The organism is Paraburkholderia sprentiae WSM5005 (assembly GCF_001865575.2).
Lineage (GTDB): Bacteria > Pseudomonadota > Gammaproteobacteria > Burkholderiales > Burkholderiaceae > Paraburkholderia > Paraburkholderia sprentiae.
Map to the genome: position 1 here is coordinate 569,256 of NZ_CP017561.2, position 115,343 is coordinate 684,598.

At 63.2% G+C, this 115,343-nt stretch carries 104 protein-coding genes and 3 pseudogenes (1 of these 107 only partly in view); 71 read left to right on the plus strand and 36 right to left on the minus strand.

What is annotated here, in order from left to right; genetic code table 11:
- Positions 1-466, plus strand: the 3' portion of a protein-coding gene (gene xdhC, locus BJG93_RS02655) for a xanthine dehydrogenase accessory protein XdhC (RefSeq protein WP_082194690.1). It extends 155 nt beyond the left edge of the window; only the last 466 of its 621 coding nucleotides appear in the window; its start codon lies beyond the left edge, outside the window; its stop codon occupies positions 464-466.
- Here xdhC and BJG93_RS02660 read toward each other — a convergent pair.
- The 3 genes from BJG93_RS02660 to BJG93_RS02670 all read right to left on the minus strand — a co-directional run bounded on the left by BJG93_RS02660 (position 399) and on the right by BJG93_RS02670 (position 3,614).
- Entirely contained in the window at positions 399-1,346 is a 948-nt protein-coding gene (locus BJG93_RS02660) for a LysR family transcriptional regulator (protein WP_027196821.1), read from the minus strand. The two genes, xdhC and BJG93_RS02660, sit on opposite strands and share 68 nt — an antisense overlap.
- Before the next feature lie 46 nt (positions 1,347-1,392).
- Positions 1,393-2,043 carry a 2-hydroxychromene-2-carboxylate isomerase gene (locus tag BJG93_RS02665; RefSeq protein WP_027196822.1) on the minus strand — a complete coding sequence of 217 codons (651 nt, stop codon included), beginning with the start codon at positions 2,041-2,043 and terminating at the stop codon, positions 1,393-1,395.
- Between the two features lie 158 nt (positions 2,044-2,201).
- Entirely contained in the window at positions 2,202-3,614 is a 1,413-nt protein-coding gene (locus BJG93_RS02670; RefSeq protein ID WP_027196823.1) for a TAXI family TRAP transporter solute-binding subunit, read from the minus strand.
- 504 nt (positions 3,615-4,118) lie between these two features.
- Between BJG93_RS02670 and BJG93_RS02675 the strand changes: the two genes are divergently transcribed.
- Positions 4,119-4,466, plus strand: coding sequence for a BON domain-containing protein (locus BJG93_RS02675; RefSeq protein WP_027196825.1), 348 nt, complete (start codon positions 4,119-4,121; stop codon positions 4,464-4,466).
- A gap of 265 nt (positions 4,467-4,731) precedes the next feature.
- Positions 4,732-4,980, plus strand: coding sequence for a hypothetical protein (locus BJG93_RS02680; RefSeq protein ID WP_027196826.1), 249 nt, complete (start codon positions 4,732-4,734; stop codon positions 4,978-4,980).
- Positions 4,981-5,029: 49 nt separating this feature from the next.
- Here the strand turns inward: BJG93_RS02680 and BJG93_RS02685 are convergent, their stop codons facing one another.
- Both BJG93_RS02685 and BJG93_RS02690 read right to left on the minus strand, forming a co-directional pair.
- Complete coding sequence (locus BJG93_RS02685) at positions 5,030-5,818, minus strand: sulfite exporter TauE/SafE family protein (protein WP_027196827.1); 789 nt, start codon at positions 5,816-5,818, stop codon at positions 5,030-5,032.
- Positions 5,819-6,071: 253 nt separating this feature from the next.
- The gene (locus BJG93_RS02690; protein ID WP_027196828.1) at positions 6,072-6,719 is read right to left on the minus strand and encodes a LysE family translocator; all 648 of its coding nucleotides are present in this window, start codon (positions 6,717-6,719) and stop codon (positions 6,072-6,074) included.
- A gap of 302 nt (positions 6,720-7,021) precedes the next feature.
- Here BJG93_RS02690 and BJG93_RS02695 point away from each other — a divergent pair, with 302 nt between their 5' ends.
- From BJG93_RS02695 to BJG93_RS02725, 7 genes are all read left to right on the plus strand, one after another.
- Positions 7,022-7,465: a hypothetical protein gene (locus BJG93_RS02695; RefSeq protein ID WP_027196829.1), complete on the plus strand. Its 444-nt coding sequence runs from the start codon at positions 7,022-7,024 to the stop codon at positions 7,463-7,465.
- Positions 7,462-8,190, plus strand: coding sequence for a M35 family metallo-endopeptidase (locus BJG93_RS02700; protein WP_027196830.1), 729 nt, complete (start codon positions 7,462-7,464; stop codon positions 8,188-8,190). Before BJG93_RS02695 ends, BJG93_RS02700 begins: the two co-directional genes overlap by 4 nt.
- A 4-nt stretch (positions 8,191-8,194) precedes the next feature.
- Positions 8,195-8,665, plus strand: coding sequence for a hypothetical protein (locus BJG93_RS02705; protein WP_154671801.1), 471 nt, complete (start codon positions 8,195-8,197; stop codon positions 8,663-8,665).
- Between the two features lie 907 nt (positions 8,666-9,572).
- Positions 9,573-10,466, plus strand: a complete 894-nt coding sequence (locus tag BJG93_RS02710; RefSeq protein WP_027196831.1) for a LysR family transcriptional regulator — start codon at positions 9,573-9,575, stop codon at positions 10,464-10,466.
- 245 nt (positions 10,467-10,711) lie between these two features.
- Positions 10,712-11,728: a hydroxymethylglutaryl-CoA lyase gene (locus BJG93_RS02715; RefSeq protein ID WP_027196832.1), complete on the plus strand. Its 1,017-nt coding sequence runs from the start codon at positions 10,712-10,714 to the stop codon at positions 11,726-11,728.
- Positions 11,725-12,978, plus strand: coding sequence for a CaiB/BaiF CoA transferase family protein (locus BJG93_RS02720; protein ID WP_027196833.1), 1,254 nt, complete (start codon positions 11,725-11,727; stop codon positions 12,976-12,978). The genes BJG93_RS02715 and BJG93_RS02720 overlap by 4 nt, the downstream gene beginning before the upstream one ends.
- 62 nt (positions 12,979-13,040) lie before the next feature.
- Positions 13,041-14,543, plus strand: coding sequence for an MFS transporter (locus tag BJG93_RS02725; protein ID WP_027196834.1), 1,503 nt, complete (start codon positions 13,041-13,043; stop codon positions 14,541-14,543).
- Here the strand turns inward: BJG93_RS02725 and BJG93_RS02730 are convergent, their stop codons facing one another.
- Positions 14,544-14,693, minus strand: coding sequence for a hypothetical protein (locus tag BJG93_RS02730; RefSeq protein WP_167544147.1), 150 nt, complete (start codon positions 14,691-14,693; stop codon positions 14,544-14,546).
- Between the two features lie 876 nt (positions 14,694-15,569).
- Between BJG93_RS02730 and BJG93_RS02735 the strand changes: the two genes are divergently transcribed.
- From BJG93_RS02735 to BJG93_RS02755, 5 genes are all read left to right on the plus strand, one after another.
- Positions 15,570-16,565 carry a GlxA family transcriptional regulator gene (locus BJG93_RS02735; RefSeq protein ID WP_027196835.1) on the plus strand — a complete coding sequence of 332 codons (996 nt, stop codon included), beginning with the start codon at positions 15,570-15,572 and terminating at the stop codon, positions 16,563-16,565.
- A 90-nt stretch (positions 16,566-16,655) separates the two neighbouring features.
- A complete protein-coding gene (locus BJG93_RS02740) occupies positions 16,656-18,260 on the plus strand; it encodes a sugar phosphate nucleotidyltransferase (protein ID WP_027196836.1) in 1,605 nt (534 codons plus the stop codon).
- 52 nt (positions 18,261-18,312) lie between these two features.
- Positions 18,313-19,698 (plus strand): undecaprenyl-phosphate glucose phosphotransferase, encoded by a 1,386-nt coding sequence (locus tag BJG93_RS02745; RefSeq protein WP_027196837.1) that lies wholly within the window; start codon positions 18,313-18,315, stop codon positions 19,696-19,698.
- Between the two features lie 40 nt (positions 19,699-19,738).
- On the plus strand, positions 19,739-20,878 hold the full coding sequence (locus BJG93_RS02750) for a polysaccharide biosynthesis/export family protein (protein ID WP_027196838.1): 1,140 nt from the start codon (positions 19,739-19,741) through the stop codon (positions 20,876-20,878).
- Positions 20,879-20,927: 49 nt separating this feature from the next.
- A complete protein-coding gene (locus BJG93_RS02755) occupies positions 20,928-23,171 on the plus strand; it encodes a polysaccharide biosynthesis tyrosine autokinase (protein ID WP_027196839.1) in 2,244 nt (747 codons plus the stop codon).
- A gap of 51 nt (positions 23,172-23,222) precedes the next feature.
- Here BJG93_RS02755 and BJG93_RS02760 read toward each other — a convergent pair whose 3' ends face one another.
- Both BJG93_RS02760 and BJG93_RS02765 read right to left on the minus strand, forming a co-directional pair.
- Positions 23,223-24,386 carry a hypothetical protein gene (locus tag BJG93_RS02760; protein ID WP_027196840.1) on the minus strand — a complete coding sequence of 388 codons (1,164 nt, stop codon included), beginning with the start codon at positions 24,384-24,386 and terminating at the stop codon, positions 23,223-23,225.
- 83 nt (positions 24,387-24,469) lie between these two features.
- Positions 24,470-25,081: a hypothetical protein gene (locus BJG93_RS02765; RefSeq protein WP_071336561.1), complete on the minus strand. Its 612-nt coding sequence runs from the start codon at positions 25,079-25,081 to the stop codon at positions 24,470-24,472.
- Between the two features lie 281 nt (positions 25,082-25,362).
- Between BJG93_RS02765 and BJG93_RS02770 the strand changes: the two genes are divergently transcribed.
- The 3 genes from BJG93_RS02770 to groL all read left to right on the plus strand — a co-directional run bounded on the left by BJG93_RS02770 (position 25,363) and on the right by groL (position 28,148).
- On the plus strand, positions 25,363-25,749 hold the full coding sequence (locus tag BJG93_RS02770; protein ID WP_027196841.1) for a hypothetical protein: 387 nt from the start codon (positions 25,363-25,365) through the stop codon (positions 25,747-25,749).
- Between the two features lie 414 nt (positions 25,750-26,163).
- Positions 26,164-26,454 (plus strand): co-chaperone GroES, encoded by a 291-nt coding sequence (groES, locus tag BJG93_RS02775; RefSeq protein ID WP_008923887.1) that lies wholly within the window; start codon positions 26,164-26,166, stop codon positions 26,452-26,454.
- A gap of 53 nt (positions 26,455-26,507) precedes the next feature.
- The gene (gene groL / locus BJG93_RS02780) at positions 26,508-28,148 is read left to right on the plus strand and encodes a chaperonin GroEL (RefSeq protein WP_027196842.1); all 1,641 of its coding nucleotides are present in this window, start codon (positions 26,508-26,510) and stop codon (positions 28,146-28,148) included.
- A 173-nt stretch (positions 28,149-28,321) separates the two neighbouring features.
- On the opposite strand, the gene cysC is transcribed toward groL, so the two are convergent.
- Positions 28,322-28,960 carry an adenylyl-sulfate kinase gene (cysC, locus tag BJG93_RS02785; protein ID WP_027196843.1) on the minus strand — a complete coding sequence of 213 codons (639 nt, stop codon included), beginning with the start codon at positions 28,958-28,960 and terminating at the stop codon, positions 28,322-28,324.
- A 26-nt stretch (positions 28,961-28,986) separates the two neighbouring features.
- Positions 28,987-29,973, minus strand: coding sequence for a chondroitin 4-O-sulfotransferase (locus BJG93_RS02790; protein WP_231337424.1), 987 nt, complete (start codon positions 29,971-29,973; stop codon positions 28,987-28,989).
- Between the two features lie 36 nt (positions 29,974-30,009).
- On the opposite strand from BJG93_RS02790, the gene BJG93_RS02795 reads away from it, so the two are divergent.
- Positions 30,010-30,222: a hypothetical protein gene (locus BJG93_RS02795; protein ID WP_231337425.1), complete on the plus strand. Its 213-nt coding sequence runs from the start codon at positions 30,010-30,012 to the stop codon at positions 30,220-30,222.
- Positions 30,223-30,497: 275 nt separating this feature from the next.
- Here the strand turns inward: BJG93_RS02795 and BJG93_RS02800 are convergent, their stop codons facing one another.
- Entirely contained in the window at positions 30,498-31,361 is an 864-nt protein-coding gene (locus BJG93_RS02800) for a hydroxymethylpyrimidine/phosphomethylpyrimidine kinase (RefSeq protein WP_027196845.1), read from the minus strand.
- 359 nt (positions 31,362-31,720) lie between these two features.
- Between BJG93_RS02800 and BJG93_RS02805 the strand changes: the two genes are divergently transcribed.
- From BJG93_RS02805 to BJG93_RS02840, 8 genes are all read left to right on the plus strand, one after another.
- Positions 31,721-31,891 (plus strand): rubredoxin, encoded by a 171-nt coding sequence (locus BJG93_RS02805; protein ID WP_006047743.1) that lies wholly within the window; start codon positions 31,721-31,723, stop codon positions 31,889-31,891.
- Positions 31,892-32,163: 272 nt separating this feature from the next.
- Positions 32,164-33,570, plus strand: coding sequence for a hypothetical protein (locus BJG93_RS02810; protein ID WP_071336560.1), 1,407 nt, complete (start codon positions 32,164-32,166; stop codon positions 33,568-33,570).
- A gap of 288 nt (positions 33,571-33,858) precedes the next feature.
- Positions 33,859-34,437 (plus strand): YqgE/AlgH family protein, encoded by a 579-nt coding sequence (locus tag BJG93_RS02815; protein ID WP_027196846.1) that lies wholly within the window; start codon positions 33,859-33,861, stop codon positions 34,435-34,437.
- A 10-nt stretch (positions 34,438-34,447) separates the two neighbouring features.
- A complete protein-coding gene (ruvX, locus tag BJG93_RS02820; RefSeq protein WP_027196847.1) occupies positions 34,448-34,888 on the plus strand; it encodes a Holliday junction resolvase RuvX in 441 nt (146 codons plus the stop codon).
- A complete protein-coding gene (gene pyrR / locus BJG93_RS02825; protein WP_027196848.1) occupies positions 34,875-35,414 on the plus strand; it encodes a bifunctional pyr operon transcriptional regulator/uracil phosphoribosyltransferase PyrR in 540 nt (179 codons plus the stop codon). The genes ruvX and pyrR overlap by 14 nt, the downstream gene beginning before the upstream one ends.
- Before the next feature lie 66 nt (positions 35,415-35,480).
- A complete protein-coding gene (locus BJG93_RS02830) occupies positions 35,481-36,506 on the plus strand; it encodes an aspartate carbamoyltransferase catalytic subunit (RefSeq protein ID WP_027196849.1) in 1,026 nt (341 codons plus the stop codon).
- 73 nt (positions 36,507-36,579) lie between these two features.
- Positions 36,580-37,860, plus strand: coding sequence for a dihydroorotase (locus BJG93_RS02835; protein ID WP_027196850.1), 1,281 nt, complete (start codon positions 36,580-36,582; stop codon positions 37,858-37,860).
- A 37-nt stretch (positions 37,861-37,897) separates the two neighbouring features.
- Complete coding sequence (locus tag BJG93_RS02840) at positions 37,898-38,755, plus strand: lysophospholipid acyltransferase family protein (RefSeq protein ID WP_027196851.1); 858 nt, start codon at positions 37,898-37,900, stop codon at positions 38,753-38,755.
- A gap of 28 nt (positions 38,756-38,783) precedes the next feature.
- On the opposite strand, the gene BJG93_RS02845 is transcribed toward BJG93_RS02840, so the two are convergent.
- Complete coding sequence (locus tag BJG93_RS02845; RefSeq protein WP_027196852.1) at positions 38,784-39,656, minus strand: symmetrical bis(5'-nucleosyl)-tetraphosphatase; 873 nt, start codon at positions 39,654-39,656, stop codon at positions 38,784-38,786.
- A 232-nt stretch (positions 39,657-39,888) separates the two neighbouring features.
- On the opposite strand from BJG93_RS02845, the gene BJG93_RS02850 reads away from it, so the two are divergent.
- The 27 genes from BJG93_RS02850 (at position 39,889) to BJG93_RS02980 (ending at position 69,244) form a co-directional block, all read left to right on the plus strand.
- A complete protein-coding gene (locus BJG93_RS02850) occupies positions 39,889-40,800 on the plus strand; it encodes a GDP-mannose 4,6-dehydratase (protein WP_027196853.1) in 912 nt (303 codons plus the stop codon).
- Between the two features lie 407 nt (positions 40,801-41,207).
- Positions 41,208-42,269, plus strand: coding sequence for a dTDP-glucose 4,6-dehydratase (rfbB, locus tag BJG93_RS02855; protein WP_027196854.1), 1,062 nt, complete (start codon positions 41,208-41,210; stop codon positions 42,267-42,269).
- A 10-nt stretch (positions 42,270-42,279) separates the two neighbouring features.
- Positions 42,280-43,173 carry a glucose-1-phosphate thymidylyltransferase RfbA gene (gene rfbA / locus BJG93_RS02860; RefSeq protein ID WP_027196855.1) on the plus strand — a complete coding sequence of 298 codons (894 nt, stop codon included), beginning with the start codon at positions 42,280-42,282 and terminating at the stop codon, positions 43,171-43,173.
- Positions 43,158-43,709, plus strand: coding sequence for a dTDP-4-dehydrorhamnose 3,5-epimerase (gene rfbC / locus BJG93_RS02865; protein ID WP_027196856.1), 552 nt, complete (start codon positions 43,158-43,160; stop codon positions 43,707-43,709). Before rfbA ends, rfbC begins: the two co-directional genes overlap by 16 nt.
- A gap of 9 nt (positions 43,710-43,718) precedes the next feature.
- A complete protein-coding gene (gene rfbD / locus BJG93_RS02870) occupies positions 43,719-44,645 on the plus strand; it encodes a dTDP-4-dehydrorhamnose reductase (protein ID WP_027196857.1) in 927 nt (308 codons plus the stop codon).
- Positions 44,646-44,854: 209 nt separating this feature from the next.
- Positions 44,855-46,270: a mannose-1-phosphate guanylyltransferase/mannose-6-phosphate isomerase gene (locus tag BJG93_RS02875; protein ID WP_027196858.1), complete on the plus strand. Its 1,416-nt coding sequence runs from the start codon at positions 44,855-44,857 to the stop codon at positions 46,268-46,270.
- A gap of 1 nt (position 46,271) precedes the next feature.
- A complete protein-coding gene (locus BJG93_RS02880; RefSeq protein WP_027196859.1) occupies positions 46,272-47,090 on the plus strand; it encodes an ABC transporter permease in 819 nt (272 codons plus the stop codon).
- A 4-nt stretch (positions 47,091-47,094) separates the two neighbouring features.
- A complete protein-coding gene (locus BJG93_RS02885; RefSeq protein WP_027196860.1) occupies positions 47,095-47,871 on the plus strand; it encodes an ABC transporter ATP-binding protein in 777 nt (258 codons plus the stop codon).
- 128 nt (positions 47,872-47,999) lie between these two features.
- Complete coding sequence (locus BJG93_RS02890; protein ID WP_027196861.1) at positions 48,000-49,382, plus strand: phenylacetate--CoA ligase family protein; 1,383 nt, start codon at positions 48,000-48,002, stop codon at positions 49,380-49,382.
- The gene (locus BJG93_RS02895) at positions 49,379-50,956 is read left to right on the plus strand and encodes a polysaccharide deacetylase family protein (RefSeq protein WP_027196862.1); all 1,578 of its coding nucleotides are present in this window, start codon (positions 49,379-49,381) and stop codon (positions 50,954-50,956) included. Before BJG93_RS02890 ends, BJG93_RS02895 begins: the two co-directional genes overlap by 4 nt.
- Positions 50,953-52,074 (plus strand): non-hydrolyzing UDP-N-acetylglucosamine 2-epimerase, encoded by a 1,122-nt coding sequence (gene wecB, locus BJG93_RS02900; protein WP_027196863.1) that lies wholly within the window; start codon positions 50,953-50,955, stop codon positions 52,072-52,074. The genes BJG93_RS02895 and wecB overlap by 4 nt, the downstream gene beginning before the upstream one ends.
- On the plus strand, positions 52,067-53,320 hold the full coding sequence (locus BJG93_RS02905; protein ID WP_027196864.1) for a glycosyltransferase: 1,254 nt from the start codon (positions 52,067-52,069) through the stop codon (positions 53,318-53,320). Before wecB ends, BJG93_RS02905 begins: the two co-directional genes overlap by 8 nt.
- Positions 53,317-54,450, plus strand: a complete 1,134-nt coding sequence (locus BJG93_RS02910) for a glycosyltransferase (RefSeq protein WP_027196865.1) — start codon at positions 53,317-53,319, stop codon at positions 54,448-54,450. The genes BJG93_RS02905 and BJG93_RS02910 overlap by 4 nt, the downstream gene beginning before the upstream one ends.
- Positions 54,451-54,756: 306 nt before the next feature.
- Entirely contained in the window at positions 54,757-56,181 is a 1,425-nt protein-coding gene (locus BJG93_RS02915; protein ID WP_027196866.1) for a UbiA family prenyltransferase, read from the plus strand.
- Positions 56,182-56,184: 3 nt separating this feature from the next.
- A complete protein-coding gene (locus BJG93_RS02920; RefSeq protein ID WP_027196867.1) occupies positions 56,185-57,501 on the plus strand; it encodes an FAD-binding oxidoreductase in 1,317 nt (438 codons plus the stop codon).
- Positions 57,498-58,238: an SDR family oxidoreductase gene (locus BJG93_RS02925; RefSeq protein WP_027196868.1), complete on the plus strand. Its 741-nt coding sequence runs from the start codon at positions 57,498-57,500 to the stop codon at positions 58,236-58,238. The genes BJG93_RS02920 and BJG93_RS02925 overlap by 4 nt, the downstream gene beginning before the upstream one ends.
- A gap of 81 nt (positions 58,239-58,319) precedes the next feature.
- Complete coding sequence (locus tag BJG93_RS02930; protein WP_027196869.1) at positions 58,320-58,718, plus strand: GtrA family protein; 399 nt, start codon at positions 58,320-58,322, stop codon at positions 58,716-58,718.
- A gap of 80 nt (positions 58,719-58,798) precedes the next feature.
- Positions 58,799-60,268: a hypothetical protein gene (locus tag BJG93_RS02935; protein WP_027196870.1), complete on the plus strand. Its 1,470-nt coding sequence runs from the start codon at positions 58,799-58,801 to the stop codon at positions 60,266-60,268.
- Between the two features lie 140 nt (positions 60,269-60,408).
- On the plus strand, positions 60,409-61,587 hold the full coding sequence (locus BJG93_RS02940; protein WP_154671802.1) for a hypothetical protein: 1,179 nt from the start codon (positions 60,409-60,411) through the stop codon (positions 61,585-61,587).
- A 327-nt stretch (positions 61,588-61,914) separates the two neighbouring features.
- Positions 61,915-62,940 (plus strand): glycosyltransferase, encoded by a 1,026-nt coding sequence (locus tag BJG93_RS02945; protein WP_231337426.1) that lies wholly within the window; start codon positions 61,915-61,917, stop codon positions 62,938-62,940.
- A gap of 21 nt (positions 62,941-62,961) precedes the next feature.
- The gene (locus BJG93_RS02950; RefSeq protein WP_034479138.1) at positions 62,962-64,101 is read left to right on the plus strand and encodes an FAD-dependent oxidoreductase; all 1,140 of its coding nucleotides are present in this window, start codon (positions 62,962-62,964) and stop codon (positions 64,099-64,101) included.
- On the plus strand, positions 64,098-64,892 hold the full coding sequence (locus BJG93_RS02955) for an NAD-dependent epimerase/dehydratase family protein (protein WP_027196872.1): 795 nt from the start codon (positions 64,098-64,100) through the stop codon (positions 64,890-64,892). Before BJG93_RS02950 ends, BJG93_RS02955 begins: the two co-directional genes overlap by 4 nt.
- On the plus strand, positions 64,889-65,722 hold the full coding sequence (locus BJG93_RS02960) for a sugar phosphate isomerase/epimerase family protein (protein WP_027196873.1): 834 nt from the start codon (positions 64,889-64,891) through the stop codon (positions 65,720-65,722). The genes BJG93_RS02955 and BJG93_RS02960 overlap by 4 nt, the downstream gene beginning before the upstream one ends.
- A complete protein-coding gene (locus tag BJG93_RS02965; protein ID WP_027196874.1) occupies positions 65,719-66,075 on the plus strand; it encodes a DMT family transporter in 357 nt (118 codons plus the stop codon). Before BJG93_RS02960 ends, BJG93_RS02965 begins: the two co-directional genes overlap by 4 nt.
- A gap of 22 nt (positions 66,076-66,097) precedes the next feature.
- Entirely contained in the window at positions 66,098-66,907 is an 810-nt protein-coding gene (locus BJG93_RS02970; RefSeq protein ID WP_027196875.1) for a glycosyltransferase family 2 protein, read from the plus strand.
- A 27-nt stretch (positions 66,908-66,934) separates the two neighbouring features.
- A complete protein-coding gene (locus BJG93_RS02975; protein WP_154671803.1) occupies positions 66,935-68,878 on the plus strand; it encodes a DUF7657 domain-containing protein in 1,944 nt (647 codons plus the stop codon).
- A gap of 117 nt (positions 68,879-68,995) precedes the next feature.
- Complete coding sequence (locus BJG93_RS02980; protein ID WP_154671804.1) at positions 68,996-69,244, plus strand: hypothetical protein; 249 nt, start codon at positions 68,996-68,998, stop codon at positions 69,242-69,244.
- Positions 69,245-69,308: 64 nt separating this feature from the next.
- Here the strand turns inward: BJG93_RS02980 and BJG93_RS02985 are convergent, their stop codons facing one another.
- The 10 genes from BJG93_RS02985 to BJG93_RS03030 all read right to left on the minus strand — a co-directional run bounded on the left by BJG93_RS02985 (position 69,309) and on the right by BJG93_RS03030 (position 81,528).
- Positions 69,309-70,463: a methyltransferase domain-containing protein gene (locus BJG93_RS02985; RefSeq protein WP_051374464.1), complete on the minus strand. Its 1,155-nt coding sequence runs from the start codon at positions 70,461-70,463 to the stop codon at positions 69,309-69,311.
- 93 nt (positions 70,464-70,556) lie between these two features.
- Positions 70,557-70,826, minus strand: a complete 270-nt coding sequence (locus BJG93_RS02990) for a hypothetical protein (protein ID WP_231337427.1) — start codon at positions 70,824-70,826, stop codon at positions 70,557-70,559.
- A gap of 188 nt (positions 70,827-71,014) precedes the next feature.
- Positions 71,015-71,893, minus strand: a complete 879-nt coding sequence (locus BJG93_RS02995; protein WP_027196877.1) for a hypothetical protein — start codon at positions 71,891-71,893, stop codon at positions 71,015-71,017.
- A complete protein-coding gene (locus BJG93_RS03000; RefSeq protein WP_027196878.1) occupies positions 71,890-72,483 on the minus strand; it encodes a histidine phosphatase family protein in 594 nt (197 codons plus the stop codon). Before BJG93_RS03000 ends, BJG93_RS02995 begins: the two co-directional genes overlap by 4 nt.
- Positions 72,484-72,487: 4 nt before the next feature.
- Positions 72,488-73,564 carry a glycosyltransferase family protein gene (locus tag BJG93_RS03005; protein ID WP_034479142.1) on the minus strand — a complete coding sequence of 359 codons (1,077 nt, stop codon included), beginning with the start codon at positions 73,562-73,564 and terminating at the stop codon, positions 72,488-72,490.
- Between the two features lies 1 nt (position 73,565).
- Positions 73,566-74,549: a glycosyltransferase family 4 protein gene (locus BJG93_RS03010; protein ID WP_027196880.1), complete on the minus strand. Its 984-nt coding sequence runs from the start codon at positions 74,547-74,549 to the stop codon at positions 73,566-73,568.
- On the minus strand, positions 74,546-75,616 hold the full coding sequence (locus BJG93_RS03015) for a glycosyltransferase family 4 protein (protein ID WP_027196881.1): 1,071 nt from the start codon (positions 75,614-75,616) through the stop codon (positions 74,546-74,548). Before BJG93_RS03015 ends, BJG93_RS03010 begins: the two co-directional genes overlap by 4 nt.
- Entirely contained in the window at positions 75,613-78,276 is a 2,664-nt protein-coding gene (locus BJG93_RS03020; protein WP_082194605.1) for a glycosyltransferase family 4 protein, read from the minus strand. Before BJG93_RS03020 ends, BJG93_RS03015 begins: the two co-directional genes overlap by 4 nt.
- A gap of 97 nt (positions 78,277-78,373) precedes the next feature.
- Positions 78,374-80,560 carry a glycosyltransferase family 2 protein gene (locus BJG93_RS03025; RefSeq protein ID WP_027196883.1) on the minus strand — a complete coding sequence of 729 codons (2,187 nt, stop codon included), beginning with the start codon at positions 80,558-80,560 and terminating at the stop codon, positions 78,374-78,376.
- On the minus strand, positions 80,557-81,528 hold the full coding sequence (locus BJG93_RS03030) for a glycosyltransferase (protein ID WP_027196884.1): 972 nt from the start codon (positions 81,526-81,528) through the stop codon (positions 80,557-80,559). Before BJG93_RS03030 ends, BJG93_RS03025 begins: the two co-directional genes overlap by 4 nt.
- 630 nt (positions 81,529-82,158) lie before the next feature.
- On the opposite strand from BJG93_RS03030, the gene BJG93_RS03035 reads away from it, so the two are divergent.
- The 7 genes and pseudogenes from BJG93_RS03035 to BJG93_RS03065 all read left to right on the plus strand — a co-directional run bounded on the left by BJG93_RS03035 (position 82,159) and on the right by BJG93_RS03065 (position 88,426).
- Positions 82,159-83,118 (plus strand): UDP-glucose 4-epimerase family protein, encoded by a 960-nt coding sequence (locus tag BJG93_RS03035; RefSeq protein WP_027196885.1) that lies wholly within the window; start codon positions 82,159-82,161, stop codon positions 83,116-83,118.
- A 49-nt stretch (positions 83,119-83,167) separates the two neighbouring features.
- Entirely contained in the window at positions 83,168-84,190 is a 1,023-nt protein-coding gene (locus tag BJG93_RS03040; protein ID WP_027196886.1) for an MraY family glycosyltransferase, read from the plus strand.
- An 11-nt stretch (positions 84,191-84,201) separates the two neighbouring features.
- The gene (locus BJG93_RS03045) at positions 84,202-86,082 is read left to right on the plus strand and encodes a polysaccharide biosynthesis protein (protein WP_027196887.1); all 1,881 of its coding nucleotides are present in this window, start codon (positions 84,202-84,204) and stop codon (positions 86,080-86,082) included.
- A 469-nt stretch (positions 86,083-86,551) separates the two neighbouring features.
- On the plus strand, positions 86,552-87,070 hold the full coding sequence (locus BJG93_RS03050; protein ID WP_027196888.1) for a DUF2778 domain-containing protein: 519 nt from the start codon (positions 86,552-86,554) through the stop codon (positions 87,068-87,070).
- A complete protein-coding gene (locus BJG93_RS03055) occupies positions 87,051-87,308 on the plus strand; it encodes a hypothetical protein (protein WP_027196889.1) in 258 nt (85 codons plus the stop codon). Before BJG93_RS03050 ends, BJG93_RS03055 begins: the two co-directional genes overlap by 20 nt.
- A gap of 361 nt (positions 87,309-87,669) precedes the next feature.
- A pseudogene (locus BJG93_RS03060) lies at positions 87,670-88,188 on the plus strand (DUF2778 domain-containing protein).
- Positions 88,169-88,426 carry a hypothetical protein gene (locus BJG93_RS03065; RefSeq protein ID WP_027196890.1) on the plus strand — a complete coding sequence of 86 codons (258 nt, stop codon included), beginning with the start codon at positions 88,169-88,171 and terminating at the stop codon, positions 88,424-88,426. The pseudogene BJG93_RS03060 and the gene BJG93_RS03065 overlap by 20 nt, the downstream one beginning before the upstream one ends.
- Positions 88,427-88,531: 105 nt before the next feature.
- On the opposite strand, the pseudogene BJG93_RS03070 reads toward BJG93_RS03065, so the two are convergent.
- The 3 genes and pseudogenes from BJG93_RS03070 to BJG93_RS03080 all read right to left on the minus strand — a co-directional run.
- Positions 88,532-89,263: pseudogene (locus BJG93_RS03070) on the minus strand (MraY family glycosyltransferase); the annotation flags it as partial.
- A gap of 86 nt (positions 89,264-89,349) precedes the next feature.
- Positions 89,350-89,643, minus strand: a complete 294-nt coding sequence (locus BJG93_RS03075) for a hypothetical protein (RefSeq protein WP_027196891.1) — start codon at positions 89,641-89,643, stop codon at positions 89,350-89,352.
- Positions 89,644-89,716: 73 nt separating this feature from the next.
- Positions 89,717-90,817 carry an MraY family glycosyltransferase gene (locus tag BJG93_RS03080; RefSeq protein WP_027196892.1) on the minus strand — a complete coding sequence of 367 codons (1,101 nt, stop codon included), beginning with the start codon at positions 90,815-90,817 and terminating at the stop codon, positions 89,717-89,719.
- 248 nt (positions 90,818-91,065) lie between these two features.
- Between BJG93_RS03080 and BJG93_RS03085 the strand changes: the two genes are divergently transcribed.
- Positions 91,066-92,631, plus strand: coding sequence for a methyl-accepting chemotaxis protein (locus BJG93_RS03085; protein WP_027196893.1), 1,566 nt, complete (start codon positions 91,066-91,068; stop codon positions 92,629-92,631).
- A gap of 103 nt (positions 92,632-92,734) precedes the next feature.
- Positions 92,735-94,288, plus strand: a complete 1,554-nt coding sequence (locus BJG93_RS03090; RefSeq protein ID WP_027196894.1) for a hypothetical protein — start codon at positions 92,735-92,737, stop codon at positions 94,286-94,288.
- Between the two features lie 99 nt (positions 94,289-94,387).
- Here BJG93_RS03090 and galE read toward each other — a convergent pair whose 3' ends face one another.
- The 4 genes from galE to BJG93_RS03110 form a co-directional block, all read right to left on the minus strand.
- A complete protein-coding gene (gene galE, locus BJG93_RS03095) occupies positions 94,388-95,410 on the minus strand; it encodes a UDP-glucose 4-epimerase GalE (protein ID WP_027196895.1) in 1,023 nt (340 codons plus the stop codon).
- A gap of 12 nt (positions 95,411-95,422) precedes the next feature.
- Positions 95,423-96,571, minus strand: coding sequence for a glycosyltransferase family 4 protein (locus BJG93_RS03100; protein ID WP_027196896.1), 1,149 nt, complete (start codon positions 96,569-96,571; stop codon positions 95,423-95,425).
- 77 nt (positions 96,572-96,648) lie between these two features.
- On the minus strand, positions 96,649-97,479 hold the full coding sequence (locus BJG93_RS03105) for a glycosyltransferase (RefSeq protein ID WP_027196897.1): 831 nt from the start codon (positions 97,477-97,479) through the stop codon (positions 96,649-96,651).
- Positions 97,476-98,738 carry an oligosaccharide flippase family protein gene (locus tag BJG93_RS03110; RefSeq protein ID WP_027196898.1) on the minus strand — a complete coding sequence of 421 codons (1,263 nt, stop codon included), beginning with the start codon at positions 98,736-98,738 and terminating at the stop codon, positions 97,476-97,478. The genes BJG93_RS03105 and BJG93_RS03110 overlap by 4 nt, the downstream gene beginning before the upstream one ends.
- Before the next feature lie 356 nt (positions 98,739-99,094).
- Here BJG93_RS03110 and BJG93_RS03115 point away from each other — a divergent pair, with 356 nt between their 5' ends.
- The 4 genes from BJG93_RS03115 to waaA all read left to right on the plus strand — a co-directional run bounded on the left by BJG93_RS03115 (position 99,095) and on the right by waaA (position 104,056).
- Positions 99,095-100,489, plus strand: coding sequence for a phosphomannomutase/phosphoglucomutase (locus BJG93_RS03115; RefSeq protein WP_027196899.1), 1,395 nt, complete (start codon positions 99,095-99,097; stop codon positions 100,487-100,489).
- A gap of 235 nt (positions 100,490-100,724) precedes the next feature.
- A complete protein-coding gene (gene waaC / locus BJG93_RS03120) occupies positions 100,725-101,666 on the plus strand; it encodes a lipopolysaccharide heptosyltransferase I (protein WP_231337455.1) in 942 nt (313 codons plus the stop codon).
- A 94-nt stretch (positions 101,667-101,760) separates the two neighbouring features.
- On the plus strand, positions 101,761-102,645 hold the full coding sequence (locus tag BJG93_RS03125; protein WP_027196901.1) for a Kdo hydroxylase family protein: 885 nt from the start codon (positions 101,761-101,763) through the stop codon (positions 102,643-102,645).
- Between the two features lie 97 nt (positions 102,646-102,742).
- Positions 102,743-104,056 carry a lipid IV(A) 3-deoxy-D-manno-octulosonic acid transferase gene (gene waaA, locus BJG93_RS03130; RefSeq protein WP_027196902.1) on the plus strand — a complete coding sequence of 438 codons (1,314 nt, stop codon included), beginning with the start codon at positions 102,743-102,745 and terminating at the stop codon, positions 104,054-104,056.
- A gap of 423 nt (positions 104,057-104,479) precedes the next feature.
- Here the strand turns inward: waaA and BJG93_RS03135 are convergent, their stop codons facing one another.
- Positions 104,480-105,397, minus strand: a complete 918-nt coding sequence (locus tag BJG93_RS03135) for a LysR family transcriptional regulator (protein ID WP_027196903.1) — start codon at positions 105,395-105,397, stop codon at positions 104,480-104,482.
- Between the two features lie 113 nt (positions 105,398-105,510).
- Here BJG93_RS03135 and BJG93_RS03140 point away from each other — a divergent pair, with 113 nt between their 5' ends.
- The 3 genes from BJG93_RS03140 (at position 105,511) to BJG93_RS03150 (ending at position 107,909) form a co-directional block, all read left to right on the plus strand.
- Positions 105,511-106,674: an alpha/beta fold hydrolase gene (locus BJG93_RS03140; protein WP_027196904.1), complete on the plus strand. Its 1,164-nt coding sequence runs from the start codon at positions 105,511-105,513 to the stop codon at positions 106,672-106,674.
- Between the two features lie 92 nt (positions 106,675-106,766).
- Complete coding sequence (locus BJG93_RS03145) at positions 106,767-107,114, plus strand: MBL fold metallo-hydrolase (protein WP_322786955.1); 348 nt, start codon at positions 106,767-106,769, stop codon at positions 107,112-107,114.
- Between the two features lie 111 nt (positions 107,115-107,225).
- Complete coding sequence (locus BJG93_RS03150) at positions 107,226-107,909, plus strand: nitrilase-related carbon-nitrogen hydrolase (protein ID WP_231337428.1); 684 nt, start codon at positions 107,226-107,228, stop codon at positions 107,907-107,909.
- A 277-nt stretch (positions 107,910-108,186) separates the two neighbouring features.
- On the opposite strand, the gene BJG93_RS03155 is transcribed toward BJG93_RS03150, so the two are convergent.
- The 6 genes and pseudogenes from BJG93_RS03155 to BJG93_RS36200 all read right to left on the minus strand — a co-directional run bounded on the left by BJG93_RS03155 (position 108,187) and on the right by BJG93_RS36200 (position 114,932).
- Positions 108,187-109,380 carry an NHL domain-containing protein gene (locus tag BJG93_RS03155; RefSeq protein WP_071336558.1) on the minus strand — a complete coding sequence of 398 codons (1,194 nt, stop codon included), beginning with the start codon at positions 109,378-109,380 and terminating at the stop codon, positions 108,187-108,189.
- Between the two features lie 609 nt (positions 109,381-109,989).
- Complete coding sequence (locus BJG93_RS03160) at positions 109,990-111,588, minus strand: Kelch repeat-containing protein (protein WP_027196906.1); 1,599 nt, start codon at positions 111,586-111,588, stop codon at positions 109,990-109,992.
- Between the two features lie 376 nt (positions 111,589-111,964).
- Positions 111,965-112,045, minus strand: a pseudogene (locus tag BJG93_RS03165) (IS6 family transposase); the annotation flags it as partial.
- A gap of 60 nt (positions 112,046-112,105) precedes the next feature.
- Complete coding sequence (gene pqqA / locus BJG93_RS36345) at positions 112,106-112,249, minus strand: pyrroloquinoline quinone precursor peptide PqqA (RefSeq protein ID WP_063828923.1); 144 nt, start codon at positions 112,247-112,249, stop codon at positions 112,106-112,108.
- A gap of 159 nt (positions 112,250-112,408) precedes the next feature.
- Positions 112,409-114,322, minus strand: a complete 1,914-nt coding sequence (locus BJG93_RS03170; protein ID WP_071336557.1) for a hypothetical protein — start codon at positions 114,320-114,322, stop codon at positions 112,409-112,411.
- 361 nt (positions 114,323-114,683) lie between these two features.
- Complete coding sequence (locus BJG93_RS36200; RefSeq protein ID WP_322786956.1) at positions 114,684-114,932, minus strand: transposase; 249 nt, start codon at positions 114,930-114,932, stop codon at positions 114,684-114,686.
- 75 nt (positions 114,933-115,007) lie between these two features.
- Between BJG93_RS36200 and BJG93_RS03180 the strand changes: the two genes are divergently transcribed.
- Positions 115,008-115,274 (plus strand): hypothetical protein, encoded by a 267-nt coding sequence (locus tag BJG93_RS03180; RefSeq protein ID WP_027196908.1) that lies wholly within the window; start codon positions 115,008-115,010, stop codon positions 115,272-115,274.
- Positions 115,275-115,343 lie beyond the last annotated feature (69 nt).

Here is a 115,343-nt window from a genome sequence, read left to right on the forward strand (position 1 = left end):
GCTCGTGCAACTGCTCGGCCGCCTGCCGTGCGTGGTCCAGTGGGTCGATGAACGCGACGAGCTGTTCCCCGACGAGACGCCGCACAACGTGCAGGTCGAAGCGACCGACACGCCCGACGCGGTCGTCGACGCCGCGCCGCCCGGCGCGTGGTTTCTGGTAATGACGCACAACCATGCGCTCGATTTTTCGCTCGCCGCGCGCATCATGCGGCGGCGCGATTTCAGCTACTTCGGCATGATCGGCTCGAAGACGAAGCGCGTGAAGTTCGAGCGGCGTCTGCTCGCGCGCGGCGTGGAGCGGGAGCGGCTCGCGCAGATGACCTGTCCGATCGGCGTAGAAGGGATCGTCGACAAGGCGCCCGCTGCGATCGCGATCGCGGTGTGCGCGCAACTGCTGGTTATCGCTTCGCGCGCGGCGTCCTGCGCGCGACCAGCTCACGCGACACCTTGGACATCAACGTGCTGAGCCAGCCGATATCGCTCGGCCGATCCGGCTGCGGATGCCACAACTGATAGCAGCGGATGCGCGGAAACGCGATCGGCACGTCGACGACCGCGAGCGGCAACATGCTCGCGTAGTGCATCGCGAAGCGGCGCGTCGTCGTGAAGATCAGATCCGATTGCAGAAGCGTCTGCGCGACGAGCCCGAAATAGGGCAGCGTCGCGACGATGCGCCGGCTCGCCTTCGCCCGCGCGAAGCCGGTATCGATCGCGCCGCCGCGCGCGCCGCTGTAGGGGGTCGGCGCGAGATGCGGCGCGGCCAGGTAGGCGTCGCGCGTGAGCGGCTCGCGGGTGAGCGGATGGTCGGCGCGCATCATGCACACGACGGTATCGGCGAACAGATCGCTGCGCTCGAAGCGCGGATCGGGCTTCGGCCAGTTGCCGATCACGAGATCGAGTTCGCCGGCCTCGAGCGCGGCGGAATGATCGAGCAGCGGTCCCAGCGATTCGATTTCGAGCCGCGCATGCGGTGCGGATTCGCGAAACCGCGCGATCACGGTCGGCATGAAGAAATCGTTCAGATAGTCGGGCGCGGCGACGCGAAACGTGCGCCGCGAGCGGCCCGGGTCGAAATCCCCGTGCGGTGTCGCGACGAACTCGACATCGCGCAGCACGCGCTGCGCGGCCGCGAGCAGTGACTCGCCGAATTCGGTCGGCACCATCCCCGACTTGCCGCGCACCAGGATCGGATCGCCAAGCGTTTCGCGCAGCTTGCGCAGCGCGGTGCTGATCGCGGGCTGGGTCTGATTCAGCCGCAACGCGGTCTGCGTGACGCTGCGCTCGACCAGCAGTGTGCGCAGCACGCGCACGAGCCAGATATCGAGTGAGGCGGCGGTGTCGTCCATGATCGAAGCGCGTGCAGTCAAGGCGCGGCCCGCTGCGGCTACCGCGTTATGCCGGCTTGTTCGCCAGCCCCCACGGCAGCGAACTGATCCGCTTCACCTCGCCCGATTCGAGCCAGTTTGGCGTGCGTGCGCAATACAGCACCATCGGCAGCGCGTCTTCGCCCCAGAACAGCTGGTCGTTCAGACGGAACGTCGGCACGCCGTAGACGCCGAGGCCGATCGCCTCGGCGGTATTGCGTTGCAGTTGCGCCTTCACGGCTTCGTTCTGGATCAGCGCCGGGCCGTCCGGCTTGCCGACGCGCTCGCACAGTTCGGCGAACGCTTCGTCGCTCGACGGGTCGCGCCCCTCGCGCCAGATGAAGCGGAAAATCTCGCGCACGAATTGCACGTCGCCGTTCGCTGCGGTCGCGAGCAGCAGCGGCTTGATCGAATCGAACGGATGGGCGGGCGGCATTTTGTACGGAATGCCGAGCTGCTCCGCGCGAAACAGCGCGTGCCGGTACATGAAGGTGCGCTTGGCGGGCACGCTGTACGCGGAGCGCTGGCCCCAGTGGCGATACAGATCGTTCAGCACGACCGGCGTGAACGCGAAGTCGAAGCCGGGCCATTTGTCGTGTTGCTCGAGCAACAGGTAAGTGAACGGCGAGACGAAATCGTAAAACCACAGCGGCTGTTGGGCGTCGATGCCAACGGTCATAAATGTCTCCCGGATTGCCTGCGTCGGACGGCGCGGAGGGTGGGCGTCCGTTATCTCATCAAAATTGTAGCGATCTTACGCGGTGCGGTCCCGGCTTGCACCGGCGATATCCCCTGGGGGCGGGCGCCGGGTGCCGGTTCTGGCGGTGGCGCCAGAGCTCAGCCTTTGACTTTGTCGGTCGCCGGCTCGTCGGCCTCGTCCAGCCCGCGCTGCGTGTCGCGGCTTTCGGTCAGCCGCCGCCGCACGAATCCGATGTGCTCGCGCAGCACGTAGAACTGATCCGCATATGCGAGCGGCATCTTCATGCCGTTGACGGAGTCTTCGATCGCGTCGAGCCGCTCGATCAGCGCCGCGCGTTCGGTCGACAAATGTTCGCTGAGCGCGCTGCGCTCGATCGCGATCAGCGAGCCGTACCAGCGATAGATGCGCGACTTGACCCGCCACGCGTACAACCCCGGCACGACGCGCAGCGCCGGCACGAGCAACACGATCAGCGGCACGACGATCACCAGCAGGCGGTCCGCGAGACTCGCGATCCAGAACGGCAGGGTCCGGTACAGGAAGCTCTTACCCGACTTGTAGTAGCGCGCGGCGTCGTCGGAAAGCGGGAAGTCGTGCGCGAGCGGCGACGGGAATTCGCCCGCGCGCTGCATGGTCGTCGCGCCGCCATGCACTTCGCGCGCGGCTTCGATCAGCAGATCCGACAGCGCCGGATGCAGCGAATCGCGCGCGATCAGCTCGGCGGTCGGCGCGACGATGCTGATCGAGGTCGCCGGCAGGTTGTTGCCGAGGTCGAAGGCGCCCATCGGCACCTTCAGATGCGTCAGGTACGGAAAGCGGCGCGTGTACGCGTCGGCCTGCGTGAAATCGTAGAAGCGCACGTTCTGCGTGCGGTAGAGCTTGCCCATCACGGCAGGCTGCGCCGAGTCGCCGGCGAGGAAGGTCGCGTCGATCGTGCCGTCGATCAGCGCGTTGGCGGCTGCGTCACCCGTCAGCGGCAGCAGTTGGGTCGGACCGCCCGGCGCGATGCCGTTGGCCTTCAGCAGCGCGAGCGCGAGCTCGCGGGTGCCGCTGCCCTCGGGGCCGATCGCGAGGCGCTCGCCCTTGAACCCGGACAGCCAGTCGACGGGTGCGCCGCGATAGAAGATCGCGAGCGGCACGTAAGCGACGCTGCCGAGCGACATCAGGTTCTTGTCCTTGTCCTGCGCGCCGGGCGCGATGCCGCCTTGCACAAAGCCGACGTCGACGTTGGCGTTGGGGTCCGACAACCGCTTGAGATTTTCCTGCGAGCCCTGCGAGGCCAGCACGTTTAGCGTAATGCGGTTGCGCGCAAGGATCGTCTTGTACTTCTGCGCGGCGATCCAGAACGTGCTGCCGACGGGGCCGGCGCTAATCGTCAGCGTATTCGGCGGGGCGGGCTGGATCAGCCGCACGGCGGCCCAGATCGCGACGATCACGAGCAGTACCAGCGGGCCGAACGAGACCGCCAGGTCGCGCCACGAGATCGCGACGAAACGGGCGACGAGACGGGTGGGGCGAGTGGAGCGGGTGGGGCCGGTGTCAGGCTTCATCGGATCAGCTGAAAGCGACGGTCGATAGGGCTCGAATGTGCGAAGGCGGCTCGGCGGCGCCCCGCACGCGTCGCGCCGATGGTACCTGAGATTGGCGCGGCCGCGAAACGCGCGGCCGCCGTCACGCCGACAAACGCGTAACAAATGGTGAACGTCACGGTGAACGTTGCGGTGAATGTCGCAAACGAACGCCTGCTGTCGGGGCGCACACCGCGTGGTAAACCCTTTGCGCTTCTGTCCCGGCTAGATTAAATTGTGCATCGCTACCGCGATCCAACGTTTGCGGCGCGATCCTGGCGAGGCTGACAAGAACCGGGAGCGTCGGCGGACTTCGCGTTAGCCGGTTGCCGGTTGCCCGGTAATCAGTCGCTCTCGCCTCTTGCACATCGTGTCGCAGCCGTTGTCGGCCGTCGCTCACGCGCGTTCGCGTGATGATGGCCGCCCGTTGTCGTAACGAAGCCGCTTATTGATGCGGTCCAAGGTGAAACCAAGGAGAAGAGAGCTATGAAGACGATCGGTTTTCTGAAAACGCTGGGTCCGGTTGTGGCGATGGTGGTGGCGTGCAACGTCTATGCGCAGACGAACGCTCCGGCAACCGATACGGCGTCGGCGGCAGCCTCCGTCAAGGCCGGCAAGCGCGCGAATCACGCCCTCGGCCGCAAGGTGCGCGCCGCGCTGAGCAAGACCCAGGGTCTCAACGTGTCGAACATCGCCGTGCGCGCGCGCGGGGGCGCGGTGACGCTGACCGGCACGGTGCCGAGCCAGGGCGAGATCGACTCGGCCGGCGAAGCTGCCAAGGGCGTCGCGGGCGTGACGTCCGTGTCGAACAAGCTGACCGTGATGCAACAGTAAGCGATGCGCGGGTGCGCGCGGCGCCGCAAGGCCGCGTCGCGCGATCTATCTATCCGCTCCGAAGCTCCGGCATGATTGCCGGAGCTTTTTTTTCGCCGCTGGTTGTGGAACGTGGTATTTCGTGAGCTTTGCGGGGCCGCAGCAATGCGGCTTGCCGCGCTCACCGGCCCTGATCGGGGCGCGGCCGCTGCGGATTCGTGCGCTGCGACACATTGCCGACGCAGCGCGAGGCGTACTGTGACGAGGAGGAACAGGAGCCAAGGTCATGGAAACCACGCTGTTTCGCTATATCGATCTGCCGATCGGGGATCGCGCGGCGTTCGAACTGGTGTGCGCGCGACGCGGTTTCGCGCCCGCGCATTTCGACATCAGCGCGAGCGCGGCACCGGGTGAGCCGGCGCACGAGCGCGTTGTCACGGTGCGGCGCGGCGGCTGGTCACAGTCGTATCGCGACCGCGACGGTCAGTGGGTCAGGCAGTTCGAGGCGGATCTGACTTGCCGGTTTTTCAAATAGAGAGACGCGGCGCACGGGCGCGGCACGGGGTTCGCGTGTCCTCAGCGCATCACGACAACACGAGCCGCACGCCGACCAGCGTCAGCGTCGCCGCGAGCAGATTGCGCAGCAGCGCGTCGGGCGCGCGCGACGCCAGATAGCTGCCGATCGCGATGCCAGGCAGCGACCCCACTAGCAGCGACACCAGCATCGACCAGTCGACCGAGCCGAGCAGCCAATGTCCGGCGCCCGCCAGCAATGTCAGCGGCACCGCGTGCGCGATGTCGGAGCCGACGATGCGCGTCGTCGGCAGCATCGGATACAGCAGCAACAACACCGTCACGCCGATCGCGCCCGCGCCCACCGACGTCAACGACACCAGCACGCCGAGGGTTGCGCCGGTCAGCATGGTCAGCCCGAGCGTGCGTGCCTGACTCGGCGCGCGTTGCTTGCGCGCGCCGAGCGCCGCGAGCTGCGGACGAAACACCAGCGCGATCGCGGTAATCAGCAGCGCCGCGCCGAGCACGACCTGGATCAGCCGGCTCGCGCCCGGCGTGTCCATCCCGTAGCGATGCAGCAGGATCAGCGTGATGGTGGCCGCGGGCACGCTACCGGCCGCGAGGCGCAGCGTGATCTGCCAGTCGACCGAGCCCTTCAGGCCGTGCACCAGCGTGCCGGTCGCCTTGGTGGCGGCCGCGTACAGCAGGTCGGTGCCGACCGCGGTGGCCGGGTGCACCTTGAACAGCAGGACGAGGATCGGCGTCATCAGCGAGCCGCCGCCGACGCCCGTCAGGCCGACCAGAAATCCGACGAACAGGCCGGAGACGGAGTACAGCAGATCGATGTGGGGTAGAGCCATTGAACGGACAGCTGACGCAGCGCGCGTGAAGGGTTGGGCGGCAAGCCCGGCGTACGCGCCGGGGAGGGCTGGTGCGGCGGCGTGCGGTGCGCTGCGCGGTCGCTCGGCCGTCGCCGGTGCGACGAAAGGCGCTATTGTCGCAAAACTGCCGCGCCTGCGTGCGCACTTGTTTAAGGCGAGCGCGCCGCGGCTGGCGTCGGGCTGCGTTCGGCATGCACGGCGCGGGTGTGTCGCGTGGCGTGCGTGGTGCCGTTCAGAGCGCGCGGCGGATTTCGATGAGGCCGAACGCCGCGAGCGTGAGTCCGACCACGCGATCGATCGCGAGACGCAGCCTGCCGCCGATCGCATGACGCGCGAGCGACACCGCGCTCACCAGAGAACACCACCACGCGATCGAGCCGGCGAACACGCCGCCGACCGTCGTCAGCGCGATGGCTGGCGAGAACGCGCCGCGCGGTGCGAGCGTCGTGAACAGCGCCGCGAACATGATGACGGTCTGCGGATTGGTCAGCGTCAGCAGCAGCGCGCTGGCGTACGCGCGCAGCGCGCCGGCGCGGCCGATCTGCGCGAGCTCGCCGTTGCCATTGCCGTTGCTGTCGACGGTTTCGGCGGGCGGCTTCTGCAGCAGTGCGCGCACGCCGAGATACAGCAGGAACAGGCCCGCGAGCAGATGCAGCGGGCGGTCGTACGCGAGCATGAACTGAGAAATGCCGACGAGGCCGAGCGCCGCGATCAGCCCGTAGGCCGCGTCGCCGCTCGCGATGCCGAAGCCGATCGCGAGTCCCGCTCGCGGGCCGCCAGTCAGCGTGCGGCGGATGCACAGCATGCCCATCGGCCCCACCGGTGCGGCGATCGCGAGGCCGACGCCGGCGGCGGTGAAAAACAGACTGGTGGTGGACATGAGCTGGTTCTCGAGCGGTTGTTCTGGTTGGGGTGATGGCCTGCGGGCAGCCGGCGCATCCGCCAGCATAGCCAGACCGAAAACCGCGAGCAAGGGCGGGGATGGGCGAGACGACGGCATGACGGCTCAATATCGACTTTTCTATTGACCGTTATATCGGAAAAATCCGCCTAAAAGTGAGATAGCCAGAGCAATTGTTAATATCTGTCAAAAATGTATATCCCAAATTAAAGTCGTTGACCGCGACCTCGTTTACATGGTTAATTTGCCAGGTATTCTCTGGAAAAATCAAAAAAGATCAAATGGGACGACAGAAACAAAATGGTACCGTGCGCAAGGAAGAGTGCGAGCTTTGCCGTATCACCTATTCAATATCCTCAAACTTCCCACCAATGCCATCCGCAATGGCGTTGAACGCCGAAACCGGCGAATGGTTTCCGTTCGATAGATTGAAGTCGTATTCCAACGGTTATGACATGGCCGAAGCCCTGGGTTACGCATGGGCGTGCGATTGTCGCGGACGCAAGGCAGCGTCAGAACTGACGTCGAAACGTCACACTCACGACGAGCAATACACGCTCAAGGATCGCGACAACAAACCGCTTGCCAATGTGCGTTACCGGGTCGTTCTTGACAGTGAGCGGGTGAAAACGGGGACGACGGATGCACAAGGGAAAACCGAACGTATCGAGACTATTTTCGCATCGAATTTGAGGTTTTACATCAATAGGAGCAAACAGGGATGAATGATTCTGACCGACGAAATGAGCACAGCTTCAAATCGGACGAGGATGAAGAGTGGATCTTGGTACACACAGGTGCCGTTACCAATACAACTCCGGGGTCATTGGTTCATGTCACAATCAATACGTTGCCAATATGTGAAAATATGAGCAACGCCGAGTTTAGAAGGCTAATAATGCGTTTGCGAGACGCAGCGTTGACTCTCATAAATGAGCGTATTGCGGACGTTGCGCGGTGGGATAAATCAGCGCAAGATCGGGTGAAACGCTGGTTCGGCCGGAGCGATCAGTTTGTCCACAATCGATTGAGCTTCGGTCTGCCGAGGCTGGCAACTGCGATGCAGCAGCTACAACCGGAGAAGATCATTCGGTGGGACGAACAGAAGGGGATGCAGATTTCGTGTGCAATAACTCCCGATAGAGGCGTCAACGATGCGGCAGTATGCAAGCCGGATTCGGCGCGTAGAATAATTGCAATCTATCCGCATTTTTGTACTCTTCCTGATGCTGATGTTTCGACAAATTGCAAGTTGAAGGTCTTGATTCACGAATGTACGCACTATATCGATACGTTCGATTCAGACGATGTGATTTATGGTTTTGGATCTGGTATTGGTTATTGGGCACAAACCGATCCAGACGGGGCATGCAGGAATGCAGACAATTTCGCGTGTTATATTGCCCATTTTGATGCCGTCAGTGAATTTGTCGAAAAGAGGATTTTTTAATCTGATGAAAAAACGTATTTTATCCGTTCTTTTTATATTCTCTTTTGCTGTGTCGCAGCAAGCGACGGCTTGTACCATATCAGAAGATTTGACTGAAAGCGTTCCATTGAACTACCAAGGAATTCCAAATGCCTACCGTCTAAAAATGGCGAGCATGGTATTGAATGCCCGGCAATGGCCCAACGTTGAGATTCAAGCGCAAATCGTCGCAAACGCCTACGTTGGGGAAGCCAATGCTAAAGAACTGGCAGAGTCGCGGGGTAGGCAGCTAAAAGACTATTTGATTGAGCTTGGTATAAAGCCGCAGCATATATATGTCGACACTCATCTGGAGAGGTTGCCTTATTCAAAAGATAGCACTGGCCGCAGTGGATATCTACAGCTTAGCGTTGGTCTCATGCCGTTATGCAAGGGTGGCTGTCAGCGACTGTGCGACGATCCGCGCGTGACGCCGACAAGCAAAGCAATCAAATAGTCGAAGTCGAGCCATCGAAGATCCGAAGATGTATCCAGCGGTGCCCCGCTTTCTTACACCGGATGCTATACAGGTCCCAAATCCTTCGGGGGTTTCCGAACATGACCTCAAGTTTTACAAGAACGTGCGCTAGCATAATTCTCTCGTGTTTGGCTACAGTCAGCTACGCTCTCCCCTTGGCGGCATATGGTCCGGATAAGCCTGTCAATGATCTGCATCGAGGTCCCGGTGGATGGGCGATATCCGTGAAATGCAAGCACAACGGAGCGCCCGATGACTGTGTTGTCTCTGTGTTAAAAAATGGAAGAACAACTCGGACAATTATCAAGACATCAGTCCGACCGGGAATTCAATGGTACGGGGACATTGCAATGATGCGGTTCCCTTGTGGTACTGGCTGCCGCAACGATATGTTTTTCAGTCCGCCGGACAAGGTTGACGGGCACGAGTTAGTCGCGCAAGACGCGATTGACATCAAGCGCCGTCTGGTTGTTAGTGTGGCGTCTAACCCGCTCGAGGTTTTTAGACTTTTTGCGGGCAAGGCACCTGTGGCAACACTGCACCTTGCGACTTCGTACACTCAACCGGACGTTGAAAGACTTCGTTGGGAACGTGATCGTCTCGATGTTTGGTATCGAGACGATTCAGGGGCGGTGAAACGAGCGTCGGTCGCAATTCCGCGACACTAATCTTCCTGGTCGCGATGGCTGCCAAAGAGTCGCAAAGACATGCCCCGCTTCGGCGGAGCTTTTGCACTCCTGCGTAAGACACAATCACACATCGCGCCCCGAGTCATGCAGGCGAGCGGCATCACCACGACTGGGCGTACCCAAGCGACACAAACCCTCCACGGTTTTCAACGATCAACCATAATTCCCCCACTGCCAACTCACAACCCCCCACGCCGATGTGGCAAATCGATCAGGTGACGCTGCGCTTGTTCATCGCCGTATGCGAGGAAGGGACGATCGCGCGCGCGGCCGAACGCGAGTTCATCGCGCCATCGGCGGTCAGCAAGCGACTCGCCGATCTCGAAGCGCTCGTCGATGTCGCGTTGCTGTCGCGCAGCCAGCGCGGCGTGCGCGCGACCGCCGCCGGCGAAGCGCTGTTGCGCCACGCGCGGCTCATCATGCGCGACCACGAACGCCTGCAGGCCGAGCTCAGCGAGTACGCTGCCGGCGCGCGTGGGCATGTGCGCGTGCTCGCCAACGTATCGTCGATGGTGGAGTTTTTGCCCGAGGCGTTGTCGGCGTTTTTGCGGGCGAATCCGGCGATCCGGGTCGACGTCGAAGAGCGCGTTAGCGCGGACATCGTGCGTGGGCTCGAAGAGGGCGTCGCCGATCTGGGCATCTGCCGTGATACGGTGCCGCTTGGCAGTCTTCACACCTTGCCGTATCGCGCCGACCATCTCGCGCTGATCGTGCCGCGCGCCCATCCGCTAGCGGGCGAGGCGCAGATCGGCTTTGAGCAGACGCTCTCGTTCGATCATCTGGGCCTCGCATCGAATGCGTCGGTCAATGCGCTGATGCAGCGCATTGCACTGGAGAAGGGCCGCGAGTTGAATTACCGCACCTATGTGTCGACGTTCGACGCCGCATATCGTTTCATCCAGGCGGGTCTGGCGGTCGCGATCCTGCCGCGCGAGGCGCTGCCGCGCCATGCCGCCGACGCGTACGGGATCGTCGCGGTGCCGTTGCGCGAGCCGTGGGCCGAGCGGCGTTTCGTGATCTGCATGCGCGATCGCGCGGCGTTGACGCTGGCGGCCGCGCGTTTGCTCGAACATCTGCTGGGCGCCGTGTAACACGGGCGACGAGCCGCGCCACCCGCGCCGTCGCTGCCTGCCCAGACAAACCCCTAAGCATTTCACCCAGGCGAGCGTCAAAGCCCGCCCCATCGGCCTGAGCGGCCATCGCGAGCGGCGATGGTGGGCGTCGTCAAAGGCGACTTTGCCGCGCGCGAGCACGCGGGCACGCTGTCATCCAGTTAGCGCATCGCTTCTATCCAACGGGCCGCCCTGGCCCGCGTCCACGATCAGGATTCAAATCGATGAATGACACCCGCGAGCGCGTCGTCGTGACCGAAGTCGGTCTGCGCGACGGTCTGCAAAGCATTGCCGGCATCATGTCCACCGACGACAAACGGCGCTGGATCGACGCCGCCTACGCGGCCGGCGTGCGCCACATGGAAGTCGCGTCGTTCGTGCCGGCGAAGCTGCTGCCGCAGATGGCCGATGCCGCCGACGTAGTCGCTCACGCGCGTCGCTACGCCGATCTGAGCGTGACCGCGCTCGCGCCGAACCTGAAGGGCGCGCAGCACGCGCTCGAGGCCGGCGCGCAGCGCATCGTCGCGCCGATCTCGGTGAGCGCCGCGCATAGCGCCGCGAACGTGCGCAAGACACCCGCAGAGATGATCGACGCGTTTGCCGCAATGCGCGAGCTGATCGACGGCGCGTCGTCAGCAACGGGCCGCCGCGTCGAGTTGATCGCCGGTTTGTCGACGGTGTTCGGCTGCACGCTTCAGGGCGCGGTGCCCTACGCGGACATCACCGCGATCGCGCGCGCCGCGGTGCAGGCCGGCGCCGACGTGATCGCGCTCGGCGACACCACCGGCGAAGCGACGCCGCGCCAGGTCGGCGAGGTGATCGAGCTGGTGCGCGACGTCGCGGGCGCGAAGCTGCGCTCGCTGCATTTTCACGACACGCGCGGCCTCGCTCTGGCCAACACGCTGGTCGCGCTGCGCTACGGCGTCCGCGAGTTCGATGCGTCGCTGGCCGGCCTCGGCGGCTGTCCGCATGCACCAGGCGCGACCGGCAACGTCAATACCGAAGACCTCGTGTTCATGCTCGAGAGCATGGGCTACGACACCGGTATCGACATCGCGCGGCTGCTCGCATCGCGCGCGGTGCTGGCGCAAGCGCTGCCGGGCGAGCCGCTGTACGGCTATCTCGCGCGAGCGGGATTGCCGAAGCAGTTCGCGCACGCGCAACAAGGCGCGCGTGAAGCCGCCGAGCGCGCCGGATCTTTGCGTTGTTCCCGTTCTTCCATTCCGCAGGTGCCGCAATGACTCCGCTTTCCTCTGCTAGCTCCGTGTCGTCTTCGCCGTCAACGTCGCCGCAGCAGCCGGGCACGCTGCCGCTCGCGGGCATTCGCGTGATCGAGTTGTCGCATATGGTGATGGGCCCGACCTGCGGCATGATTCTGGGCGACCTCGGCGCCGAAGTGATCAAGGTCGAGCCGCCGCGCGGCGACAGCACACGCCGGCTTCTGGGCACCGGAGCGGGCTTTTTCCGCACCTTCAATCGCAACAAGAAGAGCGTCGCGCTCGATCTCGACAGCGCAGCCGGTCTCGCCGCGCTGAAGCAACTCGTCGATACCGCCGACGTATTCGTCGAAAACTTCAAGCCCGGCCGCATGGCGAGTCTCGGCCTCGATTGCGCGACGCTGCGCGAGCGCAATCCGAAGCTGATCTACGTATCGCACAAGGGATTTCTCAACGGTCCCTACGAACATCGTCTCGCGCTCGACGAGGTCGTGCAGATGATGGCGGGGCTCGCGTATATGACCGGGCCGGTGGGCCGTCCGCTGCGCGCGGGCAGCTCTGTCAACGACATCATGGGCGGCATGTTCGGCGCGATCGGCGTGCTGGCCGCGCTGCACGAGCGGCATGCGAGCGGCCGCGGCAAGGAGGTGCAAAGCGCGCTGTTCGAGAACTGCGTGCTGCTGAGCGCGCAGCACATGCAGCAGTTCGCGGCGACCGGCGTGGCTGCCGCGCCGATGCCCGAGCGCATCAGCGCATGGGCCGTCTACGACGTGTTCACGCTCGCGCGCGGCGAGCAGATGTTCGTCGCCGCGACGGGAGACACGCAGTGGCGCGCGCTGTGCGCGATTCTCGAACGCGACGATCTGCTCGCCGATGCCCGCCTCGCGACCAACAACGACCGCGTGCTCGCGCGCGGCTGGCTGTTGCAGACGCTCGGCGAAAGCCTGAGCCGCCTCGACGGCGCGACGCTCGCGCCGCTGTTCGAGCGACATCACATTCCATTTGCGTCGATCACGAAGCCCGAAGAACTGTTCGACGATCCGCACCTGAACGCGAGCGGCGGCCTCGTGCCGCTGACGCTCGAGGACGGCAGCGAAACCGCGATGCCGTTGCTGCCGATTTCGATCGACGGTGCGCGTCTCGGGCCGCGTCGGCCGATCCCGAACATCGGCGAGCACACCGTCGACGTGCTGCGCGAGCTCGGATACGACGATGCGCGGATCGCCGAGCTGGGCGGCGACCTGCAAGCGCGGGCGCCGCGCGCGGCCGCATGAACGTCGTGCCGCGCGTCACCCGTTTCAACCGGCACTAGACCAAAAAATACTGGAGACAGACGATGAAATCGTCGCATCAGGCGGTGTACGCAACGGCGCTCGGCGATGCGGGCGCGCTGGGTGACTCACGCACGGACGCTGGCGCCGATGCGGCAGGCTCGGGCCGCGCCGGCGCGATCGCACTCGACGGCGCGCGCATTTCCGCGCGGCTCGACCGGCTACCCGCGACTCGCACGATCTGGCAGCTCGTGATGCTGCTGAGCTTCGGCATGTTCTTCGAGCTCTACGACCTGATGTACTCCGGCTATATCGCGCCGGGACTCGTGCACAGCGGGCTGCTGACAGCCACGACGCGCGGCCTGTTCGGCACGAGCGGCGTCGCAAGTTTCATCGCCGCGCTGTTCGCGGGCCTTTTCATCGGCACGGCGGCCTGCGGCTTTCTCGCCGACCGCTTCGGCCGGCGTGCGATATTCACGTGGTCGCTGCTGTGGTACACGGCGGCCAACGTCGTGATGGCGTTCCAGCACACGGCGCTCGGATTGAACTGCTGGCGCTTTATCGCGGGAATCGGCATCGGCGTCGAGATCGTCACCATCGGCACGTATATTTCCGAACTCGTGCCGAAGCACATTCGCGGCCGCGCTTCGGCGTGCTCGCAGGCGGTCGGCTTCTGCGCGGTCCCTATCGTCGCGTTCCTGTCGTATCTGCTGGTGCCGCGGCACGTGTTCGGTCTCGACGGCTGGCGTGTGGTCGTGCTGATCGGCGCGCTGGGCGCGATCGTGGTGTGGTGGATTCGCCGTGGCTTGCCGGAGAGCCCGCGCTGGCTCGCGCAAAAAGGCCGTCTCGACGAAGCCGACGCGGTGATGACGCGTCTCGAAGCACGCGTCGCGCGCGAGTATCGGCGCCAACGCGGCCTGCCGTTGCCCGAGCCCGCGTCGCCCGAACCGGTGCGCGCGCGAGCGGCGTTTCGCGATCTGCTGGTGCCGCCGTATCGCAAGCGCACGCTGATGCTGATCATCTTTCACGTGTTCCAGACCATGGGCTACTACGGCTTCGCGAACTGGATTCCGACGCTGCTGATCAAGCAGGGCATCACGGTGACGACGAGTCTGATGTACGCGAGCATCATCGCGATCGCGGCACCGCTCGGGCCGTTGCTCGGGTTGCTGATCGCCGATCGCTTCGAGCGCAAGACCGTCATCGTCTGCATGGCGGCGCTCAACGTCGTGTGCGGACTTGCGTTCAGCCAGGCGCGCGAGACGGTGCTGCTGGTGAGTCTCGGCGTGTGCCTCGTGCTGGCGGGCAACATCATTTCATATAGCTATCACGCGTACCAGGCTGAACTGTTTCCGACCGGCATCCGGGCGCGTGCGGTGGGCTTCGTTTATTCGTGGAGCCGGATTTCGGCGATGTTCTCGGCGTTCCTGATTGCCGCGTGCCTCGGTCGCTTCGGCGTGAACGGCGTGTTCATGTTTATTTCCGGCGCGATGGCGATCGTCATGGTCGCGATCGGTACGCTGGGGCCGAAGACGCGCGATGTGGCGCTCGAAGATATTTCGAAGTAGCTAGGAGTCCCGGCGAGTCTCGTCGTTGCTCGACAACCGGTTCGACACGTCGCCGAGCAGCAGCGCGAGCAGCACCACGCCGATCATTGCGAACAGGAACCCGCCGATCATCGTGGCCAGTATCAGCAGGGTCCATGAAATGCCGTTCATCTGTGCGGTTCCAGCGCGTTTGTCGGGGGCATCGTAACGCCTTCGGGGATCACTTCTCTGTGCGCTTGCCCGCCGTAAGCCTGTCAATCGACGCCGAACTATCGTCGCATCGTGCCATTGCGCGGCGCGTTCCATCGGCTGTCGCCATTGTTGTCTCAGGGAATGGCGAACTTCCTTCGCTACGCGCTATCACCGTGGCGGAAAGCTCACGGTGCATTTCCGAAAGAGCTTGGCGGAAACGGACCGGTCGACCTGGCGCATTCCGCCATTGGCCCGCCGCTTGCGAACCCGTCCAAATCGCCGATATCGATGTTTCAGATTTGAAACGTCAATCGCCGCATTTATATTCCCGTCAGCAATAAAAATTAATTAAATAAATCTTTTGCATGCGCATCGATGGCTCCGATAAGCCGGAGGAACGGTCAGGTCGGACCGCGCTGCACGCATTGCCTGCGCAAGTGTTCGAGCGGGCCGGAGGCCGCCCGAAGGGCGGGGTGACTTCGACTCATCATGGCCGAGGTTTGGCAAAAATCTACTTTCAAAATACGCGCCGGCGCGCGAATAGGGCGGCAGCAGGTCATTTTTCGAGTAGCCCCGCAGTGTGCGGTGGCGTACGCATTCAATTCCTGAATTGCCTTAAGCTTCGCGAGTGCATATTCAACGATATGCGGATAGACGATTAATCCATTGAAAAAACGATCGTTTCGGTATTGAGCCGAATTGCACTGCCGATCATGTAGTCATAGTGCCAATATGTCTGCACTTTCGGACACGGCGGCAGAGTGCTGGAGGCCGTCGCTATGATGCACTGCGCGGAGTTCGCAATGTGCGTGATCGTAAAGTTGCAGTAGATCGTTTTCCGCCGAGAGGATGACTATGACCTGCGCGAGTCTCGAGTCTGCCATGTTGCGCTGGGTGCATGCGCCGAACAAGGGCGTGCGTCGTGTCGCGATTCTGCTGTTCAACGACTGTTCGCTGCAAGGGGCAGGGGTTATCGCCGAGGTGTTCCGTGCTGCCAACGACCTCGCCACTTCGGGTTCGGGCGCATGGCTGTACGACGTGTCGTTCCTGTCGGCCGACGGCGGCATGGTGACTTCATCGTCGGGTTTGCGCGTATGGACCGACGGCCTCGATGCGCGGCACTACGGCGGCTTCGACGCGCTCTATGTGGCGGGCGGCAAAGGCGCGGCGTCGGCAGCGCGCGACGAGCGGCTCCTCGGATGGCTGCGGCGCGTCCGTCGCAACACCGCGATGATCCGGCCGATCGCCGAAGGGCGCGCGGTGCTCGAGTCGGCGTCGCTGCCCGAGGACAGGGACGGCAGTGCCAGGCGCCAACCGGCCTCGGCCGCGAACGGCACGCGCGCGGCGGAGCAGGGCGTCGTCGAAGTGAACGACCGGCTCGAATCGATCCGCAGCGCGCTCGCGATGATCAAGCGCGATCTGGGCAACGCGACCGCGCGCTCGGCTGCCGAACGGCTGCTGTCCGACTCGTGCACGAACCTCGCGCCGTTGCTCGGCGAAGACGGCGGCATGAGTCCTGGCGACAAGGTTCGCGCGGCGGCGCGCTGGCTGCAGGAGAACTGCCAGCAGGCGATTTCGATTGCGGATGCCGCGCAGGTCGCGGCGATGAGCGAGCGCAACTTTCTGCGTCGCTTCAAGATGGAAATGGGTATCACGCCGTCGAGTTTTCTGTTGCACGAGCGCCTCGCGGTGACCTGCAGCCTGTTGACCGAATCGGAGTTGCCGGTCGACAAGATCGCCCGCCGCACCGGGATGGGCAACGGTGACCGTCTCGCGAAAGTGTTTCGCAAGCGGATGAGGATTTCGCCGACCGAGTTCAGGATTCAAAGCCGCCGCATGGCGGGCGAGTAGCGCATACGGGCCAATCCGGCTAGCCGCGCAACACAGGCGGGGCCGGGCCCGGTGTTGGTCGTACCTTGCAGAACGATGAGGATTCCCGATATGTTGACGCAGGCAGGTGTGAGCGCCCGATCCGTCGAGCCGAACGGCGCAAGCGCCGGGGTTGCCGGCGCGCGCTTCGCGCACATCGTCCCGGTCATACTCGCGGGCGGCTCGGGCACGCGGCTTTGGCCGGTGTCGCGGGAGAATTTTCCGAAGCAGCTGATCGATGTGGTCGGCTCCGACTCGCTGCTGCAGGCGACCGCGCGGCGGCTCGATGGCTTCCCTGCGGGCTGGAGCGTCGACGCATCGCCGATCGTCGTATGCGGCGAGGAGCATCGTTTCGTGATCGCCGAACAACTGCGCGAAAACGGCGTCGACGCGCGTCTGATCGTCGAGCCCGCGCGCCGCGATACGGCGCCGGCACTGACGCTCGCGGCATCGCTCGCGTGCGCGGGCGGCGACGACGACGCGATCCTGATCGTGATGCCGGCCGACCACGCGATCGCCGACGTCCCGGCGCTGCAGCGGGCGCTCGCGTGCGCGGCGCACCACGCGAGCGAGGGCGCGATCGCGACGCTCGGCGTGCCGCCGACGCGTGCCGACACCGGCTTTGGCTATATCCGCATCGGCGCCGCCTTGCCCGGCGGCGGTCACGCGATCGACGGTTTCGTCGAGAAGCCCGCCGAGGAAATCGCGACGCAGTACGTTGCGGCGGGCACCTACTGGTGGAATAGCGGCATCTTCATTGTGCGCGCGCGCGTGTGGCTCGACACGCTCGCATCGCTGCGGCCCGACATGCATGCGCCGTGCGCTAGCGCGTTCGCGGGGGGCCGCCAGGACGGCGACGTGTTCCGGCCGTCGCACGACGCGTTCCTCGAGGTGCCCGCCGATTCGATCGATTACGCGGTGATGGAGCGTCTAAGCGAGGAGCCACCGCCCCGGGGCGACAGCGCGAGCAACGTCGACATGCCAGGCACCGCACCGAGCGATGCGCAAGCTCAAAGCCCGGCCGCGGTCATGCCCCCCGGTGTCGTGGTGTCACTCGAAGCCGGCTGGTCCGACCTCGGCTCGTGGGACGCGGTATGGGCCGCCATGGACAAGGACTCGAATGGCAACGCCGGCCGCGGCCGCGTGGCGTTCGAAGGCGCGGTGTCCTGCTATGCGCATTCGGAGGGGCGGCTGGTCGCGTGCGTCGGCACCGCTAACGTCGTCGTGGTCGAGACCGCCGACGCGGTGCTCGTGGTGGATCGCTCGCATGTGCAGGACGTCAAGGGTCTCGTGTCACGCATCAAGGCGCAGCACGCGCCGGAGGCCGACGCGCATCGCAAGGTGCGGCGCCCGTGGGGCTTCTACGACTCGATCGACCGCGGCGAGCGCTTCCAGGTCAAGCGCATCGTCGTGACGCCTGGCGCACAGCTGTCCCTGCAACTGCATCATCACCGCGCCGAGCATTGGGTCGTGGTGCGCGGCACCGCGCTCGTCACGCGCGGCGAAGAGCAGTTTCTGCTCAGTGAAAACGAATCGACCTACATTCCGCTCGGCACGCGTCACCGGCTCGAAAACCCCGGCAAAGTGCCGCTCGAAATCATCGAAATCCAGTCGGGCACCTATCTCGGCGAAGACGACATCGTCAGGTTCAACGACAACTACGGCCGCTGCCCCTAGGCAACCCATGCACCCCATTTGCGAACAGGAACGGCAGAACGAGGTAAGTAAAATGCGCAAGTTTCAGGATCTGCTCGCGCGGATTTTCGATGTCGCTTTGGTATTGACGGGTGCGACCGTCGCGTCGCGCATCCGCTTCGACTATCTCGGCCAGTCGGGCTTCTACTGGGCGCTGGTGATGTTTTCGGCGGCGTTCGCACTCGCGATCTTCCCCGCTTTCGGCGTCTATGACTCGTGGCGCGGCCGCTCGAAACTCGGGCTCGCCGGTCAGGTGTCGCTCGCGTGGCTGATCGTGCAGGCCTGCGCGCTCGTGCTGATGTACTCGCTGCATCGCATCGACATCGTGTCGCGCTTGTGGTTCTCGTACTGGACCGCGACGACGGGCGGTCTGCTGATCGCGAACCGGCTGATCACCCACGCGGTGCTCGCGCGGGCGCGCGGCGCGGGCATGAACCTGCATCAGGTCGCGATCGTCGGCAGCGGTGCGCAGTGCGATGCGATACTGCGCCGCATCGAGTCGGCGCCGAGCGCGGGCTTTCGCGCGACCGCCGTCTACAACACGCGCCCGGACGACACCGGCGTGACGAATCCGCGCGTGCCGGTGTTCGATCGCGTCGATCTGCTGGCCGACTACATCCGCACCAACGACGTACACGAGCTATGGCTGATGCTGTCGCTGTCCGAAGAGCCGCTGATCTGCGCGCTGATCGACGAGTTCCGCGACGACCTCGTGAACATCCGCTTCATGCCGGACGTGCGCAGCCATGCGCTGTTCGAAGGCAGTGGCGTGGTCGATCTGCTCGGCATGCCGGCGATCAATCTGGTCGCGTCGCCGCTGTCGGCCAACGCGATGCTGAAGAAAGACATTTTCGACCGGCTGTTCGCGGCCGCCGCGCTCCTTGCCCTCGCGCCGCTGCTGCTTGGCATCGCGATCGCGGTCAAGCTGTCCTCGCGCGGACCGGTGCTGTTCAAACAGAAGCGCAAGGGCGCGGACGGCCGCGTGTTCACGATCTACAAGTTCCGCTCGATGCGCGTGCATACCGAAGCGAAGGGTACCCTGAGCCAGGCGACGCGCGACGACAAGCGCGTGACGAGGGTGGGCGCATTCCTGCGTCGCACCAGCCTCGACGAGCTGCCGCAATTTTTCAACGTGTTGCGTGGCGACATGTCGGTCGTAGGACCGCGTCCCCATGCGCTCGAGCACGACGACCTCTATCAGAAGGTGGTCGCGGGCTATATCAATCGCTACCGGATCAAACCGGGAATCACGGGCTGGGCGCAGATCAACGGCTTCCGTGGCGAAACCGACCGCATCGAGAAGATGGAGCGCCGCGTCGAACATGACCTGTACTACCTGGGTCACTGGTCGTTCGCACTCGACATGCGGATCATCGGCGCGACGATTGTCGCCGGACTGGTGCATCGAAACGCTTACTAGAAAGTCGATAACAACGCCTCGGGGCGAAGGAGTAAAGATCATGAGCTCACTTGGTTTTCGCACAGGAAGTCTTGTGGTTTTCGCGTGCGCAGCATTGCTTTCCGGATGCCAGATCGTACCGGGGCAACGGATGATCACGCCGGCCGCGATTCAGGACACGGGTGGCGAATTCAGTACCGAAGCCTCGCAGCAGAAGCAGATTCCGATCACCGATATCAATCTGGAACTGCTGAAGAAGATGAATGCCGACCAGACTGCCTCGGCGTTGCCGCCGACGACGTCGGGTCTGTTCGGCAAGCCGGCCGTCTACAGGGTCGGCCCCGGAGACGTGCTGCAGATCGTCGTGTGGGATCACCCGGAACTCGCGGCCGCGCTGGGACAACCGCCGACGACCTCGCGCCCTTCCGATGCAATTCCCGGTTTCCTGATCGACGAGAACGGCGACATCCAGTTTCCGTACGCGGGCAACCTGCACGTCGCCGGCAAGGACGCCGCGACGATCCAGCGTGAGCTGCATTCGCGGCTGAGCAAGGTCTATCAGAAGCCCGAGGTGACGGTGCGCGTCGCGTCGTTCCGTAACGCGACGGTGTATATCGACGGCGAAGTGCGCACACCGGGCACGCAATCGATCAACGATATTCCGATGTCGCTGACGAACGCGATCGGCCTGAGCGGCGGCTTCACCACGACCGCGGATCGCAGCCGGGTCGATCTGATCCGCGACGGCACGACCTATAGGCTGAACATCGACGACCTCGTCAAGCGCGGCCGCAATCCGTCGGATATCTATCTGCAGCCGGGCGATACCGTGCGCGTGAACGCGCGCGAAGACAGCGGCGTCTACGTGATGGGCGAAGTCAACAAGCCGGCCACGGTGCTGCCGTTGCGCAACGGCTCGCTGACGCTGTCGCAGGCGATCTCCGACGGCGGCAGCTTCGACTCGAATACGGCCTCGGGGCAGCAGCTGTTCGTGATCCGCAATTCGACCAGCGACTCGCCGCAGATCTATCACCTCGATGCGACTTCGCCGGTGGCGATGCTGCTCGCGAACCAGTTCGAGCTGCAGCCGAAGGACATCGTGTACGTCGGCCAGGGCGGTCTCGTTCGCTTCAACCGTGTGCTGAACCTGCTGTTGCCGGCGATCAACGCGGCAGTGACGGGAGTCGTCGTGTCGAAGTAATGCACGCGTGAGGCGCTATCTGAACCGGCAGGCCTTGTTGGGTGAAAACATGGCAATCAACTATGAAAGCCGCTACGCCGGCGTGTACGAACCGGGGCAGTTGCATCTGTCAGACTACGTGCGCACGATCGTGCGCGGTTGGCGCACCCTCCTGACGGTGACGCTGATCGCGCTCGCGCTCGGTTGCGCGTACGCGTTCCTCGCGCCGCCGGTCTATCGCTCGGACGTGCTGTTTCACGTCGAGGACAGGACGGCGAACGCGGCGAACGTCAATGCGAACGGCCGGGATGCGGCGTCGCCGCTTCCCGGCAGATACGATTCGAAGCCGTCGACCGCGGCGCAGATCGAGCTCCTGAAGTCTCGTCTCGCCACCGAGGAAGCGGTTCGCGTGCTGCATCTCGACATCACGGCGAAACCGCGTTATCTGCCGGTGATCGGTAGCAGGATCGCGGGACTCGTGAACGGGCACTGGTGGTTCCGGCTGCCGTCGTTCGTCAACCTGCGCGGGTTCGCGTGGGGCAACGAGAGCATTTCGGTGTCGCGCTTCGACACGTCGAAGGACTGGTATGGCGAGACCTTCACGCTGGTCGCGGGCGCCGGCAACACCTACATGCTGCGCGATCCGCACGGCAGCGCGATTCTGTCGGGGCGCGTCGGCGAGACCGTGCACACGGATACCGCCGTCGGCCCGATCACGCTGCACGTCGACACACTGGTCGGCGCGCCCGGCTCGCGTTTCGAGCTGACGCGCGCGTCGACGCTCGGCACGGTGGAGCGTTTGGCGAACACGATGGTCGTGCAGGAAACGGCGCAGGACTCCGGCGTGATCCGCGTGAGCCTCGAAGGCGCCGACCCGGCGCTCACCGCGGCGATCGTCAACAACGTCGCGCGCCAGTTCGTGCGGCAGGACCTCGCGAGCCGCTCGACCGAGTCCGACCACACGCTCGCGTTTCTCGAGCAACAACTGCCCGACGCGCGCAAGGCGCTCGACGATGCGGAAGAGCGCTACGGCAAGTTCCGCAATACGCATGGCGCCGTCGATCTCGGCGAGGAAAGCAAACTGCTGCTGCAACAGATCGTCGACAACAAGACCAAGCTGCTGGGTTTGCAGCAGCAGCGCGCGGACATGTTGCAGCATTTCACGCCGAACCATCCGATGGTAGCCGCACTCGATGCGCAGATCGCCGCGTTACAGGGCGCGCAGAGCACGATGAACCGCAGCGTCTCGACGATGCCCGACACCGAACAGACGGCGCTGCGTCTGCAGCGCGACGTGCACGTGAACACCGAGCTGTACACGAACCTGCTCAACAGCGTGCAGCGACTGCGGGTGACGCAAGCCGGACAGGTAGGCGGCGTGCGAGTGGTGGACTTCGCCGAAACGCCCGACGATCCGGTGCGGCCCAGGCGCATGCTCGTGATCTTGATCTCGCTTGGCGGCGGCCTCGCGCTCGGCTTGCTGCTGATCTTCCTGCGACGTGCGATGCGCGGCGGCGTGGAGCGCCCGGACGAACTCGAGGGGATGCTCGGCGTGCCGGTTTTCGCGGTGGTGCCGCGCAGCCGGACGCAATTGCGCCTGCAGGAAAAGGTGTCGCTGCGCCAGCTTGGTCAGCATGTGCTCGCGCAGCAGGCGCCCGAAGATATCGCGGTGGAAGGCGTGCGCAACCTGCGCACCTCGCTGCAACTGTCGCTCGATCACGCGGCCAACAACGTCGTGATGATCACCGGCTCGCGGCCCGATGCGGGCAAGTCGTTCCTGTCGGTGAATCTGGCGACGCTGGTCGCGTCGGCGAACAAGCGCGTGCTGATCATCGACGGCGACATGCGGCGCGGCGACGTGCATTCTCATTTCGGCGTCAGCCATCGGCCCGGACTGTCCGACGTGCTGTGCGGCGGCGATCTGGACGCGATGATCCAGCGCGACGTGCTGCCCGGTCTCGACGTGCTCGCGAAAGGCACGCTGCCCACGCACCCGGCCGAGCTGCTAATGAGCAGACGCTTCGAAGCGATGCTGGAGGTGCTGAAGCCGCAATACGACGTCGTGATCATCGACACGCCGCCGGTGCTCGCCGTGACGGACTCGACGCTGATCGGCCGATACGCGGCGACGACGCTGCTCGTCGTGCGGCATGGGCGTCAGCCGCTGCACGAGATCATCGAAACCACCAAACGGCTGCGTAACGGCGGCGTCGGCCTGCGCGGCGTGCTGCTCACCGACGTGCCGCAAGAAGCGGCGTTCCTCGGCTCGGGGTACCAGGGCGGCTATTACGGCTACGACAGCATCGCCGGCTGACACGGCTGCCCGCGCGCCGCCGTCGCGCGAGATACCGCGAAACCTCAGTGCTTAGTGATGACCCAGCAGAGCGCGCAGTTCGCGCGACTCCTGCGCCGACGGTTGCATGGTTTGCCAAGCCGACTCGTGCGACGCGAGCGCGACGAGCCGCTGCGCGGCTTTGCTGCTCCAATCGATCCGCAACGCTTCGTTGGCGTTGTGCGACGCGCACTCCCAATGTCCGACGTTGCTGCAGCCTCGCGCGAGACTCAGCAACGCGTCTCGTTGCTGCTCTAGCGTGCCGACCTGGGCGCGCATGCGGCGCGCGTCGCGATTGTCGGGCTGTGCGGTGATTGCGGCGGCGAGGCGCGCCTTGGTCGCCGATAGATTGCCTCGTTGCAGATAGCCGCGCGCGGCTCTCAGATTCCGCTCGGCGTCGGCGCGGAGCTTGTCGGCTTGCGTGAGCGGGGCGGGCGTCGTGTCGATGCTGGTGTGGGTGCCCGCGTTGATCGATGCGACTGCCGTGCCGCGCGGTCTGGGCGCGGAGATGGCCGCGCTCGATGCCGTCGTCGGCGCTAGGGTCGGCCCGGTCGCAACGACGGGTGGTGCCGGTGGCGCGACCGGGGCGGTGTGCGCCGGCCCGGCTTGCTGCCGCGCGACGACAACGGCACGCGGCGGTTGCGCGACGATCGACGCGGGCTTCGGCGCGGCAGGCTTCGGCGCCACGGCAACGGACGGCGCCGCATTCTGCGCAACATTCTGCGCGGGAACTTGCGCCGGATGCTCGGAGTGCACGGTGCCGAAGACCGTCACCGGCGTGTCGACGCTCGCATTGTCGTCGTGCAAAAGAACGAAGCCGACATACATCGCGCCGAGCGTCGCGAGCGCGACCGCGGCCAGCGCGAGCGGGTGCCGCCGTCGACGGCCATGCGGCCCGAATGTCGCTTCGTCGATCAGATCGTAGGGGCTCATCCTGGTTTGCGCGGAGTGTCGTGACGAACGCTGCACGGACAAACTCGCGGCCGCTGGCAGCGGTTCGAGCTGCGTGCGCGCTGCGCTCAGCGCTCGGGTGCGTGCGGAGCGGTCGCCGCGCTCGCCGTGCTTGTCGGCCGTATCGAACGAATCGATCGGCAGCCCGTGGCACGCGGGACACGGCGAAAAGCGGTCCGACAGCGGCACGCCGCAGCACGCGCAGTGATGGAAGAATGGCTGATCGGAGGTCGTGTCGCGCGGCATGGCCGTATCGCTCCACTGGCGCCGAAGGCCGGCGCCATCAAAGAGAATCAATGCAACGACGCTCGCAAGCGGCGTCGGCCGGACTACTGGACGACGTAACCGCGAGCCTGCATGCACGCGCCGTAGGCGGCCCAATAACGCGTCATCGGCGGCTCGGGTGCGGGCAGCGGCGGCAGCTTCACGTTCGATGCCGCGTTGGCCTGCATCGAAGCGGTCGCCCCATCCGACGCGCCGGGCGCCGCGCTCGCGCTGGTGCCGGTTGCCGCCGCCGATGCATTCGCCGCCGCGGTGGCCGGCGCGCCCGGCGCGCTGGCGCCGGCCGCGGCTTCGGTCTCGGCTTTCACCGACGATGCGCCGGCAGGCGCTTGCGCGCCCGCCATCGGCGCGCTCGCGGCTTCGGGCGCGCTCGCGCTCCATGGCAGCGGCGTGGCTGAGAACGAACTGGGTGGAAGCGGCGGCCTCGACGGTACGCCGGTCGACGCACCCTTAGCCGCGGGCGGCTGACGCGGCGGAACCTGCGGCTCGTGGGCCATGTTGACCCCGGTCGCCCGGTTCGCCTCGGCGTAGCACATGGCGTTGTCGATGCTGCGCTCGTAAGGGCTCTGACTTCGAATCGGATAGGTGACAGGGCGCCACGCGAATGCGGCAGTGCTCGTCACCAACAGCGTCAGTACGGTATATGTTCTAAATGCCATCGCAGTCACTCCCGCAGCGATGTCTCGCCTTTTTGTGTTTGGTTTCGTGTCGTGCTTTGGTTTTGTGCTTGTTGCGCGTCGGGTTCGAGCTGGTCGTTCGCCCCCGGACGGGCACGTCGCGAATGTTGCTTCGACGAGCGTAGCACCGCGGCTTGACCACGCGATGCATCCGATAGCGCGCGAAAACGCCATCGTGCAGTGCAATCAGGACACAATCAGCGAGGCGGCGTTGCAGATCGGGACAATCCCTGGTCGCCACGAAGGATCGTCAGGAGTCGAAGATGAAGAACCTATCGTATTGCTATCGGCCGCTTTGCGCAGCGCTGTGTCTGTCGATGCTGTCGCTCGCGCCGCTCGCGAGCGGCGCGAGCGACGCCGACATGAGCGCGCAAGCGGCGGGCGAGCGCGCGAGTTTCGCGCAGGCGTTCTGCGGCGTGTCGCCCGCGCGCATCGGCGCCTACAAGGAGCGGCTGCGAAAGGTGCTGACCGGGGCGGCCGATTTCGATCAGCGTTGGGACGCCGGCTGGCAGCGCGCCGACAAGACCAATAGCCAGATGAACGCGCTGCGTGAGCGCGATCCGCAGGAATTCGCGGCGCGCATCAAGATCAATTGCGAGCGGCTCAAATGGATGGCGGGTAATGCGTTGCGCTCGCCTGCGCGCAAATGAGTTGAACGAGACGAGCTGGTCGCTGTCGCGGATCGTTTGACCTCGCCACCTTATGCTCAATTAGGCGAGGGTTTTCCCTGGGGATCGAAGATCCGTCGACGCGGATTGCGGCGCACGGCTGACCTTTGGCTGCCATATCGCCCGTTCGCAGCGCGGCGCGAATCGTCGGATCTCGGCGCAAGTGATTGATTTTGCTGTGATCGCCGCGGGCGCCCACGACTGCATCGCGGCGCGCGCGCCATCCCCGTCGCGGCAAACCCCGGCCCGCAATTCCGTTGTTCCCCACTTCTTGAATTTGTCACTGCCCGTCCATATAATTAGCACTCGCTGCACGAGAGTGCTAACAACATCTCCGGTTGGCTCGCCAGCCGGGTTTTCTCAGCGTTCTTCAGTCTCAATCAGAGAGGAGTATGTATGAACCTTCGTCCTTTGCATGATCGCGTGATCGTCAAGCGTCTGGATCAGGAAACCAAGACTGCGTCGGGCATCGTGATTCCCGAAGCCGCCGCGGAAAAGCCGGATCAGGGCGAAATCCTCGCAGTCGGCCCGGGCAAGCGCGACGACAAGGGTGCAGCCATTGCGCTCGACGTGAAGGTCGGCGACCGCGTCCTGTTCGGCAAGTACGCAGGCCAGACCGTCAAGGTCGACGGCAACGAACTGCTCGTGATGCGCGAGGAAGACATCATGGCCGTGGTGCAGAAGTAAGCACGAAGTCGCTACTTCCCCGGTTATATCCAAAGTATTCAAGGAGTTAGAAGATGGCAGCTAAAGACGTCGTATTCGGTGATTCCGCCCGTGCCAAGATGGTCGAAGGCGTGAACATTCTCGCCAACGCCGTGAAGGTCACGCTGGGTCCGAAGGGCCGCAACGTGGTCCTCGAGCGCAGCTTCGGCGGCCCGACGGTCACCAAGGACGGTGTGTCGGTCGCTAAAGAGATCGAACTGAAAGACAAGCTCCAGAACATGGGCGCGCAAATGGTCAAGGAAGTCGCTTCCAAGACCAGCGACAACGCAGGCGACGGCACGACGACCGCTACGGTTCTCGCGCAATCTATCGTCCGCGAAGGCATGAAGTACGTCGCATCGGGCATGAACCCGATGGACCTGAAGCGCGGTATCGACAAGGCTGTTACAGCCGCAATCGAAGAACTGCGCAAGATCAGCAAGCCGTGCACGACCAACAAGGAAATCGCCCAGGTTGGCGCGATCTCGGCGAACAGCGATACGTCGATCGGCGAGCGCATCGCTGAAGCAATGGACAAGGTCGGCAAGGAAGGCGTGATCACCGTCGAAGACGGCAAGTCGCTGCAAGACGAGCTGGACGTTGTCGAAGGTATGCAATTCGACCGCGGATACCTGTCGCCGTACTTCATCAACAACCCGGACAAGCAAGTCGCCGTGCTCGAAAACCCGTTCGTGCTGCTGCACGACAAGAAGGTGTCGAACATCCGTGATCTGCTGCCGGTACTCGAGCAAGTCGCGAAGGCTGGCCGTCCGCTGCTGATCATCGCTGAAGACGTCGAAGGCGAAGCGCTCGCAACGCTGGTCGTCAACAACATCCGCGGCATCCTGAAGACCGTTGCCGTCAAGGCGCCGGGCTTCGGCGATCGTCGTAAGGCGATGCTGGAAGACATCGCGATCCTGACCGGCGGTCAGGTCATCGCTGAAGAAACCGGCCTCACGCTCGAGAAGGCAACGCTGGCCGAACTGGGCCAGGCGAAGCGCATCGAAGTGGGCAAGGAAAACACCACGATCATCGACGGCGCTGGCGAAGCGGCGAACATCGAAGCTCGCGTCAAGCAAGTGCGCAAGCAGATCGAAGAAGCGACCTCGGACTACGACCGTGAAAAGCTGCAAGAGCGCGTTGCCAAGCTGGCAGGCGGTGTTGCGGTGATCAAGGTCGGTGCTGCGACCGAAGTCGAAATGAAGGAAAAGAAGGCACGTGTCGAAGACGCACTGCACGCAACGCGCGCGGCTGTGGAAGAAGGCATCGTGGCGGGTGGCGGCGTCGCGTTGATCCGCGCGCGTACGGCAATCGCTGGCCTGAAGGGCGCTAACCCCGATCAGGACGCGGGTATCAAGATCGTTCTGCGTGCAATGGAAGAGCCGCTGCGCCAGATCGTCACCAACGGTGGCGAAGAAGCGAGCGTCGTCGTGGCGGCGGTTGCTGCTGGCAATGGCAACTACGGCTACAACGCAGCGACCGGCGAGTACGTCGACCTGGTTGACGCAGGTGTCGTGGACCCGACGAAGGTGACGCGCACGGCGCTGCAAAACGCAGCTTCGGTTGCTGGCCTGCTGCTGACGACCGACGCGGCTGTCTGCGAACTGCCGAAGGAAGACGCGCCGATGCCTGGCGGCATGCCCGGCGGCATGGGCGGCATGGGCATGGACATGTAATTCCGCTCGGGCCTCGTGGTCCGGTCGCGTGGTTGAACCATCGCGACCGGGTCACGGACGAGGCCCGGCTGGAAGTCCATGTGGGGAGTGCGCCGCGAGGCGTTTCCCCAAACGAGAAAACCCGCTTGCGCGGGTTTTTTCGTTTGGGACCTTCGGGATGCCTCTCGTGCCGATCAGGCGCCTGCCGTGTGAGCGGAACGGTGAGTCGACGTACCGAGACATTTCTCGCGCACGTAGTGGAAGATCTGCGCGACGCTTTCTGCGAGGGTGAGCGTTGCGGTGTCGATGCACAGGTCGGGATCGATCGGCGCTTCATAGGGCGCTGATACGCCGGTGAACGAGCTGATCTCGCCAGACCTGGCTTTCGCGTACAGACCTTTGGGATCGCGGCTCGCGCAGGTGGCGAGCGGGGCGGACACATGGGTCTCGACGAATTTGTCGGCTCCGATGATCTCGCGCGCCATTGCCCGGTCTTCGCGTATCGGCGAAATCAGCGCGGTAATCACGATCAGGCCCGCGTCGTTCATCAACTGGGCGACGTGCGCGACACGGCGGATGTTTTCGCGCCGCTCGTGGTGCCCGAAGCCCAGGTCGCTCGCCAGACCGTGGCGGACATTGTCGCCGTCGAGTACATAGCAGGCATGACCGAGCGCGATCAGCTGCTCCTCGAGCGCGAACGCGAGCGTCGATTTGCCGGCGCCGGACAGGCCGGTCAACCAGATCGTGGCCGGCGTCTGATCTAACAGGCGCATGCGGTCCTGCACCCCGATCTTGCCGTCGAAGCGTTGCACGAAGCCGGGCGGCTCTTTCATGGATAAGTTCTCCTGGTTCCTTCGGTTCACTCGCAGTGCCAGCCTTGCCGCCACGCGCCGGCGTTATGCAGGCGTTCGGTGGAATTGGCGATCGTCACGCAAAAGCCTTCGGGAATGCCGTTCGGCAGCGGAATCGAAAATCCACTGTTCGAACTTGGATAGCCGGCGCTCGCTACATCGGGCCGCGGCTCGCCGCTGTGGCCGGTCGCGACGATCTTCGCGCCGACTCGCACCTCGAGCGGCACCGGCCGCTCCGGCTGGCTCAGGTTGACGGCCCAGCCCGACACCATAGCGTCGGTCACCGTATCGACGAAGCCGTCGAACAGATCGACCGGCGCGCGCTGGCGGCTTTGCGCGAACTCGAGATAGGCGTCGATCGGCGCGAGATCGAAACGGCCGATCACCTCATGCACGCGCGACAGGAACGAGCCGTCGAAGCCAAAAACGGTCGAGCTGTAGACGTGAGGATTGTCGAGCTGATTGATTTCGGACTGAATTACCCGCACCAATCCGAGCGCGTCCGAAAAGACGCGGCCTGTTTCCTTCGCATAAGCTTCGACGATTCGATTCGCGTCGTGGAACAGCTCGTAATCAAAGCTATTGTTTTCGATAAACTTTTGTCTTGCTGCTTCGCTTATGTGAGCGTTGCCTTTCGGCGCGCCATTGGTGCGATTCGCTTCGAAATAAAACGGTAATTCCATCCCGGTCGAACCGCAAAGCCGCAGTAAGAATTCGCTCATGTCCTCGCAGACGCCGACGGTGCTGATCTGCTCGCGCAAATGGATTTGCGCGACGGCGAGGCTCGCTTCGTTGACGGCTGGCTCGCCGCTTAGCATCTGCACGAACAGGTTCCTGCCGCCGAGCGATTCGCTGACCCACTCGTCGAGCGATAGCACGCCTTGCTGCGCCAGGGCTTCGGACGTCGACACGCTGACGCCGCGCGTGACCTCGCCGTTCTTGCCGTTCGCCGCATAGTAGTAGTGCGAGATCTGGCGCACGAGCGGATCGCGCAAGATCGTGCAGTAGCTGACTGGATGTTTGATTAGCCGATGAATGCCATACGGTTGATGCCCGCCGCCGACCTGCGTCTCAAGCAGCTTTGCACGGCAGTTTCCCCACCCATCCTGATCCCAGAAAAAGTTAATGAATCGGTCATTACCTTTATTCAAATCAAAACACGAAATGACGGTCGAGCCGCCGCATTTCGGTGGATGGATGAAGAAGCTAGGGAAAGACATGTGGCGACATATGGCTGTTCGTGATGCGTAAAGTCTAGCTAAAGGGTGTCGATGGGGTTGTAACGTTTAATTACGCTCAATAGCGTCTAGTTACATGGACGGTAGCATTGACGCTTTTATGTGAACTAACTGCCGAAAACACCTATGCCCGGCACGAGTACGGCAGTAGCGATACCGGAATCGAATTGCCTATTCGGTCGGCATAAATCGAATGGGAATTCGCAGGAAACCGCGAAAGAGGCACGCAATGAAAAAACCCGCCAAAAGCGGGTTTCAGTCAATACCGACGAATGACGAGGTCAGTGTCGCGCTTCGCCCGGCGCGGCGATCTTGCCTTGCGCGGGCGGGGTTTCGTCGTCGTCGCTGCTGCGTGCCCAGAAGAAGCGATCGGGCATGTGTGCCCCCATGCCGGGCCGGAAGGCGTTGCGCACCGCCTGATAGAGATACTCCTGGCTTTCGCGCACCGCTTCCGCCGGCTCCTGGCCGTTGGCGAGCAGCGCAGCGATCGCCGCGCCCAGCGTATCGGTCAGGCCCGTCAGCCGATGCGGCGCGCGGTCCCACATGTCCTGCCGCAACTGGCCGTCCTCGCTGAACAGCGTGTTGACGAGCCGATGGGTGCCGGTTTCAGTCGATAGAATGTACTCGCAGCCCTGCGACAACAGGTGCGAGATCGCCGCGTCGAGGCTCGGCGCCTCCGCATCGCCGTCGGGCTGCGCGAGCGCGAGCAGCGTGGACGAGTCGGCGACCAGCAGCGTGGTTTGCGGCGCGAGCAGATCGGCGATCGCTTCGCGCAGTTCGTCGGCGGCGAGCACGTGTTCGTCGTCGAGCGTGAAGTCGGGGGCGAGGATCAGCGGGATGTCGTCGTAGTCGGCTACCACTTCGGCGATCGCGCTCACCACCTCGGCGCGCGTGCACGCGCCAACCTTGAAGGCGGCGATCGGCATGTCTTCGAGCAGCATGCGCGCCTGCGTCGCGACCACGTCCGGGTCGAGCCCGGTGACTTCGTCGCAGTTCGCCGAATCCCGCACGGTATAGCCGGTGAGCACCGAAACGCCGTGGCAGCCCATGCTGGCGAGCGTCAATAGGTCGGCCTGCAGGCCGGAGCCGCCGGTAGGATCGGAGAGGCCGAAGGTGAGGACGATCGGAGGCGTGTCGCTGGGCATGAAAATGGATAAGGAAAGCAGGATTTCGGCGCGCGGTGCGCAATTGGCTCAATTATGCGGCCTAAACCGTAGAGAGGGCGTTTTTTCGCGCGGCAGCGCTCGCGCGAAGCCACGCCCCGGTACGGCGGCCGACTCGCCGCGCCAGCGCCGCGAGCTTGCCGGCGGGCGCCCGCCATCGCCTGCGGGGGACCTGCCACCGCCTCGCGGCATGACCCCGCGAGCGTCGCCCGCACCGCGCGGGCGCCCCGCCGAAGGCCGGTCCACGCTACGATTGCGCGTTTGCGATTGCTAGGCATGGGGGCGGCAACACGGTACCATCATGGCTCCCGTTTTCACGGACTCAACGACGCGACAAAAGAATGGAATATCAAAGCTGGATGTGCCTGATTTGCGGCTGGATTTACGACGAAGAGGCGGGTTTGCCGGACGAAGGCATTGCGCCGGGCACGCGCTGGGAAGACGTTCCCATCAACTGGACATGTCCGGAGTGCGGAGCGCGCAAGGAAGACTTCGAAATGGTCCAAATCTGAAGTTCGGCAAGCCGCTGGGGTTCGATCCCGTGCTTCGTCCCTGAGCTTCCATACCGGGCTTCGACCCCGAGTCAGCGGCGTCATCCGCCACATCATTGCTGCAATCGCTTGAAGCGTCCGGCGCGCCGGCGCCTGTCCGAGCGCGCCGGCGCGGAACATCGCCGGGCGCGTCGTGTCGCAACGGTAGTCTGTCATTGTCCTGTCGCCGGTTCGCGCGTTGGCCGTTCACGCAGCGCGAAGCGACGGCCCCGTCAGCTTCGTGTCGCCTGCCCATGACTCTTCGATCCGCAGCACCCGTTTCCATCGATGCTCTGCCGAACCCGCGTGGCGGTGCCGTCCGCCCCGCGGAACTGGCGCTCGCCGAGGCGTCGCTCGCGTTCGAGCAGCGCGACGAGAGCGGTGCCGCGCTGTTGCGTGCGTCGCATGCGCTGCGCACGGCGGGCTGGCTGAGCGCCCAGCGTTTCGCCGACGCGCTCGTGCGGCTCTCGCCGCTCGCGAGCGGCGAGCCAGCCGAAGCGCAAAGCGCGCGGCCGGTGTTCGGCGCGGCGCTGCGCGACTTCCGCGCGGCGCTCGAGCGCCACAATCTGCGCGAACTCAGTTGCTCGCCCACGCTGTTCAGCCACTACCGCGCGTTGTGCGCGCAACTGGTCGAGCCCGCGCCGGGCTCCGCGGTCGCGTTCGAAGACCTCGCGCTGTGCGCGCGGCCGGTGCCGCCGGCGTCGCTGCACGCGCAATCGGCTGATCAGCTTGCCCATCTGCGGGCCCGCTACGAGCGCGCGTTGCTGCCGGTGCTGCGCTCGCAGGCCGACACCGGCAGCGCGGTCGCGCTCGCCGTCACGAATGCCGCGCTCGACGAGCTCGACGCCGCGTTCACCGAACTCTCCGGCCCGGATCCCTATGATTTCTGGCGGCTCGCGCGCGCCTGCGCAAAGGCGCTGCGCGCGCGCGGCCACGCGATCCGCGATATCGAGGCACGGCGCTTCTACGCGCGCTGCAACCTGGCGCTCGCCGATCACGCGCGCGGCATCGAGCGCGCGCCGCGATCGCTGGTGCGCGCGACGCTCGCGCTGCTGTGGCGCGACTTCGCGCTGTTCGGCGCGGCCGCGCAAGACGCCGATCAGGTCGAGGTGCTGCACGACTACGGCTTGACGGTCGACTGGCACGTCGCCGGTACGCAGTCGTCGCAAGCGCTGTGGGAGGCGGGCGCGCTCGAGGCGCAGGCGCTGCCGCACACGCGCGATCTCGGCGTGCTGAGCGTCAACGCGAACGCGTACGAGGACTTCTTGCAGACCGCCGACGGGTCGATCGAGGCGCTCGCCGCCCATGCCCGCGCGGCGGATCAGCCGGAGAAAGCCGACCCGAGCGAAGCGCTGCAGGCGGGCGACGCCGCCTACCGGCTCGGCTCGGCCGCCTGCGCGCTCGGCCTCGGTCACGTGGCACTGCTGGCCGATGCGCTCGGGCTCGCATGGCGGCGTCGCGCGCATGCGGGCGTCGCGACACCGGCGGTACGCGCGCACGTGATCGTCGGCGCGCCGCCGGCCGATACGCTCGAACAGGCCGCCGAGGCCTTGCGCGCGACGCTGCACCAGGTCGCCGCGGGCGTCGCGCCGGCCGGCGGCGGCCTCACGCAGGCGGCGCTCGCCGCGCTCACGCGCGCGATCGAGCAGGGCGGCGCGTGAAGCGCAGCCCGCGCCGCACCGAACACGCGACGTGGCGCGCGACTTGCGTCCGCAACGCCGCCTCTCACGCGTGCCCGAGGACACCGTGCCGCCACTGCGCGACGCGCGCCGAACGCGCCGTTCTGCGCGGTGTTTCGGCGCCTGATCGCGAGATGGCGCGAGTCGCGCGCGTGATAGAGTGCAACCTGATCCGGCGTTGATGGCGCGTGGCACGTCGCATGCAACGCAACGCGCTGCAGCGTTCGACGCAGCCCGCCATCCCGCATCGTCTTTGCTAAAATCCGAACTATGTCCAAGAGTACCGATCGCATCAATCTGACCAACCAGTTCCTGATCGCCATGCCGAACATGGCCGATCCGACGTTTTCAGGAACGGTGGTCTACCTTTGCGATCACAGTGAGCGCGGCGCGCTCGGCCTCGTGATCAACCGGCCGACCGATATCGACCTGCAGGCGCTCTTCAATCGCATCGATCTGAAGCTCGAGATCGAACCGCTTCTCCATGTTCCCGTGTATTTCGGCGGCCCGGTGCAAACCGAGCGCGGCTTCGTGCTGCACGATCCGAAAGGCGGCAGCGCGTACACGTCGTCGATGTCGGTGCCGGGCGGGCTCGAAATGACCACGTCGAAAGACGTACTCGAGGCCGTCGCGAGCGGCACCGGTCCGGAACGCTTTCTGCTGACGCTTGGCCATGCCGGTTGGGGCGCCGGTCAGCTCGAGGACGAAATCTCGAAGAATGGCTGGCTGACGGTCGAGGCGGATCCGAAGATCGTCTTCGACGTGCCCGCCGAAGATCGTCTCGAAGCGGCGCTCGCGCTGCTCGGCGTCTCGCTGTCGATGCTGTCGGGCGAGGCCGGGCACGCATGAGGGGCCGCGCATGACGCTGCCGGCCGGACGTGAGGCGACGCTGCTTGCGTTCGACTACGGCGAGAAGCGCATCGGCGTAGCGGTCGGCAATTCGCTGACGCGCCGCGCGCGGCCGCTCGCCGTCGTGCAGAACCGCAGCAAGGAGTATCGCTTCGAAGCGCTCGGCAAGCTGATCGCCGAATGGAAACCCGATGCGCTGGTGGTCGGCTTGCCGATGCACCCCGACGGCGCGCCGCACGAACGCACGCAGCTCGCGAAGCGCTTCGGCAACCAACTGAACGGCCGCTTCAATCTGCCCGTCACGTGGGTCGACGAGCGCTACTCGTCGGTCGAGGCAGACGCGCAAATCCGCGCCGGCCACGGCCGCGCCGACATGCTCGATGCCGAAGCCGCGAGCATCATCCTCCAGCAATATCTTGACGGACTGTCCGACGATCATGAGTTCCATTGACGCCGAAGCGCTGTATCGCGCGCTGCTCGACCAGATTCGCGCGGCCTATGGCGAGCAGCTCGCCGCCACGCAAGGCGGTGCGCAAGCGGCGGTGCTGGCGGGTATCCATAGCGGCGGCGCATGGCTCGCCGAGCGGCTCGCGCGCGACCTGAAGCTGGCGAGCTTCGGCGTGGTGAACGTCGCGCTGCATCGCGACGACTACGCGAAGAAAGGGCTGCACGCGCAGGCGAGCCCGACCTCGCTGCCGTTCGCGGTCGACGGCCGTCGCATCGTGCTGGTCGATGACGTGCTGTACACCGGCCGCACGATTCGCGCGGCGGTGAACGAGCTGTACGACTATGGCCGGCCGGCATCGGTCGAACTCGCGGTGCTCGCCGATCGAGGCGGACGCGAATTGCCGGTGGCGGCGCGCTTCGTCGGTGGCGTGGTCGATGTACCCGCCGACGCGACGCTCGTGCTGGCCCATGAAGACGACGGCGCGGGCGGCCAGCGGTTTTCTTTTCACATTGAAGCGCGCGTCGATTGAAACGCGTGAGCGGCGTGTCGATTCGAGTTCGATCGCGTTGAAGCCCGTATTTGAAGCAGGTACATCATGAACACCGCCACCCAGGCTCCGCAAGATTCCTCTGCCAGCGCATCCGAGCGCTTCCGCTACGGCTTCTTGAGGGGCAACCCGCAACTCACGAAGAACGGCGAGCTCAAGCATCTGCTGTCGATCGAGGGGCTGCCGAAGGCCATCGTCAATCACATTCTCGAGACCGCCGATCAGTTCGTCAGCGTGACCGATCGCGAAGTGAAAAAGGTGCCGCTGTTGCGCGGCAAGTCGGTGTTCAACCTGTTCTTCGAGAACTCGACGCGCACGCGCACCACGTTCGAGATCGCGGCCACGCGGCTGTCGGCCGACGTGCTCAACCTGAACATCAACGCGTCGTCGACCAGCAAGGGCGAATCGCTGCTCGACACGATCAACAACCTGTCGGCGATGCACGCGGATCTGTTCGTCGTGCGTCATGCGTCGAGCGGCGCGCCGTTCCTGATCGCGCAGCACTGCGCGCCGCACGTGCACGTGATCAACGCCGGCGACGGCCGTCACGCGCACCCGACCCAGGGTCTGCTCGACATGTACACGATCCGCCACTACAAGAAGGACTTCACGAAGCTGCGCGTGGCGATCGTCGGCGACATCCTGCATTCGCGCGTCGCGCGCTCGGACATTCATGCGCTGACCACGCTCGGCGTGCCCGAGGTGCGTGCGATCGGTCCACGCACGCTGCTGCCGGGCGGTCTCGAACAGATGGGTGTGCGCGTGTTCCACAACCTCGACGAAGGCCTGAAAGACGTCGACGTGATCATCATGCTGCGTCTGCAGAACGAACGCATGAGCGGCGCGCTGCTGCCGTCGTCGCAGGAGTACTTCAAGAGCTGGGGGCTCACGCCAGAGCGTCTCGCGCTCGCCGCCCCCGATGCGATTGTGATGCACCCCGGCCCGATGAACCGCGGCGTCGAGATCGACTCACAGGTCGCGGACGGCCCGCAATCGGTGATCCTGAATCAGGTCACGTTCGGTATCGCGGTGCGCATGGCGGTGATGGGGATCGTCGCGGGCAACAACGACTAACGGCTAACGAGCAGGCGCGGCCGATCAGGAAGCCGAAGCCCAGGCCGAACCACAGGTTTAACAAAGGCAGCGCATGAAGATTCATATTCAAGGCGGCACGCTGATCGACCCCGCGGCGGGCAGCGAACAGCAGCAGGACATTTTCATCGAGGCGGGCAAGATCGCCGCCCTCGGCAACGCGCCGGCGGGCTTCCAGGCCGAGCGCACGATCGACGCGCGCGGTCTGTCGATCGCGCCGGGTCTCGTCGACCTGTGCGCGCGTTTGCGCGAGCCGGGCTACGAGCACAAGGCGACGCTCGGCTCCGAAATGGCCGCGGCGCTCGCGGGCGGCGTGACGAGCCTCGTGTGTCCGCCGGACACCGATCCGACGCTCGACGAACCGGGCCTCGTCGAGATGCTGAAATTCCGCGCGCGCAATCTGAACAGCGCGCACGTATATCCGCTCGGCGCGCTGACGGTCGGTCTCAAAGGGCAGGCCATCACCGAGATGGTCCAGCTGACCGAGGCGGGCTGCGTCGGCTTCTCGCAGGCCGATACGCCGATCGTCGACACCCAGGTGTTGATGCGCGCGCTGCAATACGCGAAGACCTACGGCTACACCGTCTGGCTGCGTCCGCTCGATGCGTACCTCGGCAAGAGCGGGGTCGCCGCCAGCGGTGCGCTGGCGTCGCGGCTCGGGCTGTCGGGCGTGCCGATGGCGGCCGAAACGATCGCGCTGCATACGATCTTCGAACTCGTGCGCGTGACCGGCGCGCGCGTGCATGTTTCGCACGTGTCGTCGGCGGCGGGCGTCGTGCTCGTGCGCGCGGCGAAGGGCGAGGGTCTGCCGGTGTCGTGCGACGTCACCGTGAACCACGTGCATCTGATCGACGTCGACATCGGTTATTTCGACTCGCAGTTCCGGCTCGATCCACCGCTGCGTCAGCAGCGCGATCGCGAAGCGATCCGCGCGGGCCTCGTCGACGGCACGATCGACGCGATCTGCTCGGCGCACACGCCGGTCGACGACGACGAAAAGCTGCTGCCGTTCGCCGAAGCGACGCCGGGCGCGACCGGCCTCGAGCTGTTCCTGTCGCTGACGGTGAAGTGGGCCGACGAAGCGGGCGTGCCGCTCGCGACCGCGCTCAATCGCATCACCGCGGCGCCGGCGCAGGTGCTCGGTCTCGAAGCGGCTGGCCGCATCGCGCTGGGCGCGGTGGCCGACCTCTGTGTGTTCGACCGTCACGCTCACTGGCGCGTCGAGCCGCGTGCGCTGAAGAGTCAGGGGCACAACACGCCGTTCCTCGGCTACGAGCTGCCGGCACAAGTGCGCGCGACGGTCGTGTCCGGTCAACTCGCGTACGAACAGCACTGAGCGTGTCGTTTCGGTCTAGTCAAGGAATGCTCCGGCCATGAAGCTCGCGTTACGCAAGATCCGTCTGATCACGCATCTGCTGCACGGCATGTGGACCGTCGCGACCCGCTTTCCGAACGCGAGCGCCGAGCGGCGTCACGCGCTCAATCGCGCGTGGTCGCTGAAGATGTTGCGTCTGTGCGGGATGCGCCTCGTCGTGCATAACGACGCGGTGCGGCTCGATCGTGGCGCGCTCGTCGTCGCCAATCACATCTCGTGGATCGACATCTACGTGATCAATGCGTGGCGGCCTACGCCGTTCGTGTCGAAGGCGGAGATCCGCCAATGGCCGGTGGTCGGCTGGCTCGCGCAGCAGCTCGACACCGTGTTCATTCAGCGCGAGAAGCGCAGCGACGCGAAGCGGATCATGCACGAACTCGCCGCGCGGCTCAGCGCGGGCGAACTGATGTGTGTGTTCCCGGAAGGCACGACCTCGAACGGGCTCTCGTTGCTGCCGTTTCACGCGAACATGTTCCAGGCCGCGGTGTCGGCCGGTGTGCCGGTGCAGCCGCTGTGCATCATGTACGAGGACGCGCAGGGCCGGCAGTCGACGGCACCGGCGTATATCGACGATCTGTCGTTGTCCGATTCGCTCGACATGCTGTTGCGTGGCGGTCCGCTAACCGCCCACGTGTATGTTGGCGCACCGCTCGCGCCGGAGGCGGACCGGCGGGTGCTCGCGGCGCAGGCGCAGCAGGTGGTGGCGGACGCGCTGCGGGACATGCAGGCTGGCAGCGCGGTGGCGGGGACGGTCGCGCCAGAGGGCGACGTTGCGGCTGCTGCGTCGTCGAGCGACGCTGCTGCGGCGCAGGAAACGCTGATCGAGCCCGTCGATCATTCGCGACGCTCGGCCTGAGCGGCGGCACTGCATCGCAGTGGCCCGTTTAATGTCCCCCGCGCTGTCCGCCGCACGAATCGCAATCGACCTGCGTCAGCGTCCGTCCGGCCGGATCTCGCGCGAGCCGTACCGCCGACAGCTTCGCTCCCCACACGCAACCCGAGTCGAGGCCGATCAGGTTGTCGCGCAACATCACGCCGAGCGCGGCCCAATGACCGAACACGACGGTCACGTCGGCGGTCTTGCGCGACGGCACGTCGAACCACGGCATGCAGCCGCCCGGCGCGGATGCGAGCGTGCCGCTGCTGCTGAAATCCATCGCGCCATCGGCGCTGCAAAAGCGCATGCGCGTCAACGCGCTGCACGTGACGCGCAGACGCTCGATACCCTTGAGCCCCGGCTTCCAGCGATTCGGCTCGTTGCCGTACAAGCCGGCAAGCGTCTCTTTCCAGTTCGGTGCACGCAGCGCGCGTTGCAATTCGTCGGCGAGTTCGAGCGTCAGCGTCACATCCCATTGCGGCAGCACACCCGCATGCACCATCAGCATGCCGTTGTCGAAATGCGCGAGCGGCCGGTGGCGTATCCACTCGATCAGATCGGCGGCATCGGGCGCGGCGAGGATGTCTTCGATGGTGTCGCCTTTCTTCGACTTGCGAATCCCCGCCGAAACCGACAGCAGATGCAGATCGTGATTGCCGAGCACCGGCACCGCGCGCCCGCCGAGCGCGATCACGTCGCGCAACGTGTCGAGCGAGTCGGGGCCGCGGTTGATCAGATCGCCGGCGAACCACAGCGGTGTGCCGTCCGGCGGCGCGGCTTTGGCAAGCAGTTGCTGAAACGGGGTGCGGCAGCCTTGCAGATCGCCGAAAGCAAGAGGGACGAGGGGAGCGGACGTGCTGGAAGCGTTGAAGGGTGTCATCGAGGAGGTCAAAACGATTCGATACGCGCGGTGCTGCACGACGCGTGCCATGCTGGACAGCGCGGCAAGTCAGCGTGACATAATAGCCCGTTTGAGGTTCGAATATCGCGCGATCACGTCGCGGGGGACGCGGCTGGAACACCGCCGCGACCCCGCAAGGCAACCCCCAACGCACGGATCGCGCGCGCTTCCAATACAACAACAGGATGACTCTTTCGTGAACGAAGCCAGCATGTCGTCTGCCGCGGCGAAGCAATCGTTTCGCACGCTCATCACCGGTGCGAGCGGTTTTACCGGCCGCTATCTGGTCGAGAAGCTGGCCGCGCGTGGCCACACCGTGGTCGAAGCGGTGTCCGGCCGCGACGAGCCCGACACGCCGACACGCGTCAAACTCGACATCACGTCGCCGCAAGCATGCCGGCGCGTGCTCGAAACCGTGCGTCCCGATTACATCGTGCATCTGGCCGCGATCAGCTTCGTGGGTCACGACGATCCGCTCGACTTCTATCGCGTCAACGTGATCGGCACGCAGAATCTGCTCGAAGCCTGCGCCGCGATCGGCCACGTGCCGCGGAAGCTGCTGATCGCGAGCAGCGCGAACGTGTACGGCAACGTCAGCAGCGCCGCGATCGACGAGAGCTTTCCGCTCACGCCCGTCAATCATTACGCGGCCAGCAAGGCGGCGATGGAAGCGCTCGTGCGCACATGGTTCGACCGCCTGCCGATCCTGATAGTGCGGCCGTTCAATTACACCGGTCGCGGCCAGGCGGTCAACTTCCTCGTGCCGAAGATCGTCAGCCACTTCGCGCGGCGCGCCGCGTCGATCGAGCTCGGCAATATCGACATCGCACGCGACTTCTCCGACGTGCGTTATGTGGCGAGCGCGTACGAGGCGCTGCTCGACTCCGACGTCGCCGCCGAAATCGTCAATGTCTGCACCGGCACCCCGTACTCGTTGCGTGAAATCCTCACGAGCGCGAGCGAGCTCACCGGTCACGACATCGAAGTCCAGGTCAATCCCGCCTTTGTCCGGCAAACGGACGTCAAGATGCTCGCCGGCTCGCCGGCCAAATTGCGCGCGCTGGTGCCTGCGGTCGAATCGATTCCCTTCATCGATACACTGCGCTGGATGCTCGCGGCCTGAGCGCGCTCGCGCGAGCAACCGCCTGAGGCTTGCGTCAAGCCACCGGAGTGGCCGCGTTTGCGGCCCTGCGTGACGCTTCGCCGTTCTTCTGCTTCGTTTCTCGCTGTTTGCGCGCCGCGCCGCGCAGTATGCGGCGTACATCGTCGCAAGCGCCAAATGCGCGTAACCGCACCGAAAAGCCGCTTTTAACGGAACGACGGCAACGAGTTCTGTCAAGCTGTTTCAAGTTGTTAGGGTTCTAGTTTTTGCACTGGGCCGCTTTATAATTGGTGCTTCATAAAATTGGCGTCTGAGTGTCCACTCGCCGGGCGGACTCGTCGAGCGGCTAGAGAAACGGACATCACCACGCGGGGTGAACAGGCTGCAGGCTTTTCGCTGCCTGTCACTAACATCGACAAGGGAATTACATGATCCTGGTAACGGGCGGTGCCGGCTTTATCGGCGCTAATTTCGTGCTCGACTGGCTGAATGCGTCGGACGAATCGGTGCTCAACGTAGATAAGCTGACCTACGCCGGCAACCTGGGCACGCTGAAGTCGCTACAGGGCAATCCCAAACACATTTTCGCGCGCGTCGACATTTGCGATCGCGCCGCGCTCGACGCGCTATTGGCCGAACACAAGCCGCGCGCCGTACTGCATTTCGCGGCCGAGAGCCATGTGGATCGCTCGATTCACGGTCCGGCCGATTTCGTGCAAACCAACGTGGTCGGTACCTTTACCTTGCTCGAAGCGACGCGCAGCTACTGGAATACGCTGGGCGAAGCGGAGCGCGCCGCGTTTCGCTTCCTGCACGTGTCGACCGACGAAGTGTTCGGCTCGCTGTCGGCAACCGATCCGCAATTCTCCGAAACCACGCCGTATGCGCCGAATAGCCCCTATTCGGCGACCAAGGCCGGCTCGGACCACCTCGTGCGCGCCTATCATCACACCTACGGCCTGCCGGTGTTGACCACCAATTGCTCGAACAACTACGGCCCATACCAGTTCCCCGAGAAGCTGATCCCGCTGATGATCGCCAATGCGCTGGGCGGCAAGCCGCTGCCGGTGTATGGCGACGGGCAGAACGTGCGCGACTGGCTGTACGTCGGCGACCATTGCAGCGCGATCCGTGAAGTGCTCGCGCGCGGCACGCCAGGCGAGACGTACAACGTCGGCGGCTGGAACGAGAAGAAGAATCTGGAGGTCGTGCATACGCTGTGCGACCTGCTCGACCAGCAACGTCCGAAGCCGGCCGGCTCGTATCGCGACCAGATCACCTATGTGACGGATCGCCCGGGTCACGATCGCCGTTACGCAATCGACGCCCGCAAGCTCGAACGCGAACTCGGCTGGAAGCCGGCGGAAACGTTCGAGACGGGTCTCGCCAAAACGGTCCAGTGGTATCTCGACAACCCGCAATGGGTCGACGAAGTCGCTTCGGGCGAATACCGGAAGTGGGTCGAGACCAACTACGCGCAGCGCGCGTAAAGGCACGGCAATGGCGCGCAAAGGCATTATTCTCGCGGGCGGCTCGGGCACCCGCCTGTATCCGATCACGCACGTCGTCTCCAAGCAACTGCTGCCGGTGTACGACAAGCCGATGATCTACTACCCGCTGTCCACGCTGATGGTGGCGGGAATTCGCGACGTGCTGATCATCTCCACGCCGCAGGACACGCCGCGCTTCGAGGCAATGCTCGGCGACGGCAGCCAGTGGGGCATGAACATCCAGTACGCGGTGCAGCCGTCGCCGGATGGGCTCGCGCAGGCGTTCATCATCGGCCGCGAGTTCGTGCACAACGATCCGTCGGCGCTGATTCTCGGCGACAACATTTTCTACGGCCACGATCTGGCGAAGCAACTCGAGCGCGCCGACGATCAAACCGACGGCGCGACCGTGTTCGCGTATCACGTGCAGGACCCGGAGCGCTACGGCGTGGTCGAATTCGACCAGCAATTCCGCGCGTTGTCGATCGAGGAGAAGCCCGCCAAGCCGCGTTCGAACTACGCGGTCACCGGCCTGTATTTCTACGACAAGCAGGTCTGCGACATCGCCGCCGACATCCAGCCGTCGCCGCGCGGCGAACTCGAAATTACCGACGTGAACTCGCGCTACCTCGCGAACGCGGCGCTCAACGTCGAGATCATGGGCCGCGGTTATGCGTGGCTCGACACCGGCACGCACGATTCGCTGATCGAAGCCGCGACCTTCATCGCGACGCTGCAAAAGCGCCAGGGTCTGGTGGTCGCGTGTCCGGAAGAGATCGCGTACCGGCGCCAATGGATCGACGGCGAGCAGCTGCTCGCGCTCGCCAAGCCGCTCGCGAAGAATGCCTACGGGCAATACCTGCAAAACATTCTTACGGACCACGTCGCATGGCCATCCAGGTAACGGCAACCGCGCTGCCCGAAGTCAAGATCATCGAGCCGAAGGTGTTCGGCGATGCGCGCGGCTTCTTCTTCGAAAGCTTCAATGCGCTCGAATTTGCCGAGAAGGTCGAGGCGAGCGTCGAGTTCGTGCAGGACAATCACTCGCGTTCGGCGCGAGGCGTGCTGCGCGGTCTGCACTATCAGATCGAGCATGCGCAGGGCAAGCTCGTGCGCGTGGTCGAGGGTGAAGTGTTCGACGTCGCCGTCGACATCCGCAAAAGCTCGCCGAACTTCGGCAAGTGGATCGGCGTGACGCTGTCGGTCCAGAACCATCGGCAGTTGTGGGTGCCGCCCGGTTTCGCGCACGGCTTCGTCGTGCTGTCGGAATCCGCGCAGTTCCTCTACAAGACCACGGATTATTGGTTCCCCGAGCACGAGCGCAGCATCGTCTGGAACGATCCGGCGATCGGTATCGAATGGCCGCTCGACTTCGAGCCGCTGCTCGCGGCCAAGGATGCGGCGGGCAAGCGCCTCGCCGACGCCGAAGTCTACGCATAAGGGGATCGCATGAGCGCACATCAAGCGAAACGGACGATCCTCGTTACCGGCGTAAACGGCCAGGTCGGTTACGAGCTCGCGCGCACGCTGCAAGGGCTCGGCAACGTGGTCGCGGTCGACCGCTCGCGGCTCGATCTGTCGAACCTCGAGCAAATCCGCTCGGTGGTGCGCGACGTGCGTCCCGCGCTGATCGTCAATCCGGCCGCTTATACCGCGGTGGACAAAGCCGAAGAAGAGCGCGATCTCGCGATGCGCATCAACGGCGAAGCACCGGGCGTGCTCGCCGAGGAAGCGAAAAAGCTCGGCGCCGCGCTGATCCACTATTCGACCGACTACGTGTTCAACGGCACGAAGGAAGGCGCGTACGTCGAAGACGATCCGACCGATCCGCAGAACGTCTACGGCCGCAGCAAGCTCGCGGGCGAGCAGGCGATCGCGGCGAGCGGTGCGAACCATCTCGTGTTGCGCACGAGTTGGGTGTACGGCACGCGCGGCAAGAACTTTCTGCTGACGATGCTGCGGCTCGGCGCCGATCGCCCCGAGTTGAAGGTGGTGGCCGATCAGTTCGGCGCGCCCACCTGGTGCAACACGATCGCGACGCTGAGCGCACATCTGTGCGCCCAGTCCTTCGCCGCCGAAGACAGCGCGAAGTGGTGGCGCGAGCGCTCGGGCGTCTATCACCTATGCGCGGGCGACTCGACGTCGTGGCACGGTTTCGCGTCGGCGATCTTCGAACTCGCGGATTTGCCGAAACAGCCGACCACGCTGCCGATTCCCGCCGCGGATTACCCTACGCCCGCCAAGCGCCCAGCCAATTCCAGAATGTCGAACGACAAGCTGGCGCGCGTGTTCGGGCTTGCCGCGCCGCATTGGCGCGACGCGCTGAAGCTGTGTCTGACGGACGGTTTTCCGAAATCGCCGGCGGCGCGCGCCTGAGTCTCGGACTCGACGCGGGGGCTGTTCGATACGGATCTGTGCGATCGTTCCCTGACAATGATGAAAGGCGGCGGCGGTAGAATGTCGCTCAACGCGAGGCCGCGCGGGGCGCGGATTCAACGGTCTATGCGCAGTAGATTGCAAACGTGTGCGTCAGCCGTGCGCAAGCCAGTATGGCCGCGTAATAGATACGGCACTGAGAGGGAGCTGTGAGTTTGTTACCGATCATTCTGTGCGGCGGAGCGGGATCGCGGCTCTGGCCGGTCTCGCGTGAATCGCACCCGAAGCCGTTCATCCGTCTCGCGGACGGCGAAAGCCTGCTGCAAAAGGCCTTCCTGCGCGCGGTCGGCTTGCCCGGCGTGAAGGAAGTGCTGACGGTAACCAACCGTGAGTTGTTCTTCAAGACCGAAGACGATTTCCGCGAGGTGAACGGCAAGAACATCGCGACCTCGTTCATTCTCGAACCGTTCGGCCGCAACACGGCCGCGGCGGTTGCCACGGCGGCCTTGCATACGCAAAAGGCGCACGGCGAAGACACGGTGATGCTGGTGCTCGCCGCCGATCATCTGATCGCGGACCAGGCCGCGTTCGCCGCAGCGGTCGCGCGTGCGCAGACGCTTGCGCAGGCCGGCAAGGTGGTGACCTTCGGCATGCATCCCGATACGCCCGAAACCGGCTACGGCTATATCGAAGCCGATGGCGAGCGGGTGGTGCGCTTCGTCGAGAAGCCGTCGCTGGAGAAGGCCCGTGAGTATCTCGCGTCGGGCAAGTTCGTGTGGAACTCGGGCATGTTCTGCTTCACCGCGGGGACGATCCTGAAGGAAATGCGCGAGCATTGTCCGGACATTCTCGATGCCGCGGCCGCATGCATGGACAAATCGCCGTCCGCGGAAGGCAAGAGCGGCGCGCAGGTGCGTCTCGAGCCGGGCTGCTTCGGCGCGGTGCCGGAGCTGTCGTTCGACTATGCGGTGATGGAGAAGTGCGCGCACGCGGCGGTCGTGTGCTGCGACCTCGGCTGGACCGATGTCGGCTCGTGGACCGCGCTCTCGGACCTGTCGCCGGCCGATGCGAGCGGCAACCGCGTCGAAGGCGAGGCGCTGCTCGTCGACGTGAAGAACTCGTATCTGCGCAGCGGCGGGCGCCTGATCGGCGCGGTCGGCATCGATAACCTGATCGTGATCGACACGCCCGATGCGCTGCTCGTCGCGCACAGGGATCGCGCGCAGGACGTGAAGCAGATTTTCGCCGAGCTGAAGTCGCGCGGCCACGAGACGTACAAGGTGCATCGCACCGTGCATCGACCGTGGGGCACCTATTCGGTGCTCGAAGAGGGGCCGCGCTTCAAGATCAAGCGCATCGAGGTGAAGCCGGGCGCGAGCCTGAGCCTGCAGATGCATCATCACCGCAACGAGCATTGGGTCGTGGTGAGCGGCATGGCGAAGGTCGTGAACGGCGAGAGGGCGTTTTTCGTGTCAACCAACGAGTCGACCTATATCCCGGCGGGTCACAAACATCGCCTCGAAAATCCGGGCGTCGTCGAGCTCGTGATGATCGAAGTGCAAAGCGGCGAATATCTGGGCGAAGACGACATCGTTCGCTTCGAAGACATTTACGGACGTACTTGAGATGGATATCAGTTTTACCAACGACTCGGAAGACCTGACGCGTCACAACGAGCACGACGACCTGCTGGTCGGCATGAAAGCGGTGCGGGTCTGGGGCACGCTCGGCTGGCACGACATCCGGCAGCGCTATCGCCGCTCGGTGCTCGGGCCGTTCTGGTTCACGCTGAGCACGATCATCATGGTGGTCGTGCTCGGCGCGTTGTATTCGACGCTGCTGCATCAGGAAATCTCCGACTACCTGCCGTATCTCGCGGTGGGTCTGGTCGTGTGGGCGTATCTGGCGTCGGTCGCCAACGAAGGCTGCATGGCCTTCATCGGCTCCGCATATCTGATCAAGCAGATCAGGTTGCCGCTGACGGTCCACGTATGCCGCATCGCATGGCGCAACTTCGTGATCCTGCTGCACAGCCTGCCGGTCGTGGTCGTGCTGCTGATCGTGTTCGGTCACTGGCCGGGCTGGGAAATCGTGCTGGTGCCGTTCGCGCTGGTGATCCTGCTGATGCACGGCGTGTGGCTCGGCGTCACGCTCGGCGTGCTGTGCGCACGCTTTCGCGACATCCCGCCGATCGTCACGAACCTGATCCAGGTCGTGTTCTTCTTCACGCCGGTCATGTGGTCGCCGGAAATCCTGAAGGACCGCGCGTGGGTCGCCGACTACAACCCGCTCTATCACCTGATCGAAACGGTGCGCGCGCCGCTCACCGGCCGCCCGAGCAACTGGGAGTCGTGGGCCTGGTCGATTGGTCTGTTGATCGTTGGTTTTGCGTTCGCGCAGTTCCTGATGAAGCGTTTCCGTAATCGCGTTCCTTACTGGCTTTGATATTGTGAGTTCTTCATCGATTGTCGCTCGTAACATCTCCGTCGAATTTCCGATTTACGAGAACTCGCATCGCTCGCTGAAAAAGGCGGTGCTCAATCTGACGACGGGCGGCCGGATCGGCCAGGACGCGGGTCGCCATGCGGTCGTCCGTGCGATCGACGACCTGAGCTTCTCTTTCAGCGAAGGCGAGCGCATCGGCCTGATCGGCCACAACGGCTCGGGCAAGACGACGCTGCTGCGCACGCTGTCGGGCGTCTATGCGCCGGTGCGCGGGGAGCTGAAGGTGCAGGGCAAGATCGCCTCGCTGCTCGACGTGTCGATGGGCCTCGACCCCGACGCGACCGGCTTCGAAAACATCTATCTGCGCGGCATTCTCGACGGGCTCAAGCCCGCGCGCATCCGCGGCAAGATCGACGAGATCGCCGACTTCAGCGAACTGGGCGACTATCTGAATCTGCCGGTGCGCACCTATTCGAGCGGGATGATGCTACGCCTCGCATTCGCGATCTCGACGAGCGTCGAAGCCGACATCCTGATCATGGACGAATGGCTGAGCGTCGGCGACGCCGAGTTCAGCGTGAAGGCGGCCGAGCGTCTGGAAGGTCTCGTCGGCAAGGCGGCGCTGCTGGTGGTGGCGTCGCACGATCCGTCGCTGGTCGCGCGCGTGTGCAACCGCAAGATCTCGATGGAGCACGGCAAGATGGTCGCCGACGAAGCCGTGCTGCCGCTGGAAAAAACCGATCTGCCGCTTATCAGCCACGTCGCGCAGTTGCCGCACTGAGCATGCGTGCGCGCGGCGGCGCGGCGCCCTGGTGCGCCGCCGGCCCGCGCGCCGGCCAGCGACCCGCAGTCCCGCCGTTCAGCAACACCCTCGTGGCAGGCCTCGAGGCGTAACAAGGTTCGAATTCGATGCGAGCTAATCATCCATTTCTGCGCTACTCCGAATCCCTGCTCGTGCGTCAGCCGTTTCGCGCGTTGAAGGGTTTCGCGGGCGGCTATATCGCGTATCCGATTGCGGAGAACGCTGAAAAACGCAACGTGCGCCCGAAAATCCGCGAGCTGCGCGAGCACTATGCACTGCCGATGCCGCACCGCCGCCGCATCGCGCTCGAACGACTCGTCGCCACGCTTGAATTCGCCGGCGCGAAGGTGCCTTACTATCGCGATCTGTTCCAGGCGAAGCAGTTCTATCCCGCCAAGCTCATGGACGACCCGCGCTATCTGGAAGAACTGCCGTATCTGACGAAAGACATCATCCGCGAGCAGGGGCCGCGCCTGTTGTCGGGGCCGCTCGAGGCGGGCAAGCACCACGCATGCAAGACCGGCGGCTCGACCGGCCTTTCGACGACGATCTACTACGACCAGCAAGGCGCCGATTATTCGTCGGCGGTCACCAACTATTGCCGCGAGCGGATCGGCAAGCTGCGCCATCGCTCGGAGTTGCATTTCGCGTGCCGTTTCCCGGATCAGGCCGTGCCCGAGTGGCCATCGCGCGAAGACTTCAAATGCTTCGCGATGAATCGCAGCAATATCTTCTTCGACCGCATCGACGATCAGGGCCTCGAGGAAATGTGGCGCACGCTGAAGCGGCGCCGTCCGTATCTCGCGCACTCGCATCCATCGACGATGTACGCGCTCGCCTGCTACGTCGAGCGCAAGTACGGCGGCGGCAATGCGTTCGAGGTGTTCGAGTCGAGCGGCGAGCTGCTCGAGCCGCATGCGCGCGAGATGATCGCGAAGGCGTTGCGCTGTCGCGTGATCGACCGTTACGGTCTCGCCGAGCTCGGTGTGATGGCCTACGAGCTCGACGGCCATGAAGGCGGCTTCCAGATCCTCGAATCGGAAGGCTGGCCGGAAAGCCGCGTCGCGCCGGACAACCCCGACGGCGCGCACGAGCTCGTCTTCACCGGTTTTCGCAACCGCTTGATGCCGTTGATCCGCTACACGACCGGCGACCTCGCGCGCGTGCAGGAGACGGACAAGGGCTTTTTCCTGACCGACGTGGTCGGCCGGATTCACGACGTCGTGCCGATCAACGGCGTCGCGCATCCGACGCACCACATCCAGGACATGCTCGATCACCGCGTCGGCGGCATCCAGGAATTCCAGATCGATCTGCGCACGACGCCGCCCACTTTGCGCATCGTGCTCGAACCGCACGCGAACGCGGAAGACACGACCGCGAAGCTGCGCCACTTCTGGCAGGACGCGTTCACGATCGCCTACGTCGGTCACGACGATTTCGTGCGCGTGGGCAGCCGCGCCAAATTCCGCCACGTGGTGAGCGCATGATCGGCGTCGTGTTTCCCGATGCGCGCGCCGACGCGGGCCAATACGTGCTGGCGGCGCTGCGCCGCTCGGTCAGCGCGAGCGGGGCGCACGCGATCACGCGCAACATGCTGCATGAGATCGCGCCCGACGTCGTGGTCGCCGTCGACGCGCCCGACGCGTGGAGCGCCGACCTGATCGCATTCGTGAATGCGCGGCCGCGCAAGCTGATCGTGTTCGGCCATATGCCGATCGCGCTCGCGGACTATCTGCGTTATCGGCCCGCGGCCTTGCCGCCCGAACTTGCACAGGCGAGCCGCAGTGCAGCGGCGCCTTCCGGTGAATCGCGCGAAAGCCCGGCGGCGGTGCGCTACGGCGCGCTTGCGCAGACGCTCGGCGGCGCGGCATGGCATCGCCCGTTCGAGCGCTTCGATTTCGCGGACGAATGGAACAACCTCGGCTACGGCGCGATTCGCGCCGACGGCTCGATCTGGGCGCTTGCAGAAGCGCCCGACGTGCCGGCCGAAGCGGAACTGGCCGCGGTCGTCGTGAATGGCGAGCGGCAGTTCGCCTACGCGGCGCTGTGGGATGCCGGCGCGTCGGGCGTGCTGTGGTTCAATCGGCCGGTCGGTCCATGCGATTCGTTCGAATGGCGCCTCGTCGAGCAGTTCCTGTGCGGCTACCGGGCCGATGCGCTGCCGTGTCAACCGGTGTTGAGCGAACTGCCGTGGGGCTACGACGCGGCGATCACGTCGCGGCTCGATTGCGACGAGGACGTCGAATCGGCGCGTCCGCTATGGCACGCGTATCAGCGGCTCGGCGTGCCGTTCACGCTCGCGGTGCATACCCACAACTTGCAGCGTGGCGGCCAGCACGACATCCTGCGCGACCTGCTCGCCGACCGGCAGCAGGGCGCGGTGCTGTCGCACACGGCGACGCATTCGCCGAACTGGGGCGGCAGCTACGACACCGCGCTCGCGGAAGGCGCGCAATCGGCCGAACTGCTCGAACGCGCGACCGGCGTGCCGGTGCGCTACGCGGTGTCGCCGTTTCACCAGTCGCCGCCGTACGCGATGCGCGGCTTGGTCGACGCCGGCTACGCGGGCTGCATCGGCGGCATCATCCGCAACGATCCCGAGTTTCTGTCGGCGCGCGGCGGCGCATTGGCCGGTTTGCCCGCGGGCTTCGTCGGCCATAGTCAGCAGTGCATGCTGCACGGCGACTGCATGCTGAAAGAGGGCGATCCGCTCGCGATCTTCAAGCAGGCGTTCGACACCGCGTACGCGACCAACACGCTGTTCGGCTATCTCGACCATCCGTTCTCCGAGCGCTACGCGTACGGCTGGTCCGACGAGGCGGCGCGCATCGACGCGCACGAGCAGTTCATCGCCTACATGCGCGCTAAGGCGCAATGGCCGCTGTTCCTGCACGAAGAAGCCGCGCTCGATTTCCTGCGCTTCCGGTCGTTCGCGCGGGTCGTCGAACACGACGGCGCATTTCACGTCGTCACGCCATTCGCCGACACGACGCCGCTTGCGCTCGGCGTCGAGTTCCGGGGCGCTCATACCAAGGTCGAGGCGGGGAAAGCACTGCAATGAAAGTCATGGTGGTGATGGGCACGCGGCCCGAGGTCATCAAGCTCGCACCGCTCGTGCGAGCGCTGCGCAGCGAGTTCGACACGATCGTCTGCGCGAGCGGACAGCACAAGGACATGGCCGCGCAGGCGCTCGAATTCTTCGGCATCGAACCGGACATCACGCTCGAAACGATGCACCCGGGTCAATCGCTGAACGCGCTGGCGTCGCGCCTGATCGCGGCGCTCGACCGCGCGCTCGACGAAACGCGCCCCGACTGGGTGATCGTGCAGGGCGACACGACGACCGCGTTCTGCGCGGGCTTCGCGGCGTTCCAACGCGGCATCCGCGTGGGTCACGTCGAGGCGGGGCTGCGCACCGGCGATCTCACGAGTCCGTTTCCCGAGGAAGCGAACCGCAGTCTGCTCGGGCGCATCGCGACGCTGCATTTCGCGCCGACCTCGCGTGCGCGTGACAGCCTGCTTGCCGAAGGTGTCGCGGCGGAGAAGATCGTCGTGACCGGCAACACGGTCGTCGATGCGATCGGCGAAGTGCGCGCGAGCTGGAACGTCACGCCCGCGGCGAGTCCGCTGCCCGCATGGCGCGGCGCGCAGCAGCAGCACGTGCTCGTCACCTGCCATCGCCGCGAGAATTTCGGCGACGTGCTGCAGGACATTTGCCGGGTGCTGCGCGATTTGTGTCAGCGCTATAGCGATTACCGCTGGGTATTCCCCGTGCATCTGAACCCGGCCGTGCGCGAGCCCGTGCATCGCGAGCTCGATGGCATCGCGAACCTCGCGCTGATCGAGCCGGTCGACTATCCGACGAGCCTTTATCTGATCAGCGGCAGCGCTGTCGTGGTCAGCGATTCGGGCGGCATCCAGGAAGAAGCGCCGACCTTCGGCGTGCCGGTCGTCGTGATGCGCAACCACACCGAGCGCCGCGAAGGCGTCGACGCCGGCTTCGCGACGCTCGCGGGGCAGAGCGCGGCGAGCATCGAGCGCGCCGTGATCGGCTGGCTCGACGATCCCGCGCGGCGCGCCGCGCTGCGCGATCGAGCGAATCCGTATGGCGACGGGCTGGCGTCGCGGCGCATCGTCGACAGCCTGCGCGGCCGACCGGTCGAGGTGTTCGTTGGCTGACGGCAAGAACCCGGTGCTTGCCCCGCAAGACTGCGTGCTGTTTTCGACCGCCGACTGGGACGAGCCGTATTGGACCAACAAGCAGCACACGGCGAGCATCCTGGCCGCGCGCGGCTGGCGAATCCTGTATGTGGAAAGCGTCGGCTTCCGCTCGCCGAAAGTGGCCAGCGGCCGCGACTGGTCGCGCCTGTGGCGGCGCTTGTGGCGCGGCGTGCAGTCGCTCATGCTCGGGCCGCCGCGGCGCGCCGACAACATCTGGGTGTTGTCGCCGCTGATGGTGCCGGCGGGGCATCATTTGCCGTTCGTGCGCTCGCTGAACCAGGCGATGCTGCGCTTTTCGGTGAACCGCTTCGCGAGGTCGCATCGCTACGACGAGCCGGTCGTGTGGACCTACCACCCGTACATGCTCGACGCGATTGCGACGCTGCCGCGCGGGCCGCTCGTCTACCACTGCGTGGACGACATCGCGGCGATTCCGGGCGTCGACGTCGACGCGTTCCGCAACGCGCAACGCGATCTGCTCGGCCGCTGCGAGGCGGTGTTTACGACCGCGCAATCGCTGAAGGACGTGTGCGTGCCGTTCAATCCCAATACGCATTTCTTCGGCAACGTGGTCGACGAAGCGCACTTCGGCGCAGCGCGGGCGGACGGCCCGTTGCCCGCCGAGCTCGCCGCGATCGACGAGCCGCGGCTGGTGTATCACGGCGTGCTGTCGGACTTCAAGGTCGACCTGCCGCTGCTGCTGCAAACCGCGCAGGCGCGGCCGCGCTGGCAATGGGTGATCATCGGCGAGGAGCGCGAAGGGCAGCGCAGCGACCTGCTCGCGCAACTCGCGCGTCTGCCGAACGTGCATCTGCTCGGCTACCGGCCGTATCGCGTGCTGCCGCAGTACCTGCGCGGCATGCGGGTCGGCGTGCTGCCGACGTTGATCAACGAGTACACGCACTCGATGTTTCCGATGAAGTTCTACGAATATCTCGCGGCCGGTTTGCCGGTCGTGTCGACGCCGCTCGATTTCGCGAAGGAACCGCGCGCGGGGCTCGAAGTTGGCGGCGATGCCGACGCCTTCATCGCGGCGATCGAAAGGCAGCTCGCGCGCGGCAAGCTGAGCGCCGACGAAGCGCGTGCGGCGGTCGGCGAGAATACGTGGGAGGCACGGCTGGACAAGATGCTGGCGATCACGTTCCACTATCCGCTCGCGGGCGGCAGCAGCGCGCCGCAAGCCGGCGCGGAGGTGCGTACGTGAGGGTCGTTCATGTGTACCGCACGTACTTCCCGGACCCGCCTGGCGGCTTGCAGGAAGCGATCCGCCAGATCGCGCTGTCGACGCGCGAGCGCGGCGTCGAACCGCGCATTCTGACCTTGTCGCCGACGCCGACGCCGAGCGTCGTCGAGCGTCCCGAGGGGCAGGTGGTCCGCGAGAAATCGTGGGCCGCGCCGGCATCGTGCGATCTCGGCGGGCCGTGCGCGGTCATGAAGTATCGCCAGATGGCCGACTGGGCCGATGTCGTGCACTTCCATTTTCCGTGGCCGTTCGCCGACGTCTTGCATCTGCTCGGACGCACGAAAAAGCCGACGGTGATGACGTATCACTCCGACATCGTGCGGCAGAAGCTGCTCGGCGCCGTCTATGGACCGCTGATGCGGCGCACGCTGCGCAGCATGTCCGCGGTGGTCGCGACGTCGCCCGCCTATGCGCGGACCAGCGAGGCGCTCGCGGCCTGCGTGTCGAAGGAGCGTTTGAAGACGATTCCGCTGGGCATCATCGACTACCGCGACGAGCTGCAGCCCCTCGACGCGCAGCGCAAGCTCGACAGCCGGCTCGGTCTGGCGCCAGGCGAGCCTTATTTTCTCGCGCTCGGCGTGCTGCGTTACTACAAGGGACTGCATACGCTCGTCGAGGCCGCCCGGCATGTGCGGGCGAAAATCGTCATCGCGGGTTCGGGACCCGAGCGCGAGCGGCTCGCCGCGTTGGCGCGGGAGCATGGCGCGAGCAACGTCGTGTTTGCCGGGCAGGTCACGCATGAAGAAAAGGTCGCGCTGCTCAAGGGCTGTCGCGCGATGGTGCTGCCCTCGCATTTGCGCTCCGAAGCGTTCGGGATGGTGCTGGTCGAAGCGGCGATGTTCGGCAAGCCGATGGTGTGCTGCGAGGTGGGATCGGGGACGTCGTTTGTGAACGAGGATGGGGTGACGGGGTTTGTCGTGCCGCCCGAGGCGCCACAAAAACTGGCTGCCGCGATGAAGCAGCTTGTTGTCGATGAAGCGCTTGCCCGCAAAATGGGGGCGGCGGCCCGCGAGCGATATGAGCGCCTGTTTTCGGGACCGGCGTTGGGCGACGCGTATCAGGCGTTATATGACGAAGTATTGGCGGCCTGAGGCCGTCTAATTTGCGCGAACCGTCGTGCGTATCGGATGTTGTAGTATTTGCCGAGCTTGCATAGGACCGCCGCCGATTGTCGCCTCCATCACAACTCGGCGGAATCAAATGACTTCGAGGCGAGTTGTAAGGCGAGTGCCGAGATAGTAAAGTGGCGCGCGCCAGACGCGCGTGGAGTAGCCGGCTTTGGCGATTCGATTCGACCAAGCACCGTGTCAGAACGGATTTCTACACGATTTTCTATCCGCATTTCTCGTTATCGCATGGTTTTTCACCTTGTTTTCTCCCTTGCGGCGGACAACTGAATGAGCAGCAAACCCCTCGTTGTCGACCTTGACGGAACGCTCATTCGCTCAGACGTCCTGATCGAATGCGGCTTTGCGTTCACCCGGTCCGCGCCGCACCGTTTCTATGAGCCGCTTCTATGGCTCATGCGCGAGGGTAAGGCGGGGCTCAAAGCCCGTCTGGCCGAGGCCACCAATATCGACGTTACCGTTCTGCCTTACGATGCCGCCGTGATCGAGTGGCTGAAGGAGGAGCGGGCCGCGGGGCGTACGCTCGTATTGGCAACCGCGAGCCATCTGCGCTATGCGAATGCCATCGCCGATCATCTCGGACTGTTCGATAAGATCTTTGCCACGGACGGCGATATCAATCTGTCCGCGCATCGCAAGCGCGACAGGCTGGTTGCGGAGTTCGGCGAAAAAGGCTTCGATTACGCGGGAAATTCGCACGACGACGTCGCGGTCTGGGAGGCCGCGGAGCGCGCTTACGTCGTCAATCCATCGACTGGGGTGGAGCGTGCCGCGCGCAAGCACGGCAATGTCAAGCGCGTGATCGACGAACGTACCGCGCGGTCGAAGACGTGGGCGAAATCGTTGCGGCTGCACCAGTGGCTGAAGAACCTGCTGATATTCGTTCCGTTGCTGGCGGCGCACCAACTATCGGATCCGGCTCTGGTGATTGCCGCGATTCTCGCCTTTTTTGCCTTCGGCCTGTGTGCGTCGAGCGTCTATTTGCTGAATGACCTGCTCGATCTCGAAGACGACCGGCATCATCCGACAAAACGCAAAAGGCCGCTTGCTTCCGGCGCATTGCCGCTCATCTGGGGCGCGACGCTCTTTCCTGTTCTACTGGTGCTAGGTGGCGCGATTGCATGGTTCTGTCTGCCACATAAGTTCGCATTGGTCTTGCTCGGCTATTACCTACTCACGCTCGCTTATTCGCTTTATCTGAAGCGGCGCGTCATGATGGATGTCGTGGTTCTGGCCTCGCTCTACACAACGCGAATCATCGCCGGAAGCGCCGCGATCGACGCACGGCTCACGTTCTGGCTGCTGGCGTTTTCGATGTTTATTTTTCTGAGCCTGGCGCTGGTCAAGCGATATGCGGAATTGCATGCGCTACGGGAACGTGGCCTCGTGAAGTCGCGCGGCCGGGGCTATGTCGCGAGCGATCTCTCGCTGATTTCGTCGCTTGGCGCAGCCTCCGGCTATCTTTCGGTGCTGGTTCTCGCGCTTTACATTCAGGACGGCAATACGACGAGCCTGTACCGGCATCCGGAGTTCATCTGGATCGCTTGTCCTTTGCTGCTTTACTGGGTAAGCCGGACATGGATCATCGCTCATCGTGGCAAGATGCACGACGATCCGATCGTCTTCGCCGCGAAAGATCGGGGCAGCTGGCTGGTCTTCGCGCTGTGCGGCATCGTGTTCTGGATGGCGATCTAGGCGATGTCCAAAGTCCAGTCCTGGGGGCGCTATCCGTACGTTCCGCAAGATGCGCATCCGATCGCGTGGCGCGATTCGGCGGCCACGGTATGGCGCGGCGTGGCGGACGGGGAACGCACGACGCTCGTGTTCGGCAATGGGCGCAGCTATGGCGACAGTTGCCTCGCGTCGTCGGGACACGTGATCCAGACGCTGCCGCTGGACCGGCTGATTTGCGCCGATTGGCAAAGCGGCATCTTGCGCGCCGAGCCCGGCATCACGCTCGAGCAGATTCTCGACGTCGCCGTTCCGCGCGGATGGATGCTGCCGGTCACGCCAGGTACGAAGTACGCGACCCTCGGCGGCGCGATTGCCAACGACGTGCACGGCAAGAACCATCATGTCCGCGGCACCTTTGGCCGGCATGTGCGGCGTTTCTGCCTGCTGCGTAGCGACGGCACGCAGTTCGAGTGTGCGCCGGACTCGCATCCGGAGTTTTTTGCCGCGACGATTGGCGGCTTGGGGATGACCGGGCTGATCGGTTGGGCGGAAATCCAGTTGATGCCGATCAAATCGAGCATGCTCGACGTGACCAGCATCCGCTTTGCCAACCTCGACGAATTCTTTACGCTGTCCGAGCGGCTCGATGCGTTGCACGAGTACAGCGTCGCCTGGGTCGACTGCCAGAGCCGCGATGCCGCGTTGGGCAGAGGCATCTTCATGGTCGGCGATCACGCATCCGGCGGGCGGCTCGAAGTTGAACGCCGCAAGACGCGTACGGTGCCTTTCACGTCGCCGATTCCGATCTTCAATCGGCTGACCCTGCGCGCGTTCAACGAGTTGTACTATCGGCGGCAACGCGCCGACGAGGTGAAGTCGACGGTCAGCTACGATTCGTATTTCTATCCGCTCGACAGCTTGCTCGAGTGGAATCGTATTTATGGGCGGTCGGGGTTTCAGCAGTATCAGTGTGTGATGCCGGCGCTGGCCGCTCGCGATGCGACTCGGGCGATTCTCGACGCGATCGCCCGCAGCGGCACCGGGTCGATACTCGCGGTGTTGAAGCGCTGCGGACATCTAGGCTCACCCGGGCTGCTGTCGTTTCCGCTGGAGGGCACGTCGCTGGCTCTGGATTTTCCGCAGCGCGAGGCATCGAATCGCAAGCTGTTCGAACGGCTCGACGCGATCGTGCGGGAGAGCGGCGGCCGCCTGTATCCGGCCAAGGACGCCCATATGTCGGGCGAAGATTTTCGCGTTGCGTACCCGCAATGGGAACAGGTCGAGGCGCTGCGTGACCCGGCCTTGCTGTCACGCTTTTGGGAACGAACCACTCGAGTATGAAAAATATCGTTATCGTAGGCGCCACGTCGGCGATTGCCATTGCCTGCGCCCGGCAGTGGGCCAAACAGGGTGCGCGGTTTTTTCTCGTCGCGCGCAATGCGGAGCGCTTGCAGCAGGTCGCCGACGACCTCACCGCACGCGGCGCACAGACCGTGCTGTGCCAGCAGCTGGACATCGATCAGCTGGGCGAACACGCGGCGATGATGCAGCGCTGCGCGGCCGAGTTCGGCGCGCTGGATATCGTGCTGGTCGCGCCCGGCACGCTGCCGGACCAGCAGACTTGCCAGAACGATGTCGACGTTGCAGTGCGCGAGTTCAACACCAATGCGGTATCGGTCATCGCGCTGCTGACGCGCTTTGCGAACGTGATCGAGCTGCAGCGACGCGGCACGATCGCGGTCATTTCGTCGGTTGCCGGCGATCGCGGGCGTCAGTCGAACTATCTGTATGGCAGCGCGAAAGCGGCGCTGTCGGCTTTTTGCGAGGGTTTGCGGGCACGCCTGTTCAAGGCGGGCGCGCATGTCGTGACCATCAAGCCAGGCTTCGTCGCCACGCCGATGACGGCGGGCTTGCCGTTGCCGGGGCCGCTCGTGGCCACGGCTGACAAGGTTGCTGGCGATATCGTGCGCGCGGTGGAAAAGGGCAGAGATGTCGTTTATACGCCGTGGTTCTGGGGGGGCATCATGCTGATCATTCGCTCCATCCCGCGCCGCGTGTTCAAGCGGCTATCGCTGTAATGCGTTGCCGGCCGCGCGGCGGATTTTCGTTTCATCTTCCCTGACAGGGTGGTCCCTTTCGTGAGCACACCAGCAACTCCGATGAGCGCGTCGCGCCTCGTTATTTTTTATGCGCTATTCGCGGGGCTTTCGATTCTCGCCAATATCGGTTTTCAGAAGCTGTCCGTGATGGCCTATTCCGGCGCATTCAGCGTGCCGCTGTCCGTGTTCGTCGGGACGGGGGTCGGGCTGGTGGTAAAGTTCGCGCTTGATAAGGTCTGGATCTTTCGCTACCGACATCGCGATCTGTCGCACGGCGTCAGGAGTTTTCTGCTGTACACGGTGATGGGGCTGGCCACCACGGCGATTTTTTGGGGTTTCGAATTCGGCGCCGATGCGATCTATCATTCCGAGCCTGCGCGGTTGATGGGCGGCGTGGTTGGACTGGTGATCGGTTACGTCGTCAAGTATCGGCTCGACAAGAAGTTTGTTTTTGCCTGATTGGGGCAACGCCCTGGCAAGTTAGAGGTCGCGCAAGCGCGGCTGAATGCGCTCACTCAAAACCTTTTTGGCCCACGGGCATGCAACGACTCAGACAGTATCTTTCAGAAAATGCGCTCCTGCTTCTGGTTACGATTGCCGTCGGCGGCTATCTGTCATGGCGGGCGCGCGATTTCCAGCTGGATGACGCGCTGATTTACCTGCGGTATCTGCGCAATCTGTTTGAGGGAAACGGTCTGACCTACAACGCCGGCGACCGCTTCAACGGCCTGACGTCGCCGTTGTATTCCTACCTGTTGATCGCGGCTAACGCGGTGACGGGAAATCTGCAATACACGACGATTTTTCTGTCTTTCGTGTTCCTGTGCGCCGCTGCGATCGCGGGAGCCCATGTGCTCGCGACCGGGAAGTATGAGAAGACGCTCTGCGCATTGACCGTCGTGTCATTCAATTACTTCTACACGACGTTCGGGATGGAGACTTCGTTGTTTCTGTTCCTGTCGGCACTCGCGTTGATACTCTACCGCCGGCAGCAGTTTTTCGGCCTTGGTGTGGTTCTTGGCTTGCTTTTCATGACACGCACGGAAGGCGTGTTCCTGGGTGCTGTGCTCATTGCGGACTACGTTGTCAAAAACAGAAAGCTGCCGCGCGCCGGATATTTTGTCGCGCCGCTCGTTTTGCTCGCGGCCAATTTCCTGTTCAACTATTACTACTATGGCGCCTTTCTTCCGGCTACGGGTAGTGCGAAGCTGGGGCAGGGTAAGTCGGGATTATGGGGAGAGGGGCTGATTTTTCTCCACGTGCAGTACATGAAGGGCGCGTTTTTCGGAGGCGATTCCCGGCTGCTCTGGTTCATGCTGCCGGTCGGTCTGGTTGGCGTGCTATCGGGACTCGGCAAAAGGATGGTGTGGCTCATCATCTTCTATCTGTTGCTGCTGGGCTCGTTTTATGTATTTCTGCATATTCCGAATTACCACTGGTACTATGCGCCGTTCTTCTTTTTCGGTTTGCTGTTCGTTGGCACGGGGGTGTGGAAGATACTCGAGCTGACCTATCGGCGCGCCCGGAAAAACATCGCTTTTCTTGCATTGTTTTGCGCGTTCTTTGTTGCGGCGAGCGGATTCTTCTACCATAGCTTCAATCTGTCGAACGTCCACCGCGGCCCGATGGAAGCGTACAAGAACATCGGTGAATGGCTAAAGGCAAACACACCGGGCAATGCCGTGGTGGCGACCGTCGAGATCGGAACAATTGGATGGTATTCCGAGCGCTACGTCATCGACATTCTCGGCCTGACCAACCGCTACAACGCAGACTACATCGCTCGCGGGGATGTTTACTCGTGGCTGACGAGATACAGCCCGGATTACATTGTGGTGCATCAGCCGCTCTGGAGTTTCGAGGCGAGTGCGAATTGCCTGCTCAGTAGTGAGGCCTATGCTCCCGTGGAGGCTTTCAGTTCCGACGGGTATCGCCTGCTGAAGCGCAGCGATGCGGCGGGGACCCGGAAGCGGATCCAGATGTGCGCGAAAGATCGGCGCACATCATAGAGCCGGCCAAGGTTCGCGACGAAGCGACGTTCATCCGGGTGGCGCCCTATACCTTGATCCGAGAGTGGCCAACTCGACCTGGCGACCGTCCGCTTTTCCCTGTTTCACATCTTCGTCTGAAGACATAACCAGATACTTGTATGCGTCGAGAGAAGGACTGTTTATTTCCGTTGCTGGTATTTCTTTGTGCTTTTCTGCTCATGTGGTACCGCGCGCCGGGGCGCATCGAGCGAGGTTTTCTGTGGGCCGAAGATGCGGTGATCTTTATCGCGCAAGCACGCGAACTGGGGATCGGATCGTTTATACGGACCTATGCCGGCTATTGGCATTTCGTGCCGCGCCTTGTTGCGTGGCTGCAAATGAAATCGACACCCATCGAGAAGGCTCCGTACTTCTTCGCATGGTCGTGTGCGTTGATCACGGCTGGGTCGAGCGCCTACATGGCCTGCGCGTTTCGACATTTCTCACGTCCGGTTGCCGCTCTTCTCGCGCTCGCGCCGTTGCTGGTTCCTCAGACGGGCGAGGTTTTGCTGAACATTACGAATATCCAATGGATACTTTTCCCGACGCTGATCGTTCTTCTGTGGGAAAACCTGTTCGATCCACCTGAATCATGGTATGGCGTTCGTTCGCTCGCCGTTGCCGCGATTGCACTGACCGGGCCATTTGGGATCATCGCGTTCGGGCCCGCCGTGCTGGCCGCCATTTACGCTTGCCGGCGCGGACCGCTTTCGCGGCGGCAGATCGGTTTTCTCGTCGCGTACGTTGCAGGCGTGGCGGGGCAGGTCTATGCGATCGCGACGAACGGCTCTCCGACGCTTGATTTCGGCGCATCGCCGAGCGTCTGGAATTACGGCGCCCGCATGATTCGCGATCTGTTCTGCGACCTGCTTCCGTCTCCGGACGGCGCGCCGCTCGTCGGCGGTCTGATCCTCGCCGTGGCATTGGTGTTCGTCACCGCGAGGTCGCGAGCTGTTTGGGCGTGTCTGCTGCTCGCCCCAATGGCGCTTATTATCTGGTTGCTTGGCTCCGCGCGGACGAATCCTGAGGGCATGGATATGGCGTGGTACGGCTTCGGCGCCCGCTATGTCTATCCGGCCTTGTTGTTCTCTTTCTGGGCCGCGTTGCTTTCAGCCGCCACCACGACGTCGAAGCTATCGAGAATATTGGCGGGCGCGCTCGTCATGGTGATATTGCTCGCCAGCGCTACACGTTTTTCGGTATCCGAATGGCCGATGTGGGAGGTTACGCGCGAGAGCGCTGGATACACGCTGAAGGTAGCGCCGAACTGGACTGCGCAAATCCCGGATACGCGATGACGCTGCGGTGGCGCGCGAGCGAAGCTGAGCCGTTGTTCGCGGGTCGGCGTCGGCTATGCGCAGCGCGCGCGGACGACGGAGCATCAGCGTGCCGGTGGCTATTCTTTCGGTTTGAAAGGGAACTTGCGATAAATAGCCGGTAACGGCATAGTTGGACTCGATTTTTTCCGGCTCGCGCGCGGCGGGTAGCCGTTTTCCGGCGCAGTTCGTGCCGCGTGCCCGCGCAGTTGTCGATCCTCGCCGTTCGAACGTGCGGCGCGAGATCCGCGCGCCACCTGCGCGAAGCGGTGGCGCGCGGGTCTGAAGTCATTGCCAAGGGGGCAGGTCGTGTTTTTCCCGGTGTTTTTGTCCGTCGTATTTGTCGTTCGCAATCAGGCGCGCGACCTCGAAGCCATCCTGAAGGACGCGGCTTCGGTCACGGGCACGCTCGTGAGCGATTACGAGCTGATCGTCGTCGATAACGCGTCCGACGACGACAGCGTCGCCGTGCTCAAGCAGCTCGCGAGCGAGCGCGGGTTGCCGAATCTGCAGGTGTACGCGCTGACAAAGGAGGTCGATTCGGACACGGCGTCATGGGTGGGCCTCGAAAACGCACTTGGAGATTTCGTCGCCGTGGTCGACCCGCTCGTCGACGACATCCGCTTTCTGCCGACCATGCTCGACAAGGCGGCGAGCGGCGCGGACGTTGTGTTCGCCGCCAACGAACAGAACCCCGTGCAAAGCTGGGCTTACCGCACCTGTCTTGGGGTATTCAACGCGTTGTACAAATGGTCCAACGGCGTGCACCTGGCGAAGGATGCGCCGCAGTACCGCCTGCTCAGCAAACGCGTGATCAACTTCATGCTGCAGCATCCGATGCCCGCGGTGACCTATCGCTATCTTCCGGCCACCGGCGGCTTCGCGCGCGCGTATCTGACCTACAGCACGCCGCCGAAGGCCGCGCACGCGAAACGTCTGTTGCACAGCATCGATCGCGGTATCCGCCTGCTCGTCTCGACGACGAAGGCGCCGATGCGTCTGGTCACCGCGTTATCGCTGTTCGGCGCGGTGTCGAACCTCGTTTACTCGGTCTATGTGATCGCGGTCGGCCTGCTGAAATCGAATGTCGCGCCAGGCTGGGTGACGCTGTCGCTGCAACAATCCGGCATGTTCTTTCTGATTTCGCTGGTGCTGCTGGTGCTCGGCGAGTACATCCTGCAAATGGCGCGGCTCAGTAACGAAGGACCGCTCTACCACGTCGCGCAGGAGTTCACCAGCAGCGTGATGACGCGCCGTCAGAAACTCAATATCGAAGACGTCGGATTACCCGAGCCTCATCGCGCGGATGTCGACGATTCGCTGCATTCCTCCTGAACGAACGGGAGGATCGCGCTTATGCAAGATGCTGTGGTCATCGGTGGAGGCTTCTACGGAACGGCGATTGCGATCTACCTGAAGAAGCAGCGTGGCCTGAAAACCGTGACATTGATCGAGCGCGAGCCGGCGTTGCTCGTGCGTGCCTCATACAACAATCAGGCGCGCGTCCACAACGGTTATCACTATCCACGCAGCTTCACGACCGCTTTTCGCAGCCGCGTGAATCTGCCGCGTTTCGTGTGCGATTTTCCGGATGTCGTGCAGCGCGACTTCACGAAGGTCTACGCGATCGCGCGGCGCAATTCCAAAGTCACGGCACGGCAGTTCGAGCGCTTTTGCCAGGAAATCGGTGCGAGCCTGCAACCGGCTCCGCGGGCGATTCGCGAGTTGTTCGAGCCGCGCCTGATCGAGCAGGTGTTTCTGGTCGAAGAGTATGCGTTCGATTCCACGAAGCTCGCCGACTGGGCACGGCAGGAACTCGCCGAACTCGACGTCGACGTGAGGCTCGGTACGCGCGTCGAGCGCATTTATCGGCAAAGCGAAGGCTTTGTGCTCGAATGCGACGACGCGTACCACACGGCTTTGCACGCAAGGTACGTTTTTAATTGCACGTATAGCGGCCTGAATCAGTTCGGCGGCGACTTTGGCGGCACGCAGACGAAGCTGAAGCACGAGATCACCGAAATGGCGCTCGTCGAGGCGTCGCCGCAACTGCGCGGGCTGGGCGTCACGGTAATGGACGGGCCGTTTTTCTCGATGATGCCGTTTCCGGCGCGTGGTCTTCATACGCTGTCGCATGTGCGCTACACGCCGCATTCGAGCTGGATGGATGCGCCGGGCGACGACCCGTACCAAAGATTGAGCGGCTACGAACGAGAGAGCCGCGTCGAGCGCATGGTCCGGGACGTGGGGCGCTACTTTCCCGCGGTTTATGATGCTCGGTACGCCGACTCGCTGTTCGAGGTCAAGACGGTGCTCGTGAAAAACGAAGGCGACGACGGCCGGCCGATATTGTTCGAGCAGCACCCCGCGTCGAGCGGGCTCTACTCGATCCTCGGCGGCAAGATCGACAACATCTACGACGTGCTCGAGAAGCTGGATGCGGAGACCTTCGTGTCCGCTTCGCATGCACATACGGTATTGGGAACAGGCATATGAACGATGCACTGATCGGCTATACGGGCTTTGTCGGCTCGACCCTGCTGAAGCAAAAACATTTCGACGCGCAATTCCGCTCCATCGATATCGCACAGATTCGCGGCAGGTCGTTCGATCTCGTGGTCTGCGCGGGCGCGCCCGCGCAGAAGTGGATCGCGAATGCGCAACCCGAGGCGGACCGCGAGAAGATCGAAGGGCTAATCGATCATCTGTCCACGGTTCAGTGCGAGCGGTTCGTGCTGATCAGCACGGTCGACGTGTTTCGCCATCCGCTCGGCGTCGACGAGAACACGCCGGTGGACGAGGACGGCCTGCATGCCTATGGCCTGCACCGGCGCCTGCTGGAGAAATTCGTCGAGACGCGTTTCTCGGACCATCTGATCGTACGTCTGCCGGGCCTAGTCGGGCCGGGGCTGCGCAAGAACGTGATCTTCGATTTCCTGAACGACAACAACCTCAACGCGATCGATAGCCGCGGCTCGTTCCAGTTCTATCCGATGGTGAATCTGTGGCATGACATCGAGATCGCGCTGGCGGCGGGCCTGAAGCTCGTGCATCTGAGCGCCGCGCCCGTCACCGTGGCGGAGGTTTCCGAGGCTGGCTTCGGCAAGCCGTTCGAGCAGCATACGGTCGCGCATCCCGCGAGCTACGACTTTCGCACCGTGCATGCAGGGCTCTTTGGGGGCACGGGCTCGTATCAGTACAGCAAGCGCGAAACCATTCAGGCGGTGCGCGCGTATGCGCAGTCCGAGCCGCTGACATCTGCAACCGGATCGGCGGGGAACGCATGAGAATCGCTATTTCGAATATCGCATGGGAAATCGCCGACGATCAGCAGGTCGCCGACATCCTCGCTCAGCATCGCATCGATGCGATCGACGTGGCGCCCAGCAAGTATTTTCCGGACCTGAAGACCGCCAGCGCCGACGACATCGCGCGCGTACGCGCGTGGTGGGCCGAGCGCGGCATCTCGATCACGGGCATGCAGTCGCTGCTATTCGGCACCACTGGACTGAATCTGTTCGGGACGGCGGAATCGCAGCAGGCGATGCTGGACCATTTGCGCGCGGTGTGCCGCGTCGGCGCAGGTCTGGGCGCGACGCGGCTCGTGTTCGGTTCGCCGCGTAATCGCGACCGCACCGGCCTCACCGACGATGCCGCGCACGAGATCGCGGTAGCGTTCTTCCGCCGCCTCGGCGACCTCGCCGCGGAGCGACGGGTGTGCATCTGCCTCGAACCCAATCCGCCACGCTACGGCGCCAACTTCATGACCAATAGCCGCGATACCGCGGCGGTCGTGTCGGCGGTCGCGCATCCGGCGATTCGCATGCAGCTCGATACGGGCGCGCTCACGATCAACGAGGAAACCCCGCGCGAAATCGTCACGCAATATGCTCACCTGATCGGCCACGTGCACGCGAGTGAACCGGATCTCGTCACTCTCGGCGAGGGCGGCACGAATCACCGCGCGGTGGCCGAAGTGCTGGCGGATCTGTTGCCCGAGCAGGTGGTGTCGATCGAAATGCTGGCGCCGAAATCCGGCTCCGCGATGGATGCAGTTCGGCGCGCCGTCGCCGAGGCGGTTTCCTGCTATCGCGTCGACGGTGGAGTGCGCGCATGAAGTGGCTGATCCTGGTGCTGGGCATTGCGTCGAATGCATCCGCCAGCGTGCTGGTCAAGATCGCGATGATGCCGCCGCGGCGCTTCCCGAGTCTGGCCGATCCGATCGGTGCGCTCAAGAACGGGCCGTTCTGGCTCGGCCTCGCGCTGTACGGCGCGGCTTTCCTGCTGTATGCGGCGGCGCTCAGCCGATTGCCGCTGAACGTCGCACAGCCGGTGTTGACCGCCGGTGCCATTGCGAGCGTGGCGGTGTTGTCGGTGGTGATATTTCGTGAGCCTTTTCCGTGGACCGTCGGTGCGGGGATCCTGTTCATCATCGCGGGCGTTGCACTTATTACTGCCCGCGTAGGGTGAAAGGAAAGGATCACACACCTCAATGAAACTCGACATCCCTCAACAAGTCCGCGCGGCGTGGCAGGTTCCCGCTTTCAAGATTCAGATGACCTCGGAGCCGTGCGGCGCATGCTGCGTCGTGATTCCGGTGATCAACGAGGGCGCGCGCATCCGCAATCTGCTCGAACGGATGGCGGCGCTGGACATTGCCGGCATGGCGGACGTGATCATCGTCGACGGCGGCAGTACCGACGGGTCCCTCGACCTCGAATTCCTGAAGAGCAGGGGCGTCCATACGCTGCTGCTGAAGACCGGGCCCGGCAAGCTGAGTGCGCAATTGCGCTGCGCGTATGCGTTCGCGCTCGATCAGGGATATGAGGGCATCGTCACGATCGACGGCAACGACAAGGACGATCCCGATGCGATCCCGCGTTTCATCGACGAGTTGAAGCGCGGCGTGGATTTCGTGCAGGCGTCCCGCTATCTGTCGGGCGGCGTGGCGGAGAACACGCCGAAGTCGCGCGATCTGGCTATCCGGCTGATTCACGCGCCGATGCTGAGCCTCTTTTCCGGTTTTCACTGGACCGATACGACTCAGGGCTTTCGCGCCTATAGCCGCAAGATGCTGCTCGATCCGAAAGTCGCGCCTTTCCGAGAGGTGTTCTCGACGTATGAGTTGCTTGCATATCTGTCGTATCGCGCGCCGAAGCTCGGTTATCGCTGCCTGGAAGTCGCGACCACGCGGCGTTACCCGAAGGGCGAAGTGCCGACCAAGATCAGCAGCGTGAAGGGCAATCTGTCGGTGTTGCAGGTGCTGTTCAAGGCGTGCTTCGGGGCCTATGACCCGGCGTGACGTGAAGATGTCCGAGCGAAGATAAACTTGCGCGGACGCAGCAACAATGACAAACCTGCTCGCGTTGTTTATCGCTTGCGACATTGCCATGGCGGATCGCTGGCCAATATGCGGTCGAAAGTGACGGAATTCCCCGGTGCGGTAACGGCCGCTAAGGGGTACTGCCTGCGGTATGATCGCGCTTTTGACGCCGGAATTGAATTCGCGATGCCTACCAACGCCAAGCGCTTACTCAGCTTTCGATGGCTGCTCCTGATCACCGTCGCGTTAGTTGGAATTGTCTACGTCTCGCAAACGTGGTCGCCATCGTCGTACGGGATCGTACTTCAACGGTTGCAGGCAAAAGATACTGGTCTCGTGCTCGGTGAACCCAAGCCCATCCGAGGTGACGAATGGGCCGTCATTACTTCCCTGACGGCTGCATCGGTTAATAACCACTTTGAACGCTACAATAAAACGTCGCCTTACAACGACGATCTGCGCATCGCGTTCGGCATTCCAATCAACGATTGGGGGTGGCTGTTCAAACCGACAATGATGTTGTACAAGTTTGTCAATCCGGCCTACGCCTTCTCGTTTCACTATTTTGCTACTTTCGCCCTGTTCATTCTGGGCTATACGTACTTGTTCCGGGTCGTTGGCGCAGGGCGGCCGCAATCGATGTTGCTGGCATTCTGTGCCTATTTCACTGCCTATTCGCAATTCTGGTGGACCGACAAGGGCGTGCTCTTCGCGCTCTATGGCGCGGCCATGGCGTGCCTGTTTCTGCGCATCCCAAAGTGGGGTCGGCTGATACTGTTTTATTGGCTGCTGACGGGCATGCTGATCGAGATGTTCTACCCTCCGTACATCGTGTCGCTGGCGTTTGTGGGTGCGGTGTTCGTCATTGCGTACGGCAAGGAGTGGCTGCGGCCGGCTCCGTTCATCGGGCTACTGCTGGCGGCGGGTGCTGCTGCGGGAACTGCCTCGTTCTATCTGAAAGATTATCTGATCGCCACGACAAAAACGCTCTATCCAGGCGGCCGCGCTTTCATGGGCGGTGGTGTTGGGTGGCGGCAGGCGGCGTCACAGCTATTTCCGTTCGCAATGTTCGATGGGCACCTGCATGAACTTGTGCCTAATTCGAATATCTGCGAAGCAGGCACGTTCGGCGTCTTCTTCGTTCTGCTCGCCATGTGCTTCGCGAACTACAGAAATCTGCGCACTGTATTCAAAGATCGCGAATTTTTGCGCCGCACGATAATCTTGGCTATTGCGCTGGCGATGATGCTTGCATGGGAACTGCTCCCGATTCCATCGAGTGTCGGGCGGATCCTGCTTTGGCAGAACGTGCAGCCAAGCCGGATGCAATATGCGCAAGGCCTGTTATTGCTGATCTTCGTTGTCCACGTGGTGATGCGCATTGGCTTCTCGGTGACTCCCGCGCGCATCGTTACTTTGGTCGCCGCTGTCATGCTCGGATGGATGCTGCTCAAGGCTAGGGCAGAGGTGCCTTTCTGGCCGAACCTCATCGACTTGCTGATTATTCCGTTCGCCATCATCGCGTATCTCCTTGCGCGTTACACGAAAATGGATCCGGGCATTCCTCTACTCGTGGCGTCGGTGCTTACCGCCGCTCTTGTGATCGGCCGATTCAATCCGTTGCAGCAGGCGTGGCCTATTTTCAACCGGGAAGAGACGGCGGTGACCGCTCAGATGCATGCCGCGGTGGACCCGAAAACGGGCTATCTGGTCACGCAGTTCCTGCCCGCGGCGGTACAGAACGGGCTCGGCTTCAAGTCGATCGCATATACCACTGCGGTGCCGCAGTGGCACTTCTGGAATCAGTTCCGCAACAAAGTGGATGCCGAGACATTTAACACCGCATTCAATCGCTATTCGAATATCGCGATGACGGACGACGCTAAGCCTAGCAACCCGACCGCCGACTCCGTGAAGGTGCCGCTCGCGTGGTTTAAGACAGCGCCGTAAGCCGGGCATTTCCGAGCGTTGCGCTTCATCGTGGCACGATGCATTGCATGCACGGCGATGTTGTGGCGCGCCGTCTCCGGTCACAACGCCGGTCTGCTTCGTTTCGAATTTTCATGCATGGGTCGCCGCGCGACGCCGCGATTCAGACTGGCATGGTGGGGCGATCAGCCATCGGCTGCGGCGGCTGCGGCGAACCTGACCTTCACCGCTGACGACGGCGTGCTGATCGTCCCGCTGGATGCCTATCCTCGGTGGCTCACGCTCGAACGGGTCCACTGTTTGCAATTGAACCTCGTTGACCCGAACGCGTGCGGTGCATTCGGCATTCGCAACGCCGCGCTGTATCAGCGCAATAATTTCCGCTAAGCGCGCATCCGCCGACGCGCTACGACAGCGTCCGGGCGAAGAAAGATCTAGCCGGACAGGGCCGTCACTTCGCGGCAACCGCGGCAGGCGGATGAGCATCCTCGACCACCGCGAATGACGCCGGCGGTCGAATCGGACGTCCTTCGCGCCAACCATAGTGCCTGTAGTGGACGACTGGATCGGCACCCGCGTCGCGCACATCGTGGTTCATGGCGAGATAGTCGGCGGCGACGAAACCGGGTGGAAACTCGAGCGGTACGACAGCATCGAGGTCGCTAGGCTGTCCTGTCGTGCGCTGGCCGGATGCGGTCTGCACGCCCCACGTCGCGCCTAGCATGGCGAGCTTCCGGCGGACTCGCCAGAACGGCACGCCAGGTGTCGCAGTGCTGGCCGCGAGCCACATTCTCTGCCAGCTGTCGGCTATGTAGCCTTTGTCGTGAGAGCGTCTGAGGACGACCGAAAATTCCAGATCGTTTTTGGCCGTGTCGCGGAAATGCTCACACGCAAAATCGACTAGCCCGAGCTGACAGAGATCACCCATCAGTTCCGCGAACGATCTCGGTGTAAACACCCAGCAATGCACGTCATGGTACGAACCGTTCTCGAACGCATCGCGCGCGAGGTGGAGCGCGCTTTCCGAATTGTGATGCAACCTCGCCGACGGACGATCGATGCGTTTTTGCCATGCCTCGACGGTACTGACGTCGGCGGCATTCAGGCAATAGTCGAGCAGGGAATACGGGCGTGGGGCGCGGGCGCGTTCGACATAGCTCGCCAGCACTTCGGGCAGGCGGCTCTCGCGGCGAAAGTAGTCGAACGTAAAGCGCCTGTCGGGAACTACCAACCGGACTTCGCCAGTGGGTTTGAGCACGGCGCCCAGCTCGCGCAGCCAGCTCACGAGATCCGGGACGTGCTCGACGACGTGCGACGCGACGACGTAATCGATGTACCGGCCGCCAATTGCCTCATGCAGTGTGTTTTCACCCCAGATCGCGTCTACGTCGACAATCTCGTCGATCACGACATGAGGGTCGTCCCGGTACTTCTGCCGTAGATGCCCAGTGTCGGTGTGATCGACGTAAATGATCGTTCCACCGTCGCTGCGCCGCACGAGCGGCCAGCACAGCGCACCAATTTCCACGCCGGTACTGCCCGAGATATCGAGTCCGGACAACAAACGTTTGCGGCGCAGTTCGCGACCGCTGTCTTCCGCCTGCATCATGCCTCCTTACGTCGAGTTCGACTGGTAAGTAGCAACTGCAAAACAACTTCGGATTTTCTTACCGGTTTCCGTTGATCGGTAACAACTCCGTCAACGCGAAATAAAAAAGACGTCCTGATGATTGTCCCACCCGCCCGGACGATATTCGAGCACCGCGAGCTTGTTCTCGGCGCAAACATCGCTGACCCAGTTATGCGGAATCAGCGCGATGCCGTAACCGTCGCCGATATAATCCACGGTTTTCGCTTCCACCGAATGGTCGGGCATGTAGTTGACGAACCCGTACTGGCCTGCGTCGTAGCTGTTGAGCAGATGAGCGCGCGCGCTTTCTCCGACCTGATAGCAATCCGCCGATTCCAAAATCTTACGCGAACGAGCACCGTGGGTGGTGACAACCGCAACACCAGCGGGTTTCAGTTTTTCGAAGATCCATGAAACATGTCGTCATGCGGATGGATGGGTGCTGGCTGCATGGTACCTCGCTTCGATCGTAGTGGGCCCCGCTTGCGCAAGGGCGTTTTACATGCTTGCCGCGTACAGACGGCCGATCACGGTGGTTGAACGGTTTGCCCGGTATGAGGATGCGGCCGGGTCGCATAGAAGTCGAAGAAATGCTGCTGCCACAGCGCACAGACGGTGTCCATCTGATCCATCAGCACTGCGTCGAAGACGCCTGACGCGTCCGCCGCGTCGATTTTCTCCCGCATGCGGGAGTACAGCAACTTTTCAAAATCGTTGATGCAGTAGCCGCGGACTTCCTCAGCATTGAATGCATAGGCCGAGCAGGGTAGTTCGGGGTGCAGCGAAATATACGTGCTGAATAATCGCTCGATAATAAACGGCAGAAACGGTGCCGGGTCCGTATGCAGCGTATCGGTCATCACGCCCAGCGCCGCGTCGTGCGACGGGTTGGCTTCGAGGAAATCGGCAATCGGCAGCAACGTCCCGCCGACATACTCTTGCCAGAATCGTTGCGATCCTACCCAGAAGTTGCAATACGCGAGCGACCCAGGGCCATGCCGCGGCGTATCGCGAATCGCGATGTCCACGCCGCTCGCATCGAGCAACGCCTGCGCTGCCCGTACGAGGCCGGGGTGCGCCAGTTCTCCCTGCATCCAGACGTTATACGACCAGTACGCGAGTTGCGGAAAAGGATTGATGAAGCAGATGTCGGATTCGCCGTGGCGTTGCGCGAACTCGACGAATGCGGCGCCCGGGATCTTCGATTTGAGCGTGAACTTGGGCGAAAAAAGACCGGTGAAGTCGTGACGCAGATGCTCGCCCGTACGGTACATATCGGTCAGGATCTTGAACTCGCGCCACTCGGGACGCGCATTGTCGGCGCGCACGAGCGGCAGGAACGCCGCGCAGCTCAGTGTCTGATCCGGCGAATAGATCGGCTCGAATACGGCAACGGTTTTGCTCATACGTGGCCTGCTCGTTCGAGGCAGTAGCGGTTCAGGTCCGCGCGCCACTTCAAATAAGTAAACGATGCGTTCGGCACGGTGAAGCTCGGATAGTGCGTCTCGATCGGCACGCCGAGCAGATACTGCAACACCACACTGATCGGACCGCCGTGGGCGACTGCGGCGATCAGGCCGGGATTGTGCGCCTCGGGTTTGACCGCGTCTTCGACCCACGCCTGCACGCGCTCAGCCATGTCCAGATGCGATTCGCCGTTTTCGTAGCGATTGCGCATGTTCAGGTTGAAGTCCGGGAAGGCCCGGTTGAAATCCGCTTCGAGCCACGATCCGTAGATGCCGGGGTGCGTTTCCGCAAGCCTCGCGTCGAACGTCATGGGTTGCGCGGGGCTGAACAGGAGTTCGGCGGTTTGACGCGCGCGTGCCCACGGGCTGCAGTAGATCTTCGACGGCTGGAACGCGAAGCGTTCGAGCGTCGCGGCAAGCTTGACCGACTGGGTCTTACCAAGTTCGGTGAGCCCGTCTTTGTCCGTCGAAATTAGCAGCCCTTTCGCATTGGCTTCGGACTGGCCGTGTCTGATCAGCAAGAGATCCATGGGCTTAATTCGGGGTGGTTTGCGCGGATGCCGGGCTTGCGCCTGTCACCAGTTCGAGGAAGGTCTTCGCGGGACCGGCCAGGCCGAAGCGTTCATGCGTATCGACGTACGCGTTCAATCGCGTCGAATCGCGCAGTTGCCGGTCGTGGTACATCGTTTCCATCGCACTGGCCCATTCTTCCGCGGTGTTGTTGACGAGCAGCCCGGTGGCGCCGTGCGTGACCGCCTCTTCGTACACGGGAGAGCGCGAGTATATGCCCGGGATGCCCAGGCTACCGTAGTCGATGTACTTGATGCACGACTTGCAGCTGTTGAAGAATAGCGTTTCGGGATCTTCCCTGGCGCCCAACGGGACGACCGAGAACAGATAGCCTGCATCGCGAATCGCTGCTTTGTATGCGGCGTTTTCCAGAAAGCCTTTGGAAACGAGGCGCGGAATACTCGACATCTCGGGAAAGCCGTCGCCCCAGAATTCGAAAACGACGTCTGGATGCCGCTCCAGGAACTCGATGATGACTTTGAAGAACTGCTTTCTGAACTGCACCAGCTTGATGCCGTCGGTGTTGGAAAAGAGGATTCTCGGCGGCGTCGATTCGTGCCAACCCGATGGCGCGGATGGAAGGGACTCGTGATCGAAGCCATTCGGAATGACTACCACCGACGCCCTGATCTTGCGTAGCTTGTTGCGCAGCGTTTCGTTCGACACCGTGGCGATGGATGCCTGACGGATCAACCACGTGATATTGGCGAGCAAGTCATCGTTCAGGTCGGTGACGCTGTACATCGGCAGGTCGATGATCCAGTCGTCCATGTCGTAGATGGTGCGCAGGCCGAGGTCGTTGGCCATTCGCATGACATCGGTCGCGCGGTTCGAACTGTGCTTGTTGAACAGCACCGCGTCGAAGCGGCGCAGTTGACCAACGGTCACGTCGCTCTCGACGATTTCTTCCCATTCGAGCATGTCGTGATGGGCCATATAGGTCAGCAACGGGCCAAAACGCGCGGCAATCGACCGCGACATCAATCTGTCGTGAGATAGCGAGATTCGCTGAACAACGAGTAGGCGCGGAATCTTCGGCATTTCAAATACTTTCCCGTGCTAACACTGCAGCGATTTGCGGACCGATGATGGAAGCCGAGTGGCGCGTCATCACGCGCTCGTAGGTGGCGGCCACTTTGGCGTCGCGGCCGGGGTCGTTGATCGCGCCCGAGATCGCCGCGGCGATCTCCTCCACGGAGTCCGTCGACGCGTACCAGACGCCGTCTTCGAAGTGCTCGCGTTGCCAGGGGCCGTCGGACATCACGAGGGGTTTCTGCATGATCGCCCCTTCGAGGCTCGAGCGGCCCGGCGGATCGATGCTCGGCTCGGCCATCACGCTGCAATTGGCGATGATCGAACGCAGCAGCGCGCTGCAGGGCTGGATGAACGGCAGGAAGGTGATGCCTGAATGCGCTTCGGCGACGCATTGCCGATAGTAGACGTCGTCGCGCGCGCCGCCCACGAAGAGACCGTCCAGCTTGAGTTCGTTCAGCGCGCGAATCGTCTGCAGCTGATTCTTGATGGGTTCGATCAGTCCGAGGCAAAGCGCGAAATCCGTACTGTTCGACACCGTCGACAGCAGATCCTTGTCCGGCTGCGCGAGAAAACGGTTCGACACGCATGTCGGCATGATTTCGATTTTCTCCGCCGGTACGCGGATGTATTGCGTAAAGTTCTCGAGTTCCGCCCGGGACTTGAACAACACTTTGTGGGCGCTTCGCGTGATGTCTTCGATACGCGCGACTTCGCTGGCCGGGATCGGGCCGAGCCACCAGACGTTGGGCCACAAGAAAATGCGCTTGTTTCTGATTGCGGCTTCGCGCAGTATCGCGTGACCGTCGGCGTGCACGGAGAAATGAATCACGCCGTCGTAGAAGCTCAGCGGACGGCTGCCAATGCCATAGATGTCGGTATGGACACCGGACGCTTTCAGGATCTCCGCGACCTGGACAAGTTCCGATTCGCCGCCGCCGCTTACGGTGAAAGCGGTGCTGTAAGTCGTCAGAATGAATTTGAGTCCGGTCATGCTTTTCTCCGCAGTGCGCCGGCGTTGGCAAGCAGTTCTCGCCAGACGGCATCGCTTGCGCGCTGAAGTACTTCACCGGCATGCGCGACATACGCCGGATCGCTGCGGCCGCGCGCGGTGGATTTGCCGAGGCGTTTCGCAATGGCCGACGCCCACGCGGACAGATCCGCATTGGCAGGGAATACGCAGTCCGCTGGGCTGATTTCTTCGGCCGCGGTGCCGCCGCGGACGAAGACAGGCTTGCCGAAACGCATCGCTTCGAGGACCGGCACGCAGAAGCCTTCATGACGGCTGGTCGCGAGCAGCGCATCGGTGGTTTCGTAGCACTCGAACAGGTCCGCGTCGTCGAGCATGCCCTTGAAATCGACGCGCTCCAGCACACCGAGCCGCCGTGCGTGGTTGATGAGAAGCTTCAGGTAATCGTAATTCGGAGAACTGCCGACGATGCTGAGCGTCGCATCGAACTCGTGTTCTTTCAGCAACGCGAGGATGCTGATGCCGTCTTCGATACGTTTATGCGGGACGACGCGGCCAACCATCAGCAGATTGGGAATGCGCGGACCCTCGATTTCCGGGTCGATTTCGCGTTCGAAGACCGGCATGTCGGCAAACACCGGCGGAACGACCTTTACCGCCTGGACATCCAGCGCGCCGGCGAGACTCGCGGCGGTGCAATGCGAATTCGCCACGATGGTATCGAAGCCCGCGAGCGACGGTAATTGCGCGAGCGCCTGCTCGCACAACTTCGCGGTGGGCGGTTCGAGTTCGCGCAACAGCGTCGGGTCGGTTACACCGTGGAAATAACAGATCGTTTCCCGGCAGTTCAGCGCGAGTAGCTTATCGAGATAGGGGTCGAAAATAGAGTAGGACAGCAGCACTACATCGTCTTCGGTCACACTGGTGAACAGTTCCTCCAACGGCTTGACGCCCGCCGTGCTCACGTCGAAGAACCGGGCATAGAGCTCAACGTCGAGGCCGAGGCGCGAAGCCGTCCGCGCAAGCCCCAGACAGTGATTGCCCACGGCGTCGCCAGAGAAAATGTCCGTAGCATATACGCGCAGCGTCATCTGCTCTTCCCCTTCTTGATTTCGGCCAGCCGCTGCGCGTACGCACGTGCGACCGCTCCGACCGAATAGTCGCGAACAATGCGATCGCGGCCCGCCTGCGCGATGCGTTCGCGCAGCGGGGTATCGTCTATCACGCGCTGCAACTGCTCGGCCGCGAGCGCTACGTCCGGGTCGCACCAGTATTGGCCTTCGGGAAACAGGTAGTCGCCCGGGCGCAGCGGGACGAGATCGCCATCCACGAGGAAGGCGGTCCCGGGTTCGCAGAAGTCGACGTTGCCGGAAAAGTTCGTGACGACGACAGGTTGGCCCAACACCATCGCTTCGGCAATCACGCGTCCGAACCCTTCGCTGCGATGCAGTGAAATATAGGCGTCGCAGCAGGCCATGAAGTCGATCGAGTCCTGCCGGCTCAGGCGCTCCGAGACGATATGGATACGGCTGTCGCCAGAGGCCATGTCACAGACGGCACGCCACACCGAATCGTCGTCGCGCACGTTCATCGCCTTGATGACGAGCCCCACGCCGGGCGAGCTGTCGCCGAACGCCTGCTTGAACGCCTGCACGCCGGCGAGCGGGTTTTTGCGGCTCAGCCACGAATTGCCGTCGAACATCAGGTAGAACAGAAACTCGTTCGACGGCAGGCCGAAGCGGGCCCGCTCGGGATTGAGCGGCGCGGGCACGTCGACCGCCATCGGCATGCGATAGACGGGCGTGTCGCCGAGCCGGCTGTAGACGCTCTGGACGAACCTGCTCTGCGCCCAGATCTCGTCGACCATTTGATGCACCTTGCCGAACGCGCCAGGCCAGTGGGGCAATTCCCACGGCCACGCGCCGATCTTGTGGGTGGGCGCGTCGATCAGTTTGCGGCCGCCTTCCAGCGCGAGACGCACCATTTCCGGAGCCGGCAGACAGAACAGGCTGATGCGGTACTTCAACTCGTCGCTCAGCAGGTGATCGACCGACGAATCGAGCTTGGCGGGCCCAGCCATGGGTGCATTGATAAGCGTCACGGGCGTCGAGTTCATCTGCAGAACGCGCGCGGCCATGCGCGCATCTTCGCCGAGACCCAGTACCCCTTGCGGGAAGCCGACGACGTTCACACCGTAGTCGTATTCATGTTCGACATGCGCGTGGTAGCGAGGCGGTTCGGCCGATCTTGCCGGAACGGTGCTGACGGACCAGTCGACCTTCAGCGACTCGAGAAGGGGATACTCATGATCGCCGAACTCATTCCACCAGCGTACGAGCTGCTCCCGGCCAGCCTCGGTGTCGATGTCGTACGCGGCTTGCAGGTCGGGGCGCTCGCTGGCGATCATGTCGAGGAACCGCGGCAGCAGCGACTCGCGCGGCACATCCTCGTCGTCCATGCGAGCGAGGGCTTGGTCGAGTCCGACGGCGGACCATTTGATCGCGTGGTATTCGTTGTGGCCGTCCCGGTCCCACCACGACAGGTAATTCAGGCGTGCGCCGAAGCGGTCCAGATCGAACGCGGCCTGCAGATCGGGCCGCTCGTTCCAGATCAGATTCAGGAAGCGCGGAATGAGCGGCAGCGCGCAATGCGCGCCCGGCTCCATGCCGAACAGCTCCTCGGGCATTGCCCCGGCGTCCCAGCGAATGACCGGGTATTGACGCTGCCCGTGCTCGACCCACCACGACAGCGCGTTGAGACGGCCAATGAAACTGTCCAGCCCGCAGAACTTCCGCAAATCCGGCCGCTCGTCGAGGATCAGCCGAAGGAACCGCGGCACGGGCAGCCAATCGGGATGCGAGCCCCATTCCATCTGGAAAGCCTCCGGCATGCCCGGCGGTATCCACTTGATGATCCGGTACTGGAATTGTCCGTGTTCGAGCCACCATGACAGCGCACTGAGCCTGCCGGTGAAGTTCGGTGGGCCAAAGGCGGCCTGCAGATCCGGCCGCTCCTGGATGAGTAGCGCGAGGAAATTGGGGATGCGCGGCGCTTCGTGGCTGGCGGATTCCGCCGGCTCGAGCATGACACCGCCGATCGGCGGTTGCGACCATTTGATCCGCGGATACTCGCGAAAGCCGTGCTGTTGCCACCAGTCGAGACAGGACAACCGGCCCGAAAACGAATTCAGGTCGAATGCACCGCGCAGGTCGGGCCGCTCGGCGGTGATCAGTGCAAGAAAGCGAGGCAGGGGCATGGCGACCGTACCCGACGCATCGATCGTTTCGAGCAGCTTGGGCCATGCGGCGGGCGCACTCCACGTCAGTCTCGGGCAAGCTTGCTGGCCGTGCGCTTCCCACCAGTTCAGGCAATTCAGATAGCCGGTAAGCGTGCCGAGATCGAACGCTTTGGACAGGTCTTCCCGCGTATCGACGATCATCTTGACCAGCTTCGGCAGCTGCAGCCCGGCCTCTTCGAGCACCGTCTGCCGCGTGAGCATGGTCTCCGACAGATGCATCGCGTCGAGTACGCTTGGCGCGGTCGAGCCAAGCCAGAAGGTCACCGCGCGCGGATGCCGCTGGATCAGCGACTCGTTATCGAGCTGATACAGATACTGGAGGTCTTCCTGGCGAAGCACCCATTCGAAGTCGGGATACGTCTCGCGCGCGGTCATTTCCCACCAGAAGTAAAGCGTTATCCGGTCGTCCAGCGCTTTTGAATTGAAACTCGCGAGATCGGCTCTGAACTTCATCAGAAAGTAGATCGCGCTCGGCAGACAGAAAAGCTCGTTCGGCGACGGGTGGCGGTACTCTGCCAGCCACCCTGTTTTGTTTGTCCGGTTCAACTGATTACCCAAGATGTGCGACCCTTGAAGGCCAGGCGAAAGAAAAGTCGTCCGCGTTTAGCGTCAGATTCGGCGAGTAGCAAGGGTCATTCAACAGGAGATCGCCCCAGCGTTGCCGCACCAGTTCCGATTCCTGACTGAAGCGGCTGATTTTCTCGGGCGTGTCTTCGGCACCGCGCGTGGCCGACTCGTGGTGATACAGCTCCGCATAAGGCGTGAACACGTTGCGATAGCCGGCCTTGCGCACGCGCAGGCAGAAATCGATGTCGTTGTAGGCGACGTGCAGATCCTCGTCGAGGCCGCCGACTTCCTTGTAGATCGACTGGCGGATCAGCAGACAGGCCGCCGTCACGGCGCTCATTGCATTGCGCAGACGCGCGCGCGCGAAATAGCCCGCCAGCGTGTTGGGGAAGTGCTTATGCGCGTGACTTGCGATGCCGCCCACGCCGAGCACGACACCGGCGTGCTGGATCGTATCGTCGGGGTAAAGCAGCTTCGCGCCCACCGCGCCCACGTCCTTCTGCAAGCCCACTGAAACCATTTCTTCGAGCCAGTCGGCGTTGATCACTTCGATGTCGTTGTTCATCAGACAGACGAAGTCCGCCGTGCTTGCAAGCGCGACGCGATTGTTCAGCGCCGAGTAGTTGAACGGCGAGTCGTCGCGCACGACCTTGATGCGCTCGTCGGTCTGCAGACGCGCGAACAGGTCGTGCGTTTCCTGCTTCACCGAACCGTTGTCGATAATCGTGATGCGGAAATTCGAATAGCTGGACTTCTTGCGCACCGATTCGACACATTGTTCGACCAGATCCGCGGAGTCGCGCGTCGGGACAATGATTTCGACCGAAGGCAGCGCGTCCGGCAGCGCATAGACGACCTTGTTGAACGCGTGCGTGCCCGGCGCGTGGATCACATGCGCGTTGATCTGGTTGCGTGCGAGATGCTCGTCGATCGCTTTCATCGCCGCGATATGCGCGTACGGCTTGGCTTCATGGCCACTCGCCGTGCTTTCGGGAATGATGCGCCAGTGATAGAGCGGACGCGGCACGTGATAGATCGCGTTGGGTCCGGCCCGATCGAGCACGCGCAGCGCGAGATCATAGTCCTGCGAGCCTTCGAAGCCGGTACGGAAACCGCCGATCTCCCTGATCACCGACGTGCGGTACACGCCGAAGTGCGAGATCATGTTCTGCCCGAGAAACAGGTCGTAGTTGAAGTCCGATTTGAAGTAAGGCTCCGATCGGGCGCCTTCCTCCGACACCTTGTCTTCGTCGCTATAGATCAGTGCCGCGTCCGGATGCGCGTTGATCGTTTCGACCATGCAGTACAGCGCGAGCGGATGCAGTTCGTCGTCGTGGTCGAGCAAGCCGACGAATTCGCCGCTCACCAGCTCGAGCGCCGTATTGCTCGATTCGCTGATGTGGCCGTTCGTCGTGCGATAGGCGACCTTGATCCGGTCCGGATAGCGGGCCACGTATTCATCCAGCACGACTCTGACCTCAGGCTTCGTCGAGCAGTCGTCGGCGACGCAGATTTCCCAGTTCTCGTAGACCTGATCGATCACGGAGTCGAGGGCCTTGCGCAGCCATTTCTCCGGCGTGTTGTACGTCGGCATCAGAATGCTGAGCTTCGGCCGCAACGCGAACATTGTCGAGCGTTCGCGCAGTTGCGGATAGATGGAAGCCGGCGGCTCGTGAACGTCGAGCCATTCCTGATAGGACTCGCCGACGATCGGCGCGGTCGGCAGCAACGGGCCGCCACGCCACGCCGCCATCCGACGTGCGCGCGCCAGCAACTCCGGCGAACATTCCGTCTCGTCGAGCAGTTCGATCTTCAGGTCGTATACGGAGAACGAGGCGGGCAGCGCGATCGGGTCGAACCGGACCGGTCCGGCAAGTTCCGGGAACGCGACGTCCTGTTCGACCTTGCCGTTAGCGTCGACGTGCAGGACGATCGCGCTGTGCTCGGACATGCCCGAACCCGCGTCGAGGTAAAGCATGCAGCTCGACGCGGCGCCCGCGTCGGTTTTGAGTTCGAACGAAACACGCGCCGCGCACCTCGATAGCGATTCCGAGCCCGTCAGTTCGAACTGCGGATCGTTGTTGGTCGCCCGCCACGCGAATTCAGGATTCGAGGAAGCCTCGACGTTGTTCAGAGGACGAAGTTCGAAGGTCTTGACGAGGTTCTTCATTTTGTCAGCAGGGAATCGTAGAGGTCTTTCAAGGGCGACAGGACGGCCTGCCAGGTCAGATCTCGCGTCGGGGCCGCGGCGGCGCCGCGCGGTTGCGCGAGCGCCGCGCGGATCGATCCGGTGATGCTGTCGACGTCGAACGGATCCAGGTAGGCGACATGCTGCGCGAAATATTCTTCGGTAGAGCCAACTTTTGTCACCGCGATGCGCGCGCCGGCGGCGTGGGCTTCGAGCGCGGCGAGCCCGGGCGTTTCGAGCGTGCTCGGCAGCACGAACGCTTCGCAGGCCGCGTAGGCCGAGCGCAGCAGCGGCGAGTCGTGGGGCAGCGTGCCCGCGTAGACGACCTGCTGGCCGCCTTCCTCGAAGCACGCCTTCGCGTATTCGGGATTGCGCTGATGGCCGATCAGCACGAGCTTCAGTTCGGGGAACGACTTTATCGCCCGGATCAGCGCGAGCTGGTTCTTGCGCGGCTCGATGTTGCCGACGTTCAGGATGAAGCGGCCCTCGATGCGGGATTCACGGCGGAACAGCTCCGGTGCGGCCGGCTCGTAAAAGCTCTGTTCGACGCCGTTCAACACGCTCGCGAATTTCTCGCGCGGCAGGTCGAAGATGCGCGCGAGCGTGTCGCACTCGATCTCGGAGTTTGCGATCACGCGGTCCGCGAGAGAAAACTGATGATGGATTTCGCCGATCGGGTACAGATGCTTTGTTTGCTCGGTCACCCACAGGCTCGACGACACGACGAGCGGCAAGCCGAGTTGCTTGACGAAGTTGCAGAAGTGCACGGAGCCGCCGACGCACGAGAAGAAATGCACCACGTCGTGTTCAAGAAAACGCGGCTTCCACGGATCGAACAGCGTGACGTCCACGCCATGCGCGGGCAGGTGCTTGCGATACGCAAGCAACTGGATTTCTCCGCCGCCGGGGGTATGGAAAGCCATCGGGTAGGTGGCGAACAGCACTTTCATAGATGGGACTCTAATCTCAAAGAGTTCTTTTCTTCGGACCAGCGCGTCGTGGCACGCCGCGGCGCATGACGCGCTGGCTAGCGGCGAGACCGGCGGGTTGCGGGGCATTCACCTGGATGCGCGCCGCGCGCTTGCGCGGCTTTCAGGCGCTGGCTTGCCGGCGCGCGGGACGGGGCCCGCTGGCGTGGCCGGCGAGCAGGCCTGAGTGTGCTGTTGTCGAGCACGTCGGATCGATACCACGAATTCCACATGCGCGAATATGTTTGAGTTGTTACGAAGTGTACGAACGACGCGCCAGCAGGCACCGGTCCGTTTTATTATCACGGCCCGACGCTGGTGCCGCGTGTTGGGCCTGCGGCATGGTCGCGGCAGCGCAGACATTCTAGCGTCCGGGCGGCGAGATGCCATCCCTGACGACCGACAGTCCGCGACGGTGTCGCCCGAATACAATACGTTCCCAGCCAGACTTCCTGAGAAAGCACCGCCGATGCCAGATTGTATCGTGTCCGATCCACGTTTCCCGCCGTTTGCGGCCGCTGCGAGTCCTGCCGGCGACCGTCCGTTCGCGTGGGTCGCGCGGCATGGCGTGGGCGAAATCGTGCGCCGCGAAGTGTGTGAGGGAGCATCGCGATGAGTCTGCAGATCCTCGTCACCGGCGCCAACGGCTTCGTCGGCCAGGCGGTATCGCGCGCATTGCTGCGGCGCGGCGATCGCGTGATCGGCGCGGTGCGCCGGCCGCAGACGGCCGCCGAGGGCGTGCGCGAATGGCTGCTCGATACGGAAGACTTCGCGGGCATCGACCAGCGCTGGCCGGTCACGCTCAGTTGCGATGCGGTCATCCATCTGGCGTCGCGCGTGCACGTGATGCGGGAGACCCTGACCGAGCCGCTCGCCGCCTATCGCGCGACCAACGTCGAGGGCAGCTTGCGCGTCGCCGCCGCGGCGCGGCGCGCGGGCGCGAGGCGCTTCGTGTTCGTCAGCAGCATCAAGGCAATGGGCGAGGCGAGCACCGGCCAGCCGATCGCCGAAATAGATCGGCCCGCGCCATCCGATGCGTATGGCATTTCGAAACTCGAAGCCGAACGCGCGCTGTTCGACTACGGCCGCTCGGCGGGTCTCGACGTCGTCGTCGTACGGCCGCCGCTGGTCTACGGGCCGGGTGTGCGCGCCAACTTCCTGCAGCTGATGAACGCGGTCGCGAAGGGTATTCCGTTACCGCTCGGCGCGGTCAACGCGCGCCGCAGCCTGGTGTTCGTCGACAACCTCGCGGACGCGCTCGTGCATTGCGCGACCGATCCGCGCGCGGCCGGCGAGACTTTCCACGTGACCGACGGCCGCGACCTCAGCGTGCCCGAACTCGTGCGGCTGCTCGCCACCCAGTTGCACGTGCCCGCGCGGCTCGTGCCGATGCCCGCCAGCGTGCTGCGGCTCGCGGGTCGCCTGACCGGCCGCTCCGCGCAGATCGACAGGCTGATCGGCGAATTGCGCGTCGACAGTTCGCATATTCGCGAATGTCTGAACTGGTCTCCGCCGCACACGGTCGAGCATGGAATGCTCGAAACCGTGGCGTGGTATCGCGCCACGCATTGATCAAGTCTCGAATCCGCCTTGACGCCGACCTGAAGCGCTTACCCCATCGATGCCGCTCGCCGCACACTCCGCCTCTTCCATCGTCTCTCTCTTGTCATGGGGCGTCGCCGCGCTCGCCGCCTGCGCGGCGATCCTGTGGACGCTGCTGCGCACCGGCCTCGCGTGGCGGCTCGCGACCGATGTCCCCAACGACCGCTCGCTGCACACCCGCCCGACGCCACGCGTCGGCGGCTGGGGCATCGTGCCGGTCGCGGTGCTGCTGATCGCGCTCGCGGCGCCGTCGCTGTGGCTGCCCGCGCTCGCCGCGGCGCTGCTCGCGGCGCTGTCGCAGATCGACGATCGACGCGGCCTGCCCGCGCGCGTGCGCTTCGGCGCGCACGCGGCGGCGGTGGCGGCGCTGATCGCCGTCTATCCGGCCGACGTGCCGTGGTGGGCGCTCGCGTGCATGGCGGTGCTACTCGTGTGGCTCGTCAATCTTTACAACTTCATGGACGGCTCGGACGGCCTCGCGGGCGGCATGGCGTTGTTCGGCTTCGGCGGCTATGCAGTGGCGGCCTCGCTGTCATCGCATGCGGACCCGGCGCTCGCGACGGCGAGCCTGATCGTCGCGGGCGCGGCGGCGGGCTTTCTGCTGTTCAACTTTCATCCGGCGCGCATCTTTCTCGGTGACGCCGGCTCGATCCCTTTGGGCTTTCTGGCGGGCGCGCTCGGCTATTGGGGCTGGCGCGGGGGCGCGTGGCCGGTATGGTTTCCGGCGCTGTGCTTCGCGCCGTTCATCGGCGATGCGTCGGTCACGCTTCTTAAGCGCCTGTTGCGCGGTGAAAAGTTTTGGCAGGCGCATCGTGAACACTACTATCAAAGACTGGTGCAGTCGGGTTTGGGGCACGCATCGACCGCGTGGATTTGGTATTTGTTCATGGCGGCGGGCATAATGCTTGCTAATTGGGCGCTGCAATTCGCTCTTCTGTATCAATGGCTGATTGTCGTCGCATGGGCTGCCGTGCTGGTCATCGCAGGGCTGTGTATTGATTGCCGCTGGCGGCGCCATGTGTCCCGTTCCGGGCCAATCTGAGGTTCTGCGCAATGAAAAGCTTCAAAGCCAGATGGCTTTCGTTCAGTGCGTTTGCGTTCGACCTGTGCGCGGTGGCGATGGCCTGGATGCTGGCCTATGTGATCCGGTTCAATGGACCGGTGCCCGCGCCGTTCTGGTCGAGCGGGCTGCATGCACTCGTCTGGGTGCTGCTGATCTACGCGGTGATGTTTCGCAGCTATGGCCTGTATCGCGGCATGTGGGTGTTCGCGAGCCTGCCCGATCTCGTGCGGATCGCGAAGGCGATCGGCGTCGGTGCGCTCGTCGTCGTGATCGGCTCGGCGCTGTTGCAGCCGGCGCCGGTCGTGCCGCGTTCGGTGCTGATCGTGTCGCCGATGCTGCTGTTCCTGACGATGGGCGGCTCACGCGCGCTGTATCGCGCGGCCAAGGAGTTCTATCGCTACGGCGGACTCGTCGGCCAGGGCAAGCCGGTGCTCGTGCTCGGCGCGGGCAACGCCGGCGCGAACCTCGTGCGCGAGTTGAAGCGCTCGGGCCAATGGCGCCTCGTGGGTCTGCTCGACGACGATCCGATCAAGCAGGGCCGTGAAATCTACGGCTATCGCGTGCTCGGCGCGATCAGCGATCTGCATCAGATCAGCGCGGAGCTCAAGGTAGAGCATGTGATCATCGCGGTGCCGTCCGCGTCGGTGGAAGCGCATCGGCGCATCGCCACGCTGTGCGTGCGCGCCGGCGTCCGCGCGATGACGCTGCCCGCGCTCACGCCGCTCACGCAAGGCCAGGCTTTCCTGTCGCGGGTGCGGCAGATCGATCTCGAAGACCTGCTCGGCCGCGACCCGGTGACGATCGACACCGAGCACGTCGCCGCGCTGCTGAAAAACCGCGTCGTGATGGTGACGGGCGCGGGCGGCTCGATCGGCTCGGAGCTGTGCCGGCAGATCCTGCGCTTTGGGCCGGTGCAACTGGTCGCGTTCGACATCTCCGAGTTCTCGATCTATCGCCTGAACGAAGAGCTGCGCGACAAGTACCCGGAAGTGTCGGTGATGCCGATCGTCGGCGACGTCAAGGACTCGCTGCTACTCGACCAGGTAATGGCGCGCTATTGTCCGCACATCGTGTTTCATGCGGCCGCCTACAAGCACGTGCCGTTGATGGAAGAGGTCAACACGTGGCAGGCGGTGCGCAACAACGTGCTCGGCACGTACCGCGTCGCGCGCGCGGCGATCCGCCACGACGTCGCGCATTTCGTGCTGATCTCGACCGACAAGGCCGTCAACCCGACCAACGTGATGGGCGCAAGCAAGCGGCTTGCGGAGATGGCGTGCTCGGCGCTGCAGCAGCAGGGCGCGCGGCGCACCCAGTTCGAAATCGTGCGCTTCGGCAACGTGCTCGGCAGCGCGGGCAGCGTGATTCCGAAGTTTCAGGAGCAGATCGCGCGCGGCGGGCCGGTGACGGTCACGCATCCGGAGATCACGCGTTTCTTCATGACGATTCCCGAGGCGTCGCAACTCGTGTTGCAGGCGTCGAGCATGGGGCGTGGCGGTGAGATTTTCATTCTCGACATGGGCAAACCGGTGCGTATCGCCGATCTCGCGCACGATCTGATCCGGCTGTACGGCTTCACCGAAGAACAGATTCGCGTTGTGTTCACGGGTCTGCGCCCGGGCGAAAAGCTTTACGAGGAACTGCTCGCGGACGACGAAACGACCACACGCACACCGCACCCGAAGCTGCGCATCGCGCAGGCGCGCGAGGTGCCGGACAGCCTGATCGACAACCTGCTGCCGTGGTTGATGCAGCACCGCGTGCCGCCCGACGATGAAGTGCGGCGCGATCTGCGGCGCTGGGTGCCGGAGTACCTGCCGGCGACGGCGACTACGTTGCGTAGCGTGGCGCCGGCGACGCGGGTGTCGTAGGCGTTTGGCTACCGCGAGTCATCGGAGTAGTCGAAGCATTAAATCAGTACTCGCGAAGGCAGGTCATTCGACCGGTGGAATTGTCCGTCGGATGTTTATCGATAAAAGCCCCTACAGACATGCTGGGGCTTTTTTTTGCCCGGGAGAGTTGACGGCCATCGCGCACGCCCCGGCTTTTCGGAGTTGGCTGAAGCCTGCGCCCGGCACATACACCTAGCATTGAATCGTCGCCACCCGGTATGTCATTCCCGCTGAGGTGGCGGCTCTGTTGGGTCTTTTTCTGTGATGCAAAGGTTTTGATTTTGCGCGCCCTTGGGGCGCGTTTTTTTCGTCCAGGCGAAAGAGGCGACAAATCCGGAATCGACCTGTAGCGCGCCAGCGGCACGCGCGCTTACGGTCAAGGCTCACGACGGGGGAACCTATGCAGGACGCAATGACCTGCAGCCAGCGCAATCAGGAGGCGTGACACATGGTCTATACCGGCAAATTTCTCGTGAATAACGAGCCCCTATCACCGATCACCATTTTTGGCATCGGCACATTCAACGCTTATTCAGGCAACAATCAATACCGCAATCGGGGCGGCTGCACGATGGTGCCTAATGATGGGCCGCTCCCTGCCGGCAAATACTGGATCGTGGATCGCCCCACGGGCGGCATCCGTTCTCAGATGTTTGCATGGGCAAAAGATGAGTGGAATGCAGCAATGGGTCACCCATCGAATCATGGTGAATGGTTCGCGCTGTATCGTGATGATGGGACGATCGATGATGTGACGTGGATTAATGGCGTCAAACGCGGGCAGTTCCGTTTGCATCCGGCAGGCGGACGCGGGATTTCGCTTGGCTGCATCACGCTGCCGAGCCATAGCGATTTCATGAAAATCCGCAACGCGCTGCTGCACACGGTCAAAATCCCCGCGCGCAGTTCGGGCTTTCTCGCCTACGGAACAATTGAGGTCATCACATATGGCAACACTTGCCCGTAGGGTCTTCAAGGTCGCACTGTTCATCGGCCTGTTCTATCTCTCCCTGCTCTATGTCCGTCCGTACCATTATGAGTGGACGGAAAGCGAGTCGCGCGCATGGTTTGGTGCTTCGCGTTGGCTTGGTGTCCGCGATCCCGAAGATTTGTATTTCGTGGTGTGGGTGACGATTGAACTGATCGCCGCGGCGCTGGCGTACGTGGCGATTATGAAGCTATGGCGGTGGTATCGCACGAAGTAGACGAAAGCCCCGACGACGGGGCTTTTGTATTTTTGCCCAGGAGAGTTGACGACCATCATGCACGCCTCGGCTTTCGGAGTTGTCCGAAGCCTGCGCCCGGCACATACACCTAACATCGAACTGTCGCCTCCCGGCATGTCATTCCCGCTGAGGTGGCGGTTCTGTTGGCTCTTTTATCTGTGATGCAAATGTTTTACGCGCCCATGTGGCGCGTTTTTTTGTCCAAGCAAAAGAGGCGGCCAATCGGGAATCAACCTGTAGCGCGCGAGCCGCACGCGCGCTTACGGTCAAGGTTCATCAACGGGAGGAACCTATGCAGGACGCAATGACCTACAGCCAGCGCAAGCAGGAGGCGTGACACATGGCATACACCGGCAAATTTCTCGTGAATAACGAGCCCCTATCACCGCTCATCATTTCTGGCATCGGCATGTTCGACGCGTATTCGGGTGACCAACAATACCGCAATCGGGGCGGTTGCACGGCGGTGCCCAACAAGGGGGCGATTCCCGCCGGTAGGTATTGGATCGTGGACCGACCCACTGGCGGGCTCGGTTAACAAACCCTTGCTTGGGCGAAGGATACGTGGAATGCCGCATGGGGCAGTGCAACCAATCACAATGACTGGTTCGCGCTGTATCGGGATGATGGGAGCATTGATGACGTGACGTGGGTTAATGGCATCAAGCGCGGGCAGTTCCGGTTGCATCCCGCAGGCGGTGAAGGTACTTCACTCGGCTGCATTACCCTGCCGAGCCTTACGGATTTCATGAGAATCCGCAGCGCGCTGCTGCACACAGTGAAAATCGCCGCGCGCACTTCGGGGCTTCGGGCCTACGGAACAATTGAGGTCATCACGTATGGCAATACTTGCCCGTAGGGTGTTCAAGATCGCCCTATTTCTGTGTCTTTTCGTTCTTTCGGTTCGCTGTGTTCGCCCGTACCCCTATCCAATGACGGAGAGCCAGCTAGCCGTCTGGTGGTGTGCTTCAGATTGGCTCGGCATCCGGGACCCCGGAGATCTGATTTTCGCGGTGTGGGTGACGATTGAACTGATCGCGGCGGCGCTGGCGTATGTCGCGATCATGAAGCTATGGCGGTGGTATCGCACGAAGTAGATTCGAATTTTCGGCCGATACCCATGGTACATATAGCCACATTCGATGCGCTAAGGCTATTTCGACCAACAAAAAGGCGCCGTCGGGCGCCTTTGTCGTTTCCGCTCACCGCTTCCCCTTCCTCACCACCATCCACCTCGGCGACTTGAACCGCACGATGCTCACGTAAAGCCACACGTAAGTCGCCGCGAACACGACAACGAAGCAGAACAGATGCAGCGTGTGCCGCCAGAACAGCGTCGCCGGCACGACCGCGATCAGGCACAGCAGCCACAGGTAGGGCGACGTCAGCGAGTTGCGGCGCGTCAGTTCGCGCGCGGTGCGCACGCCGACCGCCCAGCGCATCAGCCGCTTGTAGACCAGCATATGCAGATGCACACCGTCCGGAATGCCCGGCGACATGCCGCGAATGAACTTCTTGCGGTAGATCGAGAAGCAGGTCTCGAAGATCGGGTACATGAAGAGCAGCACCGGATACCACGCGGATACGTCGCGATTGCGCATCACGAGCAGGATCGACAGCTCGGCGAGCATAAAGCCGATGAAATAAGCGCCGCCGTCGCCGAGAAAAATCAGTCCGGCCGGGAAGTTCCAGATGAAAAAGCCGAGCACCGCGCCCATCATCATGAACGACGCGGACAGCACGACCGGGTCATGCACCTGGAATGCCACGTACGCGAGCGATGCGAACATCATGCACGCGACCATCGACGCGAGGCCGTTGAAGCCGTCGATGATATTGATCGCATTGGCGAGCGCCGCGACCGCGAGCACCGTGACCACGAACGAGACCGCCGCATACGACAGCAGAAAGTCGAGCGGCGGCACGCTGATCTGCGGCGCTGGTGCCGGAGTACCTGCCGGCGACGGCGACTACGTTGCGTAGCGTGGCGCCGGCGACGCGGGTGTCGTAGAGCGCGCGATCAGAACCCCCCGCAAGGATTCGGCCGCGCGACAGGGCTGGTCTTGCTCGCAACCGACACCGCCGCCATCGCGGCGAGTGTCCCGACGACCTTCAGCGTCTTTGTGATCGGGTCAGATGGCTTCAGGCTCGCATCGTTTATCTGACGGCCGGAATAGGCGGTGCATTCGGGTTGCACGCTCGCGGCGACAACCGGCTTCGCGCTCCATGCAACATTGTCCGACGCCGTATTGGCAAAGGCGGGCAGGCTCGCGGCCAGCACGCCGAGCGCGGCAACATGAACTCTCCACTGCATGACGACTTCCTCCTCGATGATATGAAATACCTAGGCGCCGCAGACGCTATTCGCACGCACCCCACCCCGCTCCTCACCGCTTCCCCTTCCTCACCACCATCCACCTCGGCGACTTGAACCGCACGATGCTCACATAAAGCCACACGTAAGTCGCCGCGAACACGACAACGAAGCAGAACAGATGCAGCGTGTGCCGCCAGAACAGCGTCGCCGGCACGACCGCGATCAGGCACAGCAGCCACAGGTAGGGCGACGTCAGCGAGTTGCGGCGCGTCAGTTCGCGCGCGGTGCGCACGCCGACCGCCCAGCGCATCAGCCGCTTGTAGACCAGCATGTGCAGATGCACACCGTCCGGAATGCCTGGCGACATGCCGCGAATGAACTTCTTGCGGTAGATCGAGAAGCAGGTCTCGAAGATCGGGTACATGAAGAGCAGCACCGGATACCACGCGGATACGTCGCGATTGCGCATCACGAGCAGGATCGACAGCTCGGCGAGCATGAAGCCGATGAAATAAGCGCCGCCGTCGCCGAGAAAAATCAGTCCGGCCGGAAAGTTCCAGATGAAGAAGCCGAGCACCGCGCCCATCATCATGAACGACGCGGACAGCACGACCGGATCATGCACCTGGAACGCCACGTACGCGAGCGATGCGAACATCATGCACGCGACCATCGACGCGAGGCCGTTGAAGCCGTCGATGATATTGATCGCGTTGGCGAGCGCAGCGACCGCGAGCACCGTGACCACGAACGAGACCGCCGCGTATGACAGCAGAAAGTCGAGCGGCGGCACGCTGATGCGCGTGACCGCGATGTCGAGAAAGAACCAGGCGAGCGCGGCGGCCGCCATCGTGCACACGAGGCGCGCGAGCGGCGACACGCGCTTGGTCAGATCCTCGACGAGCCCCGAGCCGAACGCCGGCATGCCGCACGCAGTCAGCCCGAGGATGCTGCCCGACACGGCCGGATACGCGCGATGCAATTGCACCGCGGAGACGATCAGCCCGACCAGAATCCCGGTCCCACCGATGCGCGGCACCGGGCGCACGTGGAATTTCTGCACGCCGGCCAGATCGGTATCGGTCGAGAATTTTTCATGCAGATGCGCATAGCGCACGATCAACAGCGTGATCAGCAGGGAGACGAGAAAGCCGAGCGCAAAACTGAGCATGAAAGTGGGCCTGAGCGAAGAAGCGGAATTATACAAACGAAACACGCGGCGGCCGGCGCGCGGCGGCGGCGCAAAGCTTTCACGCGGGGCGGCAAAAAATCCCAGATAGCGAGACCGAAGCCGCCCGCCCAGGCCCGTGCGCGCTCGCTCCTCATGGATTCCCCCTATGCGGCGCGCGCCCGCCACGACCGTAAACCTGGATGCGACGAAGTGTAAGTCGCGCGTAACACAGGCGTTTCGGAGACCCAATGCTCAATAACATCACAATTCGTGGCGGACTGACGCTCGTGATCAGCGTATTCGTCGCCTTCCTCCTGACGGTGATCGCTGTCGGTTACGGCGCGCTGAAGCTCGCCAACGACAGCCTCGACGACACCCAGCGCAGCGCCGCCGCGCTGTCGCATCTGAAGGCGAGTTCGGAGAAGCTTCTGCAGGTGCAGCTCGCATTGGGCACCTATCAGACGCTGTTCAGCGTCGGCAAACAGACCGACGATCTGCTGCCGGCCGCGCACAAGGTGCTGCTGCAATCGAACAACGACTTCCGCAACTACATGGCCGGCCACTTCGCGAGCGACGCCGAGCGCAAGCTCGCGCAGGGCGTCGGCGACGCGCGCGCGGCGCTCGTCGACAAGGCGATCGAGCCGGAATTCAAGGCACTGACCGACTTCGACTTCAACACCTTCCGCAACATCCAGGGCGATACCGCGAACAGCCTGTACGCGTCCTACTCGAAAGCGATCGACGCGCTCGAAAATGCGCAGATGGACAATCGGCGTCAGCAGGCCGAGACCGGCGAACGACGCTTCCAGCTTGCGACGACGCTGTTCGGCGCGATTGCGGTGATCGCGCTCGTGATTGCGGTGAGCGCGCGCGTCGCGTTGTCGTCGGTGCTGATCAAGCCGGTGAACGCGACGGTCAAGCACTTCGAGCGCATCGCGGCCGGCGACCTGAGCGGCGCGATCAAGGTGAAATCGCGCAACGAGATGGGCCAACTGCTCGGCGCACTCACGCGGATGCGCGATGGCCTCGTCGAAACGGTCGGCAAGGTGCGCGGCAGTACGAGCGCGATCACACAGGGCGCGAACGAGATCGCCTCGGGCAATGCCGATCTGTCGGCGCGCACCGAGCAGCAGGCGGCCGCGCTGCAGCAGACCGCGGCGAGCATGGAGCAGCTATCGGCGACCGTGAAGCAGAACGCCGACAACGCGAAGCAGGCGAACCGCCTCGCGCACGGTGCGCTCGATACGGTCACGCGCGGCGGCAAGGTGGTGTCGCGCGTGACGGAGACGATGGACGGCATCAGCGAGTCGTCGCGCAAGGTCACGGAAATCATCGGCATGATCGAGGGGATCGCGTTCCAGACCAACATCCTCGCGTTGAACGCGGCCGTCGAAGCGGCGCGCGCGGGCGAGCAGGGACGCGGCTTCGCGGTGGTCGCCTCGGAAGTGCGCAGCCTCGCGCAGCGTTCGGGCGCGGCGGCCAAGGAGATCAAGGAGCTGATCGGCGAATCGGCGGCGAAGGTCGAGGAGGGCGCGTCGCTGGTGTCGGATGCGCAGAAGACGATTCAGGAAGCGATGAAAGCGGTCGAGCGCGTGACCGGCGTGATGAGCGAGATCGAGGCGTCGGCGCTCGAACAGAGCGACGGTATCGAGCAGGTCAATAAGGCCGTGTCGCAGATCGACGAGGTCACGCAGCACAACGCGGCGCTCGTCGAGCAGGCGGCCGCCGCCGCGAAGTCGCTGGAGGAGCAGGCCATTGTTCTGAAGGAGGCCATTGCCGTGTTTCGGCTCGAAGAGTCGCGGGTGCCGGCTTAGCGCTTAGCCCGCGGAATGGGTGGCTGTCGATTGCATAGCGCGCCGACAGCTACCTTAGAATCCTGTTTTCCATCTTGTTGGATAAACCGAAAACAGGTGTTCGATGCGCAAAGGTTTGGCAGCGTTTTTCATTTCGGCGCTCTGCGTCGCGATCTTCATCATCGTGTTCGGTCAGACCTTCGCGTCCGTTCAGCTACACGAGGTCGGGGACTTCGCCGCGAACTCGTTGTTGATTGCCGACGCGAAGCATCTGAAGCTGCTCGTCGGACATTACTCGCGCCTCGGGTTCAATCATCCTGGTCCCGCGTTTCTGTACGTGCTTGCCGCGGGCGAGATCGTATTTTCCGACCTGATGCACTGGGTCGCGTCACCGTTTTCCGGTCAGATCTATGCGGTTGCGCTGCTTTCCGGTTTCTGGATCGCGGCAATCGGCATGCTTCTGATCAGGATGCAGCGGGCGACCCGTGGCGTCACTGCCGCAGCCGTGGTCACGACGGCCTTATTCGTCGGTGTCACCGCTTACATCAACTACCAGGCTTTTGCGGGCCCCTGGTTCCCGCATCTTTACTACTTCGCTTTTGCGGCGTTCACGGTGTCCGTAGGCGCATTGATCATGGGCCGCGCAGACGGGCTTGTGCTGCTCGCCGTGAGCCTTGGATTTCTTCTGAATGGTCATGCCTCCTTTCTTGGCATGACTGTCGTCATGCTGGCGTGCGCGCTGATAGCCAATACCTGGCTTTCGTTTCGGCCGGGTGCGAATGAAACGTGGGTGCTGAGCCGTCAATACCTTGCGGGCAATGTCCGAACGATCGCTGTTGCATTGGCGATCGTGGTGCTTTTCGTTGTCCCGCTCGCGATCCAGACGATCCTTCATTTCCCTGGCCCGCTCGCTGAATATGCCGCTTTTGGCCGTGCCCACCACGCCAATCGTTTAATGGACGCCGCGCGCTTTGCCGGTCTTTTCTGGAGCAACGGAATCTTCGGCATTCTGCTGGGCGCGGCCGCTTGTGCGGTTCTTGTGACCAACGATCCCGCACGGGACAATGCAGGCCGTGTCGCGCCCGAGCGGGCATTGTCGTTGGCACTGGCCAGTGCGACGGTCGCCTTTCTGTTTTATGCGGTTTTCGGCGTCGACGATCTTTCGCTGACCTATGTCGGGATTTTCTACTACGCCGTGCCTGCTCTGGCGCTTACGTTACTGGCGAAGCGCGTCCTCGACAATATGACGGTTGTCACCCTGCCTGTTGCGGCGCTCGTTTGCGTGGCCGTTGGGGCTTTCACTGCGATCCGGATTCATCAGCCGCCTGAAAACCTTTCCCAATACGACAATCCCCACATTCCCGCTGCTTACGCAGCTATCCGCAATCTCGATGCAGGGGGCGGGGTGGCTGTTTTCGATCTCGATGGCTCCGCGGATTGGGAACGGCTGTGGCCTATTCTGGTGGGCATCGAAGCGTATGCCAAACGCCAGGGCAGCGTACCGTTTTGCATCGCGCAAAACTGGCAGCTCGTGTTCACGCGATCGGCGCGTTGCACGCCTGACCAAATTCGAAGCGCCCACCGGCGCTTTCTCGTGTCAGCGGTGCCGAAGGAAGGGTTGACCGGTGTGCTGAACGTTTCGGGCTTGTATTTTTATCCGCGCGACGCCGCGCAGTAAGCAGTTCGCAACGCAACGCAAGCCAGCGCACGCGCCGGCGGCACGTGCGCGAATCAGGCCGTGATGCGGGCCGGCGCGACCGGGATCGCGCCGCATCCGTCAGGCAAACCCCTGCGGATTCATCGACTGCCAGCGCCAGTGGTCCACGCACATACGCTCGATGCCGAACTGCGCGCGCCAGCCGATGATTTTCTCGGCGGCGCTGGGGTCCGCGAAACACTGCGCGACGTCGCCCGGGCGGCGCGCGACGATTTCGTACGGCACCGGCCGGCCCGACGCCCGTTCGAACGAGCGCACCACGTCGAGCACGCTATAGCCCTGCCCGGTGCCCAGATTGACGACGAAGCTCGCATTGCGCGTAACGAGTGCATCGAGCGCGGCGAGGTGCCCGCGCGCGAGATCGACCACGTGGATGTAGTCGCGCACACCGGTGCCGTCGGGCGTCTCATAGTCGCCGCCGAACACGCGCAGCTTCTCGAGCTTGCCAACCGCGACCTGCGCGACGTACGGCATCAGGTTGTTCGGAATGCCGGCCGGATCTTCGCCGATCAGGCCACTTTCATGCGCGCCGACCGGATTGAAGTAGCGCAGCGTCGCGATGCGCCACGACGGGTCCGACACTTCAAGATCGCGCAGGATCTGCTCGGCGATCAGCTTCGATTGACCATAGGGATTGGTCGCCGATAGCGGGAACGATTCGTCGATCGGCGAGCTTTTCGGCACGCCGTACACCGTTGCGGACGAGCTGAACACGAACTGCTTGACGTTGCGATCGCGCATCACGCCGAGCAGCGTCAGCAGGCTGCCGACGTTGTTCGCGTAGTACTCGATCGGCTTCGCGACCGATTCGCCGACCGCTTTCAGCGCGGCAAAGTGGATCGCACCGGTGATCGGATGCGCGTCGAAGATCCGCTGCAGCGCGGCTGCGTCGCGCGCGTCGTTGTCGTAGAAGCTCACCGCACGGCCGGCAATTTGTTCGACGCGCCGCAGCGATTCGCGCTTGCTGTTTACCAGGTTGTCGATCACCACGACGTCGTAGCCGCCGTTCAGCAGTTCGACGCAGGTGTGCGAGCCGATGAAACCCGCGCCGCCCGTTACCAGAATCGTGCCTTTCGTGGTCATGCTGTTACTCCGTTAAAGTAAAACGCCCGTGATTTTTTGCACCAGATCTTTATAGGTTTCGATGACCATGCGTTCGTCGAATTCGGTCGCGACCTTCTGCCGGCCGCGTTCGGCCATCGCGCGCCGCTGCGCGCCGCTCATGTCGAGCATGCGCGCGAGGCTCGCGGCAAGGCTCTGCGCATTACGCACTTCACACAACAAGCCGTTGACGCCGTCGGCCACCACTTCGCGGCAGCCGGGCACGTCGGTCGCGACGATCGGCCGGCCCATCGCCGACGCTTCCATCAGCGTGCGCGGCACGCCTTCGCGGTACGACGGCAGCACGACGCAATCGGCATCGGCGATGAACGGCCGCACGTCGTGCGCCTCGCCCAGATACTCGATCACGCCTTCCTGCTCCCACGCGGCGACCTCGGCGCGTGTGATCGCGCTCGGATTGTCGACGCCGACCGGCCCGAGCAGCTGGAAGCGCGCATGCGGATAGCGCGCGCGCAACTGCCGCGCGGCCTCGACGTATTCGCCGACGCCTTTGTCCCACAGCAAGCGCCCGATCAGCAAGAAGCGAAACTGCGTGCGCTCGCGCAGCGGCGTGAACGTGAACTGCTCCAGATCGACGCCCTCGCCATGCAACAGCCGCGCGCGCTCGGGATGCGCGAGCAGCTTGCCGTCGATGAACGCGGCCTGGTCGTCGCGATTCAGGAACCACACTTCACGCGGAAAGCGGAACGCGAAACGATACAGCCTTTTGGCGATCTGCGCGGCGCGGCTGTGCTGGATGAACACATAGCCGAGCCCGGTGGTGACCGCCACCGATTGCACGCCAGCCAGCTTCGCCGCGATCGAGCCGTAGATGTTCGGCTTGATCGTGTAGTGAAATACGACATGCGGACGAATCGTCCTGTACTGCCGATAGAGCGCGACGAGCGTGCGCAGATCCTCGCCCGGACTCGTGCCCTTCGACGCAACCGGCAGTTCGATGCAACGGCAGCCCATCGCGGCGAGCAGCTCGAAGGTGCGGTCGCGCGGCGCGAGCACCGTCACGTCGACGCCGCGTCCGATCAGTGTGCGAATCAGCCCTTGCCGATACGTATAGATTGCCCAGGCCGTGTTGCAGACCAGTGTAATGCGCAGCGCGGGCGTCGACTTGAGAGAAGGCTTCATGCGGAGAGGGGCCGGGCGTTGAATGAAATGTTGACCAGCGATACGAATCCAGCGACACCGCTCATACGCAGCACCACTCAACGGCTCGCGCGCGGCATGAGCAGTGCGCGCTTGACCCGCTGCAATGTGCGATAAGGCAGCATCAGATGCAGCAGATTCTTCGCGACTCCCAGCCAGTCGTACGGATTGGCCACGTTGAAGTAGCGCAACTGCAAACGCAGCGTCGAGCCGATCTGCCGGCGCCGCTTCGTCGCGCTGATGCCGCCTTCGTTCAGCTCATAGAAAAGGCCGAGCTCCGGCAGATTCGCGCAGTCGTAGCGTTCCATCAGACGAACGAACAGATCGAGGTCCTCCGCCGAACGATACGCGGCGCGATAGTTGCCGACTGTGCGCACGGCATCGATACGCAGCATCATCGACGGATGCGCGAGGCAGGAGCGGAAAAAGCGCTGGCGCCGGATCGCGTTCGGCTCGGCCGGCGGCGTCAGCATGAAAAGCGGTTCGCCGGCGCGGGTGACGACCTGGGTCCACATGCCGAGGCCCGCCACATTGGGATGCGCTTCCATGAACGCGCGCTGCTTCGCGAGCCGCCGCGGCACCGCGCGATCGCCCGCGTCGATGCGCGCCGCATAGCGAAAGCCGCGTTGCGCGAGCGCGTCGATGCCGGTTTGCAGCGCGCGCTCGATGCCGCCGTTCTGCGCCATGCGCAGCACTTCGATCTTCAGGTTCGGCAGCGTGGGCGCGACGATCGGCGGCGTGCTGCCGTCATCGACGATGAGTACGTGCACCAGCGCACTTTCGTCGAACGACGCAAGCGTGGAATCGACGTCCGCCTGGCCGTTGTAGGCGGGCATCAGCACCGCGACGTCGTCGAGCGTGGTTTGCGCGGTGGCGGATGAATTCGTCATGGGCGCAATTTGAAACGAATGTAATAAAGATTGACGGAGGCGGCTGCCAGGTAGCCCGCCGCGAGGCCGACGAGCGCGCCATACGCGCCGAGTCGGGGAATCGCGAGCAGATTGACCGCGAACGCGACGGCGAGCGCGAGCAGCCACTTCGCGAGCAACACGAACCTGGCCTGATACTTGAGCACGACCAGATTGCCGATCGCCTCGATACCGGCGGGCACCGAGAGCCACACGGCCACGCGGAAGATGTCGATCGCGCCTTCGAACGCCGGCCCGAACACACGGCGGATGATGAAGCCCGCGAGCAGATCCAGCACGAGCGCGCCGCACACCATCAGCACTGCGGTCAGCGCGGTGAGTCGCCACATGTTGCGGCGCAATTGCGCGATGCCCTGCACCCGATAGACGAATGCCGGCGCGATGGTTTGCGCGAGCATCAGCGCGAGCGTGATCCAGTTTTCATTGAGTTGCTGGGCGGCCGAGTAGCGTCCGAGGTCGGCGAACGAAATCGCGCGCTCGAGCATCAGCCGGTCCAGTTTCAGGAACAGGTACATGCAGATGAGCCCGAGCCAGAACACGGTGCCCGCGCTCGCGAAGTGCCTGAACAGCGAACGTTCGACATGCCAGCCGAGCTTGCCGCCATGCCGGCGCATGAAGTAAAGCAACAGCACCGCGCCGATCGCCGCCGATTCGAGCGCCCACAGCCAGCCGAAGCGCGCCGGCGCGGCCATCGCGCGCACCAGCAGAAAGACGAGGCCGGCCTTGATCACCGCAGTGCTCATGCTGGTCAGCAACTGCGGCTTGCTGTAGGTCATGCTTTGCAGCCACGCGTTGATCACGCCGACGAACGGCTCGCGAAACAGCATCGTCACCGCGAGACCCGCGAGCATCGCACCGACGAGCGGGTCGAAGAAATGCAGCGCAATGCCGAGCCACGTCAGCAGCAGCGCGACGACCGACACCGAAAAGCGCAACGCGAACGCGCTGCCGAGTACGGTGCCGAGTTGTTCGGGCGGCCGGTTGACGATGGTCGGTACGAGGATTTCGGCGCCGCACACCCATGTGATCGGCGAGAGCACCAGCAGCAGCGTGTTCGCGTACTGCCATTTGCCGAACGTATCGGGTCCGAAGTAGCGCGCGAGCATGCCGCTGATGACGATGGCGACGCCGATCTGCGTGAGCCGCTCGAGGCCCAGCCAGACGATGTTCGTGAACGCGCGGGTGACGTCGGGATTGGCGAAGCGCTTGAGCGTCAGCATCCGTTGGCCGCTCGCCGCTGCGCGCTGGTCAGGCCGCCTGGGCCGGCCATGCATGCGGTGCCATGCGCGTTCTCCCGCCCGGCCGGCAGCCGCGGCAACTTTACGAAAGGAGGGCGTCTAAGCATTAGAATGGCGGTATTCGGGCGGGTCAGAAGAACGCAATTATAAGTTGGAACCGGACCGCTTCCGGCAGAGCGCATCGAGACGGGGTAGCACGCGTTTTTCACGCGAATATGACTTCGGCTTTTTAACGCGGCTTTTTTGCCGTGTTTTTTTCGGCGATTGTTATCGGCGATTGTTACCGGTTGCGGTCGGTGCGCAGGTCAAAATTTTCCATTGCACGCAAGTGAGCCAACATGATCTCCAAATCCATTTTCAAGGCGTATGACATTCGTGGTGTCATTGGCAAGACGCTCGACGCCGACGCCGCCCGTTCCATCGGTCGCGCGTTCGGCAGCGAAGTGCGTGCGCAGGGCGGCGACGCGGTCGTGGTCGCGCGCGATGGGCGCCTGTCGGGTCCCGAGTTGATCGGGGCGCTGTCCGACGGTCTGCGTGCGGCCGGCGTCGATGTCGTCAACGTGGGCATGGTGCCCACGCCGGTCGGCTACTTCGCGGCGAGCGTACCGTTGCAGCTCGCGGACGGCGAGCGTCGCGTCGACTCGTGCATCGTCGTGACCGGCAGCCATAATCCGCCGGACTACAACGGCTTCAAGATGGTGCTGCGCGGCGCGGCCATTTACGGCGAGCAGATCCTTGCTCTGCATCAGCGCATCGTCGACCAGCAGTTCGCCGACGGTACCGGCAGCTACACCGAGTACGACATCGCCGACGCCTATCTCGAGCGCATCGCGAGCGACGTGAAGCTCGCGCGTCCGATCAAGATCGTCGTCGATACCGGCAACGGCGTGGCCGGCGAGCTCGCGCCGAAGCTGTTCAGCAAGCTCGGCTGCGAACTCGTCGAGCTGTTCACCGAAGTCGACGGCAATTTTCCGAATCACCACCCGGACCCGGCCCACCCGGAGAACCTCGAAGACGTGATTCGCGCGCTGAAGGAAACGGATGCGGAAATCGGCTTCGCGTTCGACGGCGACGGCGACCGCCTCGGCGTCGTCACCAAAGACGGCCAGATCATCTACCCGGACCGTCAGCTGATGCTGTTCGCCGAAGAAGTGCTGTCGCGCAACAAGGGCGCGCAGATCATCTACGACGTGAAATGCACGCGTAATCTCGCGAAGTGGGTCAAGGACAAGGGCGGCGAGCCGCTGATGTGGAAGACCGGCCACTCGCTGGTAAAGGCGAAGCTGCGCGAAACCGGCGCGCCGCTGGCTGGTGAAATGAGCGGCCACGTGTTCTTCAAGGATCGCTGGTACGGTTTCGACGACGGCCTGTACACCGGGGCGCGTCTGCTCGAAATCCTCACGCGCGTCGCAGACCCGAGCAAGCTGCTGAACTCGCTGCCGAACTCGCACTCCACGCCCGAGCTGCAGCTGAAGCTAGAGGAAGGCGAGAACTTCGAGCTGATCGCCCGTATGCAGCAGAACGCGAAGTTCACCGGCGCGGACAACGTCGTGAAGATCGACGGTCTGCGCGTCGAGTATCCGGACGGCTTCGGCCTCGCGCGTTCGTCGAACACGACGCCGGTGGTCGTGATGCGTTTCGAAGCCGACAACGACGCGGCGCTCAAACGCATCCAGGACGACTTCCGCCGCGTGATTCTCGCGGAGAAGGCCGATGCGAAACTGCCGTTCTGACGGCTGATGCGGCGGCGCGCTTCGAAGCTCGTTCAGACGGATCGAAGCGTCGCCGCTAGCGAACGCGGCGCGGGTTGCCTTACCGCGCCGCGTTTTTCATGTCTTTCGTATGTGACGCGCTAGAATTGCGGTCCTCTCAACGCATCTTCGAGCCGAATAGCCGGTTTTCCCACTCTTGAGCGCGCAAAAGATACTGATCGTGAGGGTGTCGTCGCTGGGCGACATCGTTCACAACATGCCCGCAATCGCCGACATCCGTCGCCGCCACCCCGACGCGCAGATCGACTGGCTCGTCGAGGAAAGCTTCGTCGGGCTCGTGGAACTGGTGAGCGGCGTGCGGCGCGCGATTCCGGTGTCGCTGCGGCGCTGGCGCAAGCGCATCCTGTCCGTCGACAACTGGCGCGAGATCGGTGCGTTTCGTCGCGCGCTCGCCGCCGAGCACTACGATCTCGTGATCGACTGTCAGGGACTCATCAAGACCGCGTGGCTCGCGAGCATGGCGCGCGGACCGCTCGTCGGCCTCGGCAACCGCACCGACGGCGCCGGCTACGAATGGCCGGTGCGCTTCTTCTACGGGCAGCGCGTGCCGATCGCGCCGCGCACGCACGTGGTCGAACGCACGCGGCAACTGGTGGCCGCGGCGCTGAACGATCCGCCACCGCAACCCACCGACGACATCGACTTCGGTCTCGATACGGGCCGTGCCGCGCTCGCGCTGTCGCAGGCGAATCTGAATCTGCCGGTGCCGTACGTGCTGTTCGTGCACGCGACCTCGCGTGCCGACAAGCAATGGCCCGATGCCGCGTGGATCGAGCTCGGGCAGTCGCTGGTGCGGCGCGGTGCGTCGATCGTGCTGCCGTGGGGCAGCGAGGCCGAGCGCGCGACCAGCGAACGGCTCGCGAAGGAGTTCGGCGCGGCCGCGATCGTGCCGCCGAAGCTGTCGCTTGCCGCGGTGGTCGGTCTGATCGACGGCGCGGCCGCGACGGTCGGGGTCGACACAGGCCTGGTCCATATCGCCGCGGCACTGAAGCGGCCCACGGTCGAGTTGTACAATTTCTCGACCGCGTGGCGCACCGGCGGCTACTGGTCGCCGAACGTCGTCAATCTAGGCGCGGCTGGGCAGCCGCCCACGCTGCAGCAGGTCAAGTCGGCGCTGGCCGACTTCGGTTTGTTGTAACCGGGGCCTGCCGTCACCCGGGCCGGCAGTCATCGGCACGGGCCACAACCCGTCGGTGCGCTTCGCCTTGCACCCTCCGTTCCCAAGGGCGACCATGAACGAAACCCAGATCATCGAAGTAGCGAACGCCGACTGGCACGGCGGTAACCTGTCCGTGCCGCGCGAGACGCTGCTCGCCGGCGTCGAGCGCGGCAAGGTGCTGTACTTCCCGAACCTGCGCTTCGCGATCGACGGCGGCGAACAGGCGCTGCTCGATCCGGCGCTCGCCGATCCCAACCGCAAGAACATCAGCCTCGAACCGAACGGCGGGGCGCTGCATGGCGTGGCCGGCGACGCGGTCACGCAATCGGCGGTGCGCGCGTTGATCGCGCGTTATCAGGCGAGTGCGCGCACGCTCGTCGACGGGCTGTTTCCCGAGTACAACGGCAAGCTGCGGGTCGCGCCGACGAGCCTGCGGCTGCATCAGGTCGAGACCCGCGAAACCTCGTGGCGCAAGGACGATAGCCGCCTGCACGTCGACGCTTTCCCGTCGCGGCCGAATTACGGCGAGCGCATCCTGCGCGTGTTCGCCAATGTGAACCCGCACGGCGTGCCGCGCGTATGGCGCGTCGGCGAGCCGTTCGAGGACATGGCGCAGCGCTTCCTGCCGCGCATCAAGCCGCAGATGCCGGCCACCGCGTGGCTGCTGAATCTGCTGCACGTCACCAAATCGCTGCGTAGCGAATACGATCACCTGATGCTCAGTCTGCACGACGGCATGAAGGCCGATCTCGATTATCAGAAGACGAGTCCGCAGCAGACCGTGCCGTTTCCGCCGGGCAGCGTGTGGGTGTGCTTCTCCGACCAGACCTCGCATGCGGTGATGTCCGGCCAGTTCATGCTGGAGCAGACTTTCTTCCTGCCGGTGAAGGCGATGGCGCAGCCGGAATGCGCGCCGCTCGGCATTCTCGAGCGCCTGAAGGGCAGGGCGCTGGTTTGAGCGCGTCGGTCGATTCGATGGCTCGGCGGGTGCCGGCGCGCACGGCGGGCACCGGCGCCGTGGGTTCGCCGAAGCGGGCGAACCACGCGGAGCGCCAATGCTAAGAGTGATCTATCGCGCGCTCTGGTGGCTCATCGCACCGCTTGCCGTGCTGCGTCTGTTGCTTCGTTCGCGCAAGGAGCGCGGATATCGCGAGCATATCGGCGAGCGTTTCGGCTATTCGCGCGGACGCTTGCCTGAGGACGGCGCGCCATTGATCTGGGTGCATGCGGTGTCGGTCGGCGAGACGCGCGCCGCGCAGCCGCTGATCGATGCGCTGATGAAGGCGCGCCCCGACGCGCGCATTCTGCTCACGCACATGACGCCGAGCGGCCGCGCGACCGGCATCGAGGTTTTCGGCGACCGCGTATTGCGCAGCTATCTCCCGTACGACATGCCGCATGCGGTACGGCGTTTCTTGCGCGCATGGCGGCCGTCGCTCGGTCTCGTGATGGAAACCGAGGTGTGGCCGACCTTGATCGACGAATGCCGGCGCGCCGACGTGCCGCTCGTGCTGACCAACGCGCGGATGTCGGCGCGTTCATACAAGCGCGCGGCGAAGTTCGGCGGCGCGACGAAGGACGTGTTCGGCGGCTTCGCGCGCGTGCTCGCGCAGAGTCCGTCCGATGCCGAGCGGCTGACGTCGCTCGGGGCGCGCAACGTCGCGGTGCTCGGCAATCTGAAGTTCGACATGAGCACGCCGCCCGAACTCGCGGCGCGCGGCCACGCCTGGCGCGCGGCGATCGGCACGCGACCCGTGTGGGTGGCGGCGAGCACGCGCGAGGGCGAAGAAGCGCTGGTGCTCGAGGCGTTCGCGGCGCTCGGCGTCGGCGATGCGCTGCTGATTCTGGTGCCGCGTCATCCGCAACGCTTCAATGAAGTCGCGGCGCTCGTCGAGAAGGCGGGGTTGCGGCTTGAACGCCGATCGAACTGGGCGCCCGACGCGAAGGTTGCCTCGGCGGCGCTCGGCGTCGACGGCGGCGTGCTGCCGTTGCGTCGCGATGTGAACGTGCTGCTCGGAGATTCGATGGGCGAATTGGGCGCTTACTACGCGGCGTCGGATCTCGCGTTTATCGGCGGCAGTCTGTTGCCGCTCGGCGGACAGAACCTGATCGAAGCGTGCGCGGTCGGTGTGCCGGTGCTGATCGGGCCGCACGTGTTCAACTTCACGCAGGTGACCGCCGATGCGGTTGCCGCGGGTGCCGCCTTGCAGGTGCGGGATCCGGCGGATCTGGCGCGCGCGCTGCATGAGCTGTTTGGCGACAAGTCGCGGCGGCTCGCGATGGGCGGCGCGGCTGCCGCGTTTGCGGCGAGGCATCGCGGGGCAACGGCGAGGACGGTGGATGTGTTGGCTGCGTTGTTGCCGGAGTAGGGTTGGGCGGACGCCGTGCAACGCGGCGTGGTGCTTTGTCGGATGAAGCGGAAAGTGCAGGCCGTGCCGGTTAATGCGAACGTGCTGGCGCCGGTAGCGGAAAATCTGCCTAGCGCTAGAAAACAAGCGCCCGGAATCCCCGGGTCTTGTTTTTGATGCGCAGTCCAAAAAAGCTCATTGTGCGGTGGGGGGAACAACGGTGGCCGCTGCGTCTTCACTTATCGGACGGCTGTCGACCCTGATCGGACAATCGAGGTTCGGCAACCCGGCGTCTGCTCTTCGAAGTACAACTGCCGCTCAATGGCCGATGCGACGAAAGAGGCTTATGTCGGCACGGCGCCGGAGCGCGGAAAACCGCTGAGCGGGCCGCTTGTGTCCGTTTGCGCGAGAGCCCTCAGACTAAAAGACGGTACAGAGGCTTCTTTAAAACCGTGCCTTTCGGTCCCAAGGCGGTTCATCCCCGAACGTCTCGGCAAGATAGTCGACGAACCGACGCACTTTGAGCGGTATGCGCTGTGCGCTAGGATAAACCGCTTGAATCGCCAGATCAGCCGTGCGATAAGCCGGCAGTAGCGCCACAAGTTCGCCACGCCGAAGATGCTCTCCGAACACAAAAGTTGGGCCATAAGCGATGCCGGCGCCGGCGAGGGCCGCGGCAAGTAGCATCTGCGTATTGTTAGCGGCCATCCGGCATGGTCCGTCGATGACGTGCGCGTGGTTTTTCGCATCGAGCAACGTCCAGTCGCCGGCCGACACGGCCTCGCTGAAAACCAGTCGCTGCGCGCGTTGCAAATCTTCGGGCTTGCGTGGCGTTCCATAGCGCTCGAGGTACGCGGCAGACGCACAGACGACCATTCGGCACGGTGCAAGCCGGCGCATCACCAGTCGGGGGTCCTGCAGCCGTCCGATCCGGATTGCCACGTCGACACCCGTATCCATCAGGTCGACATAGCGGTCTCCGAGCACCACTTCCACATTGACGTGCGGATGATCATCAAGGTAGCGGGCAACGACCTCGCCCAGGTGCATCGCACCGAACGTAACTGGCGCTGCGAGCCGCAGTACGCCGCGTGCCGTCCCTTGTGAATCGCCAGCTTCCCGATTGGCATCGTCGAACGCTTCGAGAATCCGTTTACTGCGCTCGTAGTAAGTCTGGCCGGCATCGGTCAGACTTAGGCGCCGTGTAGTGCGCTGAACTAGCCGAGTATTCAGCTCGGCCTCGATTGCGCTTACATGCTTGCCGGCCATCGCGGCCGATAGCCCGAAACGGCGCGCCGCGGCTGCAAAACTGCCTTCCTCAACAGCAGCGACGAACACGCCGAGACTCGTCAGCCGGTCCATTTGCTCCTCCGATTCGATAACACCATTATCGACTGAGTAGACCATTCTGGCAATTATCAAGCCGACGACTTGAATCTACCATTCAGACACTACGTAATGGTTAGGGAAGGAAAATGGAAATCAGATCGAACGGTACGCGGATTCATGTCGAGCAGCGCGGCAGCGGCGAGTTAGCGCTCGTGTTCCTGCACTACTACGGCGGCTCGTCGCGTACATGGGACGGTGTAGCAAGTGAATTGGCCGGCCGCTATCGAATTGTTGCCATCGATCACCGAGGCTGGGGCCATTCAGAAGCGCCCGCTGACGGCTACCGGATTGCTGATCTTGCCGCCGACGCCGAAGGTGTCATCGATGAGTTGGGGCTGCAGCGCTACGTTCTGGTCGGCCATTCGATGGGAGGCAAGGTTGCTCAACTCATCGCATCGCGTCGGCCGGGTGGGCTTGAGGGTCTTGTACTCGTCGCGCCGTCGCCCCCGTCGCCGATGCACCTTTCCGACGAGCAACGTGCGACGTTGACCGGCGCGTATCAGTCGCGTGAGTCGGTCGAATTCGTTATCGATCACGTGCTCACCGCAAAACCGCTTGACGCTGCTTGCCGCGAGCGAGTCATCGAGGACAGCCTGAGGGCGGCACCGCAGGCGAAGGCGGCCTGGCCCAACATAGCCATGCGCGAAGACATCACCGCCGCGGTGGCGTCAATCGACGCGCCAACCGTTGTCATCTCCGGTGAGCTTGATCAGGTAGATCGCGTCGCAACGCTGCAGGCGGAACTGATGCCTCGTATTCCGCATGCGCGGATGCATATTCTCCCCGGAATTGGACACCTGTCGCCGCTAGAGGCACCGGCCGAAGTGGCGCAGCTCATTGCGCGATTCGTCACAGCGGTCGAAGACAAGTCCGCCGTGTGCAGCGCGCCTGAGCAGGTCCCGGCCGCTTTCGATGCGGCGCTGAACGCCGGCGATCTTGACGTACTGCTCGGTATGTTTAGCAGTAAAGCCACGATGCGAATGACGGGCGGCGAGACGATACGCGAGGACCCCGCCGGATTGCGCAGCGGTCTGGCTCAGTTGCTGCAACTGCGCCCGCGCATTCACAACGAAATACGTCGTGTGATAAAGAGCGGCGACATAGCACTCGTCCTGCTTGACTGGTCCCTGAGCGTGACGCTACCGGACGGCCACGAACAGGAGCAACGCGGCACCGCTACGCAGGTTATGGAAAAGGGCCGCGACGGCGGGTGGAGACTGCTGATCTCTAATCCGCTCGGGTTGAACTGAACAGTTCTGGGAAATGACGCCATGAACAACCGACAGGGACGTACATCATGAATACACCCTCCATCATTACGATTCCCATCCTGCCGTTAGGCATGGTCCACTGCCACCTGATCATCGGTGAAGAGGGCTGTGTTCTCGTGGACACGGGCACACCGGGCTCAGAGGACAAGATCGAGCGCGCTTTGGCGAAGCACGGGCGCGGTTTTCGCGATGTCAGCTTGATCGTGGTCACTCACGCGCATACGGACCATGCCGGCGCGGCTGCTCGACTGCGTGAACTGACGGGGGCTCCCGATCCTCGCGCATGCCGGAGGTCTGGACTACTACTAGCGGCGCAAGGAGATGACCTACTGCGTCGCCCATTGGTGGTTATCCATGGCAAATCTGGATGGGCGCACACGCGTGGCAGCTACGCCGGGGCTTTGTGCAGCAGTACTTGACAACTCGCTGGACTACGATTGTCCGGAGGCGTCGAGACTTAGCGCCGCGGTCCAGCAGGCCGGGATCACTGCGGCCGTCGGCATTTCTGAACGAAGCGGCGGCAGTCTTACATGGGACAGTGGATTATCGGCGCCGACGGCAGGACCATCGCTGCACGCCGCAAGCTGCGTCCGACTCACGTCGAACGAGCTGTATTCGGCGAAGGTGATGGCTCCGATCTGGCGGTGCATCAGGTTGAAGATCTGGGAAGGATAGGCGCACTGTGCTGCTTGGAGCATTTGCAGCCGCTGTCCACGTACGCGATGTATGCGCGGAATGAGCAGGTGCACGTCGCTGCTTGGCCAAGCTTTTCTAACTATGAGCCTTTTGCCCCAGCGCTCGGATGGGAAGTCAATAATGCCGCCAGCAGAATCTATGCGGTGGAAGGGTCGTGTTTCGTACTGGCTCCATGTGCCGTTGTGTCAAAAGCGCTGATCGACGAGTTGTGCGACTCCACCGAGAAACATGACTTAAACCACGTGGGTGGTGGTCATGCTGTCATATACGGGCCCGACGGAAGCGCTCTGGTTCCGAAGCTGCCAGAGGACAGTGAAGGCATCCTGTACGCGGACATCGATCTTGCTGCCATTGTGGTGGCCAAGAACGCCGCGGATCCCGCTGGCCACTATTCTCGCCCCGATGTCACTCGCCTTTTGATTAATAGGAACCGTATGCGACGAGTAGAGGCTTCCGCGACGCCCATCGACAACGGCGAGATTGACGAAGAAACGGAGGTACAAAAAATAGGTGCGTAGACATGCCATCACCGCTCGAAAGGCTATGGCCTGCGGCATTGACGACGACGAAAATCGTGGACCGGGCGACCGTTAAGTGAGAGAAGCCGGACGCTCAGATGTCGGGACGCGTAGCTCGCCGGACGGCTGCTAGTGGCCGAACTGTGACGGTCGCAGCTGGTGGGATGGTCCGAAGTAGCCTGCTGGCCAGCAGGCTGCCTTCGTCTGTTCCGCATCCGGCGCAGGCGCGCACGCGATCATCTGCTGCGCGCGCAATAGTGGCGTAGCGCAAGCGGTGTCACCACCACCATGGAAGCAACGCACCGCCATCTTTGCGATCGGTGCGATCACCGGGGCGCCCCGCATCGCCGCCGTCGCGGTCCTCATCACGTTCTTCGCAGCGGCGCCCGGCTTTCGGCAGGCCGCTTACCTTGCGAATGTACCCGGAGCCAGCAAAGAACAGATCGCCCTCGGGTCCAAACGCGAGCCCCCTGGGACCGCCTATGCCAGCTTGAGTGGCAAGGCCGCCGTCGCCGCCGTAGGAGTCCTGCCCGTTGCCGGCAATGGTTGTGATGATGCCGGTTTGCCTATTCACCTGGCGCACACGGGCGTTGAAGGTATCGCTGATCGTCAGATTACCCGCGCAGTCAAACGCAATGTGCGTTGGGATGTTCAAGAAAGCATCGGTCGCCGCAATGCCATCTCCGTTATAGCACCCGGACGCCATCAAGCCCGCCCCCGAGCAAAGGGGCGACTTCCCGGCTACCGTGGTGATAGTGCCTGTTCTTTTGTCCACCCGGACGACCGTTGCCGGAGAGGGATCGACTATGTAGAGGTCGCCGTGCGGGCCAAAGGCGATAGCCAGGATGTAACTGGACGCAAGCTTGACGGCGGTCGTGATGATTCCCGTTTCGTGGTCCACGCGCCGGATGCGTGCTGCCGCCGAATCGGCGATGTACAGATCACCTTCCCGGTTCAGGGCCACGTCGGTTGGGAACAGCGCGGCCTGAGTGGCCGGCCCCCCGTCGCCGCGGTTGGCGCTGCCAACGCCCGGACCTGCAACAGAAGTAATGATCCCCGTTTTTCGATCCACCCTTCGCACGACTCCGACGTATGGATCCGCAACGAACACATCGCCTGCTCGGTCAACCACAACCCCTGACGGATAGTCGAGACTGGCGTGCGTCGCTGGGCCGCCGTCGCCGCTGTAGCCTTCTTGCCCGTTGCCGGCAACGGTCGTGACAATTCCGCTCTCGTGATCGATGCGGCGAACGACGCGAAATGTCGGTTCGGCAGTGTATATGTTTCCCCATCGGTCCAGCGCGATGGCTTCTGCGGCGATTCCGGCCGCACCTACGCCGCCCTGACCGGGGCCCGCGACGGTGCTGATGATCTGCGCGGCGGCGGGGTTTGCCGTCGCAATTAGCAGGAGTGCGTAAAGGGCCCGCAACATGACAGCGATGCTCGGACAGAGCTGTGTTCCGTGCGACATACATCCTCCTGTTCGGTGTCACCGAATTGTCACGACTATTCAAGGAAAAGTCGTTGTCGCGGAACGCAGGATGTTGTGACCAGGGAAAGCAAGCCCGAAAGCCCCCAAACCGCCCAACACTTCATCTTAGTAGTGCGTTTCGAAAAGCAAATAAATTTTTAGGCTCCTCCCTTCGGGACGGACGCAATTTGCCGTGCTGTTGGGAAACGGAAATAGCTGGGCTCGGGCAAGCTCAGCCAGAGCCGAACGCACGGAACACGCTGGACTGCGCCGCCGAGATGCGTTCTTATGGCGGCTGGTTTGAGCATTGAAGATTCGGTGGCCAAAGGTGCTGAACCATCAGGCTTCGCGCCGTGCCATGGCGCTGCCCGACGACCGCGACCGGCTGCACTCGACCCTGAGCCGTCGGTCGACCCACTGACGTGTAGTGGACGGCTTTTGTTGTGGAGCGGTCAATACTATGCCCCAGGAGACGTCACTTTTGGCGGCTCGCCCAAGGTTGGTCGGCAACCTGCTGCCCAATCCGGCATTATCGGCGAGCTCGCGTGCCCGGAGCGGCCTGCGGTCAGCGGGCGAAGGCCGCAGGCGTCCCGGATTCGGGTGTAACCCTCAGTTACCGTGGCACGTAATGGCGGCGTTTGATGCCCCACCGACTCCCTTGATCTGATCGCTCGTGATCGTGACGCACCGCGGCGTGGATGAGATTCCCGCGCCGCTCACGATAATCGAATAGTTTCCGGGTACCATGCCTGTCTTCAGAGTGAAATCGACCGTCTCCTCGTTCGCACCCTGACCGACGCCTGTCTTGGCCCAATTCGTGGTCCTTCCGTAATACACGTGGCCCGCCGCGTCCTGGAGGCGAACGATGGGGTAGTTTTCATCCGATTCAACATCGTCGCCGTAGCTTGATCCCGCGGATTGGCCATTCATGCGGACGCCGTGCAACGTGAAAACCCCTGCGCCGCTGTACTTGACGTTCGAAAAAACGGGCACCCATGATCGCTGTGGAGCGCCATCCGGGCTGTATACCCAGAGTTGGCGCGACGAGTCAGAGAAGAGTATCTGGCCGTTCGGCAACACCAGCAGCCTTGTGATAAATGCCGCAATGCTGCCAAGGTTAGAATCAGGAATGCTCGGCGACAGAGGCGTAATCGAATTTGCGACTGGGTCGTAATCAAACAGTTGCGTCGGAGGACTGAACAAACCGCTTGTGGGCCCGGCGTCCGCAGCAAAGACGACATGGCCGCTCGGTATCACCGCGCCGGGTGCATCGTCAGAACCAAAAAGAACCGATTTGCCGGCAAGCGAACCAAAGACATCCGGGCCGGGTGCCCACGTGTTGGTCGAGGGTGAGTACAGAGCGGTATGCCCGGTCGCACCGATACCAAAGATCTGCCCCTGAACTCCATTGCCACGAACTTTCAGGAACGGGCCAAGCTCGTATCCGATTGCGGCGCTGCTCAGGGCTGGAATGGTCCCGCGTGCAGAGCCGTCGCTCGGACTGATGCTCGACCACGTATGCGTGGTGGGATCGTAGGTCTCGGCATATTGACCATTCTGCGCGACGCTTTCGAAAAGGTCGTAGGTAAGTACTTTACCGCGGACCATCTTGACCCAGGTCTCCTCGTCGCTGCGATCTGGATAAACCTTGGATCCCCCAAACGACCACGAATTCGATGCGATATCGTAAAGGTAGGTTTGGTTTGTGAAAATCGACCCGGCGAGGATTTTCCCGTTCGGTAGCAACATCGAAGGATCATCTCCAAAGTACTGCTCCGGAAAGTCCGTTACGGGAGCCCACGTATTGGCCAGCGGATCGTACAACTCGCCCGTGTTCGTTATGTTCTGCTGGAGTGGGGTGCCGCTATATTCGCCGCCAAGAACCCAGACCTTGCCGCTCGGTAACACATTCAACGAAAAATACAGACGCGCCTTGCTCATCGGCGCCAAAGCGGACCAAGTGCCGTCCACATAGCTTCCGGTAGCGGAGGGGCTCAGGCGCAACCAGGTGTCGTAAGGATTTCCCTGCACCATGACTGTGCCGTCCGTCAACAGCACCATGGTCCCCACTCCACTGGGTGCAGCATTCGTCAGCTTTGTCCACGTTGCCGCGTGGCCTAACGTAGACCAGCCGAGCACACATACAATGGCGCAAGCAGACGCCTTGACCTTCGCCGTCTTAAGCACTCCATCAATTTCGATATCCATTGTGTTTTCCTAATCATTAGAACGACGTTGATTCGATTTCACCAGATAATCAACACCATCAACACCTGGCCGCTTCGGTGAATCTCTCCGTAGGAAAACGAGTTAATGTCCTCGACGACAGGCAACCACACCACGGCCAAAATGCGGTTTCTTGCCACGCGGAGAGCAGGTCCTTCAATGAAAAGAAGGATTGGAGAAGCCCATCGTTTATCTGTGCCGGGCAACGATGAGTGGTGCTGGGACGGGATGCTCGAGTGTTATAGCCACGCGGCGAGACAATATCAATCTGGGTTTTTCGCCAAATCTTTGAGCACACGTCGGCGGATTCAGTTTTATCGAGCGGGTTGAGGCCGACAGCGATTACGACTCAACCCGGGCCTTTGACCTTGATATAACTTTCATCCATGCGCCAACTCCTGCCCACCGGGCGCTTGTGCTTGCGAAATGTCTTTTCGAAGCAGAGGTCAAACACAAACCGAAATCGCAAGGGGCCGCGGCGTGCGGCCCGGTTGCGGGCTTAACGCGTAGCGACATACATCACGATTTCAAAACCGAGGCGTACGTCGGTGTAGCTCGGAGTCGTCCATTGCATACGTGTTTTCTCCTTCGGTTGAAACAGCGGTTGGAACAGCGTTGCGCCGGCGGCCCGGCGAAATTTCATGCCCGGTGTCGACAGCAGCCGGCATCACATGCGAAGCTAGGGCTAGCCCTTATGTAAATGGTGACCACCAGTCTTTGCCTCGTTCAGATTGAAACCGATTGCAGCAGTTCTTCCATTAGCGCCAATCGGTTTCGGCACAAACTGGAATTGGCAAAGGCGTCAGTTCGTGGGCACCCAAGATTCAGGGTCGTCCTTGGCACGAAGAATTGTTTCCGCGTGCCACGCTCCACTGCTGAATGGGCCGAAGACGTGGACGGCCTTTCCGACCACGAGCGGAACGCTCAGGTGAGCCTGCTCGGCAGCCGAAGTGTCAACGAGCACAGGGGCTCCAGTCTGAGGTTGGATGGTTATTTGCAACGTGCCTACCGAAGTGACAATTCCGTAGATTTGGCTGGGCAGAGGTCCTGGCGGAGTAGCCGGGGGCGGGACTACGACCGGAGCGAGCGTCCCGCCCGGAGCGAAGATGTTCAGGGCTGCGAAGCTGGCCACAAAGACCTTGCCGTTGGCGACAGTGGGCACGATGTTGGCGTTGGCGCCGTGAGGCCAGGAGCCGGCGACGGACGAGAAGATCGGTGTTGTGCCACCTGAGGCGTCGAAGGCGTATAGCGTCACGTTGGCCGGCGCAGTAGTGGAGGTGGGGCGACCGACGGCCCAGATGATCGCGGACCCGGATGTTGTGCCGTTCGATGAAATCGTCGTGAAAAAGCCACCATCCTGGCCGGATTGGATGCTAGAAAACGATTTTTCCAGTTGCAGCGCCGCCGTTGCCGGAACCTTCCATAGTTTGATGCTTCTGCCGCCGCTGCTGACAACGCGGCGGACGCCGTCCGATCCAATAAAATACGATGGGCCGCACCAGCAGGAACCGAAATCGGCGATGGAACGCGCTCTGCCGGAGTCGTTGTGACCCATCGCGGCCCGGTCGATGAGGTACAGACGGCCGCGCTTTCCGCCGGCAACGAGCGTAGAAGCCGATTGTCCAGGGATGTCCGGTATAACCATGGCCCCACCGGCACCGAAATCGTCGTCCGTTTCATCTAGCGATGCGACACCATTAGTACCTGAAGGGGTGAAATAGTCCTGCAAGGTGGTCAAGTCGGCAGAGAGCCTCACCACGCTTTCCTGGATGTTGTTTGGAGGAGCGTAGGTCGTACCAGACGGGTCTGAGTTCCCGGTGACAGCGTACAGCACCCCCGACGGACCTGCGGCAATGCCATACCCGGACATCCAGATGGATGACAGAAAAAAGGTGTTGGGTGAAGTCGACAGCTTGTCCATCAACTGATTCGCAGGCAGCGGTGACAGCGTGCTCGCCTTCCATCCCAACAACCAGCCTCTCGACTCATCGGCGCGTATGTCGCAAAAGCTGCCGAAAGCGGCGTAGACGTTTCCGTTCGCCAGAAGAAGACCGGCACGCTGGCGGCTGAACTCTGCGGCGAAATGGTGGGTCGTGCCGTTCGTCAGGGTATGCGAAGCCGAGACCGAGGTCGGAGAACCCGCTTTGTCAGCCAAGGTGGTGATGTCAAGAGCGTGGAGCCAATAGCTCGGCGTGCCGCCTACCAGCTTGAACGAGACCACATATAGCGTGTGGGTGCCCAGATCGATCACCGGCGTGGAGTTGATTCCCACGGTGGGGCCGTTGTTGCCACAGCCGCCGGGAAGCCTCGATCGCGGTACCGGAGTCCCGAGGTTCCGTTGGAGGAGCAGCTTGCCGGTGGAAGCCGAGTAGGCGTAAATGTTGTTGGCTTCGGTGGCGACGTATACGACATCCTGCGTTGTCCCGTTTACGCTCAACGCTGAAACAACCAATGGCTGCGCGTCGACCCAGTCGTTCACTGGGTCGCCGAACTTGATTGCATGCGCGACGCCGAACGAACCGGCTCTGACGTTGGAAGGGGTAAGGGTCGTCTCGCTCGAATTCCAACCAGTACGATTCGTGTCGCCATGATAGGTCAACACGTTCGCGGACGTGGCCGCCAACGTATTGATCGGAGATGCCGTCGCGGCAGGAGCTAAGTCGGTGACTTCTGGAGATAAAGGCTGTCCAACTGACTGCCCGGACGCGACGGACATCTAGGCACCTAAAAAGACGGCGGCGAACAGATAGGATAGGAACGAAAAATGCCTCGCCGAAATTGCGCCGGATCCTTCGTTGTTAGGATTAAGCTTCGCGTTTTTCATGACAGTCCTCCTTCTTTCCAAGGAGTTATGTAGCAGTTCGCTGGACGCGAAAATCTTCGCGTTTGATTAAACTTATTTCGTAAGCAATCCTGCGCCAGTCAGGACATAGGTGGCGTCCGCCATCCACCGTACGTTGGGTGCTTCGGCGCTGAATTGCCGGCGCACCGGTTCGGGCGCGCGCCGCGCACCCGGGTGCTGCCGCGTGGTGCGGGCCAGCGCCGCCGCCTTACGCCGCACAGACCGGCAAGGCGCATCAGGCGCGCCACGCGCTTGCGTCCGTGGTCACTGGCTGCAGGTTGTCGCACAGCACTTTGGCGGCGAGATCTTGTACCACCGCCCGTTGTGATAGTCCCGAAACATGCTCGAGGTTCAAGCGGTGCTTGAGACGCTTGTACGCTTCTTCTATTCGCCAGCGCTGATGGTAGAGATCGCCAAACTGGCAGGCCGGATAGCGTGCGCTGTCGAGTAAATTGTCATCACGACGCGCACTTTGCCGGTGGATACGACGTGACTGCGTGACGGACCAGGCGCACGGTCAGCGCCATGGTGCGAACTGGTCGCTTTTAGGCGGCGTGAAGTGGCGCCGCAGCCAGGCGAATTTTTCCAGTCGGTGCTGATCTATGCGCCTGGCAGGCTGAACCCGAACTACATGATGAACGTCAACCAGACGCTGCGGTTCGTGCTTCAGTTAGGTCTCTCTGAGGACCAGACCGCCTCCGGGTGGGGTAAGTGGCAGTTGCTTCAAGGGCACGGCGTGCACCCCGCGCCTCAGGGACCGGGACGGCAGTTTCATCTGGGCAATGTATGGACCGTCGACGGCGTCATCGCCCTGCAGCAGCAGTAGCAGCGGGTCTGGCGCAAGCGGTGTCGCCGAAGCGCCGCGACGCTCCAGTGTAGTGGCCGCTGACAGGGC

Bases quoted from the DNA above. Each gene is read 5' to 3' on its own strand.
- BJG93_RS02660 (WP_027196821.1), bottom strand. From the start codon at position 1,346: ATGGACGACACCGCCGCCTCACTCGATATCTGGCTCGTGCGCGTGCTG.
- BJG93_RS02665 (WP_027196822.1), bottom strand. From the start codon at position 2,043: ATGACCGTTGGCATCGACGCCCAACAGCCGCTGTGGTTTTACGATTTC.
- BJG93_RS02670 (WP_027196823.1), bottom strand. From the start codon at position 3,614: ATGAAGCCTGACACCGGCCCCACCCGCTCCACTCGCCCCACCCGTCTC.
- BJG93_RS02675 (WP_027196825.1), top strand. From the start codon at position 4,119: ATGAAGACGATCGGTTTTCTGAAAACGCTGGGTCCGGTTGTGGCGATG.
- BJG93_RS02680 (WP_027196826.1), top strand. From the start codon at position 4,732: ATGGAAACCACGCTGTTTCGCTATATCGATCTGCCGATCGGGGATCGC.
- BJG93_RS02685 (WP_027196827.1), bottom strand. From the start codon at position 5,818: ATGGCTCTACCCCACATCGATCTGCTGTACTCCGTCTCCGGCCTGTTC.
- BJG93_RS02690 (WP_027196828.1), bottom strand. From the start codon at position 6,719: ATGTCCACCACCAGTCTGTTTTTCACCGCCGCCGGCGTCGGCCTCGCG.
- BJG93_RS02695 (WP_027196829.1), top strand. From the start codon at position 7,022: ATGGGACGACAGAAACAAAATGGTACCGTGCGCAAGGAAGAGTGCGAG.
- BJG93_RS02700 (WP_027196830.1), top strand. From the start codon at position 7,462: ATGAATGATTCTGACCGACGAAATGAGCACAGCTTCAAATCGGACGAG.
- BJG93_RS02705 (WP_154671801.1), top strand. From the start codon at position 8,195: ATGAAAAAACGTATTTTATCCGTTCTTTTTATATTCTCTTTTGCTGTG.
- BJG93_RS02710 (WP_027196831.1), top strand. From the start codon at position 9,573: ATGTGGCAAATCGATCAGGTGACGCTGCGCTTGTTCATCGCCGTATGC.
- BJG93_RS02715 (WP_027196832.1), top strand. From the start codon at position 10,712: ATGAATGACACCCGCGAGCGCGTCGTCGTGACCGAAGTCGGTCTGCGC.
- BJG93_RS02720 (WP_027196833.1), top strand. From the start codon at position 11,725: ATGACTCCGCTTTCCTCTGCTAGCTCCGTGTCGTCTTCGCCGTCAACG.
- BJG93_RS02725 (WP_027196834.1), top strand. From the start codon at position 13,041: ATGAAATCGTCGCATCAGGCGGTGTACGCAACGGCGCTCGGCGATGCG.
- BJG93_RS02730 (WP_167544147.1), bottom strand. From the start codon at position 14,693: ATGAACGGCATTTCATGGACCCTGCTGATACTGGCCACGATGATCGGC.
- BJG93_RS02735 (WP_027196835.1), top strand. From the start codon at position 15,570: ATGACCTGCGCGAGTCTCGAGTCTGCCATGTTGCGCTGGGTGCATGCG.
- BJG93_RS02740 (WP_027196836.1), top strand. From the start codon at position 16,656: ATGTTGACGCAGGCAGGTGTGAGCGCCCGATCCGTCGAGCCGAACGGC.
- BJG93_RS02745 (WP_027196837.1), top strand. From the start codon at position 18,313: ATGCGCAAGTTTCAGGATCTGCTCGCGCGGATTTTCGATGTCGCTTTG.
- BJG93_RS02750 (WP_027196838.1), top strand. From the start codon at position 19,739: ATGAGCTCACTTGGTTTTCGCACAGGAAGTCTTGTGGTTTTCGCGTGC.
- BJG93_RS02755 (WP_027196839.1), top strand. From the start codon at position 20,928: ATGGCAATCAACTATGAAAGCCGCTACGCCGGCGTGTACGAACCGGGG.
- BJG93_RS02760 (WP_027196840.1), bottom strand. From the start codon at position 24,386: ATGCCGCGCGACACGACCTCCGATCAGCCATTCTTCCATCACTGCGCG.
- BJG93_RS02765 (WP_071336561.1), bottom strand. From the start codon at position 25,081: ATGGCATTTAGAACATATACCGTACTGACGCTGTTGGTGACGAGCACT.
- BJG93_RS02770 (WP_027196841.1), top strand. From the start codon at position 25,363: ATGAAGAACCTATCGTATTGCTATCGGCCGCTTTGCGCAGCGCTGTGT.
- groES (WP_008923887.1), top strand. From the start codon at position 26,164: ATGAACCTTCGTCCTTTGCATGATCGCGTGATCGTCAAGCGTCTGGAT.
- groL (WP_027196842.1), top strand. From the start codon at position 26,508: ATGGCAGCTAAAGACGTCGTATTCGGTGATTCCGCCCGTGCCAAGATG.
- cysC (WP_027196843.1), bottom strand. From the start codon at position 28,960: ATGAAAGAGCCGCCCGGCTTCGTGCAACGCTTCGACGGCAAGATCGGG.
- BJG93_RS02795 (WP_231337425.1), top strand. From the start codon at position 30,010: ATGAATGCCATACGGTTGATGCCCGCCGCCGACCTGCGTCTCAAGCAG.
- BJG93_RS02800 (WP_027196845.1), bottom strand. From the start codon at position 31,361: ATGCCCAGCGACACGCCTCCGATCGTCCTCACCTTCGGCCTCTCCGAT.
- BJG93_RS02805 (WP_006047743.1), top strand. From the start codon at position 31,721: ATGGAATATCAAAGCTGGATGTGCCTGATTTGCGGCTGGATTTACGAC.
- BJG93_RS02810 (WP_071336560.1), top strand. From the start codon at position 32,164: ATGACTCTTCGATCCGCAGCACCCGTTTCCATCGATGCTCTGCCGAAC.
- BJG93_RS02815 (WP_027196846.1), top strand. From the start codon at position 33,859: ATGTCCAAGAGTACCGATCGCATCAATCTGACCAACCAGTTCCTGATC.
- ruvX (WP_027196847.1), top strand. From the start codon at position 34,448: ATGACGCTGCCGGCCGGACGTGAGGCGACGCTGCTTGCGTTCGACTAC.
- pyrR (WP_027196848.1), top strand. From the start codon at position 34,875: ATGAGTTCCATTGACGCCGAAGCGCTGTATCGCGCGCTGCTCGACCAG.
- BJG93_RS02830 (WP_027196849.1), top strand. From the start codon at position 35,481: ATGAACACCGCCACCCAGGCTCCGCAAGATTCCTCTGCCAGCGCATCC.
- BJG93_RS02835 (WP_027196850.1), top strand. From the start codon at position 36,580: ATGAAGATTCATATTCAAGGCGGCACGCTGATCGACCCCGCGGCGGGC.
- BJG93_RS02840 (WP_027196851.1), top strand. From the start codon at position 37,898: ATGAAGCTCGCGTTACGCAAGATCCGTCTGATCACGCATCTGCTGCAC.
- BJG93_RS02845 (WP_027196852.1), bottom strand. From the start codon at position 39,656: ATGACACCCTTCAACGCTTCCAGCACGTCCGCTCCCCTCGTCCCTCTT.
- BJG93_RS02850 (WP_027196853.1), top strand. From the start codon at position 39,889: ATGTCGTCTGCCGCGGCGAAGCAATCGTTTCGCACGCTCATCACCGGT.
- rfbB (WP_027196854.1), top strand. From the start codon at position 41,208: ATGATCCTGGTAACGGGCGGTGCCGGCTTTATCGGCGCTAATTTCGTG.
- rfbA (WP_027196855.1), top strand. From the start codon at position 42,280: ATGGCGCGCAAAGGCATTATTCTCGCGGGCGGCTCGGGCACCCGCCTG.
- rfbC (WP_027196856.1), top strand. From the start codon at position 43,158: ATGGCCATCCAGGTAACGGCAACCGCGCTGCCCGAAGTCAAGATCATC.
- rfbD (WP_027196857.1), top strand. From the start codon at position 43,719: ATGAGCGCACATCAAGCGAAACGGACGATCCTCGTTACCGGCGTAAAC.
- BJG93_RS02880 (WP_027196859.1), top strand. From the start codon at position 46,272: ATGGATATCAGTTTTACCAACGACTCGGAAGACCTGACGCGTCACAAC.
- BJG93_RS02890 (WP_027196861.1), top strand. From the start codon at position 48,000: ATGCGAGCTAATCATCCATTTCTGCGCTACTCCGAATCCCTGCTCGTG.
- BJG93_RS02895 (WP_027196862.1), top strand. From the start codon at position 49,379: ATGATCGGCGTCGTGTTTCCCGATGCGCGCGCCGACGCGGGCCAATAC.
- wecB (WP_027196863.1), top strand. From the start codon at position 50,953: ATGAAAGTCATGGTGGTGATGGGCACGCGGCCCGAGGTCATCAAGCTC.
- BJG93_RS02915 (WP_027196866.1), top strand. From the start codon at position 54,757: ATGAGCAGCAAACCCCTCGTTGTCGACCTTGACGGAACGCTCATTCGC.
- BJG93_RS02920 (WP_027196867.1), top strand. From the start codon at position 56,185: ATGTCCAAAGTCCAGTCCTGGGGGCGCTATCCGTACGTTCCGCAAGAT.
- BJG93_RS02925 (WP_027196868.1), top strand. From the start codon at position 57,498: ATGAAAAATATCGTTATCGTAGGCGCCACGTCGGCGATTGCCATTGCC.
- BJG93_RS02930 (WP_027196869.1), top strand. From the start codon at position 58,320: ATGAGCGCGTCGCGCCTCGTTATTTTTTATGCGCTATTCGCGGGGCTT.
- BJG93_RS02935 (WP_027196870.1), top strand. From the start codon at position 58,799: ATGCAACGACTCAGACAGTATCTTTCAGAAAATGCGCTCCTGCTTCTG.
- BJG93_RS02940 (WP_154671802.1), top strand. From the start codon at position 60,409: ATGCGTCGAGAGAAGGACTGTTTATTTCCGTTGCTGGTATTTCTTTGT.
- BJG93_RS02950 (WP_034479138.1), top strand. From the start codon at position 62,962: ATGCAAGATGCTGTGGTCATCGGTGGAGGCTTCTACGGAACGGCGATT.
- BJG93_RS02955 (WP_027196872.1), top strand. From the start codon at position 64,098: ATGAACGATGCACTGATCGGCTATACGGGCTTTGTCGGCTCGACCCTG.
- BJG93_RS02960 (WP_027196873.1), top strand. From the start codon at position 64,889: ATGAGAATCGCTATTTCGAATATCGCATGGGAAATCGCCGACGATCAG.
- BJG93_RS02965 (WP_027196874.1), top strand. From the start codon at position 65,719: ATGAAGTGGCTGATCCTGGTGCTGGGCATTGCGTCGAATGCATCCGCC.
- BJG93_RS02970 (WP_027196875.1), top strand. From the start codon at position 66,098: ATGAAACTCGACATCCCTCAACAAGTCCGCGCGGCGTGGCAGGTTCCC.
- BJG93_RS02980 (WP_154671804.1), top strand. From the start codon at position 68,996: ATGGGTCGCCGCGCGACGCCGCGATTCAGACTGGCATGGTGGGGCGAT.
- BJG93_RS02985 (WP_051374464.1), bottom strand. From the start codon at position 70,463: ATGCAGGCGGAAGACAGCGGTCGCGAACTGCGCCGCAAACGTTTGTTG.
- BJG93_RS02995 (WP_027196877.1), bottom strand. From the start codon at position 71,893: ATGAGCAAAACCGTTGCCGTATTCGAGCCGATCTATTCGCCGGATCAG.
- BJG93_RS03000 (WP_027196878.1), bottom strand. From the start codon at position 72,483: ATGGATCTCTTGCTGATCAGACACGGCCAGTCCGAAGCCAATGCGAAA.
- BJG93_RS03005 (WP_034479142.1), bottom strand. From the start codon at position 73,564: ATGCCGAAGATTCCGCGCCTACTCGTTGTTCAGCGAATCTCGCTATCT.
- BJG93_RS03010 (WP_027196880.1), bottom strand. From the start codon at position 74,549: ATGACCGGACTCAAATTCATTCTGACGACTTACAGCACCGCTTTCACC.
- BJG93_RS03015 (WP_027196881.1), bottom strand. From the start codon at position 75,616: ATGACGCTGCGCGTATATGCTACGGACATTTTCTCTGGCGACGCCGTG.
- BJG93_RS03020 (WP_082194605.1), bottom strand. From the start codon at position 78,276: ATGAAGTTCAGAGCCGATCTCGCGAGTTTCAATTCAAAAGCGCTGGAC.
- BJG93_RS03025 (WP_027196883.1), bottom strand. From the start codon at position 80,560: ATGAAGAACCTCGTCAAGACCTTCGAACTTCGTCCTCTGAACAACGTC.
- BJG93_RS03030 (WP_027196884.1), bottom strand. From the start codon at position 81,528: ATGAAAGTGCTGTTCGCCACCTACCCGATGGCTTTCCATACCCCCGGC.
- BJG93_RS03035 (WP_027196885.1), top strand. From the start codon at position 82,159: ATGAGTCTGCAGATCCTCGTCACCGGCGCCAACGGCTTCGTCGGCCAG.
- BJG93_RS03040 (WP_027196886.1), top strand. From the start codon at position 83,168: ATGCCGCTCGCCGCACACTCCGCCTCTTCCATCGTCTCTCTCTTGTCA.
- BJG93_RS03045 (WP_027196887.1), top strand. From the start codon at position 84,202: ATGAAAAGCTTCAAAGCCAGATGGCTTTCGTTCAGTGCGTTTGCGTTC.
- BJG93_RS03050 (WP_027196888.1), top strand. From the start codon at position 86,552: ATGGTCTATACCGGCAAATTTCTCGTGAATAACGAGCCCCTATCACCG.
- BJG93_RS03055 (WP_027196889.1), top strand. From the start codon at position 87,051: ATGGCAACACTTGCCCGTAGGGTCTTCAAGGTCGCACTGTTCATCGGC.
- BJG93_RS03065 (WP_027196890.1), top strand. From the start codon at position 88,169: ATGGCAATACTTGCCCGTAGGGTGTTCAAGATCGCCCTATTTCTGTGT.
- BJG93_RS03075 (WP_027196891.1), bottom strand. From the start codon at position 89,643: ATGCAGTGGAGAGTTCATGTTGCCGCGCTCGGCGTGCTGGCCGCGAGC.
- BJG93_RS03080 (WP_027196892.1), bottom strand. From the start codon at position 90,817: ATGCTCAGTTTTGCGCTCGGCTTTCTCGTCTCCCTGCTGATCACGCTG.
- BJG93_RS03085 (WP_027196893.1), top strand. From the start codon at position 91,066: ATGCTCAATAACATCACAATTCGTGGCGGACTGACGCTCGTGATCAGC.
- BJG93_RS03090 (WP_027196894.1), top strand. From the start codon at position 92,735: ATGCGCAAAGGTTTGGCAGCGTTTTTCATTTCGGCGCTCTGCGTCGCG.
- galE (WP_027196895.1), bottom strand. From the start codon at position 95,410: ATGACCACGAAAGGCACGATTCTGGTAACGGGCGGCGCGGGTTTCATC.
- BJG93_RS03100 (WP_027196896.1), bottom strand. From the start codon at position 96,571: ATGAAGCCTTCTCTCAAGTCGACGCCCGCGCTGCGCATTACACTGGTC.
- BJG93_RS03105 (WP_027196897.1), bottom strand. From the start codon at position 97,479: ATGACGAATTCATCCGCCACCGCGCAAACCACGCTCGACGACGTCGCG.
- BJG93_RS03110 (WP_027196898.1), bottom strand. From the start codon at position 98,738: ATGCTGACGCTCAAGCGCTTCGCCAATCCCGACGTCACCCGCGCGTTC.
- BJG93_RS03115 (WP_027196899.1), top strand. From the start codon at position 99,095: ATGATCTCCAAATCCATTTTCAAGGCGTATGACATTCGTGGTGTCATT.
- waaC (WP_231337455.1), top strand. From the start codon at position 100,725: ATGCCCGCAATCGCCGACATCCGTCGCCGCCACCCCGACGCGCAGATC.
- BJG93_RS03125 (WP_027196901.1), top strand. From the start codon at position 101,761: ATGAACGAAACCCAGATCATCGAAGTAGCGAACGCCGACTGGCACGGC.
- waaA (WP_027196902.1), top strand. From the start codon at position 102,743: ATGCTAAGAGTGATCTATCGCGCGCTCTGGTGGCTCATCGCACCGCTT.
- BJG93_RS03135 (WP_027196903.1), bottom strand. From the start codon at position 105,397: ATGGACCGGCTGACGAGTCTCGGCGTGTTCGTCGCTGCTGTTGAGGAA.
- BJG93_RS03140 (WP_027196904.1), top strand. From the start codon at position 105,511: ATGGAAATCAGATCGAACGGTACGCGGATTCATGTCGAGCAGCGCGGC.
- BJG93_RS03145 (WP_322786955.1), top strand. From the start codon at position 106,767: ATGGTCCACTGCCACCTGATCATCGGTGAAGAGGGCTGTGTTCTCGTG.
- BJG93_RS03150 (WP_231337428.1), top strand. From the start codon at position 107,226: ATGGGACAGTGGATTATCGGCGCCGACGGCAGGACCATCGCTGCACGC.
- BJG93_RS03155 (WP_071336558.1), bottom strand. From the start codon at position 109,380: ATGTCGCACGGAACACAGCTCTGTCCGAGCATCGCTGTCATGTTGCGG.
- BJG93_RS03160 (WP_027196906.1), bottom strand. From the start codon at position 111,588: ATGGATATCGAAATTGATGGAGTGCTTAAGACGGCGAAGGTCAAGGCG.
- pqqA (WP_063828923.1), bottom strand. From the start codon at position 112,249: ATGAAATTTCGCCGGGCCGCCGGCGCAACGCTGTTCCAACCGCTGTTT.
- BJG93_RS03170 (WP_071336557.1), bottom strand. From the start codon at position 114,322: ATGTCCGTCGCGTCCGGGCAGTCAGTTGGACAGCCTTTATCTCCAGAA.